At 40.6% G+C, this 115,343-nt stretch carries 88 protein-coding genes and 2 tRNA genes (2 of these 90 cut by a window edge); 18 read left to right on the forward strand and 72 right to left on the reverse strand.

Annotation, left to right across the window (positions count from 1 at the left end):
- Together ltrA and DBT50_RS05500 are read right to left on the reverse strand one after the other, a co-directional pair.
- Positions 1 to 1,106 carry the 5' portion of a group II intron reverse transcriptase/maturase gene (gene ltrA / locus DBT50_RS05495; RefSeq protein WP_224785078.1) on the reverse strand. Its footprint begins 283 nt before the window's first position, so only the first 1,106 of its 1,389 coding nucleotides appear in the window; the start codon lies at positions 1,104 to 1,106; its stop codon lies off the left edge, out of view.
- A 466-nt stretch (positions 1,107 to 1,572) separates the two neighbouring features.
- Positions 1,573 to 2,763, reverse strand: a complete 1,191-nt coding sequence (locus DBT50_RS05500; RefSeq protein ID WP_111853177.1) for an acetate/propionate family kinase — start codon at positions 2,761 to 2,763, stop codon at positions 1,573 to 1,575.
- Between the two features lie 450 nt (positions 2,764 to 3,213).
- On the opposite strand from DBT50_RS05500, the gene DBT50_RS05505 reads away from it, so the two are divergent.
- Complete coding sequence (locus tag DBT50_RS05505; protein ID WP_111853176.1) at positions 3,214 to 4,182, forward strand: L-lactate dehydrogenase; 969 nt, start codon at positions 3,214 to 3,216, stop codon at positions 4,180 to 4,182.
- Positions 4,183 to 4,232: 50 nt separating this feature from the next.
- On the opposite strand, the gene DBT50_RS05510 is transcribed toward DBT50_RS05505, so the two are convergent.
- Together DBT50_RS05510 and DBT50_RS05515 are read right to left on the reverse strand one after the other, a co-directional pair.
- On the reverse strand, positions 4,233 to 4,676 hold the full coding sequence (locus DBT50_RS05510; RefSeq protein WP_111853175.1) for a SprT family protein: 444 nt from the start codon (positions 4,674 to 4,676) through the stop codon (positions 4,233 to 4,235).
- A gap of 88 nt (positions 4,677 to 4,764) precedes the next feature.
- Positions 4,765 to 6,915, reverse strand: a complete 2,151-nt coding sequence (locus DBT50_RS05515; protein ID WP_111853174.1) for a Tex family protein — start codon at positions 6,913 to 6,915, stop codon at positions 4,765 to 4,767.
- A 341-nt stretch (positions 6,916 to 7,256) separates the two neighbouring features.
- On the opposite strand from DBT50_RS05515, the gene DBT50_RS05520 reads away from it, so the two are divergent.
- Both DBT50_RS05520 and DBT50_RS05525 read left to right on the forward strand, forming a co-directional pair.
- Complete coding sequence (locus tag DBT50_RS05520; protein WP_111853173.1) at positions 7,257 to 9,980, forward strand: cation-translocating P-type ATPase; 2,724 nt, start codon at positions 7,257 to 7,259, stop codon at positions 9,978 to 9,980.
- A 313-nt stretch (positions 9,981 to 10,293) separates the two neighbouring features.
- Positions 10,294 to 11,664, forward strand: a complete 1,371-nt coding sequence (locus tag DBT50_RS05525) for an FAD-dependent oxidoreductase (RefSeq protein ID WP_111853172.1) — start codon at positions 10,294 to 10,296, stop codon at positions 11,662 to 11,664.
- Between the two features lie 173 nt (positions 11,665 to 11,837).
- Here DBT50_RS05525 and ypfJ read toward each other — a convergent pair whose 3' ends face one another.
- A complete protein-coding gene (gene ypfJ / locus DBT50_RS05530) occupies positions 11,838 to 12,761 on the reverse strand; it encodes a KPN_02809 family neutral zinc metallopeptidase (protein WP_111853171.1) in 924 nt (307 codons plus the stop codon).
- 197 nt (positions 12,762 to 12,958) lie between these two features.
- Here ypfJ and DBT50_RS05535 point away from each other — a divergent pair.
- Together DBT50_RS05535 and DBT50_RS05540 are read left to right on the forward strand one after the other, a co-directional pair.
- Positions 12,959 to 13,031 (forward strand) — tRNA-Thr (locus tag DBT50_RS05535).
- 597 nt (positions 13,032 to 13,628) lie between these two features.
- Entirely contained in the window at positions 13,629 to 13,817 is a 189-nt protein-coding gene (locus DBT50_RS05540; protein WP_111853170.1) for a hypothetical protein, read from the forward strand.
- 71 nt (positions 13,818 to 13,888) lie between these two features.
- On the opposite strand, the gene purB is transcribed toward DBT50_RS05540, so the two are convergent.
- From purB to purE, 12 genes are all read right to left on the reverse strand, one after another.
- Positions 13,889 to 15,190 carry an adenylosuccinate lyase gene (gene purB / locus DBT50_RS05545; protein ID WP_111853169.1) on the reverse strand — a complete coding sequence of 434 codons (1,302 nt, stop codon included), beginning with the start codon at positions 15,188 to 15,190 and terminating at the stop codon, positions 13,889 to 13,891.
- Between the two features lie 3 nt (positions 15,191 to 15,193).
- Positions 15,194 to 16,474: a phosphoribosylamine--glycine ligase gene (gene purD / locus DBT50_RS05550; protein WP_111853168.1), complete on the reverse strand. Its 1,281-nt coding sequence runs from the start codon at positions 16,472 to 16,474 to the stop codon at positions 15,194 to 15,196.
- A gap of 16 nt (positions 16,475 to 16,490) precedes the next feature.
- The gene (gene purH / locus DBT50_RS05555; protein ID WP_111853167.1) at positions 16,491 to 18,044 is read right to left on the reverse strand and encodes a bifunctional phosphoribosylaminoimidazolecarboxamide formyltransferase/IMP cyclohydrolase; all 1,554 of its coding nucleotides are present in this window, start codon (positions 18,042 to 18,044) and stop codon (positions 16,491 to 16,493) included.
- Positions 18,025 to 18,615 (reverse strand): phosphoribosylglycinamide formyltransferase, encoded by a 591-nt coding sequence (gene purN, locus DBT50_RS05560; protein WP_111853166.1) that lies wholly within the window; start codon positions 18,613 to 18,615, stop codon positions 18,025 to 18,027. The genes purH and purN overlap by 20 nt, the downstream gene beginning before the upstream one ends.
- Positions 18,615 to 19,667, reverse strand: a complete 1,053-nt coding sequence (gene purM / locus DBT50_RS05565; RefSeq protein WP_111853165.1) for a phosphoribosylformylglycinamidine cyclo-ligase — start codon at positions 19,665 to 19,667, stop codon at positions 18,615 to 18,617. The genes purN and purM overlap by 1 nt, the downstream gene beginning before the upstream one ends.
- The gene (gene purF / locus DBT50_RS05570; protein WP_111853179.1) at positions 19,660 to 21,123 is read right to left on the reverse strand and encodes an amidophosphoribosyltransferase; all 1,464 of its coding nucleotides are present in this window, start codon (positions 21,121 to 21,123) and stop codon (positions 19,660 to 19,662) included. The genes purM and purF overlap by 8 nt, the downstream gene beginning before the upstream one ends.
- A gap of 14 nt (positions 21,124 to 21,137) precedes the next feature.
- Complete coding sequence (purL, locus tag DBT50_RS05575; protein ID WP_390882513.1) at positions 21,138 to 23,303, reverse strand: phosphoribosylformylglycinamidine synthase subunit PurL; 2,166 nt, start codon at positions 23,301 to 23,303, stop codon at positions 21,138 to 21,140.
- A gap of 65 nt (positions 23,304 to 23,368) precedes the next feature.
- Positions 23,369 to 24,052, reverse strand: a complete 684-nt coding sequence (purQ, locus tag DBT50_RS05580) for a phosphoribosylformylglycinamidine synthase subunit PurQ (RefSeq protein WP_111853163.1) — start codon at positions 24,050 to 24,052, stop codon at positions 23,369 to 23,371.
- Between the two features lie 5 nt (positions 24,053 to 24,057).
- Positions 24,058 to 24,303, reverse strand: coding sequence for a phosphoribosylformylglycinamidine synthase subunit PurS (gene purS / locus DBT50_RS05585; protein ID WP_013668813.1), 246 nt, complete (start codon positions 24,301 to 24,303; stop codon positions 24,058 to 24,060).
- A gap of 33 nt (positions 24,304 to 24,336) precedes the next feature.
- Positions 24,337 to 25,056 carry a phosphoribosylaminoimidazolesuccinocarboxamide synthase gene (gene purC / locus DBT50_RS05590; RefSeq protein ID WP_111853162.1) on the reverse strand — a complete coding sequence of 240 codons (720 nt, stop codon included), beginning with the start codon at positions 25,054 to 25,056 and terminating at the stop codon, positions 24,337 to 24,339.
- The gene (purK, locus tag DBT50_RS05595; RefSeq protein WP_111853161.1) at positions 25,056 to 26,195 is read right to left on the reverse strand and encodes a 5-(carboxyamino)imidazole ribonucleotide synthase; all 1,140 of its coding nucleotides are present in this window, start codon (positions 26,193 to 26,195) and stop codon (positions 25,056 to 25,058) included. Before purK ends, purC begins: the two co-directional genes overlap by 1 nt.
- Positions 26,179 to 26,643 carry a 5-(carboxyamino)imidazole ribonucleotide mutase gene (purE, locus tag DBT50_RS05600; RefSeq protein ID WP_111853160.1) on the reverse strand — a complete coding sequence of 155 codons (465 nt, stop codon included), beginning with the start codon at positions 26,641 to 26,643 and terminating at the stop codon, positions 26,179 to 26,181. Before purE ends, purK begins: the two co-directional genes overlap by 17 nt.
- A gap of 386 nt (positions 26,644 to 27,029) precedes the next feature.
- On the opposite strand from purE, the gene DBT50_RS05605 reads away from it, so the two are divergent.
- The 5 genes from DBT50_RS05605 to DBT50_RS05625 all read left to right on the forward strand — a co-directional run bounded on the left by DBT50_RS05605 (position 27,030) and on the right by DBT50_RS05625 (position 32,052).
- Positions 27,030 to 27,482, forward strand: a complete 453-nt coding sequence (locus DBT50_RS05605) for a MarR family winged helix-turn-helix transcriptional regulator (RefSeq protein WP_181566070.1) — start codon at positions 27,030 to 27,032, stop codon at positions 27,480 to 27,482.
- A gap of 37 nt (positions 27,483 to 27,519) precedes the next feature.
- Positions 27,520 to 28,587, forward strand: coding sequence for an LLM class flavin-dependent oxidoreductase (locus DBT50_RS05610; protein WP_111853158.1), 1,068 nt, complete (start codon positions 27,520 to 27,522; stop codon positions 28,585 to 28,587).
- Between the two features lie 36 nt (positions 28,588 to 28,623).
- A complete protein-coding gene (locus DBT50_RS05615; RefSeq protein WP_111853157.1) occupies positions 28,624 to 29,700 on the forward strand; it encodes an LLM class flavin-dependent oxidoreductase in 1,077 nt (358 codons plus the stop codon).
- A gap of 44 nt (positions 29,701 to 29,744) precedes the next feature.
- Positions 29,745 to 30,314, forward strand: a complete 570-nt coding sequence (locus tag DBT50_RS05620) for an NADPH-dependent FMN reductase (RefSeq protein ID WP_111853156.1) — start codon at positions 29,745 to 29,747, stop codon at positions 30,312 to 30,314.
- Positions 30,315 to 30,831: 517 nt separating this feature from the next.
- Positions 30,832 to 32,052: an MFS transporter gene (locus tag DBT50_RS05625; RefSeq protein WP_111853155.1), complete on the forward strand. Its 1,221-nt coding sequence runs from the start codon at positions 30,832 to 30,834 to the stop codon at positions 32,050 to 32,052.
- Between the two features lie 14 nt (positions 32,053 to 32,066).
- On the opposite strand, the gene DBT50_RS05630 is transcribed toward DBT50_RS05625, so the two are convergent.
- Together DBT50_RS05630 and DBT50_RS05635 are read right to left on the reverse strand one after the other, a co-directional pair.
- A complete protein-coding gene (locus DBT50_RS05630; RefSeq protein ID WP_111853154.1) occupies positions 32,067 to 32,927 on the reverse strand; it encodes a helix-turn-helix domain-containing protein in 861 nt (286 codons plus the stop codon).
- A gap of 69 nt (positions 32,928 to 32,996) precedes the next feature.
- Positions 32,997 to 33,857 carry an NAD(P)-dependent oxidoreductase gene (locus DBT50_RS05635; RefSeq protein ID WP_111853153.1) on the reverse strand — a complete coding sequence of 287 codons (861 nt, stop codon included), beginning with the start codon at positions 33,855 to 33,857 and terminating at the stop codon, positions 32,997 to 32,999.
- Between the two features lie 188 nt (positions 33,858 to 34,045).
- On the opposite strand from DBT50_RS05635, the gene DBT50_RS05640 reads away from it, so the two are divergent.
- Positions 34,046 to 34,567 carry an HdeD family acid-resistance protein gene (locus tag DBT50_RS05640; protein WP_111853152.1) on the forward strand — a complete coding sequence of 174 codons (522 nt, stop codon included), beginning with the start codon at positions 34,046 to 34,048 and terminating at the stop codon, positions 34,565 to 34,567.
- A 68-nt stretch (positions 34,568 to 34,635) separates the two neighbouring features.
- Here DBT50_RS05640 and DBT50_RS05645 read toward each other — a convergent pair whose 3' ends face one another.
- The 3 genes from DBT50_RS05645 to DBT50_RS05655 all read right to left on the reverse strand — a co-directional run bounded on the left by DBT50_RS05645 (position 34,636) and on the right by DBT50_RS05655 (position 37,352).
- Positions 34,636 to 35,208 carry a TetR/AcrR family transcriptional regulator gene (locus DBT50_RS05645; protein WP_181566069.1) on the reverse strand — a complete coding sequence of 191 codons (573 nt, stop codon included), beginning with the start codon at positions 35,206 to 35,208 and terminating at the stop codon, positions 34,636 to 34,638.
- A 120-nt stretch (positions 35,209 to 35,328) separates the two neighbouring features.
- Positions 35,329 to 36,681, reverse strand: coding sequence for a glutathione-disulfide reductase (gorA, locus tag DBT50_RS05650; RefSeq protein ID WP_111853150.1), 1,353 nt, complete (start codon positions 36,679 to 36,681; stop codon positions 35,329 to 35,331).
- Complete coding sequence (locus tag DBT50_RS05655) at positions 36,660 to 37,352, reverse strand: hypothetical protein (protein ID WP_111853149.1); 693 nt, start codon at positions 37,350 to 37,352, stop codon at positions 36,660 to 36,662. The genes gorA and DBT50_RS05655 overlap by 22 nt, the downstream gene beginning before the upstream one ends.
- 175 nt (positions 37,353 to 37,527) lie before the next feature.
- Here DBT50_RS05655 and DBT50_RS05660 point away from each other — a divergent pair, with 175 nt between their 5' ends.
- Positions 37,528 to 38,733, forward strand: a complete 1,206-nt coding sequence (locus DBT50_RS05660; protein ID WP_224785464.1) for an O-antigen ligase family protein — start codon at positions 37,528 to 37,530, stop codon at positions 38,731 to 38,733.
- Between the two features lie 120 nt (positions 38,734 to 38,853).
- Here the strand turns inward: DBT50_RS05660 and DBT50_RS05665 are convergent, their stop codons facing one another.
- The 9 genes from DBT50_RS05665 to DBT50_RS05705 form a co-directional block, all read right to left on the reverse strand.
- Positions 38,854 to 44,907, reverse strand: coding sequence for an Ig-like domain-containing protein (locus tag DBT50_RS05665; RefSeq protein ID WP_111853147.1), 6,054 nt, complete (start codon positions 44,905 to 44,907; stop codon positions 38,854 to 38,856).
- 559 nt (positions 44,908 to 45,466) lie between these two features.
- The gene (locus tag DBT50_RS05670; protein WP_111853146.1) at positions 45,467 to 51,142 is read right to left on the reverse strand and encodes a Rib/alpha-like domain-containing protein; all 5,676 of its coding nucleotides are present in this window, start codon (positions 51,140 to 51,142) and stop codon (positions 45,467 to 45,469) included.
- Between the two features lie 337 nt (positions 51,143 to 51,479).
- Entirely contained in the window at positions 51,480 to 59,558 is an 8,079-nt protein-coding gene (locus DBT50_RS05675) for a Rib/alpha-like domain-containing protein (protein WP_181566068.1), read from the reverse strand.
- 422 nt (positions 59,559 to 59,980) lie between these two features.
- Positions 59,981 to 61,672, reverse strand: a complete 1,692-nt coding sequence (gene argS, locus DBT50_RS05680) for an arginine--tRNA ligase (RefSeq protein ID WP_111853144.1) — start codon at positions 61,670 to 61,672, stop codon at positions 59,981 to 59,983.
- Between the two features lie 224 nt (positions 61,673 to 61,896).
- Positions 61,897 to 64,266 carry a phosphoketolase family protein gene (locus tag DBT50_RS05685; protein ID WP_111853143.1) on the reverse strand — a complete coding sequence of 790 codons (2,370 nt, stop codon included), beginning with the start codon at positions 64,264 to 64,266 and terminating at the stop codon, positions 61,897 to 61,899.
- A 175-nt stretch (positions 64,267 to 64,441) separates the two neighbouring features.
- Positions 64,442 to 65,692, reverse strand: a complete 1,251-nt coding sequence (gene pepT / locus DBT50_RS05690) for a peptidase T (RefSeq protein ID WP_111853142.1) — start codon at positions 65,690 to 65,692, stop codon at positions 64,442 to 64,444.
- Between the two features lie 75 nt (positions 65,693 to 65,767).
- Positions 65,768 to 67,396 carry a peptide ABC transporter substrate-binding protein gene (locus DBT50_RS05695; protein WP_111853141.1) on the reverse strand — a complete coding sequence of 543 codons (1,629 nt, stop codon included), beginning with the start codon at positions 67,394 to 67,396 and terminating at the stop codon, positions 65,768 to 65,770.
- Between the two features lie 69 nt (positions 67,397 to 67,465).
- Positions 67,466 to 69,112, reverse strand: a complete 1,647-nt coding sequence (locus DBT50_RS05700) for a peptide ABC transporter substrate-binding protein (RefSeq protein WP_111853140.1) — start codon at positions 69,110 to 69,112, stop codon at positions 67,466 to 67,468.
- 349 nt (positions 69,113 to 69,461) lie between these two features.
- Entirely contained in the window at positions 69,462 to 71,366 is a 1,905-nt protein-coding gene (locus DBT50_RS05705) for a M13 family metallopeptidase (protein WP_111853139.1), read from the reverse strand.
- A gap of 99 nt (positions 71,367 to 71,465) precedes the next feature.
- Here DBT50_RS05705 and DBT50_RS05710 point away from each other — a divergent pair, with 99 nt between their 5' ends.
- Positions 71,466 to 72,209: a gamma-glutamyl-gamma-aminobutyrate hydrolase family protein gene (locus DBT50_RS05710; protein ID WP_013669318.1), complete on the forward strand. Its 744-nt coding sequence runs from the start codon at positions 71,466 to 71,468 to the stop codon at positions 72,207 to 72,209.
- A gap of 79 nt (positions 72,210 to 72,288) precedes the next feature.
- Here the strand turns inward: DBT50_RS05710 and DBT50_RS05715 are convergent, their stop codons facing one another.
- From DBT50_RS05715 to DBT50_RS05770, 12 genes are all read right to left on the reverse strand, one after another.
- Positions 72,289 to 72,777 carry an LURP-one-related/scramblase family protein gene (locus DBT50_RS05715; protein WP_064292709.1) on the reverse strand — a complete coding sequence of 163 codons (489 nt, stop codon included), beginning with the start codon at positions 72,775 to 72,777 and terminating at the stop codon, positions 72,289 to 72,291.
- A gap of 47 nt (positions 72,778 to 72,824) precedes the next feature.
- Positions 72,825 to 73,175 (reverse strand): glycine cleavage system protein H, encoded by a 351-nt coding sequence (locus DBT50_RS05720; protein WP_060778388.1) that lies wholly within the window; start codon positions 73,173 to 73,175, stop codon positions 72,825 to 72,827.
- A gap of 3 nt (positions 73,176 to 73,178) precedes the next feature.
- On the reverse strand, positions 73,179 to 73,541 hold the full coding sequence (locus DBT50_RS05725; protein WP_111853138.1) for a Spx/MgsR family RNA polymerase-binding regulatory protein: 363 nt from the start codon (positions 73,539 to 73,541) through the stop codon (positions 73,179 to 73,181).
- Positions 73,519 to 74,805: an FtsW/RodA/SpoVE family cell cycle protein gene (locus DBT50_RS05730; protein WP_111853137.1), complete on the reverse strand. Its 1,287-nt coding sequence runs from the start codon at positions 74,803 to 74,805 to the stop codon at positions 73,519 to 73,521. Before DBT50_RS05730 ends, DBT50_RS05725 begins: the two co-directional genes overlap by 23 nt.
- 35 nt (positions 74,806 to 74,840) lie before the next feature.
- Entirely contained in the window at positions 74,841 to 75,803 is a 963-nt protein-coding gene (locus DBT50_RS05735) for a YihY/virulence factor BrkB family protein (protein WP_181566067.1), read from the reverse strand.
- Between the two features lie 104 nt (positions 75,804 to 75,907).
- Positions 75,908 to 76,198, reverse strand: a complete 291-nt coding sequence (locus DBT50_RS05740) for a hypothetical protein (RefSeq protein ID WP_070559947.1) — start codon at positions 76,196 to 76,198, stop codon at positions 75,908 to 75,910.
- 112 nt (positions 76,199 to 76,310) lie between these two features.
- Entirely contained in the window at positions 76,311 to 76,907 is a 597-nt protein-coding gene (locus tag DBT50_RS05745; RefSeq protein ID WP_111853135.1) for a hypothetical protein, read from the reverse strand.
- A 156-nt stretch (positions 76,908 to 77,063) separates the two neighbouring features.
- On the reverse strand, positions 77,064 to 77,966 hold the full coding sequence (locus tag DBT50_RS05750; RefSeq protein WP_111853134.1) for a ribokinase: 903 nt from the start codon (positions 77,964 to 77,966) through the stop codon (positions 77,064 to 77,066).
- Between the two features lie 137 nt (positions 77,967 to 78,103).
- Positions 78,104 to 78,631 (reverse strand): VanZ family protein, encoded by a 528-nt coding sequence (locus DBT50_RS05755; RefSeq protein WP_111853133.1) that lies wholly within the window; start codon positions 78,629 to 78,631, stop codon positions 78,104 to 78,106.
- Between the two features lie 28 nt (positions 78,632 to 78,659).
- Entirely contained in the window at positions 78,660 to 79,484 is an 825-nt protein-coding gene (locus DBT50_RS05760; RefSeq protein ID WP_111853132.1) for an HAD family hydrolase, read from the reverse strand.
- Positions 79,465 to 80,241 (reverse strand): DeoR/GlpR family DNA-binding transcription regulator, encoded by a 777-nt coding sequence (locus tag DBT50_RS05765; protein WP_111853131.1) that lies wholly within the window; start codon positions 80,239 to 80,241, stop codon positions 79,465 to 79,467. Before DBT50_RS05765 ends, DBT50_RS05760 begins: the two co-directional genes overlap by 20 nt.
- A gap of 254 nt (positions 80,242 to 80,495) precedes the next feature.
- Positions 80,496 to 80,567, reverse strand: a tRNA-Glu gene (locus DBT50_RS05770).
- Positions 80,568 to 80,769: 202 nt separating this feature from the next.
- On the opposite strand from DBT50_RS05770, the gene DBT50_RS05775 reads away from it, so the two are divergent.
- From DBT50_RS05775 to DBT50_RS05785, 3 genes are all read left to right on the forward strand, one after another.
- A complete protein-coding gene (locus DBT50_RS05775) occupies positions 80,770 to 83,301 on the forward strand; it encodes a M1 family metallopeptidase (RefSeq protein WP_111853130.1) in 2,532 nt (843 codons plus the stop codon).
- Positions 83,302 to 83,498: 197 nt separating this feature from the next.
- On the forward strand, positions 83,499 to 83,825 hold the full coding sequence (locus DBT50_RS05780) for a DUF6442 family protein (RefSeq protein ID WP_111853129.1): 327 nt from the start codon (positions 83,499 to 83,501) through the stop codon (positions 83,823 to 83,825).
- Positions 83,825 to 84,046: a helix-turn-helix transcriptional regulator gene (locus DBT50_RS05785; protein WP_111853128.1), complete on the forward strand. Its 222-nt coding sequence runs from the start codon at positions 83,825 to 83,827 to the stop codon at positions 84,044 to 84,046. Before DBT50_RS05780 ends, DBT50_RS05785 begins: the two co-directional genes overlap by 1 nt.
- A 44-nt stretch (positions 84,047 to 84,090) precedes the next feature.
- Here DBT50_RS05785 and DBT50_RS05790 read toward each other — a convergent pair whose 3' ends face one another.
- The 10 genes from DBT50_RS05790 to DBT50_RS05835 all read right to left on the reverse strand — a co-directional run bounded on the left by DBT50_RS05790 (position 84,091) and on the right by DBT50_RS05835 (position 93,766).
- Entirely contained in the window at positions 84,091 to 84,957 is an 867-nt protein-coding gene (locus DBT50_RS05790) for a PPK2 family polyphosphate kinase (RefSeq protein ID WP_111853127.1), read from the reverse strand.
- A 118-nt stretch (positions 84,958 to 85,075) separates the two neighbouring features.
- Positions 85,076 to 85,435, reverse strand: coding sequence for a 3'-5' exonuclease (locus DBT50_RS05795; RefSeq protein ID WP_253286062.1), 360 nt, complete (start codon positions 85,433 to 85,435; stop codon positions 85,076 to 85,078).
- Positions 85,436 to 85,467: 32 nt separating this feature from the next.
- Complete coding sequence (locus DBT50_RS05800; RefSeq protein ID WP_258455375.1) at positions 85,468 to 85,596, reverse strand: hypothetical protein; 129 nt, start codon at positions 85,594 to 85,596, stop codon at positions 85,468 to 85,470.
- A 152-nt stretch (positions 85,597 to 85,748) separates the two neighbouring features.
- Entirely contained in the window at positions 85,749 to 87,023 is a 1,275-nt protein-coding gene (locus DBT50_RS05805) for a PTS ascorbate transporter subunit IIC (RefSeq protein WP_111853125.1), read from the reverse strand.
- A complete protein-coding gene (locus DBT50_RS05810; RefSeq protein WP_111853124.1) occupies positions 87,020 to 87,304 on the reverse strand; it encodes a PTS sugar transporter subunit IIB in 285 nt (94 codons plus the stop codon). Before DBT50_RS05810 ends, DBT50_RS05805 begins: the two co-directional genes overlap by 4 nt.
- On the reverse strand, positions 87,301 to 87,756 hold the full coding sequence (locus tag DBT50_RS05815) for a PTS sugar transporter subunit IIA (RefSeq protein ID WP_111853123.1): 456 nt from the start codon (positions 87,754 to 87,756) through the stop codon (positions 87,301 to 87,303). Before DBT50_RS05815 ends, DBT50_RS05810 begins: the two co-directional genes overlap by 4 nt.
- 592 nt (positions 87,757 to 88,348) lie before the next feature.
- On the reverse strand, positions 88,349 to 90,877 hold the full coding sequence (locus DBT50_RS05820) for an AAA family ATPase (RefSeq protein WP_181566066.1): 2,529 nt from the start codon (positions 90,875 to 90,877) through the stop codon (positions 88,349 to 88,351).
- Positions 90,878 to 90,928: 51 nt separating this feature from the next.
- Positions 90,929 to 92,464 (reverse strand): RNA-directed DNA polymerase, encoded by a 1,536-nt coding sequence (locus DBT50_RS05825; RefSeq protein ID WP_111853121.1) that lies wholly within the window; start codon positions 92,462 to 92,464, stop codon positions 90,929 to 90,931.
- A gap of 153 nt (positions 92,465 to 92,617) precedes the next feature.
- Positions 92,618 to 92,752 carry a hypothetical protein gene (locus tag DBT50_RS05830; protein ID WP_258455373.1) on the reverse strand — a complete coding sequence of 45 codons (135 nt, stop codon included), beginning with the start codon at positions 92,750 to 92,752 and terminating at the stop codon, positions 92,618 to 92,620.
- Positions 92,753 to 93,409: 657 nt separating this feature from the next.
- Entirely contained in the window at positions 93,410 to 93,766 is a 357-nt protein-coding gene (locus DBT50_RS05835) for a hypothetical protein (protein ID WP_146742898.1), read from the reverse strand.
- A 671-nt stretch (positions 93,767 to 94,437) separates the two neighbouring features.
- On the opposite strand from DBT50_RS05835, the gene DBT50_RS05840 reads away from it, so the two are divergent.
- On the forward strand, positions 94,438 to 94,683 hold the full coding sequence (locus DBT50_RS05840) for an AbrB/MazE/SpoVT family DNA-binding domain-containing protein (RefSeq protein WP_111853119.1): 246 nt from the start codon (positions 94,438 to 94,440) through the stop codon (positions 94,681 to 94,683).
- Entirely contained in the window at positions 94,677 to 95,009 is a 333-nt protein-coding gene (locus DBT50_RS05845) for a type II toxin-antitoxin system PemK/MazF family toxin (protein ID WP_111853118.1), read from the forward strand. The genes DBT50_RS05840 and DBT50_RS05845 overlap by 7 nt, the downstream gene beginning before the upstream one ends.
- A gap of 123 nt (positions 95,010 to 95,132) precedes the next feature.
- Here DBT50_RS05845 and DBT50_RS05850 read toward each other — a convergent pair whose 3' ends face one another.
- The 19 genes from DBT50_RS05850 to DBT50_RS05940 form a co-directional block, all read right to left on the reverse strand.
- Positions 95,133 to 95,297, reverse strand: a complete 165-nt coding sequence (locus tag DBT50_RS05850; protein ID WP_216403123.1) for a hypothetical protein — start codon at positions 95,295 to 95,297, stop codon at positions 95,133 to 95,135.
- 476 nt (positions 95,298 to 95,773) lie between these two features.
- Entirely contained in the window at positions 95,774 to 97,162 is a 1,389-nt protein-coding gene (locus DBT50_RS05855) for an oligosaccharide flippase family protein (RefSeq protein ID WP_111853117.1), read from the reverse strand.
- Between the two features lie 39 nt (positions 97,163 to 97,201).
- Complete coding sequence (locus DBT50_RS05860; RefSeq protein WP_111853116.1) at positions 97,202 to 98,200, reverse strand: acyltransferase family protein; 999 nt, start codon at positions 98,198 to 98,200, stop codon at positions 97,202 to 97,204.
- A gap of 21 nt (positions 98,201 to 98,221) precedes the next feature.
- Entirely contained in the window at positions 98,222 to 99,400 is a 1,179-nt protein-coding gene (locus tag DBT50_RS05865; RefSeq protein ID WP_111853115.1) for a hypothetical protein, read from the reverse strand.
- Between the two features lie 28 nt (positions 99,401 to 99,428).
- Complete coding sequence (locus DBT50_RS05870) at positions 99,429 to 100,481, reverse strand: hypothetical protein (RefSeq protein WP_146742897.1); 1,053 nt, start codon at positions 100,479 to 100,481, stop codon at positions 99,429 to 99,431.
- Between the two features lie 128 nt (positions 100,482 to 100,609).
- Entirely contained in the window at positions 100,610 to 101,725 is a 1,116-nt protein-coding gene (locus DBT50_RS05875; RefSeq protein ID WP_111853113.1) for a glycosyltransferase family 1 protein, read from the reverse strand.
- Positions 101,718 to 102,746, reverse strand: coding sequence for a glycosyltransferase family 2 protein (locus tag DBT50_RS05880; RefSeq protein WP_111853112.1), 1,029 nt, complete (start codon positions 102,744 to 102,746; stop codon positions 101,718 to 101,720). Before DBT50_RS05880 ends, DBT50_RS05875 begins: the two co-directional genes overlap by 8 nt.
- Complete coding sequence (locus DBT50_RS05885) at positions 102,747 to 103,544, reverse strand: DUF4422 domain-containing protein (RefSeq protein WP_111853111.1); 798 nt, start codon at positions 103,542 to 103,544, stop codon at positions 102,747 to 102,749. It abuts the gene before it with no gap.
- On the reverse strand, positions 103,545 to 104,663 hold the full coding sequence (glf, locus tag DBT50_RS05890) for a UDP-galactopyranose mutase (protein WP_070559898.1): 1,119 nt from the start codon (positions 104,661 to 104,663) through the stop codon (positions 103,545 to 103,547). It lies immediately after the preceding gene.
- A 50-nt stretch (positions 104,664 to 104,713) separates the two neighbouring features.
- On the reverse strand, positions 104,714 to 105,688 hold the full coding sequence (gene rfbB, locus DBT50_RS05895; protein WP_111853110.1) for a dTDP-glucose 4,6-dehydratase: 975 nt from the start codon (positions 105,686 to 105,688) through the stop codon (positions 104,714 to 104,716).
- Positions 105,689 to 105,690: 2 nt separating this feature from the next.
- Positions 105,691 to 107,118 carry an exopolysaccharide biosynthesis polyprenyl glycosylphosphotransferase gene (locus DBT50_RS05900; RefSeq protein WP_220091999.1) on the reverse strand — a complete coding sequence of 476 codons (1,428 nt, stop codon included), beginning with the start codon at positions 107,116 to 107,118 and terminating at the stop codon, positions 105,691 to 105,693.
- A 58-nt stretch (positions 107,119 to 107,176) separates the two neighbouring features.
- Positions 107,177 to 107,944, reverse strand: coding sequence for a tyrosine-protein phosphatase (locus tag DBT50_RS05905; protein WP_111853108.1), 768 nt, complete (start codon positions 107,942 to 107,944; stop codon positions 107,177 to 107,179).
- 21 nt (positions 107,945 to 107,965) lie between these two features.
- Entirely contained in the window at positions 107,966 to 108,673 is a 708-nt protein-coding gene (locus DBT50_RS05910; protein WP_181566064.1) for a CpsD/CapB family tyrosine-protein kinase, read from the reverse strand.
- A gap of 14 nt (positions 108,674 to 108,687) precedes the next feature.
- A complete protein-coding gene (locus tag DBT50_RS05915; protein WP_111853107.1) occupies positions 108,688 to 109,452 on the reverse strand; it encodes a YveK family protein in 765 nt (254 codons plus the stop codon).
- A 95-nt stretch (positions 109,453 to 109,547) separates the two neighbouring features.
- Positions 109,548 to 110,549 carry an LCP family glycopolymer transferase gene (locus DBT50_RS05920; protein ID WP_111853106.1) on the reverse strand — a complete coding sequence of 334 codons (1,002 nt, stop codon included), beginning with the start codon at positions 110,547 to 110,549 and terminating at the stop codon, positions 109,548 to 109,550.
- A 273-nt stretch (positions 110,550 to 110,822) separates the two neighbouring features.
- A complete protein-coding gene (locus DBT50_RS05925; protein WP_111853105.1) occupies positions 110,823 to 112,637 on the reverse strand; it encodes an FAD-binding protein in 1,815 nt (604 codons plus the stop codon).
- A gap of 162 nt (positions 112,638 to 112,799) precedes the next feature.
- Positions 112,800 to 113,717, reverse strand: a complete 918-nt coding sequence (locus tag DBT50_RS05930) for a sensor histidine kinase (RefSeq protein WP_111853104.1) — start codon at positions 113,715 to 113,717, stop codon at positions 112,800 to 112,802.
- A gap of 92 nt (positions 113,718 to 113,809) precedes the next feature.
- The gene (locus DBT50_RS05935; protein ID WP_146744281.1) at positions 113,810 to 114,706 is read right to left on the reverse strand and encodes a hypothetical protein; all 897 of its coding nucleotides are present in this window, start codon (positions 114,704 to 114,706) and stop codon (positions 113,810 to 113,812) included.
- A protein-coding gene (locus DBT50_RS05940) for an ABC transporter ATP-binding protein (RefSeq protein WP_111853102.1) crosses the window boundary here: on the reverse strand, positions 114,696 to 115,343 show its 3' portion. It continues 270 nt past the right edge of the window; only the last 648 of its 918 coding nucleotides appear in the window; its start codon lies off the right edge, out of view; its stop codon occupies positions 114,696 to 114,698. The genes DBT50_RS05935 and DBT50_RS05940 overlap by 11 nt, the downstream gene beginning before the upstream one ends.

A 115,343-nucleotide genomic window follows, 5' to 3' on the forward strand; every position in this document is an offset into this window, starting at 1 on the left:
ACTCCAAAATAGTTGATCCAACCTTGTGTGACTTGGTTGATCTCTTTTACAATGGTTTTAAAGGTACCTGGTCGCTTTCGACTTGTCAGACGTTTTAACTTTGCTTTGAATTTCTTCTTCGCTTCATTCGTCGGACGAAAACGACAACCCTTTCGGGTAGGCTTGATAAGGCAACCCAAGAATTTTAAACGGGTTGGCGAACCCACTTGACTTTTCTCATGGTTAACGGTTAATCGAAGATCTTTTTCAATGTAAGTAGTAATACTTTTTAGCACACGTTCTCCTGCTCGCTTAGATTTGACGAAAATCGCAAAGTCATCTGCGTAACGTACAAAACGATGTCCACGACGTTCTAATTCTCTATCCAATTCATTTAAATAAACATTACATAGAAGCGGTGAAATAACACCCCCTTGAGGGGTACCCGTATGACTGTCAATAAATTGACCAGACATATCAATAACACCTGCACTCATAAAACGTCTAAGAATACGTGATATCGCTGGATCTTTTACCATTTGTTCCAAGTAATGAATCATTTTATCTTGATTAAAATTATCGAAACAATTCTTTAGATCGCAATCAACCACAACTTTATAGCCTGTTTCGTAATAGTCGACACATTGTTTCAGTGCACTATGTGCACTCTTGCCTTTACGAAAGCCATGACTATAAGGTGATAGTTGAGGATCTATGATTGGTTCAATCACTTGTCGAATGGCTTGTTGAACAATGCGATCCCTGACCACAGGAATACCTAATCGACGAACTCCTCCATTGGCTTTGGGAATTTCTACCCGCTTGACCGGTTGAGGTTTATATGTTGCATTCATCAATTTCTGTTGTAAGGGTCTAAGATACTTTCTTACTTCAGCTTCCGCAGCTTCTGCGGAAACACCATCAATACCAGCTGCTCCTTTGTTCTTACGAACTAATTGAGCTGCTCGCATGAGGTTTTCTTCTCTGACAACGAGACTCATTAGAGACCCATCATGTCTTTTCATATATTCAATAGCTCTACCACTAAGCACATCTACATACTTTTCAGGTTCCACCTTATTCCTCTGTAGGCTGCGTTGCTTCCGCAACTTTTCTGCTTTTCCCATAATTGAGCTACCTCCCATCTAAATAAACATGGATATTGTTCAGTCCTTCGTTTCCTCTGGAAACTACTATGACTTCGGCTGACTTCTCACAGTAAACCTTTTTCGACCGGCTTCTTATAAGGGGACTCCTGCGCCGTCTGTGAGATCTCCCTGGGTAAGAACGACAACTTTCTACTCATGTCACTGCTTCATCTACTGTCTCAGATTCGTGCAGTATTGGACTTCACTTTGTCTGGCAAGCTCATCCATCTTTTGACAGCCTTTCTTTATGAAGTTTCTGTACGTCAGTGCAAGTATTTGCCTCCAACTTCCTTCAGATTCCACCTCACGGTGGACACCCTTGTCATTGGCTAACAGTTCCTACTGCAAAGGCCTGTAGTGGACTTTCACCACCGAGTTGTCGCCCATGCCAGGCGCACCAATAAAAAAGCAAGCAGCCTTAGCCACTTGCTTGAAGTCATTTTGCTTATTTAATATTTCCTAAACGCACCGTATCACGAACGATCATTAATTCTTCATCTGTTGGAATGACAAAGACTTTTACTTTAGAATCATCGGTTGAAATTAAGCCTTCTTCAACCGATTCGTTACGTTCCTTGTCTAATTCAATACCTAGTCTATCAGTATTTTCTAGGACTGCTTGACGGAATTCTGGAGAATTTTCCCCCACACCAGCTGTAAAGACAATGGCATCCGCTCCATTTAATTCGAATAAGTAAGAACCGATGTAACGTTTAACTGCATTGACATAAACGTCTAAGGCAATTTTTGCCCGTTCATTGCCTTGGTCAGCAGCTGCTTCAACGTCGCGCATGTCAGAAGATACCCCTGATATGCCTAATAAACCAGATTTATTATTAAGAACGGCAAGCATTTCTTCCATGCTTAGATTTTCTTTACGCATAACAAATTCCAGTAAAGAAGGGTCTACATCACCTGAACGGGTTCCCATAACAACCCCTGCTACTGGGGTGAAGCCCATGGATGTGTCAATGGATTGGCCGCCTTGAACAGCGGTAATTGAAGCCCCATTACCAATGTGGCAGGTAATGATGTTAACCTCTTCGACGGATTTGTCCATTAATTCTGCAGCACGTTGGGAAACGTATTTATGTGAGGTTCCGTGAGCCCCGTAACGGCGAGCACCATATTTTTCATAGTATTCATAAGGAGTTCCATAAAGATATGCTTTTTCAGGCATAGTTGTATGGAATGAAGTATCAAAGGCAGCAACAGCAGGTTTGCCAGGAAGTAATTCTTGGAAGGCACGAATGACTTGCGCTTCAGCAGGATTATGCAAGGGGGCATATTCACTAAGGTCTTCGATCGTTTTAAGGCCTTCTTCATCAATCAGTGCTGATTCCTTGAATCTTTCACCACCGGCTACAACACGGTGCCCAGTACCAGCAATTTCATCGTAATCTTCAATGATATTCAAGCTTTCTAACTTATCTAATAAAGTTTTAGTTGCTTGGTCATGATCCATCACATCTTTAACGTCTTGATGTTTTTCACCATTATATTTAATGGTAATGTTAGAATCACCTAGACCAATACGGTCAATCACACCAGAAGCAACAACTTCTTCACTAGGTATTTCATAAATTGAGAATTTTAAACTGGATGATCCAGCATTTAAAGCAAATACTTTAGACATATATGAACTCCTTTTTTAGATATTTTACACAAGCTTATTTTATCATAAAATAGGCGCTTACATTGCTATAAATACAGGAATTGCCCTAGTAAATATCTCCTAGAACAATAGCTAATCACTTATAGCAGATTAACCTAGATTATAGGAAAAATAGCTTTCCTACACGTTTACTATAACGATTAGGCCTGAAATTGGCAAATAAGTCCGCCTGAAAATAAAGGAAATTTTGCCTAGACGGAAATCGCTCAATCTCTAGCAAGCAGGCAGCCTCTATAGCTTAAGTGATCAAGCTCTTGCTAAAGTATTTTTCATTATTCTGAGAAAATAATAATAAAAAAATTAAATAAACTTGTAAAAACTTCTGCAAACGGTTACATTATAAGTGTAGGTTAACCATTTTTAGATAATATATAGCTATATTATTCACAAATTCATGATAGGAGGAATTGTATGTCAGAAATTCATGATGCTAAAATTATTCTAATCGGTGATGGTTCTGTCGGCTCAGCTTTTGCTTACCACAATGTCATTACTGGTGTTGGCCGTGAACTAGGTATCATCGATATCAATCAGGACAAGGTCTATGGTGATGTTCTTGATTTGGAAGACGCTACACCTTTCTCTCCGCGTAAACACATCTTCCAAGCGACTTACGAAGACTGTAAGGATGCCGATATTGTTGTCTTTACTGCTGGTATTCCTCAAAAACCAGGTGGAGAAACCCGTCTCGACTTAGTCGACAAAAATTTACCTATCTTTAAAGACATGGTCGGTCAAGTGGTCGACTCTGGTTTTGATGGGATTTTTGTAGTTGCTTCCAATCCAGTTGATATCTTAACTTACGCCACTTGGAAATTCTCTGGTTTCCCAAGTGAAAAAGTAATCGGGACTGGCACCTCACTCGATAGTGCCCGCTTTAGAGTTGAAATTGCCAAGGCCCTAGATGTCGATCCTCGTGATGTGACTGCTTATATCCTCGGAGAGCATGGGGATACAGAATTTGGTGCTTGGTCTCACGTTCTCATTGGTGGCCAACCCATTGAAAAATTTGCTACCAGCGATAACCGCCTTGACCAACAAGCTCGTCAAGATGAAATCACCGACTATGTAAGAAATAAAGCCTATGACATTATTAACGGCAAAGGGGCTACTTATTATGGGATTGGTAGTTGTATCAACCGTATCTGTCGGGCCATTTTGAATAATGAGCGAGCTACCCTACCCGTTTCAGCCCTGCTTGAAGATAACTACCAACAAGACGATATCTATATTGGTACGCCTGCGATTATAGGTAGTCAAGGGATTGAACAAGTGATTGAATTAGAATTAACCGAACGTGAACAAGGTTTCATGGATAATTCAGCCAATGCGATGCGTAAGATTATCGAAGATTCCTTTGCAAAATTAGAAGATAAGTAGTGACTCACAAAGAAGTTAAAAAGAGCGCTGGGTTTTCCCAACGCTCTTTTTTAGCGATCGATGAGACTTATGGGCCCTCGACATTTCCCACAAGCGTATTTTTTTATATTCATCCTTCGCTGACGATAATATTTTTGACCGCAGCGCTTACAACGATAAATATATCTGGGGACATTATCCCCTAAAGCTGGCGTAAAGCGTAAGCCATCAACTGATTTAAGTAAGTCTTTAAAGGCCTTATCTTTATGTTGGTAGGGCTGCCCCCTATGAAATAAATAGTAATGACAAAGCTCATGCTTAATGATTCCTATTAAAGCATCTTTTCCTAAAATTTCTAAGACTTTGGGATTGAATTCTAAACGATCTTGGCGGGGAATGAACCGCCCTCCTGTCGTGCGTAAACGCGGATTCCAAGTCACCTGCCCCTGAAAGGAAAAAGCAAAATTTTGGGCCGCAATTTTTCTAACTAAGTGTTCTAAGTCTTGCTCTTTCATTTTACTTTCCTTTCTAAAGGCCCTCGACTTAAAAGAAATTTCTTGATGCCTCTCATTCTGGAAAGAAATATCTCAAACCCTCAACACCTTATTGAGGTGCTAACATTGTTAGGCCAATGCGCCCTTTTTGAACGTCCACGGAATCCACCCAAACGTCAACGATATCTCCCACCGCAACGACAGCTTGGGGATCTTTGACAAAATGATGACTCATTTTTGAAATATGTACCAAACCATCTTGCTTAACCCCTATATCAACAAAGGCGCCAAAATCGACCACATTGCGAACTGTCCCTTGTAAGGCCATGCCTGGCTTGAGGTCTTCCAGTTTGACGACATCCTGGCGCAGCACTGGGCCTGCCACTTGACTACGGGGGTCACGCCCTGGAACTAAGAGCGCTTTTTGGATGTCTTTTAGGGTTTCTCGACCTATGTCATACTTTTGGCAAAGGCGATTAATATTCCAATTTTTAATTTTTAAATGGACGTCATCATCTCTAATAGTATTCGGGTCAATGTTATCAGCAGCTAGGATGGCTTCAGTTACTGCATAAGACTCAGGGTGAATACCGGTATTATCGAGGATATTCTTTCCTTCCGCAATCCGTAAAAAACCAGCTGCTTGTTCAAAGGCTTTTGGTCCCAAACGGGGAACATCATGTAGGTCCTTACGGGAATCAAATTTCCCGTTTTCGTTTCGATAAGTCACGATATTCTTAGCCACCGTCTTGGTTAGACCAGCCACGTGCCTTAAGAGTGAGGCTGAAGCGGTATTTAGCTCCACACCTACCCGGTTAACTACTAATTCAACGGTAAAATTTAATTGGTCATTTAATTTAGTCTGGTTCACGTCATGTTGGTACTGGCCCACACCGATAGCCTTGGGATCAATTTTAACCAATTCTGCTAAGGGATCCTGTAAGCGACGACCAATACTTACCGCTGAGCGTTCCTCCACTTGGTAATCAGGAAATTCTTTACGGGCAATTTCACTAGCTGAGTAGACTGAGGCACCACTTTCGCTAACTATGGTATAGCGACAACTTAACTGATTATCTTGGATCATTTGGGCGACAAATTCTTCCGATTCCCGGCTGGCTGTCCCATTACCAATCGCAATAATACCAATTTGATATTTTTCAACCAAGTCTGTGACCGTCTTTGCTGCAGCTTCCTTTTTATTATGTGGCGGGGTAGGATAAACCACGGTTTTGTCCAAAACCTGTCCAGTTTCATCTAATACGGCCAGCTTGCAGCCCGTACGATAGGCTGGATCCCATCCCAGGACGACTTGCCCTTTTAAAGGCTGTTGCATCAATAGATTTTTCAGGTTTTCACTAAAATTATCAATGGCATGGTCTTCCGCTGCTTCTGTGACTTGAGTCCGAATGGCCCGAAAGGCTTGTGGCAAAAGAAAACGATCCAGACTATCTTCGATAGCCTTTTCTAGCAGAGGGGCAGCAATTGAATCTTTAACAATTAAATCAGCACTGATTGTTTGTATCAAAGGCTCGGTCTTAATATCTAAAGAAACGCTGACCACTTTTTCTTTTTCGGCCCGGTTAATCGCTAGGACCTGGTAAGATTTGAGCTCACTTAGCGGGGCAGCAAAGTCATAATAAATCGCATAGGTTTCTTTTTCATCTTCGGCTTGGGCCCGCTTTTTACTAGCTAAATAACCTTTTTCCCAGACATATTGCCGGCTATGGGAACGATACTTAGCCACTTCACTAATCCATTCACACAAGATCTCGTGGGCTCCGGCTAAAGCTTCTTCTCCCGAATCTACCTGGTCATTGATATATTTTTCAGCTTCTTCTTCAATCGACCCGGAGAGTGGATTTGTCTTTAACCATTCCGCTAGGGGCTCTAAGCCCTGCTCTTTAGCCTTGGTGGCCTTAGTCCGCCGTTTCTTCTTATAGGGAGCATATAAGTCTTCCAAGGCTTGTAATTGGTCGGCTTCTAGAATTTCCTTCTTTAAGGCATCAGTTAATTTGCCCTGCTCATCAACGGCTTTAATAATGGTCTCTTTACGTTCCTCTAAATGTTCTTGGTATTCATAGGCCTCCTGAATCGATTGAATGGCTACTTCATCTAAGGAGCCGGTTCTTTCTTTACGGTAGCGAGCAATGAAGGGTACCGTATTGCCTTCATTAAGCATAGTAATTACATTTTCAATTTGATAGCTTTTATAATCGGGCAGTTCTTGCTGCAACTTTTCGATTAATTGATTAGTCATAAAGCTCCCCCTTTTCAACCTATTTACTATAACTTGACTTGCCCTTCTTGTCCATGGCTTTTATCAGCTCTAGCGATCACTGAGAGACTAAGCCCAATTATTCAAGACTTTCTCTAGAGCTGGCAATTGAAATAAAGGCGCCTTTAGCTTATAATAATTGCATAGCTTAGTGTAAAAGCACATAAGGGAGTAACCAGCAGTTCGCTGCGATAGTATCAACAACAGTAATCAAGCAGAGGCCCTGCTGGTGCTATCTTAAATGGTGAGACTTATGCTACAGAAATGTAGTATAAGTCTTTTTTACTACTATGATAAATATTTATATTGGAGGAGTGAATTTGATGGTAGAAACTCGTGATAAGAGTAATTTCTTTGTTCAAGAAGTTGACCAAGTAGAAAATACTCTACAAACCTCACGGCAAAGTGGGCTAAGCTCATCCGAAGCTAAATCCCGCTTAGAAAAAAATGGTCCTAATGAGATTCAAGAAGGGGAAAACCGGACCACCCTACAAAAATTCTTTGATCAATTCAAAGATGCCATGATTATTATCCTTTTAATTGCAGCAGCCCTATCTGTTGTACTTGAAGGTGTTGAAGGCATGGTGGATGCTATTATTATTTTAGCAGTGGTATTAATTAATGCCGTCTTGGGAGTTATCCAAGAAAACAAGGCAGAAGACGCTATTGCTTCCTTAAAAGATATGTCATCCCCCCAAGCCCATGTTATTCGTGATGGCGACTCGATCAAGATTGACTCACGCGAAATCGTTGTAGGTGATATTGTCGTCTTAGAAGCTGGCGATGTCGTTCCTGCAGACCTGCGCTTAACTGAAGTCAATTCCTTACAAATTGAAGAAGCTGCCCTAACCGGTGAATCTGTACCAGTGACTAAATCACTCGAAACCGTTCCGGAAGACGCCGCTTTAGGTGACCGGTTGAACATGGCCTTCTCATCAACGAATGTCACCTATGGCCGTGGCCAAGGGATCGTGGTGGCGACTGCTATGGATACCGAAGTGGGCCATATCGCAACCATGATTGAAGAATCCGACGAAAAATTAACCCCACTTAAAGAAGACATGAATGACCTGACCAAGTTCTTAACTTGGGCCATTGTTATTATCGCTGTCTTAATTTTCGTGATTGGCCTCTTCATGGAAACTTATGACTGGGTTGAAATGTTACTGGTCTCAATCTCCATTGCTGTTGCTGCCCTACCTGAAGGCTTACCAGCGATTTCAACCATTATTTTAGCCTTAGGTACCCAAAAAATGGCTGACCGCAATGCCCTAGTGAGAAAACTTCCAGCAGTGGAAACCTTAGGAGGAACCGAAGTGATTTGTTCCGATAAGACCGGTACCTTAACCCAAAACAAGATGACCATCGAAAAGGTATACTATAATGGTGAACTCCATGACGCTTCTGACCAAATTGATTTCAAGGAACCAGTCTTTAAGGTAATGGTCATGGATAATGACTCCACCCTAACCAACAATGGCGATCTTTCTGGTGACCCAACCGAAACCGCTATGATTCAATTTGCTCTCGATAAGGACTTTGATGTCAAAGCATTACTAAATGAACAACCCCGGCTTGGTGAAATTCCATTCGATTCAGAACGGAAAATGTCAACCACCGTCCATCCAACTGCACCTGACCACCAAGATAGAGGTCAATTTACAGTGATGACAAAAGGGGCTCCTGATGTCTTGATTGCTAACTGTGATTATTACTATGACAATGGCGAAATTAAAGAAATGACGGAAGACTACCGTCAAAAACTCTTAGACGCTAACGACAGTATGGCTCGTCAAGCACTTCGGGTTTTAGCGATGGCCTTTAAGTTCTTAGACCAAGAAGCTGATGAATATACTAGCGAAGAGCATGAACGTGGCTTGATTTACGCTGGTATGGTCGGAGAAATTGACCCTGAACGTCCAGAAGCCAAAGCTTCCATCGCTACTGCTAAGGATGCAGGTATCCGGACCGTGATGATTACTGGTGACCACCAAATTACGGCTGCAGCCATTGCTGAACGTTTAGGAATTATTGACGACAGCAATGATGAGAGTGCTGTAACTACCGGAGCTTACTTGGATACCATCTCCGATGAAGAGTTAGCCGATAAAGTGGAACAATTCTCTGTTTACGCCCGGGTAGCTCCTGAACATAAGGTACGAATTGTTAAAGCCTGGCAATCAAAAACCCATAATAAAGTCGTTGCCATGACCGGTGATGGGGTTAACGATGCGCCTTCCTTAAAACAAGCCGATATCGGTATTGGTATGGGGATCACAGGAACTGAAGTGTCTAAAGGGGCTTCGGACATGGTCCTGGCCGATGACAACTTTGCAACCATTGTTACCGCTGTTGAAGAAGGACGTAAGGTCTTTGCCAACATTCAAAAAGCGGTTCAATTCCTCCTATCAGCAAACTTAGGAGAGGTGATGACCCTCTTCATCGCTACTATCCTAGGCTGGCAAATTCTAGAACCTATCCATATCTTATGGATTAACTTAGTGACCGATACTTTCCCAGCTATTGCCCTAGGTCTTGAAGGTCCTGAAGCTGACGTGATGGAACATAAACCAAGAGGACGTAAGACTAACCTCTTGTCCGGTGGTGTTTTACCAGCCATTATCTACCAAGGGATTTACGAAGGTGGAATTACTCTCTTTGTCTTCTGGCTAGCTAAATATCGTCTGGGCTTTGAATTACCAGATGCAGAAGCCATGGCATTCTTAACCTTGTCGTTCATCCAATTAGCCCATGCCTACAACAGTCGTTCCGTTCACAAATCACTATTCCAAAGCAATCCATTTGCTAATAAGTGGTTAAACATTGCGACGATTGCATCGGCTGCCCTCCTCCTTGTTACAGTCTTTGTTCCAGGCCTAAATGATGCCTTCGGAACCGTGCATTTGGTTGGTGATCCTAATGCGCCAATGATGTGGACAGTAGTCATTCTCGCTTCACTTTCCATTATTGTTTACGTAGAAATTGTGAAATTCATTCTACGTTCCACTGGACTAGCAGAGAATTGGGAAGAGAATAAAAAACAATAAACTGACTATTACAAGTGACTAATAAAAACGAGGCTATGATTTTAAACAATCTCAAGCCTCGTTTTTTCTTTAACTCTTAATAATTAGCAAAAGTTTTGAACTATCATTTATCAATTAAATACATTTTTTGTATCATTTTTGCCCCTTTGGTGGCTGACTTTGGGTTTTTAACTGAATCATGAGCATTTCATTTAGTCCATGGACTAATTAGGTATAGACTGAACTTGTAGGTAAAATTTTACGTCAGAGTAAGTTTGTTTTACTTAAAAAGTTAATCAGCTGTTAATTGCTGATAAAAAATGGAGGTATATCAATGAAATACGCTATTGTTGGTACATCGCATGCTGGTTATGAAGCCGCTCAAACCATTCTTGAAGCGCAACCAGATGCAGAAATTAATTTATATGAAGCAGGTTCAACCGCTTCCTTCCTATCTTGTGGGATACAATCCTACTTAGAAGGTGAATCTGAATCATTAGATGACTTACATTACGCTAATGAAGCTTCATACAAAGAACAAGGCATTAATATCATGGTTAATACCGAAGTCGTTTCCTTTGATGGCGACGCTAAGACGGTTACCGTTAAAACCCCAGAAGGTGAACGGACAGATGACTATGACAAGTTAATCCTCTCCCCTGGTGCCATCCCAACCCCTCTACCTGTTGACGGCGTTGACGCTGAAAATGTCTTTTATCTCCGTGGTCGTGACTGGGCACAAAAAGTTCATGACCGTATGAAAGACGCTAAGAAAGTCGTTGTTGTCGGTGGTGGTTACATTGGGATTGAAGCGGCTGAAGCTTACGCCCTAGCAGGAATTGACACCACAGTCATTGACTTCCAAGACCGCATCTTACCCACCTACTTAGATGAAGAATTTACTGATATCTTAACCAAGAATGCTGAATCCCACGGTTTAACTTTCCATGGTGGTGAAGGGGTTCAATCCTTCGAAACTAAGGAAGGTAAAGTCAGTGCAGTCGTTACTGACAAGAATACATATGAAGCTGACACCGTAATTGTTTCTATCGGTATCAAACCTAATACCAAATGGTTAGAAGGTTTAGTTGATATGGACCAAAAAGGATTTATTGAAGTCAATGAAAAGCATGAAACTTCAGTAAAAGACGTTTACGCTGCTGGGGATGCTACCCTAGTACCATTTAGCCCAACAGGGAAGAAAGTTTCCTATGCTTTAGCTTCTACCGCTCGTCGCCAAGGCATTGTCGCAGCTAAAAATGCTTTAGGTGAAGAAGCAACCATTCGTCCAGTCTCAGGGACTTCTGGTCTTCACTTATTCGACTATGAATTCTCTACTTCAGGAATCAAAGATTCTAATGCCGACTGGTATGATGGTGAAGTGGACAGTAAGTATGTCACCGCTCGCTTACGCCCAACCTTCTTTACTGAATTAAATGACGACAATAACACCGTCTACATGCAAATCAACTTTGACAAAGAGTCTCATGTTGTGCTTGGTGCCCAATTTATGTCAAAAGGCAGTGTTGGCGAATTAGGTAACATTATGTCAGTTGTCATTGATCATAAGATGACTTTAGAAGAACTTGAAGCCCAAGACTTCTTCTTCCAACCAGAATTTGATGGCCCATGGCATCCAATCAACGTCTTAGCAATGCAAGCTTTAGGACGTACCTACGGATCCGATAAAATGTTATTTATGTAATTGAAGTAGTTCTAAATAAATTGAAAGGCAGGGTTTTGAGCCCTGCCTTTTTTATATTTGTTCCAAGCGCAAGACAAGCAACCACACCACGACATGTCGAGGAATTCTCTGCGTGAATTCTTTCGACTTTTCGCTCCAGCGGTCTTGCCTTTTGACGCGCTTGTCACTCTTTATTATTTCTCGATATCTAATCGTGTATTAAATGTATCTCCATGTTCTAAGTCTCCGTATTGATAACCTCTTTGGAACCAAGCTTGCCGCTGAGCAGCTGATCCGTGAGTGAAACTATCTGGAACTACCCGCCCGTAAGCTTCTTTTTGTAGGGTATCATCCCCCACCGCATTGGCCGCTTGCATGGCCTCATCGATATCTCCCGCTTCGAGTAAGCCTTGGTCTTCAGCATAATGGGCCCAAACACCAGCGTAATAATCTGCTTGAAGTTCTAAACGAACAGATAAAGCATTCTTCTCCTCTTCACTAGCCCGACGGATGGCAGATTGATATTTTGCCATGGTCCCTAGCTCGGTTTGAATGTGGTGGCCAACTTCATGGGCCAAGACGTAAGCCATAGCAAAATCGCCTGGAGCATGGTAACGATTCTTTAATTCCCGATAGAAGGACAAATCGATATAAACGGTTTTATCTCCTGAACAATAAAAGGGTCCAGCCTGAGCGCTACCAAAGCCACAGCCCCCAGTTTGGACATGGTCAGTATAGAGTACCAAACGCGCTGGTTCATAGTCTTTACCATAATCAGCAAATTTCTGACTCCAAAAATCCTCGGTACTTCCTAAAACCGCAGACATGAATTCTTTTTCTTGATCACTTGCCTGCTGACTTCCATCCTGACTAACTTCTTCTGTTTTGGGGGCTGAACCGGTGGAACTGCCACTATTACCCAATCCGCCCCCTAAGAGGGAGCCACCACCAAAAATAGTAAAGGCCAAAATCAAGATAATCAGCCAACGCGGGGCGCCTCGGGTTAAGAATAAGAGACTCAGTAAGTTTCCTAAGCCACCACTCGACCGTCTGGGACCAGTCGACTGTCCCCTGCGATCTTCGACGTTCCGACTGCGACGTAAATCCTCCCATTTCATACTATACACCTGCTTTTTCTTTACCGTTTGAAGTATCTTATAACTTATTGCTAATTCCATTATACCATGTAAGCCCTTCCTTTAACGAATGATAAATACAATAAATTAATTTCCCCCTTTTCCACTGATTTTTAAAACAGACTTGCTTTTTACACCTAGCTAATGCTATACTAATGGAGTTGACTCCTAAGTCACAAGCCGAAATAGCTCAGTCGGTAGAGCAGTGCATTCGTAATGCAAAGGTCGTAGGTTCGATTCCTATTTTCGGCATATTGAGAAAATCAGAGAATATTAATGAAGATCAAAACGCTGATATATCAGCGTTTTTAATTTTGGAAAGATTAAGAAAACAACAGAATCTGAAATAATTTTGCACTAATTTTGCACTCTAAAACAGCGAAAATAGCAGAGTGCAAATTTAAATTTATTATTTTTTATAAATACCATATCTAAAAAATACAATCCTTAGAAAATTTTGTATAATGGGAAAATTAAAGCACCTCTTAGGGTGCTTTTTTATTTGATTTGGACCATTTGTTGACTTTACACAGTTTTTACTGCTTAATGAATATAGAAGCGTGAACATATTAAAAATCGGGTTAGTGAAAGAAAAAAAGGGACCTGTAGCGGGCAGAATTTGAACTTTGATCGTTGACATTGCTTAGTTATTCGAACTATCTAAAAAAGACGATTACCTATCCAAGCAGGAATAAGTCAATCGTCTACGCTAAAGGATATCGAGGAGACACCACTCTCTTATACCCTTATCTGATCATAGAAAGGAATCAGTCTATTGAAAGAATTTATTTTTGTCATATTTTGTTTTCTAGTTGTCTGGATTACATTTGAGAAAAAGAAGTGATAATAATGATCATTGACGTTAATAAAATAGAAGAACTGCTAAAAAGCGATATTACTAGTTATCAAATATCTAAGGCAACTGGTATTGCCACACAATCGCTGGATAATTATCGCAAGTATGACAGTAAATTAGAAAACATGCGCTTAGGTATAGCCCTTAAATTATATAACTATGCAAAGCAAGTATTGAAATAAAAAAAGGAGCTTTCTGGCTCCTTTTTTCATCAATATATTTTTTATTTTAATCGGTCTAAAAACCGACTCAGCTAGTCAGAAATTAAACCTAATCTTCTGTAGATCTCATTAACACGACGTAAATGATAATGATAGTCAAAAGCATCAGCGATAGCTTGTGGACTCAGGCGGTCAGTAATTTCTGGACAAGCCTCTACTAAACTCCTAAAATCTTGACCTTGGTCCCAGGACTTAGCGGTTAATGGTTGAACTAGATCATAAGCTGCTTCCCGTGACAAGCCAGCATCGACTAATTTTAATAATAAGCGTTGGCTATAGATTAAGCCATGAGTCGCTTGCATATTAGCCAGCATTTTATCTGGAAAGACTTTCAAATTTTTCAAAACTTTGGAGAAGCGATTTAAAATATAGTCTACTAGAATTGTCGTATCAGCTAGGATAATGCGTTCTGCACTAGAATGAGAAATATCACGTTCATGCCAGAGGGAGACATTTTCATAAGCAGTCACCACATGGCCACGACAAACTCGAGCTAAACCAGTAACATTTTCACTTGAAATGGGATTACGCTTATGGGGCATAGCACTCGAACCCTTTTGACCTTGGGCAAAGGATTCTTCTACTTCATGCACTTCTGATTTTTGCAGGTGACGAATTTCAGTGGCCATATTTTCAACACTGGTTGCAATCAAAGCTAAGCTGGCAATGTATTCTGCGTGTAGGTCTCGGGGGAGGACTTGGGTAGAGATATCCTGCTGACGGATCCCTAAATGGTCACAAACATAGGCTTCAATGTCAGTAGGGACATTAGCATAGGTGCCCACTGCACCAGAAATCTTACCCGCTTCAACACCCCGAGCTGCATGGTTAAAGCGTTCAATATTTCGCTTAATTTCAGCATAGTAACGCGCCATTTTTAGGCCAAAAGTCGTTGGTTCAGCATGGACTCCATGGGTTCTCCCCATACATACGGTGTCTTTATACAGTAAGGCTTTTTCTTTTAAAATGTCTAAAAGCTGGTCTAAGTCCTTTTCAATCAGACGATTAGCTTGTTTTAATTGATAGGCTTGGGCGGTGTCAACAACATCAGTCGAGGTTAGTCCATAATGCACCCATTTCTTTTCTGGTCCTAAGAATTCAGATAGGCAGCGGGTAAAAGCGACCACGTCATGGCGGGTTTGTGCTTCAATTTCGCTGATGCGGTCCACATCGAAGCGGGCATTTTGACGAATGGCTTGAGCATCTTCCTTAGGGATAACACCTAATTCACTCCAGGCTTCGACAGCTAAAATTTCAACTTCTAACCAAGCTTGGTAATGATTTTCAAGGGACCAAATAGCCCCCATTTCCGGCAAGGTATAACGTTCTAACATGAATTATCCGACTCCCTCTCTCTTATCTAATACCCAGTGACCAATATCTTTACGGTAAAAAGTCCCTGCTATCGAGTGTTGGGCTAAAAATTGATAAACTTGTTCACGACAAATTTCATATGATGATCCTTTAGCTACCAACATTAAAATTCTTCCACCCTTGGCTTCATAATGCCCTTCTCGCAAGTCAACACCAGCCCCATAGATTTGTAATCCATCAGGAAGCTTAGTAATCAATTCATCCAACACCATTCCTTTTTGATAAGTGCCTGGATAACCTTCAGCTGCAAGAACAACGCCTAGACTCACTTGATCTGCTTCCCAAGTGAGTTGACTTGGTCTTCCATGTAACAAGTCATCAATGACCCCAGCAAAATTATCTCCTAAAAGTGGCAGGACCACTTGAGTTTCTGGGTCCCCAAAACGAGTATTAAACTCAATCACTTTAGGACCATCTTGGGTTAAAATTAAGCCCGTATACAAGACTCCATAATAAGGACATTCTCTTAGCCTCATTTCCTTTAAAACCGGTTCAACAATGCGACTAACCACTTCATTAAATACCGCTTTACTAATAAAGGGAACCGGACTGTAAGCCCCCATACCACCCGTGTTAGGCCCTAGGTCATGGTCATAGGCCCGCTTATGGTCTTGGGCAAGAGGTAAGTGGAGGACTTGCCCTTTTCCGACTAAGGAGAAACAGGAAAACTCTACTCCCTCTAGATATTCTTCAATAACTACCTCATTTTGACTGCCATAACGATGGTCACTAAAGATTTCTTCTAAGAACTCTAGAGCGCTAGTCAAGTCTTGGACAATTTTAACCCCCTTGCCTGCAGCAGGACCATCCGCTTTAATCACCAGGGGAAAGTCTGCTGCTTTTACTGCCTCCCGGGCTTGGGCTAAATTATTATAGGCTGCATAAGCAGCAGTTGGGACATCTTGAGCCTGCATCACTTCTTTAGCAAAGTGCTTGGAAGACTCTAAGCGACTGGCAGATTGACTGGGGCCAAAGATTTGTAATCCAGCCGCTTGAAAGGCATCAACAATCCCATTAAATAAAGGAATTTCAGGCCCTACAAAGGTCCAAGAGATAGCATATTCTTTAGCAAAGTCAATTAAAGCCGGAAAATCATCCATGCTAATGTCTAAGCATTGGATACCATCCTTAGACATCAGAGGATTTCCTGGAGCGCAGTAGACTTCAGAAACCTTGGCATCTTGCTTGAACTTAAGTGCTAGGGCATGTTCCCGTCCACCGGAACCAATGACCAATATTTTCATAGTTTTCCTCCTGAAATTAGTGTCTAAAATGCCGCATGCCAGTCTTCAACATAGGAATTTTGGCTTGGTCAACCACGGCAATGGAATCATCATCATGGATAGAACCCCCAGGTTGAACAATGGCTTTAATGCCATGTTGGGCCGCTAATTCTGCGGTATCTGCCATTGGTAAGTAGGCATCACTAGCTAAAACCAAACGGTCGCGGTCAACTTCAAATGGATTAGCCAAGGCTTCGTCAATGGCTAATTGGGCTGAGCCAACTCGGTTCATTTGCCCAGCTCCAATACCTAACGTTTGATGGCCGTTGGCGACCACAATGGCATTGGATTTAACGTGTTTAACCACTTTCCAGGCTAATTCTAAAGCAGGCAAATCTTTGGGGTCGACATCATATTGGCCCATTTTTTGCCAGTGTTCGTGATCTTCATAAGCAGGGATATCTTGGTCTTGCACTAAGAAGCCACCCATTACGGAAACATATTCCTTAGCAGGAGAGAGCTTATGATCAAAGCCCTGCACTTCTAATAGACGTAAGTTCTTTTTGGTCTTGAGCACTGCTAAGGCCTCTTCACTAAAGGCTGGTGCAATCACAATTTCTAGGAAAATCTTATGCAATCTTTCCGCTAATTCTTTAGAGACTTCTTGATTAACCGCTACAATGCCCCCATAAATGGACATGGAATCGGCTTGGTAACAACGTTCAAAGGCTTCTTCAATCGTTTGACCAACCCCTACCCCACAAGGATTCATATGTTTGAGGGCCACCGCACAGGGTTGGTCAAATTCAGCAATCAGCGCTAGGGCTGCATTGGCATCTTTAATATTGTTATAGGATAAGGCTTTTCCATTTAATTGTTTAGCTTGGCTAATACTATAGTCATCAGCCAAAGGCGCTTGATAAAATTCAGCTTCTTGTTGGCTATTTTCCCCGTAACGTAAGGCTTCTTTTAATTCATAGGTTAAGGTTAATCGTTCAGGTTTTTCCTCTTCAAAACGGTCGGTGAGATACTGAGCAATTAAGGCATCATAGGCAGCTGTCAAACGGAAAGCTTTAGCTGCTAGACGTTGGCGATCTTCAAGAGTCGTTGCCTGTTTTTCTTTAAGAGAATCGATGACACTGGCATAGTCCTTAGGATCAGTAAGCACAGTGACATCCTGGTAGTTTTTGGCTCCAGCACGCACCATGGAAGGACCACCAATATCAATATTTTCCACCGCTTCAGCTAATGAAACCTGGCTCTGACTAATGGTTTCTTTAAAGGGATAGAAGTTCACCACCACATAATCAATGGCTTGTAAGTGGTTATCAGCCATGGTTTTCACATGGTCAGCATGGTCTCTTTGGAAGAGAATTCCAGCATGGATATTAGGATGTAAGGTTTTTACTCGCCCATCTAGCATTTCCTTAAAGCCAGTCACTTCTTCAACAGGAATAACTTTAATACCAGCTGCTTCTAGGTGCTTTTTACTCCCCCCGGTTGAAATGATTTCTATCCCAGCCTCCTTAAAGGCTTGGGCGAGTTCTACTAAACCTTCCTTATTAGATACACTAATTAATGCTCTTGCCATGATTCATTTCCTTTCTGACTAATTCTAAAATTACTTGAGGATATAATTGATGTTCAATTGTATGAATGGCTGTCTCCAAGTCCTCCAACTGCCATGCTGGATCAATAGTCACAGCTTCTTGGGCGAGAATTTTTCCTTGGTCGATATTTTCATCGATGATGTGGACCGTTACTCCAGTTTTTGCCACTCCAGCCTGATAGGCGTCCCTAATCCCATGACGGCCGGGAAACTTAGGCAAGAGGGAGGGATGAATATTAATAATCCGATTAGGATAAGCCTGGAGTAATGGCTGGTGGATCAGCCGCATATAACCTGCCAATAAAATGTAATCCAAGTGATGCCTCTGACAGAGATCGACTAGAGCTTCTTCATAGTCTTGGCGACTGGAAAAGTCAGTGGGACTAAATTGAAAGGCGGGAATTTTTAAATTTTGAGCGCGTTTTAAAACATAAGCACCAGCTTGGTCACAAAAGAGAAAGGCAATCTCAATTTCAGATTTTAGGCCCTGAAAGGCTTCCACTAAGGCTTGAAAATTACTACCCTGTCCTGAAGCAAATATTGCACATCGCATCATAATGTCTCCTCAAATATAATTTTTTCTTTTACATCACTAGCTTTTTTAATCTGACCTATGCGGTAAGTTGACTCCCCTTGGTCATGTAAGATAGCCTCAACTTCATCAATATGAGCCGGATCAATGGCGAGCACCATGCCAATCCCCATATTAAAAATATTCAGCATTTCCATCGAATCAAGCTGACCATATTTTTCTAAAGCCTTAAAAATTGGCAAGATTGGCCAAGATCCTAATTGAATTTGCGCTTTATAGCCTTCTGGTAGAATGCGGGGAATATTTTCAATAAATCCCCCACCAGTGATATGAGCCATGCCATGGATCAATGACCGCTCAATTAAGCTTTGCAATGTCTTCACATAGATCCGGGTAGGAATAAGTAATTCATCAATCAGACTTCGGTCTGGTCCTAGTTCTTCTAAATGGATATCCAAAGAAAAATCATTATCCTTAAAAAAGACCTTTCGCACTAAAGAATAGCCATTAGAATGTAAGCCGGATGAGGCTAGGCCCAGAAGAATATCCCCTTCTTTAACCTTCTTGGGGGTAATGAGCCGTTTCTTTTCAGCAATACCGACCGCAAAACCAGCTAGGTCAAAATCCTGTGTGGCATACATACCGGGCATCTCTGCAGTTTCTCCACCAATCAAGGCAGCGCCAGCCTGTTGACAGCCTTCTGCTACTCCTTTGACGATACGCTCAATAACAGCGGGCTGGTTTTTGCCCACCGCGATGTAGTCCAAGAAAAACAAAGGCTGAGCGCCTTGAGCGAGAATATCATTAACACACATAGCTACACAGTCGATACCGATACTGTCATAGCGCTGAGATTGGATAGCTAGCATTAATTTAGTGCCGACACCATCCGTGCCAGCTAATAAGCAAGGCTCTTCATAGTCAAAGCCGGCTAAAGAAAAGGCGCCAGCAAAGCTTCCGATCGCTCCCATCACTTCTGGGCGCCAAGTTTTTGCGACTTGTTTTTTAATTCGTTCTACCGCTTGGTAACCGGCTTCCACATCCACTCCGGCATTTTGGTAGGCATTAGTCATAGTTAACCTCCTCTTCCTGCAAAGATTCTAGGTATTCTTTTTCATAGTCATATAATTCAGTGGGGTAATCGCCATTAAAATAAGCCATACATAGGCCTTGATACTTGCCAGGCCCTTGTAAATCGATGCCCTTAATCAGACCTTTCTGACTGAGGAAGGCCAAGGAATCAGCCCCAATCAATTGACAAATTTCTTCAACTGAATTTTGGGCAGCAATCAATTCGCGGGTATTAGAAATATCAATGCCGTAAAAACAGGGGAACTTTAACGGTGGACAAGCAATCCGGACATGGACCTCTCGGGCACCCGCTTCACGTAAGAGGGCCACAATCCGCTTAGAAGTCGTTCCCCGGACAATGGAATCATCAATCATGACTACACTCTTACCAGACACAACCTTGCGGACAGCCGACAACTTCATCCGTACCCCTTGTTCTCTTTCAGCCTGACTGGGTTGGATAAAGGTACGACCAACATACTGGTTCTTTACCAGACCCATTTCATTGGCTAAGCCAGCAGCCTCTGCATAGCCCATGGCTGCTGACAGAGAGGAATTAGGGACTCCAACCACCATATCGGCTCCTTCAGCAGGACTTTCCTGGGCTAAGATTTCCCCACAACGCTTACGAGCGGTATGGACATTGACATGTTGGATATTGGAATCAGGGCGGGCGAAGTAAATATACTCCATAGAACAAATGGCTTGGTGACGGTTTTCTGTATAGAATTCGCGCTCAATGCCCTCATCCGTGATATACACGACTTGTCCGGCTTCGACGTCAAATAAGGTTTTAGCTCCAATTTGGTCTAAAGCGCAAGATTCTGAAGCCATCACGTAGGCCCCATTGTCTAACTGGCCGACTACTAGGGGCCGAAAACCATTGGGATCGCAAGCTCCTACCAGTCCCTTATTGGTTAACAAGATATAAGTAAAGCCACCCTTTATCTGTCCTAAGGCTTCTTTAAGTTGGTCCTTAAAATTAGTCGCCTTGCTGCGGCGAATTAAGTGCATGAGCACTTCACTATCTGAAGTCGAGCGAAAAATAGCTCCTTGTTCTTCTAATTCTTCCTTTAAAGATTGACCATTGACCAGGTTACCGTTATGGGCTAGAGCCAGGTCACGGTCCGAAAAGTGGAATAGGAAGGGTTGAATATTATTCAATGAATGGTCGCCAGCTGTCGCATAACGCACATGGCCTAAGGCAGCTTGCCCAGCAAGCTTATCGAATTGGTCTTGATTAGAAAAGACCTCACTGACTAGGCCTAAACCGCGGTATTCTTGCATCCGACCTGTCTCTTTGAGACTAGTGATTCCGGCACCTTCTTGGCCACGGTGTTGGAGGGCCATCAAACCATAAAAGCTAAGCCGAGCAGCATCAGGATGGTTCCAGATACCAATCAGACCACACTCTTCATGGGGAAGGTCATAGTTTTCCTGGTCAATATAGGTGGTCACATAGTTGGGGTCTTTTATAAATGGGCTTGTTCTTCTAACTGACACGCTAAGGCTCCTTCCCATAACTCCTTCAATTCACTCACGCTTAGGTCAATGCTTTGGTCCTTGGCTTCAAAATAAAATTGATCCTCATCGGTCACCTGGCCTAATAAGGTCAACTTAGCCTGGCAGGAAGCTTCAAAGTCAGCTTGCTTTTCAGGCTTGACGGATAGGACAAAGCAGGAAGGACTTTCAGCAAATAAATCAACAGCCTCTCTATCCCATTTAGCCTTGATTCCCAGATTTTTTCCGAAGCAGGATTCAGCAAGTGCCACACCCAAACCACCTTCACTAATATCATGGGCTGAAGCAAGATAACCTGCTTGAATGGCTTCGAGAACCGCTGCTTGGTTAGCCTTTTCTTGATCTAAATCAAAGTCCAGTAAGGCACCAGAAACTTGGCCAGTTTCCATCACTTGTAATTCAGACCCATTAAAATCAGGGCGAATCTCTCCCAGCAGGTAAATAAGGTCGCCAACATGCTTAAAGTCTTGGCTGGTGACATGATTTAAATCCTTGATCAGGCCTACCATGCCAATAACAGGAGTCGGATAAATCGCCTGACCATTACTTTCATTATTTAAGGAAACATTGCCTGAGATAACTGGGGTATTCAAGAGACGGCAGGCCTCAGAAATACCTTGAGCTGCGGTGGCAATTTCATAGAAAATATCAGGATCATCAGGATTACCAAAGTTTAAGCAATCAGTAATGGCTAAGGGTTGTCCCCCACTGGCAACAATGTTACGTGCCGCTTCAGCCACAGCCAATTGACCACCACGTTCAGGGTTTAAACGTAGATAACGGGCATTACAGTCAGTAGTCATTGCCAAAGCTTTTTGGGTACCACGAATGCGAACAACCGCTGCATCTGAACCCGGTCCAAGCACCGTTGAGGTTCTCACCATGGAATCATAGGTTTGGTAGACTTTGGTCTTTGAAGCAATGGTCGCTTGTTGGAGTAAGCCTTGTAAGATCCGACTGGCATTTTCTTCTTGAGCTTGGTACTGGTCTTGAGCTTGGTCTTGGTAATAGTCTGGTTTAATCACGGCATGTTCATATTCAGGGGCATCTTCAGCCAAGGCATTAACGGGGACATCCGCCACTAACTCGCCCTTATGGAAGAGCCGGTAACGCCTATCGTCAGTCACCCGACCAATCACTACCGCCTCAAGCTGGTATTTGTCAAAAATTGCCTTAATTTTTTCCTCTTGGCCGGCTTTGACACAGAGAAGCATGCGTTCTTGTGATTCGGATAGCATCATCTCATAAGGAGTCATGCCCTTTTCTCTTTGAGGGACTTGGTCGAGGTCTAGCACTAATCCGGTCCCAGCTTTGGAGGCCATTTCCGAGGATGAAGACACTAAGCCAGCAGCGCCCATGTCTTGGATCCCCACCAGTTCATCTGGACAGTTTTGGATAACCTCTAGGCAGGCTTCCAGTAAGAGTTTTTCCATAAAAGGATCTCCCACTTGGACAGCAGAACGTTGACTTTCTTCTTCATCATTAAATTCTGCTGAGGCAAAGGTCGCCCCATGAATGCCATCCCGACCAGTCTTAGCACCCACATAAATAATGGTATTGCCAACCCCGGCGGCTTGGCCTTTTTGGATATCCTTTTGGTCCATGAGGCCAACACACATGACGTTAACCAGAGGATTCCCTTGGTAGCAATCATCAAAGGCAATTTCCCCACCAACCGTTGGGATTCCAATACAGTTCCCATAACCAGCGATCCCCTTGATAATTTCATGGAAGAGATATTTGGTCCGTTGATGACTAAGTGGACCGAAGCGCAAGGAATCCAGTAAGGCAATAGGACGCGCCCCCATGGAGAAGATGTCACGGATAATCCCGCCTACACCAGTCGCAGCCCCTTCATAAGGTTCTACAGCTGAGGGGTGGTTATGGCTTTCTGCCTTAAAAACCACTGCCTGGCCATCACCAATATCGATAATACCGGCTCCTTCTCCTGGTCCCTGTAAGACTTGAGGCCCTTGGGAAGGAAACTTTCTAAGGACAGGCTTAGTATTCTTATAGGAACAGTGTTCACTCCACATAACAGCGAAAAGACCCGTTTCGGTGTAATTGGGGAGACGTCCCAGGATATCAACCACCATTTCATATTCCTTATCCGTCATGCTCCATTCCCGGTAAATTTTACTTTCTTTAATTGCTTGAGGACTTAGTTCTTGGGTCACTCTCTTCACGCTCTCTTTCCCTCTGTTTCAAAATACTTGACCATAGACTGGAAGACCTTAAGCCCATCTTGACCGGCAATGATTTCTTCAACCGCCCGCTCAGGATGAGGCATTAAGCCAATCACATTCCCTGCCTTATTGGTGACCCCAGCGATATTACCTGTTGAACCATTGGGATTTTCTCCGGCATAGGTGAAAATAATTTGACCGTTAGCCTTTAAGTCAGCTAGGGTTGCTTGGTCGCAGTAATAATTACCTTCGCCATGGGCAATGGGTAAAGTAATTTCCTCTCCTTCTTGATAGAGACTGGAAAAGGGACTTTGGTTGTTTTCAACTACTAAGTCTTGTTTTTTACAGATGAAGGCTAGATCACAATTAGGGAGAAAGGATCCTGGTAAAAGACCACTTTCACAAAGAATTTGAAAACCGTTGCAGGTTCCTAAGACCAACTTGCCGCTTTGAGCTAAGCGTTTCACTTCTTCCATAATCGGGGTAAAACGGGCAATAGCTCCGGTCCGTAAATAATCCCCAAAGGAGAAACCACCTGGCAACATAATGGCATCATAACCCGCTAAGGAAGTCGCACTAGCAGGAACATAGTCAGCTTCTTGGCCCAAGACATCACGGATAGCAGTCAACATATCCATATCGCAATTGGATCCAGGAAATTGAATCACAGCAAATTTCATGACGGCTAAACCTCCTTAATGGTATAGCGGTAAGTTTCCATATTGACATTAGCTAGGAGACGGTCACAAATATCAGCAACCGCTTGGTCGACATCGCCAACCTCTTTGGCAATTTCCATTTGAAAATACTTTCCTTGACGAATATTTTTAACTGCCTCATAACCCATTTGGTGGACGCCTTGCATAATGGCTTGGCCTTGAGGGTCGAGAATGGATTCCTTATAGGTGACAAATACTTCAACTGTATACATAGTGACCTCCCTGTTTTTTCTAATTGATAGTCCTTAATCTTTAATAACTTCTTGTAAACGTTTATAGACCGCTTGGTAGTAAGGGATCATATCGCCTTGATCATTGCGGAAGATGTCCTTATCAAAGGATTTCCCACTTTCCTTATCCCAGAGTCTGGCGTTATCCGGTGAAAATTCGTCAGCCAGAATAATATCTCCCGCTGCATTCTTTCCAAATTCTAATTTGAAATCGACCAGAATCAGCCCTGCTTGGTCAAACAGCTTCACTAATAATTTATTAATTTCCTTAGTCAATGTTTTAATCCTTGCGATTTCTGCAGGATTAGCCGCTTTAAGAAAGAGAACATGATCGTCATTCAATAGCGGGTCATTCAAGTCATCATCCTTATAGAAGAATTCCAGGATACCACCTTCAATGGCTAAGCCCCGTTCAATCCCTAAGCGTTTGACAAAGGAACCAGCAGCATAATTGCGATAAACCACTTCTAAGGGAAACATTTCCGCCTTCTCAACGATTTCTTCTCGTTCATTAAGCACTTTGACCAAATGGGTAGCGATACCATGGTCAGCTAAATAAGTGAAGATCAATTGGGTAATAGCTTGGTTAATCCGCCCCTTGCCAGGTAAATTTTCCTTTTTAGCCCCATTGCCAGCAGTCGCTTGGTCCTTATAAAAAACTTTTAAATACTTATCATCATCGGTTTGGTATAAATCTTTAGCCTTACCGCTATAAATTAACTTTTCTTCTGTCATTATTTACTCCTTTTCCAAATTCCACTGTCATCAATCTTTTCAAGACTAGCTTCCATATCTTCTGGCAATAAGGTAACATGCCCCATTTTACGGTTGACTTTGGCTTGGTCTTTACCGTAAATATGCAAGTGCCAATCGCTATGCTTGGGAGCAGCTTCTAAGACCTTATCTAAATGTTGTCCTAAGACATTTACCATAAGGGCTGGACTTAATAATTTGGGTTCAGCCAGCGGCAAGCCACAGACAGCGCGAATATGAAGGTCAAATTGTGAGAAATCACAGGCTTCAATGGTGTAGTGCCCACTATTATGAGGACGAGGTGCCAGTTCATTAATTAAAATTTGTCCATCTGCCATTAAGAACATTTCAATTCCTAGGGCGCCGACCAAGTTTCCTGTTTTAGCTATTTTATGAGCCAGGTCTTGGGCGGCTTGACTAGCTTCAGCGGAAATTCTAGCGGGAACAATGGATTCATGGAGGATGTTATGGACGTGGATGTTTTCCGAGACTGGGAAAGTCACCACATGACCATTTTGTTCGCCGATAGCCATGACTGAAATTTCTTTAGCAAAAGGCAGCCATTGCTCCAGCACACAGGCTTGCTCATTGAGTAAGTCCACACAATCAGGCAAGTCTTTTTGGCTATGAAGAACCCTTTGGCCCTTGCCGTCATAACCAAAACGCCGCGTTTTTAATACAGCAGGATAACCTAATTCTCTGACCGCATGTTCTAAATCTTCCATGGTCTCGACCGGTCGATAAGGAGCGACTTGAGCGCCCGCAGCTTCTAAGAACTGTTTTTCATGGAGACGGTCTTGGCTAGAATGGAGTAGGTCTACCCCCTGAGGGAGATAGGCACGATCACCGAGGACTTGTAAGGATTCAGTATCGATATTTTCAAATTCAAAAGTTAATACATCGCATTGAGAAGCAAAGTCTGCTAAGGCTTGGCGGTCATCATAGGCCTTCTCATAATGAAAATCGGCAACTTGAGAGGCTGAACAATTATGTCCGGGATCTAATATTCCTACCCGATAGCCCATTTCTTTAGCGGATTGGGCTAACATTTGTCCTAATTGTCCTCCACCGATAATGCCGATGGTTTCCCCAGGTAAAATCGTCTTAGTCAAGTTGATCACTACTTTCTATGGCTGCTTGACGCATATTTTTTCGATAATTTTCCAGGGCTTGGCTGAGCCTTGCATCCTCAATGCTTAGAATCTCAACCGCCAGCAAGGCAGCATTTTTAGCCCCTGACTGTCCGATGGCTGTGGTGGCGACGGGAACACCGGCTGGCATCTGAACGATGGATAGGAGTGAATCCAAGCCACTTAGAGCGTGGGATTGAACCGGAACCCCAATAACCGGTAAGGTGGTTTGGGCGGCTAACATGCCTGGCAAGTGGGCTGCTCCTCCTGCTCCGGCAATAATTACTGCTAGGCCTCGCTCACGGGCGCTTTTAGCATAAGCAAACATCTCATCTGGCATCCGATGGGCAGAAATCACACGTTTTTCATATGGCACTTCAAACTGGTCTAAAATCTGACAGGCTTGACTCATGGTTTGCCAGTCCGATTGAGATCCCATCACTACTCCTACTTTTATCACTTGACGGCCTCCTTAAATAACAAACATTTGTATAGAATAAATATCAAATATTCGTGATTTACTTGTTTACATGTAAAAATATACCATATAATTTTAAAATTTCAATTTAATTACGTATATTATTCGATAAAATCGTTTTCATAATACGTATTATTGCTTTGATATTATTTTTAAGGCCAATTTACCTCTAAAACAGCTCCTATTGCCGAACAATCGGAAAAAGACCGCCTTCGAATCAAGACGGTCTAAAAATATATTTTTATTAGCCAAGCATATGATTTGTCGCCTAGCATAAGTCCTGTTAGTATATGTTTAGTGGTAAACTGTTTATAACTAAACCAAATGTTGATAACGAGGTGAGAACGATGACATCAAGTGAATCGGGCTGTGAGAATTATAACCACGCCCTCAATATCTACCAGTCCCTGGTAAGGCTTTACCGGAGGAACCTGCAAGATACCAGTCAAGCCCTAGCTGATTTCTCTTGTCAGATTAATGTGCCCCAATTTGATTTACTGTCTTATATCTGTGAGCATCCAGCAACTAACCAACAGGAGATTGCTATCCAACTCTGTGTAACTAAGGGTAATGTTAGCCAATTACTCCAAAAATTAGAGGAAAATGGCTATATCAAAAAAGAAATACAAGGCAGAAGCCACCTGCTCTTTCCCACCAGTAAGGGAGAAGACCTTTACGGAAAAATAGCTTATGACTTGAGTAACTTCCAGCGAAGCTTTTTTAATGCTCTGGATAATGAAGAATTAGCCACCCTTGACCAACTTTTAACCAAAGTCTGCCAAGACCATCTGCATAAGTAATCGATAGGAAAATACACACATAAGAAAGGAAGAAAAAATGACCAGAGCAAATCCAGAAGAAAAGAAAGCTAAGGGGCTAGAATTTGGTTTGTACAGTTTAGGAGATAACCTTCCTAACCCCCATACTGGAAAACAACTACCTGCCTCAGAGCGGATTGAAGAAATTATTCAACTGGGAAAACTAGCCGAAGAAGCCGGCTTCGATGCTTTTCAAGTGGGGGAATCCCACCAGGACTATTTTGTCTCCCAATCAAATTTGATCATTCTTTCAGCCATTGCCCGGGAAACTAAGACCATTAAACTAGGCTCAGCGGTGACTACCCTGTCCGTCTTAGATCCTGTCCGAGTCTATGAAGATGCGGTAACCATCGACCTTCTATCCCAGGGACGGATGGAAATTGTTGCCGGCCGTGCTTCCCGATTAGGAGCCTTTGAATTATTTGGCTATGACTATAAGGATTATGAAGAACTCTTCGAAGAAAAAATTGCCCTTCTAAAAGAAATCAATGACAATGACACCATCAACTGGCAAGGACAATTTCGTCCTGACCTGGATGGGGTCAAGGTCCAGCCCCGTAGTGAACGCACTTCAGGTAAACTGCCCATTTGGCGGGGAATTGGTAATTCCAATGACTCTGCACGACGGGCCGGCTTACTAGGGATGCCCATTTACCAAGCCCACCTATCGGGAGCTAACCAAACCTTTGCCCACCGCATTAAGGTCTTCCGCGAGGCTGCTCAAGAAGCTGGCTATGATCCGAATGACATTCCGATCCAAACCGGCAGTTTCCTCTATGTCAGAGAAAATACCCAACAGGCCTATCAAGAATTTTGGCCCTATGTGGAAGCAGGCTTTCCCTTAGTCAACGGCCAACCCTTCCCCAAACGCGCCTTTGCTCAAGGGCAAAATGTTAAATCGGCAACCATGGTCGGTGACCCCCAATTAATCATTGACAAGCTGCTGATGCAGTACGAATTATTTGGTCATCAACGCTTTAATGGTGAAATTGACTTTGGCGGTCAGCCATTTGACGAGATTCGACGGACTCTCGACCTCTTCGCAGAAAAGGTCATTCCCACAGTGAAGAAATATACCCAAGCATAATGCAAGGCATGACTTTATGAAAAAAGGAGATTATTTATGACAATTGAAAACCCACACATTATTCCCAAAATTGATACTAGTCAGGGGATTGAATTTGGCCTTTATAGTTTAGGTGACCATATGCCCAATCCCCATACCGGTGAAGAAATTTCAGCCCAAGAGCGGATCCAGCAATTTATCAAGATGGCTCAAGTAGCTGAGCAAGCGGGGGTGGATATATTCCACTTGGGGGAATCCCACCAAAAATACTTTGTATCCCAAGCCCATATGGTGATCTTATCGGCCATTGCCCAAGCCACATCAAAGATCAAAATAGGTAGTTCGGCCACCATCATCTCCACTTCTGACCCAGTCAGAGTCTATGAAAATGCTGCCACCATTGACCTGATTTCTGACGGCCGCATGGAAGTTGTTGCCGGACGGGCCTCGCGTTTAGGTATTTTTGAACTCTTAGGCTACGATGTGAAGGACTATGAAGCCCTCTACGAAGAAAAATTTGACCTCCTCCTGCAAATTAATGAAAACGAAGTGGTCAACTGGGAAGGAGAATTTCGCGCTCCCCTTCATGACGCTGAGGTCATCCCCCGGGCTAAAAATGGTCTTCCCATTTGGCGGGCTGTCGGTGGACCGCCTGACTCCGCTATCAAAGCCGCGCTTAAAGGTGTTCCCATGTATATCACTACCCTAGGCGGTTCAGCAGAATACTTTAAACAATCCATTGACATCTACCGGTCTATTCTTAGCGAAAAAGGCTACGATGTGGAGTCCATGCCAGTCACCACTTCGGGCTTCCTCTATGTCAATGAAGACCGGGATACCGCCTTTAAAGAATTCTATCCCCACTTAGACACAGGGATGCGGCGGGTCAATGGGACTGGCTTTAATAAGCGTCTCTTTGCCCAAGGAAAAGACTACCGTGACGCTCTGACGGTTGGCGATCCCCAATTAATCATTGATAAGATCCTTTACCAACATGAACTCTACAATAACCAACGCTACACCGCTCAGATTGACTTTGGAGGCATTCCTTTTAAAGATATTCTCCACATGATTGACATCCTAGGTGAGACCATCATTCCCGCAGTGAAAAAATATACCAAGTCAGACCAGTAAAATTCAGCAAATATTCACTAATTCATAGAGAAAGGAAAATGATCATGAAAATACTTGTCTTATCCGGCTCCAATGTGGGCCATAAAACTGAAGTGGCTGCTAAGGCTATTCTCGATATCTTAGCCAAAGACCAATATAGTGACCACCAAGTCCAATTTATTAACCTATTAGACAAGGAAATGGATTTTGCTGACGGAAGAAACTTCCTCGATTATAAGGGAGATACCTTGGAAGTGGCTCAGTCCGTCATGGAGGCAGATGTCCTCTTTATCGGCACCCCCATTTTCCAGGCTTCCATTCCCGCCTCTTTAAAAAATATCTTTGACCTCTTACCAGAGAAAGCCCTGGAATATAAAACCGTGGGTATCTTTGCCTCATCAGGGTCTAACCGCCACTACTTGATTCCTGAATTACAATTAAAGCCCATCCTTAACTACATGAAGGCCAATGTCACGCCTCGCTATGTCTACCTTAGTGCTAGGGACTTTACCCTTAACGAAATTTCTTCCGATGATGTACTCTTACGTTTAGAACAATTAGTCGATGAAACCCTCACCTTGGCGAAAACCTACCAAGAAATTCAACGCATTGAAGATGAAAAGTTAGGGTTTTAAATCCATAATATATAGCAAAACACCTCTTCAAAATGGAAAGGCAAGCCATTTGAAGAGGTGTTTTTTTAGCTAATCATTTTTTGAACTTTTCCCATTACTAATAATAAATATTCACATATGAATAATTAATTATTGAGACATTTTTGATGTTAATGTATTTACTAAGAACTTGAGGTGAAAAAATGAAATTGGAACAAATAAGGGAAGTTGAAAAAAACAATACAGATCCTATAAATAAATTTTTTGATTATTCTTATTATAAAATATATTCAAAATTATTAAATATTGAACTCGATTTGCAATCCGAATTCTGTAGTAAAAAATATATTTAGAAAGGAGAAAAGTACATGTCAAGTGTAAAAGGTCTTATTATCATTGCATAATTAGCAGATAATTTTAGTTCAGTAAGATATAAAAAACTTACCAAAAAATATAATTCTCTATATGCAGAACTGGATAAAGTAACTTTATTCATTTCTGCTTTTTTAGTAAATCATTCATTAGAAAGAGAGCAAAAATGATTAATTTCATTAAAAATAATAAACTTTTTGTCCGGATGACTGGGATAAACTTCTTATCAAAAATTGGTGATAATTTGTTCTACACTGCGATGTTATCAGCAGCGATTTTATTACCCAATAGTAAATTAGCTGTTCTAATTGTATCTATTTCTGAAAGCCTCCCGATTTTAATCAGCATATTTTTTGGTGTAATAGCTGATAAACAAAAAGGTAAAATAAATCAATTAATAGGGAGTTCACTTTTTAGGTCGCTTATGTATATATGCATAGGTATAATTTTTAGATATCCTCAAAGTTTACTTTTGCTTCTGCTAGCATCATTTATGAACCTTTTATCAGATATTAGCGGAAATTACGCAACTGCGTTATTTTCACCTTTTACTAAAGCAATGATTGCCCCTCAAGACATGGAAACGGCACAAGGTTTTGTTAGCGTAGGAACACAATTAGTCGCCGTATTCGCAACCTTTATTGGGTCTTTATTACTAACTATCTATAGCAAGAGTATGCTAGCTATAATAAATGCATCGTTATTTCTATTAGTAGCTTTTTTATATTATTTACTAAAGCCATCTTTAAAAGCTCAAGGTTTTAAAATAAAAAGTTTTACGAATACAAAGACGCTTTCAATTGTAAAAGAAAACTTAACATCCTTTATATCAAATCATAGCTTGTTAATTAATCTTATTCAATTAGCTATGCTCAATGGCTTTTTTGGTGGACAAACACCTTTATTTGCACTCTTTATAGAAGAAAACAACCAATTAAACTTTCTCTCTAATCCATTTAAAATTGCGCTCTTATCAGGTATCATAACCTTATCAATGATACTTGGGAGTAGTTTAACTACTTATATTTTAAAGAAACAATCCATTTTTCATATAAATATCTTATCAGACTGCTTCATAGTCATCATAGCTATGACCTATTTATATAATAATATATGGGGTATCCTGGTCGGAAATTCTTGTCTTGCATTTTTACTTGGAATTGTTTCTCCTAGATTTTCTGCTAATGTAATCAATCAATATCCTGTCGATAGACTCGGTGGGGTTATCACAGTTATTAATGCCTTTTTAGTAATAATACCACCGTTAACTAGCGTTATTTTTCCTATGATATCGACTATTAACTTGAAACTCGCTTATATTTGTTTCATTGCTTATGCTTTAATTTTAATAATTATTAGTGTTTTAATAAATAAAATGGCGAAATAGTTAGATGATTTACACTACAATAAACCAATAATATTATCACGTAAAAAATTAGCAACTTCTTCATAACCCATATTGTTAACATCACTAATATACTTTTTAACAAGTTGTAAATCATTGTTTCTATTTTCTTGATAATCCAAAATCATTTTTAAGCAATTTAGAACAGTTATTGAAAACATGTCTTGGTAACCTAAAATATTATCTAAGTGATTCATAAAATAAAAAGAATCATCATATTTTCCTCTTTCCAATAATTCAAAAATAATATTTAAAATTATTAGATGAGTTCGATGCTTATTTTCTGGAATTTTCATATATAGAGAATTCCTTTTGCAAAAACCCTTTCCAAGAAATATGAGATCACTGTTTGATAATACATGCAGTGTATTACCAAAAATATATAATTCATATTCTGTCCATTCTTCGATGCTATATAAATAGCTTGCTATAAATTCTTTATCATCTTTCTTTATCTTATACTCTACTTTTAAATCATGAATAGCACATTCAATAACAAGTCTATTTAGTCGATTATAGTTTTCATTATTTTCAGAATATTTTTCAAAATTAATGAGCATCCTTTCAAGTCCTTCAATATCTTTACTTGAATGGTAATGAGAGATTAGCTTAGCTTGCTGAAAAAAGGCACTCGGCTCGTATTGATAATAAGCGTGCTCAAATTCTGCTAAACTCATATGAATAGCAGAAATTGCAGATATTAACTTATCAGCTGACAACATAGTTTGGCCGTTTTCAAACTTGGATAACTGTGCTTGTGATAGCTGACTACTTGTCACATCTTTCATTTTCAGTCCTCTAGCTAATCGTAATTCTCTAAACAGTTCCCCCAAATGATGTGAATCTAATTTTGTCAAATAAGCGTTCTCCTTTCTAACTCACCCTATCAATATAATTAATAAAGTTTTAAAATAACTGTATTTGTACTAGCCCCACCACAATTTAATCAAGGCTTGGATCCCATCATCTTCACTAAATTGATGGGTCAATTTTTGATAGAGGTCATAGGCCAGTTGGGTTCCGGGAAGTTTGAGCTCTTCTTTTTCAGCGACTTCAAGGGCAATTCTTAGGTCCTTGATAAAGTGTTTAACGAAGAAGCCTGGACTATAGTCATTTTTAAGAATACGGGGGCCATATTGGGCCAGGGAGAAATTCGCAGCTGCTCCACTGTTCAAGGTTTGAATCACTTGGTCCAAGTTCAAGTTATTATTTTTCGCATAGGCCAGTGCCTCACACATCCCAGTCATGGTTCCAGCAATCATGATTTGATTAGCCATCTTAGCGTCTTGCCCCTTACCCGCAGGTCCAAAGTACTCTATCTGTTGGCAAAAACTTACTAAAACGGGTTTGATTTGAGCTAAAATTTCTTCATCTCCGCCAACTAAAGTCGTTAAGCGCCCTTCTTGGGCTCCAATGTCCCCGCCCGTTACCGGCGCATCTAAAACACTCACGCCAAGTTCTTTTCCCTCTCGGTAAAGTTTAGCCGCTAGACTTGGACTAGAAGTAGTCATTTCGACAAAGATTTGCCCGGACCGGCAAGCTGAAAAGAGCCCTGCTTCTCCTAGGTAAACATCCTCGACATCGTGGGGATAACCTAAAATAGTGAACACTAAATCAGATTGTTCAGCGATCTGACTCGGGGAATCAAGCCACTGAGCCCCCAAGTCAATTAAGGGCTGGGCCTTTTTTGCAGTTCGATTGTAAACATTAAGGGAATAACCTGCTTGGATTAAATGACTGGCCATCGATTTTCCCATAACACCTAAGCCGATAAAACCGATTTTCATCTGACAACACCCTTTCTCCTAACAATGATTTTATTCTATTAATAGTTTACCATTGACTTGATATTTTAGCTCCTGCCTTGGCCGATTGTATGTAATAAGTCAATTCTTTGATTTTATTGTATATTTTTGATAAGGTTAATATATTCAAGAACAAATTGACAAAACATTTCGACAAAGGAGACGATGGAATGAATGAAAATCAACAAGGCGTAAAATGGGGCGAACTTATTGTAGGAATTATTTTTATTATCCTGGCCATTATTAGTTTTAGAAATCCGGGAGTAAGCTTAGTAAGCTTAATTTACTTTTATGCAGCCGGAGCGATTGTTTCTGGGATCGTGAACCTCTATACTCGCCATCAATTACGCCAAGTTAGTGACCAAAACTATACAGTCATGTTAATTGTGGGAATTTTGAATTTAATTATCGGGGTTATTTTATTTTTCAATGTGGAAATCGGTTTCCTAACCATTCCTTTCCTAGTAGCCATTTGGTTTATTTCTGAAGGAATCGGACTTCTAACTTCCAGCTCCCTAGTTGGTTTTGTGAGTCCCGTAGGTCGAGGCCTCTCCATTTTCCTAGGCATTGTTGGGATTATCGTTGCTATTTCGATCTTCTTTAATCCCCTATCTGCCTACTTTACAGTAGTCTTCTTGATTGGGGCTTACTTCTTATTCTCCGGTATTGCCCACATTATCCGGGCCTTATAGTATTTGATAAAGAAAAGCAATGAATTTAAAAGCGAACTTTACAATTTCAACCGGTAAAGTTCGCTTTTTTAATGGTCATAAAGATAACGATCGATAAAGTCAGTGAAGAGCTCCATATCCAGCTTTCCCTGCATCACTTGATTAATAAAAATAGCAAAAAGAAAGTCAACAACTTGGTCTGCTGAGTGTTTCTCAAAGGCCTGGTTGCGAATGTCCGGATCATCTTCTAAGCATTGGACGAGATAGCCTTTTAAATGCTTGATGTAGCGATCCATTTGGGCATTAGCTTGTCCCTTTTGTGATTGAGAAAAGACCAAGGTATGTTGGGAGAAGAAATGGGGGTACTTCTTGGCCCCCGCAGAAAATAACTGGTAAAGGGTCAAAAAGGCTTGAGATAAGGGCTGGCTGGACCGATTGAGGTGGTCAGCTTGATCAGGAATTAAAATATCCCGCCAGACTGCTGCCACAGTTTGCAACAATAAGTCATTCTTATCTTCAAAGTAGTTATATAAGACCCCTAAAGATATTTGACAGCGATTGGCTAAACGGCGCATATTGACTGCTTGGATCCCCTCTTCTTGGACCAATTGTAAGGCAACTTTTAAAATTTCTTGACTTGAACTGACTTTGCGATTAACCACAGAATGCCCCCTTCTCAAACCACTTCTCATGTTCTCTTTATTTTATCATTTAAGGCCAGCTTACTCAAAAGCAAAAAAGCTGGGATTTTCTCCCAGCTAGATTCAAAACATGAAGCAAACTTAACGCATAGTAACAAATTCTTCTGCTCCAGTTGGATGGAGGGCAATGGTTTGATCGAATTGCTTCTTCGTCGCCCCCATTGAGATAGCCACTGCAAAGCCTTGTAACATTTCATCAGCACCAAAACCAATTCCATGAAGACCAATGATTTTCTCTTCATCACCTAGGCAAACCAACTTCATATAAATACTTTCCCGGTTAGAGGTCATTCCTGAAATCATTGAGGTAAAGTTGGTGTCATAAGTGGTAATCTTTTGTCCTTCAAAAGCTTGCTTAGCAGCTTCCTCGGTGTAGCCCATGGTAATAATTGGTGGGTGGGCAAAAACAATGGAAGGCACCATATTATAGTCTAAATAGAAGGGATCCTGACCATTAAATAGATGATCTGATAGGGTCCGCCCCACCTTAATGGCTACAGGAGTTAATTCCACCTTGCCAATCACATCCCCAAAGGCATAGACCTTGTTCGCGGTCGTATTATGGTAGTCATCGACCTTGATGTAACCCTTATCGGTTAACTCGATAGAGGTGTTTTCTAAACCAAGGTTTTCTGTATTCGGTTGACGACCAATGGCATAAAGCACCCGGTCACTAAGGACTTCATCATCTTCTTTGAAAGTGGTTTTAAAGGCACCATCTGCCGTTTTCTCAATTTTGGTTACGTTATGGTTGCTGAGCACGGTAATGCCCTGATTTTTCATATTTTCCATTAAGGATTCAGTGATTTTAGGTTCATAGTGACGCAGAGGCGTTTCATGGCGAACCGCCAAGGTCACATCTACCCCAAATTCTTGCAGCATACCGGCCATTTCTACAGCAATATAACCAGCGCCCACAATTAGTAAGGAGTCTGGTAATTCCTCCCAGTTAAAGACATCGTCACTCACATCCACTAAGTCAATGCCAGGAATCCCTTCAGGTAAGGCAGGACGGCCACCGGTGAGAACACTAATATGTTCGCCGTAAAATTGTTCTCCATCCACTTCCACAATATGGTCTTCAACAAACTTGGCATAACCCTTTTTGTAGTGGGTGCCCCGACTTTCAAAGCCTTTGAAGTAAGAATTGTGGACCCGGTCAATATATTCATCCCGGTGTTTTTTCAAAGTTTGAAAATCAAAGTTCTTCAAGGGCGCATCAATGCCGTAATCAGGAGCATAGTCTCTTAGTAATTCCAGAATATGAGCCCCGTACCACATGCCTTTTTTAGGAACACAGCCTCGGTTGACACAGGTACCGCCGACTTCATCTTTTTCAATGATGAGGGTCTTAGCTCCATATTCGGCTGCCCGGTTAGCAGAAGCAATCCCAGCACTTCCCCCACCGATAACTATATAATCAAATCTTTCCATTCGTTAAAATCCTTTCCTAGAAAACGACGTTTCTCTTGAGCTTCTTTAGCGGCTTCATGGGCTTGATAGCCCCGACTTGGAATAAAGTCAATGCCTTGTTTTCTTTGCAGCTGATTTATTTTTTCGGCATCACTAATATAGACATCAGCCGTCACTTCCTCCTTAGCTGTTAAATAACAGTAGGTCAAGCTTTGACTCGCAGGCACTTCAACCTGACTACGCCCTTGGTTATCATAGGCTAGGTAGATGAGTTGGCCAGCTGGGTTATATTTGTAGGCATATACCACAATCCAATGGTTGCCATAGCTACTTTTTAGCGGTTTTTGAAGACCCACAATAAATGGCCCATAACCCTGGTCGATCAAATCTGGCAAATTAATCTCAGTCAGTAAGCCCGCCTTGACTTGATAAGGCATATTTTCACAGAACATGGATAAAGCTAGGGCGATATCCCAAATAAAACTTCCGCGATAAGGTCGCTTATCATCAACAATTTCTTTAAAACCTGCTACTAAAGTGTCCTTATCTAAGTCGACCCCGGTGTCTTTGAGCGTATGATAATGTACCAGGACACTACAGCAGTAGGATCCACAAATTCCTGGATTGCTAGAGTTCTTCCAGGAGCGATAGCGGTTAAACGCCTTGGGATCCAAGCCTTTCCAATCTGTCATTCTACTCGCCTCTTTCTATATAAGTTTATTCTAGCATGTTTATTGTCGATCTAAAACGAAAGCGCTCAATCACTTATAAATAATTTTAAAAAAATAGCTAAAGATGCTTAAAATGATTGTAATTTAAGCTGATTTAGGCTAAAGTTTAAAGGATTGATACTCTTTCTGAAAGTAGGTGACTTACTTGCTAGAAGATGGCAAAGCCTTCTTACCAGGAGCAATTCAATCCATACTGATGACCATCTTATTGGTCAGCCTGTTCTTTCCATTTTATATAACCATTGTTGTTTTTGGGGTCGTTTTTACCTTGTTGTTGGCCACCGGAATGCTCTCGGCCAAACACTGGCCAGATGACCCTTTAATCACAAGTTTATTTTCCTTCCCTTTTTATGCCTTTTTAATCTCTATTGTGCATGAAAATTGGGTGGGTGGACTGATCTCAGTTGGTTTATTAATTGCCCTTATTTATTCGATTTACTATACGAAACAGGTTCGACCAGACTATCTAACCGAAATCGTAAACATTACTTTAATTGCAAGTATTATCATTTTTATTTTTACACTCTTAGAGCACTTTGATATCATCTCAGAATGGGATTATACCTTTATCTCTCCTGCCATGAATAAGGTGCACCCTGACCGGGTAGAGGCCACATTTTTTAACCCGAATTATTTCGCTATGATGCTAGAATTCTTTATCGTTATCGCCATGTATCGAATGAAGACTACTAAGCATTTAGCTAAAAAATTGACCTGTCTCTTTTTAATTGCTTGTAATTTACTAGCCATTGTCTATACCGGCTGCCGAACCAGTGCCATCGTGATTATAGGCGCCTCTTATGTTTTCTTTTATGTGATCGGCTATAAGAAAACCGCCATCTACTCCCTACTAGGTCTCAGTATCTTAGGACTGATCGCTTGGGGGATGGGTCTTATGCCACGCTTTGACGACTTAGCTTATGCCTTTTCCGACCGCTTCGACATCTGGCAAACCGGCTGGCAGGCCTTTAAGGATAACGTCTGGTTTGGCCAAGGGCCCTTGACCTATATGCATGTATACAGTGAATACACTACTAAGTATACCCAGCATGCCCATAATATTTTCCTAGATACGCTCTTATCCTATGGTATCATCGGGTCGAGCCTCCTGGTTTATCCCCTTTACCGGCTAGGAAGGATGCTCAATGAGATGCGGCGATATTCAAGTATCCGCCCCGAACTGGCATTAATCTGTAGTTTGCTTAGTGTGGTATTAATTCACGGCCTAACCGATGTGACGATCTTTTGGATCCAAACCGCTGGCTTACTGATGGCCATTGTATTAGTCGGTCCTAACCTCCTTAAGACAGCCAAGGAAAAAGCAAATCAATTAGAAGAATAGAAAATCACTTCGATAATAAAAGTAGCTCACTCTACATTCTGTAGAATGAGCTATTTTTTATTGGCTTAAAAAAAGCACCCCGCTAAGCGAGGTGCTGGAAGAGAAGCTAATCAGTGAAGATTAGTCTTCTTTTTTCTTTTTACCTAAAGCAAGGATGGAACCAGTTCCGATCAGAGCTAGAGCTAATGAGCTTGCTAACCCTGCAACTGCGCCGGTTTGAGGCAGTTGGGTATGCACTTGGGCAGGCGCTGCTTGAGTCTTGCTCTTATCTTCCTTTGCAGGAGTTTGAGTCTTAACTGAAACAGTCTTATCGTCTGCTTTAACAGGGTCGTCATTGGATTCTGGCTCTGGATCAGGTTTTACTTCATCTTCAACTTCAGGTTGTTCTTCTGGCTGTGGTTCAGGTTGAGGTTGAGGTGTTGGTACTGGTGTCACACCACTGCCGTCTTTTTCCTCTACTGTAACCGTAACAATTACCGTTTCACTTGAACCATCAGGATAGGTGACGGTGACAGATTTTTCAATCTTATCGCCTGGTTTGGCGTCAGCTGGAACGTCGATAACGACCGCGCCAGTTTCAGGATCAACGCTGATGCCGGTTTCGCCAGCGCCGGGTTGGAAGCTGGTGCCAGCTGGTGGGTTGACCACTTTGCCGTCTTCGTCTCTAAAGATAGGTTCGCCGACTTCAACCTTGTCGCCTGGTTGACCGGAACCTGGTTTATATTCAGGCTCGTAGATATCCTTGTCTTGTTTGACACTTGGACGGCCGGTCGTCGTCACAGTGGTCTTCACAGGGTCGCCGGTCCGAGTTTCGACAGTGCCATCTGGATTGGTATAGTCCTTAGATGGAATGATTGTGATCGTGTCACCATTTCCTTGACGAGGCACTTCGATGGTAAAGTCGCCATTATCGTCAGAGGTGCCGGTGCCAATGGTGTTACCGTCCTTGTCTTTGACTTCAATGGTCGTATTTGGAACGGTGGTCTTACCGGTGACAGTGGTTTTGTCTGAGCCAGGCTCGTTCTTAGCCCCTGGATTGGTAATTTGTGGGGTTTCCTTAACGACCGTTTCAGCGCCACCTTGAGGATTGCCATTGTCGTCTGTGACAGGCTTGAAGTTGCCTTGGTCATCCTTCTTACCAGGAACAATACTAATCTTGTCACCAGGATTTTGTTTTGGTACATCGATCTTAATATTACCTTGGTCGTCAGAAGTACCGGTACCGATGGTGTTACCATCCTTGTCCTTGACTTCTACATCAGTGTTTGGCGTAGTTTTACCAGTCACTGTAGTGGTGTCTTGGCCAGGTTGGTTTTCAGCACCTGGTTCGGTAACACGTGGGAAGCTGTCTTCATTTTTCGGATCGGTACCGCGGTCTTTTTCCTCTTTATCAGTCCAGCCGTCGTTGTCATCGTCCTTGTCGCCTTGGTCGATGCCTGGAACATTTGGATTGTTTGGATCCTCTGGCATGCCCGTATCCTTGTCAGGTTGGCCATCCTTATCGGTGTCGCGGTAAACGGTGATGGTTGATTCAGCGGTCACAGGGTTACCGTCTGTATCAGTGACAGGCTTGCCGTCCTTATCTAGGACAGAAACTTCAACGGTAATGGTCCGGGTTTCTTCTTCAGGCGCCCAGTCAGTAATTTGTGGTTGACCGGTCACTGGACCAGTTTCTGGGTCCACGGTTAGACCTGGATAAGTGTCTTTGCCATCGATGGTCACTTTAACGCTTCCACCTTCTGGGACATTGTCCGCTTGTGGGGTCACTGGGGTAATGTCCTTACCTTCCAGAGCGTTTTGTGATTTTGGTGTGACTTCGACACTGACTACAGCTGGAGCGTCTTCAGTAACGGTGGTTTCCACAGGGTCGCCGGTCCGTGTTTCTGTTGAGCCGTCTGGGTTGGTGTAGTCCTTAGATGGGATGACAGAAACCTTGTCGCCTGGGTTTTGACGAGGGACGTCGATAGTAAAGTCGCCGTTTTCATCAGAGGTACCGGTGCCGATAGTATTGCCGTCCTTGTCTTTAACTTCAACGGTGGAATTTGGAACAGTGGTCTTACCGGTCACCTTAGTTTGGTCTGAATCGGGATCGTTCTTAGCCCCTGGATTGGTGATTTGTGGAGTTTCCTTGACTACCGTTTCAGCGCCACCTTGAGGCTTACCTTGGTCGTCAGTAACTGGCTTAAAGTTGCCTTGGTCATCTTTCTTACCAGGATTGATGGTTACTTTATCGCCTGGATTTTGCTTAGGTACATCAATTTTGACATTACCTTGGTCGTCAGAAGTACCAGTACCGATGGTGTTGCCGTCCTTATCCTTAACTTCCACATCGGTGTTTGGCGTAGTCTTGCCGGTAACCGTGGTGGTGTCCTTGCCGGGTTCATTTTCAGCGCCGGGTTCGGTCACTTGAGGGAAGTCAGTTTCATCTTTTGGATCGGTGCCGCGATCTTTTTCATCTTGGTCGGTCCAGCCATCGTTGTCATCGTCCTTGTCGCCTTGGTTGATGCCTGGGACACTAGGATTGTTTGGATCTTGAGGCATACCCGTATCCTTGTCAGGTTGGCCATCCTTGTCGGTGTCGCGGTAAATGGTGATGGTCGATTCAGCCTTAACTGGATTACCATCGCCATCACGAACTGGATTGCCATCCTTGTCTTGGACTTCAGCAGTTACCGTAATGGTCCGAGTTTCTTCTTCAGGCGCCCAGTCGGTGATTTCCGGTTGGCCGGTCACTTGGCCGGATTCTGGATCAACGGTCAGACCTGGATAAGTGTCTTGTCCATCGATGGTCACTTTAACGCTTCCGCCTTCTGGAACATTGTCCGCTTGCGGCGTCACTGGGGTAATGTCCTTACCTTCCAGAGCGTTTTGTGATTTAGGCGTCACTTCCACGCTGGATTCCGCTGGTGTTTCAGCAGGATTTGGATTGGTTACGGTCACTTTGACAGTCCGTTGGATAGCCTCATCAGTTGGTTGACCTTGATCATCTTTTTGTCCAGTACCAGTTGAGGTGATTTCAACAGGAATTTCAACGACTTTTTCGCTTTCACCTGGTTGGAAGTCCACGTTTGGTGTACCAACTAAATTACCGTTCTCGTCAACTGACAGGCCATCAACTGGGGCTGGTGTGTTCACCTTAGCGCCTGGTTTGTTAGGTGTTACCACCTTAGTATTGGCAGGCACTTCTTGACCGTTAGTTGCGGTGGTATCAGTGGTTTTAGCATCGAGGCCATCCCATACTTTCGATGCATCGTCGTCCTTATCTGGAATGCCGTCGTTGTCATCATCTTCATCGTTTTGGTCTGCTTGACCGTCACCGTCTGTGTCGCGAAGAACCGTCACCTTGATTGGCTCAGTCGCTTCATTGCCGGCTGGATCTGTCGCCTTCACGGTTGCTGGGAAGTCGCGGGACTCATCTTGGTCATCCGCCCATTGCACCGTACCCGCTGGAACCGTCCCTTCGATCTGCTTGGTCTCAGGGTTGTAAGTCAATCCGTCAGGTAGGCCGTCAACTGTTACCGTCGCTTCTGGGTCATCGGTGGTTACAGAAACCGGATCGATTGCTTGCCCTTCTGTCGCTTGGATATCCTTAGCGGAAACGGTGATGGTTGGGGCGGTGGTGTCGGCTGGAGTGACTGGTGTTGCACTGGCGACAAAACCCTTAGGTCCAGTAATGACTTGGCTTGGGTCTTCATTCCATTGAGGGTTTTCATAATTTTCCTCTGCGCTTAGGCTTGGAATATGGTCTGGCGAAAGCTTGGCTTGGTCTTTGACATCGTAAGCTTTCTTACCAAAGTCAACCACACCCTCAGCTGGGGTTAGAGTCACCCGGTGGTAGCCATCCGGCGTTGCTTCATCTTCCTTACCTGTCCGGTCGATCACATCTGGTGCCGATACCTTAACAGGAGCTGTGACTTGGTCTTGTGAGCCATCTTCATAAGTCACAGTGACAGGCACTTCAATAGTTTCCCCTGGTGTCTTAGAAGTTTCAGAAGCTGGGATGGTGATGGCACCGGTATTTGGATCGATGGATGCACCACGAGTTGGTGTGGTGATAGCGAAAGCAGGTTGAGCGGGGTCTTTAGATAGAGGTACTTCGCTAGTTTCTACTGGCGCTTCTGTTCCGTCATCAGCCAATTTCACAAAGCTTGGGGCGTCAACCTTAGCTTCTTTGCCAAAGTCAACAGCTGTTTCTTTATAGATTGGTTGGTGCAAGTTAGCGTCCTTGTATTTCACAATAAAGGAATCCGCAGCTAATTGGTTGCCACCTGACTCGAAAACTGCCCGGATGATTTCCCCATCTCGCAGCTTCAATTGCTGAGCTTCTTCGATGGTCTTAGGCAAGTCGTAGGTATCGTCGGTGCCAGCCACTAATTGACTGACAGGTGTTTCTTTGAGGACGTCACCTTCTTCGTTATACCAAACAATCTTGTTGTTGAAGCCAGCTGGTGGTAATTGGGCCCCACGCAAGTCAGCTTTAGCGGTATCATTCAAGCCGGCTGGTTTATCGGTATCGTTGAAGTTGGTGATTTCGAGGTCAATCACGACATTGGGTACCACTGCATGGTTGACATTGTACCAACCATATGGGCCACGGATATAACCTGCTGTCTCAGATCCAGGAACAGCTTGAGGGACAAAACTTTGATTCTCAGCTGGACTTCTGAAGACTGGCGTTGTGAAGCCATTATAGGCATTCACCAAGTTGCCATCCCGGTCAAAGATCTGCATATACATGTATTCGGTGTTATTTTCATCCATTTTTTTGTTGTCAAATCGGATGGAATAACGGCCATCTTCATTGGTATAAGCATACTTGGTTTCTTGAATGGCGTCGGGATTATTTAACAAGAAGTCTTTGGCTGCTTTAGCTCGTTGGTTTTGTGGTAAAGAGTTAACGGCTGATTCATAAGCGGCAGAGCCTTCCTTAGACAAGTAGGAAGCGACCACCTTGTAGCCAGCCGCTTCAACATCCCGACTATTTTTATTCGGACCGGTTGCACTATTGGCCTTGTCGCCAGCACCCGTTTCTAGCCAAACCCGACCAGACACACTATTGTTGCTGCGACCAAGAACAGCTGGGTTATTGATTGGGCCTTCTGGATCTTCTACCCATTCACTTTCAGGCCGGTGCATGTAAGCCCCGCCCTGTTCAATCATATAGATCCCAGTCCGCTGCATGTTGGTGCCGAGTAGTGGGAACTGACCTAGGTTACTATTAGTCGCTGAACCGACAAAGGATCCTGGGAAGAAGCCCCCTGCTTGACGGAACATGGTCACCCGGTTGCCGGTATCTGGATCGAAATAGTCTGGAATCCATAAGCGATAATATTGGGCACCCTTAGCGGAATATTTATGTTCCACTCCATTGGCGTCAATCCAGGCATCTCTTAAGTCAAAAGCATAAGCCCCTGGCCCTGCTTGGCTCCCATCAACTTGTGATAATTGATTGGTCGTTTGAGCACGGTAAAGTGGGGAAACTGCACCATCCGTATCGATCCACTGCATGTAAACATCGGTACCTTCTGCAACGGGTGTCAACCCATTGGCCATGGTCGATGGCAGCCCTTTGTCGGCAATCCAAGCACGACCTGACAGGGTATTGGCAGCGTTAGACATATCGGTCCCGGATTTGATGTAACCGTTAGCGATAGCGTCCGCATCAATGGCATCAACTTTCTTTTGATTGTTGCTAGCTTCTTCGCCCGGCTGGTTTTCAGCTGGGGTCTCTGTTTCGCTTGGTTCAGCAGCATAAGTTACAGGTGAAACTTTTTCCTCTTCCTTATCAGCATCAACCGGTTGATCGGCGGCTTCTTCTTCAGACGCATTTTCTGCAGGCGCTTCTTCAGAAACTGCTGGACCTTCTTCTGATTCTGCTGGTGTTTCAGCCAGAGTTTCCTCTTCAACAGCTGGCGCTTCAACGACAGGCGCATCTTCTGTTAGGGGAGCTGCTTCCTCTACAGAACTTTCGCTCGCTTCTGCTGGTGTTGATACTTCTTCACTTGTATTTACTTCTTCAGTTGCTGCTTGAACAACTGCTGCATCACCCGCGAACAAGAGGCCTGCTGCCACAGCGACAGACGCCACGCCTACACTTAAGCGTTTAATGGAGTAGCGATAGAACTTATTGCCCTGCTTCTCCTTTTTCACTTGGTAGTTATTTTTTCCAACCATATGTGTCCTCCTTATACTCGTACATATTTGTTTTTTATAAATAAGAACTTTGTAAAGATATAGTACCTAAAAAAAAAAAAAAACACAATGTATATAAATTTTTAAAAGAGATAATTTATTATTTTATCTATTTATATATCCATAACCTCCCTTTATAGATGTTTATAAATAGGTCATATTTATTTGTAAAATACATATTTGTTTTAAACTATATTTAAAATACCATTTGAGTTATCCCCTTTAATTTACAGTATAATAATTAACTTTAAAAAAACAAATCTTACTTTGTCTTTTATTTGGAAATATAATCTATAATTTAGCTTCTAAGCCCTGTCACGAAGGCCTTCCTGTCCATTTAAATTTATAAAAATTTACACAGAAAAGAACATTATTTTGTTCTATATGAGAACAATATTGTTTATTTTATAGTTCTTATTTTACATTTTAAAAAAGCTATACGTTAACCTAATTCGATCAGTCAATTAACAAAATAAAAAAGCTCCCATACATTTTTGTATGAGAGCTTAAAAATCTATAGGGTTAAATTAACCATTTAGTCCTACTTTTTGCGTTTGCCTACAGCAAGAATACTACCTGCTCCGATAAGCACAAGGGCTAATGAGCTTGCTAGACCAGCAACTGCACCTGTTTGAGGGAGTTGAGAGTGAACTTTAGCAGTGCTTACTTTAGCCTCTGAAGATTGACCGACTTCATTATCCTTAACAACATGAGATGTTTTTGAAGGAGTAGTTTGAGAAGCCTTTGTATTTTCAACATTTTCTCCTAGTTTGGAAGGGTCGTCCTCTTCATGATGATTTACTGGAACAACTGGATTGGAAGCTGGTTCAGTTTCATGGTCTTCCTCATCATTGTCATCCTTAATGCCAGTATCCTTATCTGGATCAGTAATAATATTTCCAGTATTTTGGTTATCACCGCTTGTTTCATCTAGAACATGAGAAGTATCCTCATTGTCTGTTGGTTCATCCGCTGGTGTGTCTTCAGATTTATTATCATCACGACCTGCTTCATGTCCAATGACTTGAACTGGAATAGTAGCTTTGCCTCTTGGCAGGTCTTCGTCTTCGATAACTATTCTGATTGGACCATCAACATCTGTTCCTGGGGTAACTTCAATTTCACCAGTTTCTGGATTGATTTCGGCAGGAACTTCCTTACCGTCTTCATCAGTCGCCGTTACAGTTGTGGTGTCATCTGGATTGGTTACTGTGATACCAGTGCCTTGTTTTTCATCACTTGGATGTACTGGTTTAACAGCGCCTCCAATTTCGGTCTTAGGTGCATTATCATCGCGGCCTGCTTCATGCCCAATAACTGGAACTGTTACTTCTTGTTTACCTTCTGGCAATTCAGGATCTTCTATAGTAATGGTGATTGGGCCGTCAACATCTGTCCCTGGGGTAACTTTAACATCACCAAAGCGGCCATCTGTTACGACTTCTACTGGCACATCTTTACCGTCTTCGTCCTTAGCAGAAACTTTTGTCTCATCATCAGGATTTACAATGGTAATACCGGTTGATTGTTGGTCATCATTCTGATCTACGGGGTTAACCTTGCTGTCATCAACGCGGGTTTGTTCAGTAGCTGGCTTGCCTTCAGAACCATTATCATCGCGTCCATCTTCATGACCGTTAACTGGGACTGGAATAGTTGCTTTACCGTTTGGCAAGTCCTCATCCTCAATCACGACATTGATTGGACCATCGACATCTGTGCCAGGTGTCACTTCAACTTCGCCCGTTTCTGGGTTTATTTCAGCTGGAACTTTCTTACCATCTTCGTCAGTCGCAGTAACTGTCGTTTGATCAGTTGGGTTAGTTACCGTAATGCCGGTACCTTGTTTTTCATCACTTGGATCAACTGACTTAACCGCACCTCCAATTTCAGTTTTCGGCACATTGTCGTCTCGACCGTCTTCATGACCGTTGACTGGAACTGGGATAGTTGCTTTACCCTTTGGCAAGTCCTCATCCTCAATTACAACATCGATTGGGCCATCGACATCTGTGCCAGGTGTCACTTCAACTTCGCCCGTTTCTGGGTTTATTTCAGCAGGAACTTCCTTACCATCTTCATCAGTCGCCGTTACGGTTGTAGTGTCATCTGGATTGGTTACCGTGATACCGATGCCTTGTTTTTCATCTGTTGGGTCAACTGACTTAATAGCACCACCGACTTCAGTCTTAGGTTCTTCAACTGTCACAGCAACAGTTAATTTGTCTTCTGAACCATCTGGATAAGTAACAGTAACTGGAACTTCAGTGGTACCTGGCGTTTGACCATCTGGCAATTGACTTGGATCGTCTACTGTAACAGTTGGTTGGTCGCCTTCCGTTGGATAATCAGGAACATTGACTGCGTTCTTGATTTCTTCTTCAGTTGGAGCTTGGCCATGATCCTTAGTTACTTCATTCGCAGTTAGTTCGTATTTATCAGCAGCTGGCTGGTCTTTAACCGTTACTGGAACAGTTAATTTATCTTCGGTACCGTCTGGGTAAGTTACAGTAACTGGAACTTCAGTGGTTCCTGGAGTTTGGCCGTCTGGTAGTTGATTTGGATCGTCAACGGTAACAGTTGGTTGGTCACCTTCTGCTGGGTAATCAGGAACATTGACTGCGTTCTTGATTTCCTCTTCGCTAGGCGCTTCCCCATGTTCTTTAGTGACTTCCTCTGCAGTAGGTTCATATTTATCTGCTGCTGGTTGGTCTTTAACCGTTACTGGAACAGTTAACTTATCTTCTGAGCCATCTGGGTAAGTTACAGTAACAGGAACTTCAGTGGTTCCTGGCGTTTGGCCATCTGGCAATTGACTTGGATCATCTACTGTAACAGTTGGTTGGTCACCTTCTGTTGGATATTCAGGAACACTTACTGCATTCTTGATTTCTTCTTCAGTAGGAGTTTGACCGTAATCCTTAGTTACTTCACTAGCAGTTGGTGTGTACTTATCGGCATCTTGTTCAGTAGGTTCAGCTTCCTTAGTCACAAAATTGATGAATTGGTTGCCGAGATTATCTGTAACAGTTAAGGTACCACCATCGGTCAATCCTGTATCAGCAATTTCATAGTTTGAGTTAACTGGATCGAAACCCTCAATCGTCACCTTGTATTCACCTAAAGGAATACTTGCTAAGTTAAAGTTCTTAGTCACTGGGAATCCTGTTCCTCCAACCCATACCGAGCCACTCTCGAATTGGACAGAAGGATCTTCCATGCTGGTTAAAGTCACTTTAATATTTCTAAATTCTTCAGGAAGTGATTCTTCAGGGGTCTTACCTTCTTGAACAACTAATGGTTTACCATCGACTCTGATACTGTGAGTGACGTGAGCGGTTTCAGTTTCTGAACCATTATCATCTTGGTTAGCGGCATGGTTTTCTACCGGAACAGTGTAGTCTTGACTTCCACCTGGTAAGTCTTCATCACTAACTGTTACAGCGATTGGGCCATCAACATTTTCTGATGGAGTAAGCTTAATATTTCCATTTTCATCGATAGCAGCAGGAACATCCTGACCATCCTCATCCTTAGCGCTAACGGATGTAGGTGTTGCTTCATCCTGGTTAGATACAGTTAATCCTGTCTCTTGTTCCATTCCATCAGGTTTAACCGTTGTAGGTTGTCCTTCTACGCTTGTTGGGGTACGTTCAGCTTCTTTCACTGTTACTGGAACATTTACCTTGTCTTCTGAACCATCTGGATAAGTTACAGTAACTGGAACTTCTGTCTTACCTGGGGTTTGGCCATCTGGCAATTGACCTGGGTCGTCAACTGTAACGGTTGGTTGGTCGCCTTCTGCCGGGAAATCTGGAATGCTTACGGCATTCTTAACGTCATCTTCAGTAGTCTCTTGACCATGTTCTTTAGTTACTGTGTCTGCAGTTGGTTCGTACTTATCGGCATCTTGTTCAGTTGGCTCAGCAATAGTTACTGGTACATTTACCTTATCTTCCGAACCATCAGGATAAGTCACAGTTACAGGAACATCAGTTGTACCTGGGGTTTGACCATCTGGTAATTGACTTGGGTCGTCAACTGTAACGGTTGGTTGGTCGCCTTCTGCTGGGAAGTTTGGAATGCTTACGGCGTTCTTAACTTCATCTTCAGTTGGCGCTTGGCCGTGGTCTTTAGTTACTCCTTCAGTTGTTGGTTCGTATTTATCAGCGTCTTTTTCACTGGCTTCTCTCACAACCACTGGAACATGAACAACTTCTGAACTGCCGTCTAAGTAAGTTACTTTCACCCGAGAATCAACAGGGATATCATTGCCCTCTTCATCTTTAGGGGTTACTTGGCTCACATCTGGTTCAGTTTCCCAGGTAAATGTAGTGCCTTCTGGAAGTTCTGCAGCATTCGCAATACCGGCTTGTGGATCTGGCAGGCTACCAACTTCAGTTTCAATTAATTGCGTTTGTGGTTCATTGGTTGCAGCCAAGCTCAATTCATAGTAAGCGTCAAAGTAGGCATTCCCATAAGAACCAACTAATCGTTTGGTAGGTTCGCCATTATCGGCATAAGGTGTTTGTCCGTTAAGAGGGCCACCTGGCGTATCCACAAAGTCTTGCTCAACCCAAGTTTCAAATAAAAGTTTATTATTATTGTTCTTGGTATATTCAGCCATAGCCTGAGCAATATCTTGTGGAGTATAGCCTTCTGCTAGAGGGTAAACAATCGAATAGGTCCGTGGTTGGCCCAAGGTACCTTCTAGGATTCTATCATTGATATTAGTTCTAGCATTTTGCAAAGCCTGGATTTGTGTTCGACGGTCATTTGAATCAGCGTGGGCAATCGAGATAGCCGGCGTCTTACGTGAGTCCACGAGGCCTGAATCATTCATCACTAATGGAATCGGATCGATTGGTGCATTGGTTGACGTTCTGAATAAGTTTGGATTGGAAACATCATTCATAACCCCAATTTTCACGCTATTCTTATCAATATAAGGAACAAGTACTTTAGGAATTTGTTCCATGAAGTAGTGGACATTCGAATAACTTGATTCACTAAAGTTTTGGTCTGGTTGAACAGTATGACGGGAAATGATGGAGTTAGAAGCTTCATCGTAGTAAACACTGTGACTCATCCCTTTGTCATAGAAGTTACCATCTGCGAAACGCGAATCCCCGATAGCTCCGATTGTACCGTGAGGAGCATATAATTCAGGATTCTCTTCACGGGCTGGATTATTCGGATTATTCCGTAAAATAAAACCATTATCTAAAGATCTGCCTTCAATAAGGTTAAATTCGTCACCTGCACCTTTACCCGTTACCATGCCGACAGTAAAGGGTAGTGGGGTATCTGCTAGGCCTAAGTTTTCGAAAGTCGTGCCTTCTTTAAGGGTAACTCGAACATCCACATCAGAAATGGATCCTGTAATCCCCGCTTCCAAGTTGGCATTGGTTAAAGGCATGGTCCAGTCGCGGCCACTTGTCGCGCTTACCCATACTGTCTGTCCGCCTGCCATATTGCCCCGAGTCGTTTCAACTGACGCAATATTTTGGTAGAAGTCTGGGTTTTCAAAGGAAATGACATAACGTCCTGGATAAGTTGTCCCTTCTACAGTTCCCCAGCGTGTTGCTGCACTGGCAAAAGGCCAGAAGCGAATGGCTAAGTCAGCGGTATTCTCAGTTGTATCCATGACTTCAGTTGTATTGTAACGGATTGGACCGGCATTGCCAGGTTCATAGTCTTTCTTACCGAAAGTTTCTTCCTTGAAAGGAATCTCTTGGTTAATCGCAGCATCGAGATTTTCCTTATTTGGTGCTGGATCTTGAGCTGCCGCCCGAGTAGCTGTACCGCCAGTTTCTCCCTCTGTAGGCGCCGCATAGGTCACCACTCGAGGTTGAACTTCTTCTTCAGCTTCAGCTTGAACAGCGCTTTCTTCCACTGGAACTTCCTCTGCTTCTGCAACGGGTGCAGTTTCTTCCTTATCAGGCTCTTCTTCGTCATTTAGTTCTTTCACTACTGAAACATTTTCAGCAGAACTTGCCTCTTTAGCAGTTGACTCTCCTTCATTAAGGACAAGCTCACTGCTTTCTTCACTGACTTCTGCCGCAGCTACCTCTACTACAGCCGCATCACCGGCAAATAATAATCCTGCCGCAACAGCTACCGATGCTACACCGACACTTAAGCGCTTAATGGAGTAGCGGTAAAATTTATTAGCTCGTTTTTCCTTCTTAACTTGAAGGTTATTTTTCCCAACCATATTATTCCTCCTGTTTGGATATATTCATTCGAAATATTATATACTTTACTTCTCCATTATAATAATTATATTTTAAAAGAACAAATCTTAATTTAGCTTTCCCTTTGACTTAAGATTGGGACAATAGCTGTTTTTAGCGTCATGACGGGATTGATTAATAATTTCCGTTGACTTATTATCTATAAAAAATACAATTAATGTGCCTAATGAAAGCGTTTTTGTACTTAATTTATGCTGACCTTCCTACCTAAGTACTACTTTTTAACTTACCCAAGACACAAAAAACTCCCATACTGTTGTATGAGAGCTTTTTGAACTATGAAGTCAAATCAATAGCCTAGTCTTCTTTTCTTCTTTTACCAAGAGCGAGAATACTACCGGCTCCGATAAGAGCTAGGGCTAATGAGCTTGCTATGCCTGCAACTGCACCTGTTTGAGGGAGTTGACTTTGTACTTTGGCAGAGCTTGCTTTATTAGCTGATGGTTGATTTGCTTTTGTCGTTGCTGCATGAACTGCAGTGTTTGTATGAACTGGTTGAGCAACTTGATTGCCATGACCTGAGTGTCCTGGTTTTACCGTATTTGCTTGTGGAGAGGCTGGTTGAGCAGGTTGGTCATTATCGCTAGGTGCTGCGACCGTGTCAGAACCATTGTCATCGCGACCTGCAGCATGGCCTTTAACTGGAACCACGACTACCTTCTTACCACCTGGTAATTCTGGGTCAGTGATGGTGACAATAATTGGGCCGTCAACATCGGTGCCTGGGGTAACTTCCACTTCACCGGTTGTTGGGTTAATGACTACAGGAATGTTCTTGCCGTCTTCATCCTTAGCGGTTACCTTGGTGTCTTTATCAGGGTTATTCACCTTGATGCCAGTACCTTGTTGGTTATCAGTTGGGTTGACTTCTTTGACTTGTGAGTCATCTACTGTGGTCTTTTCAACTGTTTCAATTGGTGTATTAGGCTCATCAGAACCGTTATCATCGCGACCTGCTTCGTGTCCCTTAACTGGAACGGTAACTTTTTGCTTGCCACCTGGGAGGTCTGGATCTTCAACGGTAACAGTGATTGGGCCGTCTACGTTGGCACCTGGAGTCACTTCCACTTCACCGGTTTCCGGATTGATGACTACAGGAACATCCTTACCGTCTTCATCCTTAGCGGTGACTACCGTATCCTTATCTGGGTTATTAACCTTGATCCCAGTGCCTTGTTTTACGTCCGTTGGGTCAACAGCTTTAACGGCTGTACTGTCAACATTGGTCTTTTCACGAACTAAGTCTCTACCTGGGACAGTGTCTTGCGAGCCATCTGGGTAAGTGATAGTTGCGGTGCCATCATTGCCAATTTCAACCTTAGTTGGTTTTTGACCTTCTTTAGCTACTGGGAATTTATCCTTGTTGGCATCTTCGATGGCTTTCTTAACTTGTGCTTTTTCGTCGTCAGTTAAGTGGTTCTTGTCAGCGACTGGAGTCTTGTCAGCTGGAACGACTGGGTCCGTTAAGTCTGCTTGAGTCTTGTCTGAACCGTTGTCATCGCGACCAGCTTGGTGACCTTTGACAGGAACGGTGATTTCTTGCTTGCCACCTGGAAGATCTGGGTCTTCAACGGTAACAGTGATTGGGCCATCTACCTTGGTACCTGGTTTCACAGAGATAGAGCCGTCTTCCCCTACAGTGACAGGAATGTCTTGGCCATCTTCGTCCTTAGCAGTTACCTTGGTTTCAGCTTTCTTGTTGGTTACTTTAAGACCAGTATCTTGGACATCGTCAGTTGGGTTAACTTCCTTAGCAGTCCCCTCAACTTTAGTCTTTTCACGAACTAAATCAGTTCCTGGAAAGGTATCTTTCGAACCATCTGGGTAAGTGATTGTAGCGGTACCATCGTCGCCAACTTCAACCTTAGTTGGGTTTTGACCTTCCTTGGCTGCTGGGAATTTGTCCTTGTTAGCGTCTTCAATAGCTTTCTTAACTTGTGCTTTTTCATCGTCAGTTAAGTGGTTTTTGTCAGCGACTGGAGTCTTCTCAGCTGGGACAGTTGGATCAGTTAAGTCAGCTTGAGTCTTGTCTGAACCATTGTCATCGCGGCCTTTTTCGTGACCTTCCACTGGCACTTCGAATGTTTGTTTACCATCTGGTAAGTCTTTGTCTTCAACAGTGACAGTGATTGGGCCGTCAACCTTGGTGCCAGGGGTTACGGAAACTTTACCAGTTTCTGGGTCAACAGTTACCGGAACGTCTTGACCATCTTCATCCTTAGCGGTCACCTTAGTTGGGGTCTTGTCATCTTTGTTCTTCACAACAAGTCCGGTGTCTTGAGGATCGTTAGTTGGCTTAACAGTCTTAGGTTCGCCTTCTACAGTGGTCTTAGGTCTTTCTACAACTAAGTCTGTCCCTGGGATGGTGTCTTTAGAGCCATCTGGGTAAGTAATGGTTGCAGTTCCGTCATTGCCGATTTCAACCTTAGTTGGGTTTTGACCTTCCTTAGGCGTTGGGAACTTGTCCTTGTTGGCGTCTTCGACAGCCTTCTTAACTTTTGCTTTTTCGTCATCTGTTAAGTGGTTCTTGTCTTCGACTTCAGTCTTACTTGGAACAGTTGGATCAGTTAAATCGGCTTGAGTCTTGTCTGAACCGTTGTCATCGCGACCAGCTTTATGACCGTTAACAGGAACAGTGACTTCCTTTTTACCGCCTGGTAGATCTGGATCAGTGACAGTAACGGTAATCGGACCATCAACGTTCTTCCCTGGGGTGACTTCCACTTCACCGGTTTCTGGATTGATAACCACAGGAACGTCCTTGCCATCTTCATCCTTAGCGGTTGCCTTGGTGTCTTTATCAGGATTGTTGACTTTAACGCCAGTACCTTGTTTTTCGTCGGTTGGGTTAACAGCTTTAACCGCAGAATCATCAACATTAGTCTTTTCACGAACTAATTGGTCACCAGGAATGGTGTCTTTAGACCCATCTGGGTAAGTGATGGTTGCGTTACCTTTGTCATCAACGGTTACGGTTGTTGGGTTTTGACCTTCCTTAGGTGCTGGGAATTTATCCTTGTTAACGTCTTCGATAGCCTTCTTAACAGTATTCTTTTCATCTTCTGTTAAGTGGTTCTTGTCAGCGACTGGAGTCTTTTCAGCTGGAACGGTTGGATCTGTTAGATCAGCTTGAATCTTACCTGAATGGTTGTCATCGCGGCCTTTTTCGTGACCTTCTACTGGGACTTCGAAAGTTTGTTTACCGTCTGGTAAGTCTTTGTCTTCAACGGTGACAGTGATTGGACCGTCAACATTGGTACCAGGCGTTACAGAAACTTTACCAGTTTCTGGGTCAACAGTTACCGGAACATCTTGGCCGTCTTCATCCTTAGCGGTTACCTTGGTTGGCGTCTTGTCGTCTTTGTTCTTCACAACAAGGCCGGTGTCTTGAGGATCATTAGTTGGTTTAACTGTCTTAGGTTGGCCTTCAACGGTTGTCTTAGGTCTTTCGACGACTAAGTCTGTACCTGGGATAGTATCCTTAGATCCATCTGGATAAGTAATTGTAGCGGTACCATCTGGACCAACTTCAACTGTGGTTGGGTTTTGACCTGGTTTAGCTTCAGGGAATTTACCCTTATTAGCGTCTTCGACTTTCTTCTTAACTTCAGCTTTTTCTTCAGGAGTTAAGTTGGTTTTGTCTTCAACTTCAGTCTTAGCGGGAACAGTTGGGTCAGTTGTTTCCGATTGGGTTGGGTTCTTAGTAACTTTGACAGTTACAGGAACTTCATCCTTGGACCCATCTGGGTATGTCACCACAACAGTTGCTGGCTTGTCGCCTGGTGTCTTGGTGTCTACAGGTTGCTTGAAGTCAAAAGTAGTGCCCTTAGGTAACTTGTCAGCATTCTTGATACCATCTTTAGCGTTTGGTGTTTCGCCAACTTTAATGTTGATGTCTTGACCTTGTGGATCGTTCTTTTCTGCATCAGTTAAGTCTTTAACTTGGACTTTAGCTGGAACTTCTTCGCTTGAACCGTCTGGGTAGGTTACCACAACTGACGTTGGTTTTTCACCTGGGGTCTTGGTATCAACTGGATCCTTGTAGGCTACCTTGGTACCTTGTGGAAGGTCCTTCAGGTTCGCAATGGAATCTTCTGCTTTTGGTGTTTCACCGACTTTAACGGTTTGATCCTTTGCTTGTGGTTCATTCTTTTCCGCATCTGTCTTCTTAGTTGCGTTAGCTACAATGACTTCGTCTTTACTAATTGGTGTATCAGGTGCGACGGACCAAGTAATTGGTTCTTTGTAGTCCTTAGCTTTAGATGGAGCGATAGTTGCCTCTGGATACGAATCAGCTGAAATACCTTTACCATCTCTTACGTGAAGAACTTTTTCTGCAACTTGAGTTCCTTCACCAGCTTTAAGCGTTACCTTATGGTAGCCTTCGGGAACTGGAGCATTTGGATCAGTTGGTTTATAAACGTCAGGCCGTAGAGCCACATTGAAGGTAGCTTCAGTTGTGTCGGTGGTCTTGTCCCCGTAAGTGACCACAACTGGAATTTTGACATCCTTGCCTTCGTCAGCAGCTTGAGGTGTGTAGCTAACTTCCCCTGTCTTAGGATCGATTGTAGCACCCTTAGGAGCACCTTCACCTAGAGCGAAGATTGCGCCGGCTGGTGTGTCCGCTGGCTTATTAGCACTATCTTTGAAGCTTGGTGCTTTAGATTTAGCAGCTTGACCAACATTAGCCTCAGTTGGTTCATAGCTTGGTTCCAAGGCATCCTTATCCTGTTGTTTAACTGTGATTGGGGCCTTAGATTCTGCCTTGAGTTCGCCGTTCTTACCAGGCACAGTGACTTCAACCTTCTTACCGTCATGGTCTTTCTTGGTTAGAGGGGTATCAGTGGTGTAGTTTGGAACGTCTTTGAGGCCAACTTTCACGCCGTACTTGTCGAATTCTTCAGGTCCAACAACTTTTTCCACGCCATTGGCATCAGTTAATTTCACCTTAGTACCGGCTGGGTCAAGCTTGTTGTCGCCTTCCTTGCCTTCGGTATATTCTTTCTTGGTTGGTTCTTGAACGATTTCAACCTTAGCGATACCGACATTGTCTTCGTTGAAGCGTTTGTCTTCATAAACAGAGTGGTATTCACGAGTATCGCCTTTAAGCCCTTCCTCGACTGAAGTATCCTTGGCTAATTCGTTGTCAAAGATTGGTTCCCATGATGACCATTTCTTAGCTGGGTTGTCCGCTACTGGGTTTGTAGGTACAACTTGATCAAATTTAGTTTGAATTTCTGGGTCGTTAAACTTAGTTCCTTTAAGAACGTCGAAAGCTTTAACCTTAGAATTGTCCGCAAATTTACCAGTTACTGAACCGTCCTTGGTGTCCGCATTGAATTTTAGACGAACATAGCCTTCAGGTACAGGAGAGTTTGGATCGGTAACATCTTTAATCTTGTCTTGTTCTGCGACAATAACTGGTGCATTGGTGGTGTCTTGTGAACCGTCCTTGTAGGTCACAACCACAGGTACGCTAACCATGGTCCCAGCGTCAGCAGCTTTAGCTGTGTAGGTGACAACACCTGTGTTAGGATCAACTTTAGCACCCTCTGGAGCGTTTTCGCCTAAAGCGAACTTAGCGCCTTCTGGTTTGACAGTATCCTTGTCAGCTTGGTCAATGAATGTAGGCGTTGAAGTGACTTCTTCACCGACATTACTATGGACTGGGGTGTATTTCGGATCAACTAAGTCTTTTTCCTTAACTGCATTGTATTCTGCAACAAAGGTAACAGGTCTACCTTCTTCTAGCGGTTTAGTGTAGTCTGATAAGTCTTTAGCGTAGACCTTAGTATTTTCGTTATTTGAGTTTTCCTTCCAACCTTTAAATGGTTTAGCTGGATCATTCGGCGTGACATTTGGAATAACTAAAGGAGCAGCAGAACCTTTAGAGTCCTCGATAGCTTCTTGAATAGTCTTCCCTTTCAAGATATCATAGTAGACTTCTTGCTTATCACCATCAAATTTACCACTATTTCCTGGTAAGAAGCTGACACGAACGTAGCCTCTTTTTACTTCGTCATCTTTGTTAACTTTCTTAACTGGTGGACGTGCAATGAATGAGTCCGCATAAAGGGCATCAGTTAACTTATTTGCTTTGTTAGTTGAAGCGAAAATACCCGAGGTGTAAATCACATCATCTTCTAAATCATTAGGCACGGTAATTGGGATTGAACCATATTCACCTTTTTCGTCTGTAGTGAATTCTGTCACTTCGCCCACTGGCTTACCATTTCTAAACCATCTTTGTTTGTAAGGTTGGCTTGGGTGGAGTCCCTTAGTAGATGATTGAGCAGTGTCACCAGGACGCGCAAATTTCGCATTGGTGTCGTAGTTTGTCACATCGTGTACTGGTTGGGCAGCCAAGAGGGCAAATTGGATCCCATCGATATCAGTACCGGCGTTTAACTGACCCCCGATAGAGTAAGATGTTTGGAACATATTATCTTCATACATCTTCATCCAGGTGTCGCGGTTACCGGATAGTGGGTAAACGTAAGAGTAGTCGTAGTTAATGTGGCGATTCTTTAAGTTAACAACACCGTCCCAAACTCGTGAATCTTTATGGTTAATGTCTTCGTCTTTAACTAACTTACCATACTCTTCATCGCTTACCTTATGTGCAACATCTGCGACTGGATGTTGACGGTCTCTAGAAGCTCCATAAAGTCCCCTAAATGGAATGCGGAACTTTCCGTCCTTGTCAACCTTACCAACAACCGTTTCAGCGATGGCTGAGCTCTTGCCGTATTGTTGTTCATATTCAGAGATTATCTTTTGTTGGGCTTCCTTGAATTGTTGGTGAGTATAACCTTTGTTGGCTGCTTTCCAAGCATCGAATTGGCGGGCGACATGGTCGTTTACGTAAGAACCGACAACTTCCATACCAGTAGCCCAAATATCCCCATTACGTGGTTGGCCAAGGTATTCGTTGGTTACCCCACCATTGCTTTCATTAACTTCGTACCAAACTTTACCGCGCATGGTCCCGTAGATACCATCATCTGGCCAATAACCATCAGGAGTATTAGGTCTTACCCATTGGTCTTTAGGTTTAGCCAACCAGCCTTCAACATTAGGTTTCCGTTCATATTGGATAACCCCGTTAACAATTCGGTTAATTCCGGCCGTGAAGTCCCAGCTCTCTTGGGTCCGGTCTAAACGTGTTTGGAAACGTGCCCCGTACATATCCCCAGACTTAACTACAGAATAGCCTTCCATTGGAGACGCCCAAGTTCTTACACCAAAGTTAGGATCACCAGCTAATTTATATTGGGTCACGGAACCATCCGCTAAGATTACTGGACGAGATAGGTCAAAAATAAAGGACCCATCTGGTTTAACAACTGTATAGAAGATCGGGGAAACAACGCCCTTACCGTCCTTCCATTGCAAGTAAACTTTTTGACCAGCGGCTGGGACATCCCCCTTGTCCTCAGAACCAAATGCAGGTTCATTTTCAATCCAGGCCTTACCACGATAAATTTGGGTAGCATCTGGATTTTGACCAGTAGCATCAATGGCGTCCGCTTCACTGGTTCCGCCACCAGTAATAAGCTCGGTACCATTGGCAGCTTCTGCAGGCACATTGTCTGGTGTATTGATTGGCAAAGTTAAAATGTCATAGCTCTTATCAGGATAAGTCACTTTAACATGAGCTTCCTTGTCACCTTTTTGAGGTTTCTTCACCCATTCATACTTGGTTCCTTTAGGTAGAGAAGCTTTGTTTGCAACAGCTTCTTCAGCTTTTTTCTCTTCAATAGCGCCTGATTTTAAGCCAAAGGTTAAATCAGCAGTTGGCGCTGGTTCATTGGTATCCTTTTCTTTCTTATCTTCAGCAGCAAAGAATTTTAATTCTTCCGGTTGTTCATTTTCATCTGCAGCATAGTTGGCTGCTTTACTATCTGCTTTCTCAACCTTAGCTGCTTTTTCAGACTTAGCTTGTTCTTCAGCTTTCTTAGCTTCAGTCTTTTCAGCTTCCGCATCAGCTTTAACTTTTTCGGCTTGAGTTTTTTCTTCAGACTTCTTATCTGCTTCAGGTTGAGCCGGTTTCTCTTCTGCTTTTTCTTCAGTAAGCTTTGCTTCTTCTGCTACTGGTGTAGGAACTGCTTTGTCTTCAGCTGGACTTGCCACTGGAGCAGTCACTACTTCACTCGGTTTAGGGTCCGCTACCGGAGCTGGTGCACTAGGCGTTTCCACTGTTGAAGCTTTGACTTCGTTGGTGGCTGCTTGGGCGACAGCTGAATCGGAAGCAAATAGCAAACCTGCCGCTACTGCAACTGATGCCACGCCAACACTTAGGCGTCTAATCGAGTAGCGGTAGAATTTGTTGCTTTGCTTTTCCTTTTTCACCTTAAGGTTATTCTTACCAACCATATTCTTCCTCCTCATACTTATACAAATACGTTTCATTACAAAACAAGGACTTGATATGGCTATGGTACTCCAAATTTAAGTGCAAATTCAACGATTATAAAGTTTTGTTAATATTAAATTTATTATATCATTAACATTATTTATTTTATTAAAATATACAGACCTTGATAATCAAGGCTTTCTGACTGTTTTCATAGTTAAAAACAAGATGAATGGGTTTATATTTATTAAAAATAATCCACACTTTTATACATTTTTTGTTTTTTATTGGTAAATATACCGAGGTCAAAGACTGCTCGTTTTTTGGATCGAAAACTTCATTAAATAATAATGCCCAAGAAAAAATCCTCTTAAAGCCACTTTCTAAACTTGAAAGTGCTTTAAGAGGAATTGATTGGCTTAAATAATGAGCGACAGATCGATTACATTTCTTTAGGTGCTTGAACGCCTAAAAGTCTCAAGCCTTCAGTCAAGACCACTGACACCGCGTAAACTAAAGCTAAGCGAGCGTTTAATTGGTCATCTTCTTCAAGAACCCGAGTATGGGCATAATATTTATTAAAGCGTTGGGCTAATTGAAGCGTATACTTAGCGATCACACTAGGTTCATAACTTTCATAGGCCTTAGCAATAATTTCTGGGAAACGATTTAATTGTTTAACCACCGCATAAGACTCGTCATCAGCCAATTGTAAGTCCTCTAGACTTGGTTTACCAACATTAGCCTTACGCAAGATGGATTGTGCCCGGGCATTGGCGTATTGGACATAAGGACCAGTTTCACCTTCAAATTGGACCACTTCTTCTAATTGGAAGTCAAAGTTATTCAAGCGGTCATTCTTGAGGTCATGGAAGACCACTGCGCCCACACCAACGGCTTCGGCCACTTGGTCTTTATCAGTGAGGTCAGGGTTTTTACTGTTGATCTGCTCTTGGGCTAAACGAATCGCTTCCTTGAGGACAGATTCTAAGAGAACCACTTTCCCTTTCCGGGTAGAGAGTTTCTTGCCTCCTTGGGTAATTAAACCGAAGGGAATATGGTGAATATCTTCATACCAGTCATAGCCCATTTCTTTAATGACTGCTTTTAATTGTTTGAAGTGGACAGACTGTTCATTCCCGACCACATAGAGGCATTGGTCAAAGTCATAGGTCCGCTTACGGTAGAAGACGGCTGCCAGGTCACGAGTCATATAAAGGGTTGCCCCATCAGACTTCTTCACTAAGGCTGGAATCAAGTCATAAGCTTCCAAATCAACCAAAGTAGCTCCTTGGTCAACCTTGAGCAGGTCTTTTTCTTCTAACTCGTCAATCACTGCATCCATCTTGTCATTATAGAAGGCTTCCCCATTCATGGAATCAAAATCGATGCCTAGTAAATCATAGATACTTTGGAATTCTTCTAAGGATTTCTCCCGCATCCATTGCCATAATTCCAATTCTTCTGGGTTGCCGCCTTCTAATTCTTTAAAGGCTTGGCGCGCTTCATCATTCAAAGAATCGTCTTCATCAGCCATTTGATGGAAATAGACATACAAGCGGTTTAATTCCTTGATGGGATTTTGACGAACAGTTTCCTCGTCACCCCATTTACGGTAAGCAACGATGAGTTTACCAAATTGGGTGCCCCAGTCCCCTAAGTGGTTAATGCGAACCGGTTGGAAGCCCACCTTTTCAACGATGTTACCAATAGCGTTCCCAATAACGGTGGAACGGAGGTGTCCCATTGACATGGGTTTAGCAATGTTTGGGCTAGACATATCAATACAAATATTTTCTCCATCCCCAATAGCTAATTGTCCGTAAGCGGATTCCTTATCGAGGATATCTGCTAGGACAGCGGCAGAGATTTTATCTGCCTTTAAGAAGAAGTTAATGTAAGGCCCTACTGCTTCAACATGATCGATCAAATCATCACTGAGTTTTTCAGCGAGTTCACTGGCGATCTTTTGAGGCGCTTGGCGAAGTGATTTAGCGAGGATAAAAGCTGGGAAAGCCAGGTCCCCTTGGCCCTCATGCTTTGGTACTTCTAAGACATCTTCCACTTGTTCTAGGCTTAAATAATCACTAACTTCTGCTTGAATAATTTTTGCAATATGTTGTTTAATGTTCATGCTTTAACTCCTTTGTTAATGAGTCTTCCACCTTAACTTAACAAGGTGCGTCCTTCCTATTTTAGCATAAATTTGTTTATTTTGAAGACAGAAGACAAAAAGTCTTCCAGCTCATTCGATGAATTCTCATCCCTATTATAAACATTCCATCCAACTCCCAAAAACATAGCCAAATTAAAAACGACAGGTCTTAGCCTGCCGTTTTCTTCTATTAATTAATTTAATTATTTTTCAAGTGGTTGCCATTTCCATTCTTTAACTTCTGGCATGTCAGTACCGTATTCTACAATGTAGGCACGGTGTTCTTCTACCTTAGCGTTCATTTGGTCAATGAAGTCTTGGGCTTTATCGCCGTATACTACTTCAGCAACATGAGCCGCAAAGTGGAAGCGGTCGAGTTCGTTTAAGACACGCATGTCGAATGGTGTGGTAATGGCCCCTTCTTCACGGTAACCATGTGGGTAGAGGTTATGGTTGTGACGGTCGAAGAAGATGTCTTTGAGTAAGCCTTCGAAGCTGTGGAAGCCAAAGAAGACTGGTTTGTCTTTAGTAAAGACAGCATCAAATTCTTCGTCAGATAAACCACGTGGGTCAATATTTGGATGACGGAGACGGTAGAGGTCAACCACGTTCACGTAACGAATCTTCAATTCTGGGAAGGCTTCGTGTAAGTAGGAGATGGTTGCAATGGTTTCTACAGTTGGTTCAGTACCAGATGCAGCGATCACTACGTCAGGTTCTTCCCCTTCTTCAACGGTAGAAGCCCAGTCAATGACCTTGTAACCCTTGTCAACAAATTCTTCAGCTTCTTCAACTGAGAAGAATTGTGGACGTGGGTGTTTAGAAGTCACGATGTAGTTAATCACGTTTTCTGAACTTAAAGCCTTATCCATCACAGCTAATAGAGAGTTGGTATCTGCAGGAAGGTAAGCCCGTACAAATTCACCCTTCTTCTCTGCCAAGTGGGTTAATAAACCTGGGTCTTGGTGAGTGTAACCATTATGGTCTTGTTGGAAAGCGGTAGAAGAAGAAATCAAGTTCAATGATTGATAAGGTTTATGCCATTTGTATTCGCTGGCTTCACGCATCCATTTGAAATGTTGGGTGATCATGGAGTCAACTGTCCGTAAGAAGGCTTCATAACTAGCAAAGAAACCATGGCGACCGGTTAAGGTATAAGCTTCTAAGAAACCTTCCATTTGGTGTTCGGATAATTGTGAGTCAATCACACGACCAGATGGTGACATCCATTCATCGTAGTTATCCTTAATTGGTTCTAACCATTGACGTTTGGTGACATCGAAGACCTTGTTCAAGCGGTTAGACTTAGTTTCGTCTGGCCCAAAGATGCGGAAGTTGTCTGGGTTCTTTTCGATAACGCCAGCTGCATAGCCACCCATTTCAATCATGTCTTGAGCGTCGCGTTCACCAGGTGTCTCGAAGTCAAGAGCATAGTCACGCCAGTCTGGTAAGTCTAAAGGTTTAGGATCGATGCCTCCGTCAGTAATTGGATTGGAAGCCATCCGTTGGTCACCCTTAGGCGCAATTTCAGCAATTTCTGGACGTAATTGACCATCTTCAGTAAAGAGTTCTTCTGGACGGTAAGATTTCAACCAATCAACTAAAGCGTCTACATGTTCCATATTCTCAGCGTTCACTGGAATTGGCACTTGGTGAGCTCTGAAGGAACCTTCAATGTCGTTACCTTCCCATGCCTTAGGACCAGTCCAGCCCTTAGGTGTCCGGTAAAGAATCATTGGCCAGTTGCCCATGGTTGCCTCTTCAGCTGAACCCTTACGTGCTTCGCCTTGGATGGATTTAATCTTTTCAATAGCTTGGTCTAAGGTTTTAGCCATGAGTGGGTGAACCTTTTCAGGATCGTTGCCTTCAACCACCATTGGATCCCAACCTAAGCCTTGGAAGTACTTAATCAAGTCTTCATTGGATTTACGTTCTAAGATGGTTGGGTTAGCAATTTTACCCCCGTTTAAGTAAAGGATTGGTAAGACTGCACCATCAGTCACTGGGTTAATGAAGCTGTTAGATAACCAGCTGGCTGCTAGTGGACCAGTTTCAGATTCCCCGTCACCAATCACAGTGGCTGCAATCACATCAGGGTTATCAAGAATGGCACCGGTTGCGTGAGATAAGGAATAACCGAGTTCCCCACCTTCATGGATAGAACCTGGAATCTCAGCGGTCGCATGTGAGCCTGTTCCGCCTGGGAAGGAGAAGTACTTGAAGAATTTTTGCATTCCTTCCTTGTTTTGTGGGTATTCTGGATAATGTTCACTCCAGGTCCCATCTAAATAAGCATTGGCTTGCATCACTTGGCCACCATGTCCTGGTCCTTCGATATAGAACATGTTTAAGTCATATTTATTAATGACACGGTTCAAATGAGCGTAAACAAAGTTTTGCCCGGCAATGGTTCCCCAGTGTCCAATTGGGGTGATCTTAACGTCATCTGCCGTTACTTCACGGTCTAATAAAGGATTATCCCGTAAGTACATTTGCCCAACAGATAAGTAGTTAGCGGCACGCCACCAGGCATCCACTTTATCTAAATACGCTTTTGAATCAAAATCAGTCATTTTTTGATTTCCTCCTTTGAGCGAGTCGCTCTTATTTCTATTAATAATAACTTATCGCTTACCCATGACCACATGATAACATAGTCACAATCTTTTGAGAATAGCTTAAGAGCAAGATTTTTTGTTTATTTTCTTAAAATACAATCAAAGAAAGAAACGTTAATATGATCACTATTTAAGCGCTATAATGACGGACGTTCTTGGCAATGTCGATCAAGACTGCGATCGATTGTTCAATTGTTTCAATTGTCACAAATTCATAAGGTCCATGAGTATTTTCGGCTCCTGAGAAGAGATTTGGGGTTGGCAGCCCCTTATGAGAGAGAATAGCCCCGTCCGTTCCACCACGCATAGGTGCTTCAAAAGCTTCCACATTATTTTTCAAATAAGCGTCTCGAGCTAGATCAATTACCCAGGGGTAATCTTTAAGGACTTCGTACATATTGTCATATTGGTCAACAATCCGATAAGTAATTCGCTCTTCACCGATTTCTTGGTTTAAACGAGCGACTTGTTCTTCAAAGTAAGCCAATTTTTCTTGCATTTTTTCCTTATCATGGTCCCTTAAGTAATAAAACTGGTTGAGATGGTCAATCGTTCCTTCTTGGCGGATCAAGAAATAGAAGCCTTCCCGACCACTGGTCTTTTCGGGCACTTGGTTAGCGGGGAGACTGGTAGCTAAACGGGCACCCCATAAGAGGGCATTAATCATGGAGTCCTTAGCCGCCCCGGGATGAACACTACGTCCTGAGATAGTAACATTGGCTTGCTTAGCATAGAAGTTCTCATAAGTCAGAGTCCCGTACCGACCGCCATCAATGGTATAGGCAAAGTCGGCTCCAAATTGGTCGATATCAAAGTATTTAGCTCCTCGGGTGCCAATTTCTTCGTCTGGTCCAAAAGCGACCCGAATCTTGCCATGAGGAATTTCGGGGTGGTTAATCAGATATTCCCCAAAAGTAACAATGGAAGTAATCCCTGCCTTGTCATCGGCTCCCAGTAAGGTCCGTCCATCTGTCGTTACCAGAGTATGGCCAACCACATGTTTTAAACGGGGAAAGTCCTTTGGCGAGAGCACCATATCCTCTTCCTCATTAAGGACAATATCACCACCGTCATAATTCTCAATCACTTGGGGTTGGATATTTTCGGCATTGTAATCGGCGGTGTCCACATGGGCAATAAAACCCACAGTAGGGATATCTTCATCAGGAAGAGTGCTAGGAATGGTGGCTGTCAGGTAGGCATCCTTGGGATTATAGAAGCAGTCTTCAAAGCCCAATGCCTCGATTTCATCCTTTAATTTAAGGGTAAATTCTTCCTGGCTGGGAGTCGAAGGAATAGTAAGCGAACTTTCATCACTGCGAGTGTTGACTTTAGCGTATTTGATAAAACGATTTAGAATTTGCTGTTGTTGTGTATTCATCATTTTTCCTCTTTCTAGTAAAAATGGGATCAAAGAATTGCTCTGATCCCATTATCGGTAATATTGTATGAACTTTTACTCGCCATAAGTTGCTGCACGGAAATAGGATTGAGCCCCATTGGTTTGGTTAATAACCCCTTTGAGCTTAGGATCAATCATATTAGCGAAAGCGCCTTGGTAAATTGGTGCCAAAGCTTGGTCATCTTGAACCAATGTCCGCTCAGCAGCTAACAAGGTATCCCAACGTTCTTTGGGTTGGTTAGCTAAAGTTGTCCGGGCTTGGTTTAATTGTCCATCAAAAACTTCAGAATTATAGAAACCCGTATTCAAGGTCGAATGAGATTCAAAGTATTCTAAGTAAGCGATTGGATCAACATAGGAAGGAATAAAGGTTCCTAACATAATATCGTAATCCTTGCTTGCGGCAATGCTTTGACGACTCTTGAGGGGCACGTTACGGATAGTGACTTCAATACCAGGCAGGTTCTTTTGCCATTCCCCTTGTAAAAATTCGGAGGTTGATTTGGAGACATCCGTATCTGAGGTTAAGAGCTCAATACTAATCTTATCTCGTCCTAAGTCAGCCTTAGCCTTTTCAAATTCTTCTTTAGCCTTATCAACATCATAGGAGGATAGCGAACCGTTTTGGGCCCGGAAATCTTCACCAGTATCTGGGTCTTGGTCATGTTCTTTAGGTATCCAACCATCAATTGGGGTTGACCCGTCTTTGAGCACGTTTTGGACAAAGGCTTCTTTATCGAAGGATGAAGCTAAAGCCTTACGTAAGTGAACATTATTTGTTGGTTCACGGGTAAAGTTAAATTGTAGATAGCCCACTAAACCAGAGGGGTCGACAGTTAAGGCTTCATTATTTTGCTCTTGTTCCACATAAGGGTTGCCAACTTTGGTATATTGAACCTTCCCGTTTTCAAAGAGATTAAAGTTGGTCGACATTTCTTTAGAAACTTGCCAATTAATAGTATCTAGGTGGACATTGTCCTTATCCCAATATTGGTCGTTTTTCTTTAATTGGAAGCTTTGTTCGTTACCGGTCCAGCCATCAACCACAAAGGGACCATTGAAGGCTGTCTTATCTTGGGAGGAGCCATAGTTATCGCCAACCTCCTTGGCCAGTTTCTCACTTTGAGGCAAGTAAGCAGGAGTCCCTAGTAAGCCTTTGAAATAAGGCGTAGGCGCTTCTAAGGTAAACTCTAGGGTCTTATCGTCAATGGCCTTAACCCCTAATTGATCGGTTGGCAGCTCACCATCTGAAATTGGCCGAGCATTCTTAATCACAAAGAACTTGTTGACATTTTCTGAGATCGCATTAGGGTCAACCGCTTTACGATAGGAAAAGACAAAGTCTTGGGCGGTTACTGGCTCTCCAGTTGACCAATTAGCATTGTCTCGAATCTTGAAGGTGTAAGTTAAGCCATCTTCAGATACCTCAGGTTCTTCCGCTGCTATTCCTAGTTCATTGCCACCATCAATAGAAGGACGGTAAAGACCTTCAGTGACATTAGCTAAGACATTTTGGGTGGGAATATCGGAAGAGGCAATACTGTCCAAGGAAGCTAGCTCCCCATCGGCAGTCGCCGTAATTTCTGTCTGCCGGGAAGACTCACTCCCACTCCCTCCTGAACATCCTGCTAAGGCCACTAGAACACTAAATAATAAGCCTAAGCTTTTCACACCTAACTTCATAAGATCGCTTCTTTCTGTTTTATTTTATGAAGAGACTATGACTAAGCTCACAGCCTCATTGTTCCTAAATTAGTTTTCTGTTTGATAAGTTGCCGCCCTAAAGTAATTGGTGACACCGTTCGTTTGGTTAATAACGCCAGTGAGTTTTGGATCCACTAAGAAGGCATAGGCCCCTTGGTAAATGGTTCCCAATGCCGCTTCATCTTCCATCAAATAACGCTCTGCTTCTAAAAGCTTTTGGAAGCGGGCTTCAGGTTGGTCCCCCAACTCATTTTGCGCTGTCGCTAAGAGTGAGTCATAGTTTTCTGAATCAAAATTAGCATTGTTTAAGGCACTTTGGCTATGGAAGTAATCCAGGTAAGCAGTGGGATCCACATAACTTGGATGGTAGGTCCCATAAACCATGTCATATTCACCAGTGTTAGTAATTTGTTGGCGACTCTTCAAAGGCACGTTGCGGATCGTTACAGTCAAACCAGGCAGATTATTTTGCCATTCACCTTGTAAAAATTCCGACGTGGCTTTAGAAGTATCCGTATCTGAGGTCAATAATTCTAATTCAATCTGATCAAGACCGAGTTCCTGCTTGGCGAGTTTCCATTCAGATTGGGCAAAGTCTAAGTCGTAGGCTCCTAAGTGGCCATTCATGGCCCGGAAGTCTTGCCCGCTGGCTGGATCAGAGACATGGTCTGCTGGTACCCAGCCATCAAGGCTTTGAGACCCATCTTTAAGGACAGCTTGGGTAAAGGCCTCCTTGTCAAAACCAGACCGCAAGGCTTGACGAACGTGCTTGTTTTTCAGAATAGGTTTATCAAAGTTAAATTGTAAGTAACCAACCTTCCCGTTCAGACTGGTTTGTAGGATGGGTTCTCCGTCTAATTGTTCCACATAAGGATTACCGGTTTGCGTATATTGGACATCACCTGAATTGAAGAGATTATAGTTGGTTTGTAATTCTTTAGACACTTCCCAGTTAATTCGGCTCAATTGTACATTTTCAGCGTCCCAGTAATCCGGATTCTTGACTAAGTCAAAGCTGTTTTCCGTCCCGGTCCAGCCTTCAACCAAGAAGGGCCCGTTAAAGGCCGTCTTTTCTGCAGATGAACCGTAGTCATCACCGACTTCTTCAGCCAGCTTTTGGCTTTGAGGGAGAAAGGCTGGGGTTCCCAACAAGTCTTCAAAGTAAGCCGTAGGAGAAGTTAGGGTAAATTCTAGGGTCTTGTCATCCAGCGCTTTAACTCCTAAGTTCTCTGGGCTTTCCTTCCCTTCTGAAATTTCTTTAGCCTTGTTAATCGGGAAGAACCGGTTAACGTTTTGGGAGAGTTCCGGTGGAGTTACCGCCTTACGATAGGTGTAGACAAAGTCGTGGGCGGTCACCGGTTCACCAGTTGACCACTTAGCATCTTCACGGATTTTATAGGTATAGGTCTTGCCGTCTTCACTGATTTCAGGTTCTTCAGCAGCCATCCCTAGTTCCTTGAGATTTTCACTATCTTGAGGAGCAGGACGGTATAAGCCTTCTATGGTGTTAGAAGCCACGTTCAAGCTCGGTGAATCGGAAGACTTAATTGTATCTAGCGATGCCAGTTCACCTTCTGAAGTGACGGCGATTTCCTGGCTGGCCTGGTTATTGGCCCCGCCTCCGCTGCTACTACAGCCTGCCATCACCAACACTCCAATGAATAGCAAGCTGATTAGCTTATACCAACGCTTCATTTCTTCCACCTCTTTTTCTCATTTATTTTTACTTATCGGTAAATCTGCAATGGACTACTCTTTTTAAAAGCTTTCTATAGCACACTTACTTTTAATAAGTAAATCATCATGGTCTTATATTACTCCAATCCAGGATGAAAAGTAAACTTAAACGACTTACATTTAGTTAGTATTTTTCCAGCATGATCGATCTGAATTTTCGATAGCAGAAAAATTACCGGGTTTTCCTCATAAAAGGCAAAATGAGGCAGTAAAAAAGCCTAAAGGGAATAAGTCTCCCGATAGGCTTTATTACAGTATTTAGTGGCGTAATGGCATGATCTTTGTTGTGACTGTCACACTCTGATCTTTACCAGATAACGACGCGGTCTTCTGGGTCTAGGTACATTTTATTTTCTGAAGAGGTTTGGTAGGCCACATGGAAGGCATCCAAGTTCTTAACTTGTTGGTTAGCCCGCCAGTAGTTAGGGGCATGGACGTCAATAGATAATAGTAGGTTTTGGTATTGAGGACGGGCCTTCATACACCAAATCCGGGCCCAATTATTGAAGAAGGCAATGGGATCGTAGTCCTCCTCATGGGTCATGGCTTGGTAAGCCGCTTGCAAGCCGCCAGCGTCAGCAATATTTTCTGACACCGTTAAAGTCCCATTGACCTCGCCGTCTCCCAAAGGTAAACCGTCAAACTGGTCAATCATGGCTTGGGCCTTGTGGGTAAAGACTTCATAGTCCTCATCCAGCCACCAGTTATTTAAATTCCCCTGCTCATCAAATTGAGCGCCATTGTTATCAAAGGCATGGGAAATTTCGTGGGCGATTACCCCACCAATTCCACCGTAGTTTTCACTGCGGCTTTGCTTCAAGTCATAGAAAGGTGCTTGCAAGATACCTGCTGGGAAGCAAATATTGTTGGCTGAAGGATCATAGTAGGCGTTAACTGTTTCGGCAGACATATGCCAGCGACTATGGTCAACTTCTTTCCCCCACTTAGCGAGATTGTCCTTAACCCGTTCAGCGGTAAAGGATTTGAGATTTTGGTAGAGCGGTAAGTTACTGTCCACCTTGAAGCGCTGATAAATTTCTGGGTAGCTATCAGGATAGCCCGCCATAATCGTGATGGCGTCCAGTTTAACGATGGCCTTCTTAATGGTTTGTTGGGAAAGCCAGGTATTGTGCTTGAGTCGGTCCTTATAAACCGCAATCATCTCTTCGATCATCGCGGTAACGTCAGCCCGGGCTTCTGGGCCAAAGTACTTCTTACCATAATAACAACCAAAGACTTGGTCAAAAGTATTTACGGTCAGATAGAAGGCGTGTTTTTCCCGGCTCATAGTCTTAGGATTACCGGATAAAGCCAGGCTATATTGGCTAGCAATTTGACGCAAGTCTTCGGACAAGGCTTGAGCCCCATCACGAGCCACATTAACAATCATCCAAGACTTCAATTCTTCAAAATGGTGGGGGCTGAAAAATTCATCTAAGGCTTCAAAATAGCGCGGTTCCGTTACAATGACGGTTTCTGGCTCTTGTCCAATTAATTCCTTGATAATCGCCTTAAGCGAATAGTGAGATGAGTAACTTTCCACTTCATTAATGTCCTTAGGATTATAGGACTTGGTATAGTCCGCTAATTCTTCCTGGGACTTCACATAAGGAACAAATAGCGCATCAAAGGCGATAGCTTGGTCGGTATGGCGTTGGCTCAGTTCATCACTAAAGCCCATAGCCTTTAAGAGATCAACGGTCGACCGACGCCAAATTTCTAATAATTGCTTACCCGTTCCGTTATCCTCTTCATAGTAGCCCTTATCAGGCAAAATGGTGTTAGGGCGACTGAGATAGAGGGCATAGTTCACCGTGTTCTTCATATCGGCCTCATTGCCCAAATTAAAGACGAAATCATGACCAGCCAGTAACCATTGCTTAGAAAAGGCTTGAATTTGGCTAAAGTCAGTCAATTCGTCCACATTTTCTAGGTCAGCTTGGATGGGATTAGCTCCCTCTTGGTCCAAACGATCAAAGTCCATAGCTAATTGATAGAGGGCGATCATTTCTTCCATTTCAGGATTCTCTAGCTTAATTTCTCCAGCAGCCATCTTCTCAATGTCTGCCATGGATAATTCTTCAATCCCATCCCGTAAGGCCATGAAACCACCTGTTGAGGACTTGTCTTCAGGGATCTCAGCTTGGTCAATCCACTCCCCGTTCACGGCCATATAGAGGTCTTCTTTTGCTTGGGACATATCTACTGTCATAAATGAACTCCTTTCAAAATTGAAAAAAACTTAGTGTTATTATATCATAGAACGGATTACATGCATTGACTGCATAAAAGACAAGGAAGGAGTTTAGCCATGCGCATTGATAAAGTGATCGGAATCACGGGAAATGACACCCTCAATGACCGGGAATGGGATGAATTTTCCCGGGACTATACCCCCCACGGTTACGTCGACGGGGTCAGTCGGTCAGGAAACCTTCCCATCATCATTCCTATCCATAGCGACCTAAGACGCGCTGAAGACTATATCCAGCGAATTGACGGCTTGATATTTACCGGAGGTCAAGATGTTCACCCCTTGATGTACGGTGAAGATCCAGCTCCCCGCTTAAATGATATCTACCCGAAAAGAGACTACTGGGAAAGAGCCCTCTTTGAAGCGGCCCTCAAGTACCAAGTGCCCATCCTTGCCGTTTGTCGGGGCTTCCAACTGATTAACATTTTACTGGGAGGAACAGTTTACCAAGACCTTTCCTACTATCCCGTTAAGGACCGCCCAGCCATCCAGCACGTGCAAAAACATAGCCGGATGATTTACCCCCACCACTCAGTCACCATTAAAGAAGGTAGTGAAATGTACCGGCTCCTAGGTAACAAGGACAAGGCTCAAGTGAATTCCTACCACCACCAAGCCATCCGTGACCTCGCACCTAAATTAGAAGCCACTGCCTGGGCCGCTGATGGAGTCATTGAATCCTACCAATTTGGTGATGACAATGAAAAGCACCCCCTCTTAGGAGTCCAATGGCATCCAGAAATAATGATCCAAAATAACGAAGAAATGATGCCCATCTTTGAATGGTTCTCATACTTCTAAAGAAAAAACGAGACTCAATCGAGTAAGAATAGGCGACAAGCGTCTACCTCTAGCACTCGGTGAAGTCTCGTTTTCTTTTTTAATCAGCAGCCTCTTCGTTATCCATCATATTGTCTAGGGCAATGGCCAGTCCCACCATCACCGCTTCATAATCTTCATCATAGACATCAAGAACAAAGGTATCCCGAATAGCAAAAATCTTATGGTTAATTGAACCAATCTTCTCACCATCAAGGGTAAGCGCAAAATTGTTATCTAGGAAATTCCCCTTCAAGTCCAAATTATAGTCAGGACTAGAAATTTTAACCTTTCTTCTAAAGAAACTCAGCCGGTCTTTAATGGTCACTTGGCTGCCATCAACAAATTTAATCTGGTACTCTGAAAAGATTTTGAAAAGTTTCCGGTTAATCTCAAAAAGCGGCTGACCTTGTGGATCAGACACTTTGACTTTATGACCAAAAAACTTAAAGTCTTCGTCCACCCGGTAGCAGACCTGGCCCTGGTCGTCTTTGATATTATAGTGATCCGTGATTTTAAAAATCCTCTGTTTAATATATAAACGGCGCATCGTCTGACACAAACCCCTTTCCTTAGTCCCAGCAGCTAGCGAAAAAATTACTTAGTCTCTTCTGACTTAAAGGCAGTTGGATCAAAGGCTGAACTCGGTTCTACAGCCACTAACCAATTTAAATTATCCTTATCTGAATTGAGATCAGTGGGGGTGCCTTCAGCCTTTTCATTTTTACCGACGACTTTACCAGACAAAGGTGCTAAGATATCGGTTACCGCCTTTTCCGCTTCAATAGAAACGAAGGCTTCCCCAGCTACCAAGTCTTGGTCAACTAAATAATTAATAAAGGAAATGTCACCAAATTCTTCTTGGCCAGCCTTAGATAGGCCAATGATCACTTGTTTATCTGCTGTTTGAGTTAACCATAAACCATTATCAGTGTATACTTTTTCCATTGTTTACTTCCCCTCTTTTTCTATCCAGTAAGCCACAGTATCTTCCTTAGCCCCTGTAGTGGCTACTTCCTTATCTGTCACTAAGGGACGTTTAATTAACATCCCATCACTCGCTAATAAGTCAACAATTTCTTCCTGGGATAAATCATCAATTTTATCCTTTAAGCCCATTTCTCGGTAAGCCGACCCCGACGTGTTAAAGACTTGCTTGGGTCGGTCAGTGTTTTCTAGGGCCCGTTTAATATCTTCCTTACTAGGCACTTGTTCACGAATATCGTAAAACTGATAGTCAATCTCGGCCTCGTTAAAGACTTTTTCCACTCGTCGCGAGGTAGAACATTGCTTAAGGCCATATAAACTGATCAAGACGGTCACCTCCACTTAACTTGCGCAATAGGCGATTGAGCCAATGTTTTTGTATTTCTGCTTCACTCCGGTTTTGATTATACTGGATGGACAAGACAAAGCCCATACAGAGCATATTAGTTAATAAGGCCGATCCCCCTTGCGAAATAAAGGGTAAGGGAATCCCTGTCAAAGGCAAGAGACCAATGGACATGCCAATATTTTCTACAATATGGAAGAGGATCATAGAAACGATCCCGGCAGTACCTGCTATATAGAAGGAATCGTAGGATTCATAGGCAATGGCAATCATGGTTAAGATCAATAAGAAATAAAGCAGGATCAAAAGACTGCTGCCAATAAAGCCAAAATTTTCACCAATCGTGGAAAAAATCATGTCGGACTCTCTCACGGGGACATAAACTTCAAAATTACCAAAACCCTTACCCAGCCATTGACCGGAACCAATAGCCTTGATACTTTGACTCAATTGGTAGGACTCCCGCCGCGTATTTTCAAAGGGAGCCAACCAGGAATCAATCCGGGCAAATTGATAATCTTGAAAACCTAAGTGATAAAGTAAGTCACGGTTGTAAATCACCAAAAAGAGTAAGCCAGCAAAGATAGCACCAATAATTAAAGCAATGGTCAGAATAATTCGCCAGTTAACCCCCGACGCAAAAATCATACCCGAAAAGATCATCATAAATACCAGGGTCGTCCCAAAGTCATTCTGTAAGAGGATCAATACCACCGGCACCGCAGTCCATAAAATCATGCGGCCGATAAATTTAAAGTCCCATTTTAACTGCTTAGAAACCGGCAAAGCGTCATAATTCAAAGCTTCGGTTCTTTGATTATATTCACTGACCAAACGGGACATCATTAAGATATAAAAGAACTTCATAATCTCTGATGGTTGGAAGGACAAGGTCCCGATGGTGAACCAGGATTTAGCCCCAAACAAGGTATATTGTTGGCGGTCATAGAAAAACAGGACCAAGATCAAGAGAAAGATCCCGAAACCATACAGGACAGGAACAAATCGATAAAAGGTCTTCTTGTCAATCTGCATGACAAAGGCAATGGCAATAAAACTGACTACATACCAAAAGATTTGCATCAGAGTGGGCTTTAATGAGCCGCCCCCAAATTGTAAATAAGTGGTAGCGAAAATCACCGCAACACTCATGGCCATCAGTGCTAATAAAAGCGCGATAATGGTGGGATTAATGGATTTTGCTTGGCTAATTTTTTTTAAACGTTGGCTTCTTGAACGTGCCATACTTACACTCCTTAGTTTAACAGCTAACAATACGCTTAGTCATTCTTCTGTAAAGCTTCCGCTTGAATCGCCTTGGAGGCCCGTTTTAAGGGACTATAAGCGATCTCCTTATCATTTAAATGAGGAAAATCTGGAGATAGACTGACCTCATACTTAATGCGTTGATCAAAATAGGTATCCGCATGTTTATAGCGATAATAAATGGTATTGACTAAGGCTCCCACAATGAGAGCCATCCCATTTAAATACAGGTAAAGCATTAAGGCAATGAAAACGCCAATGGTCCCGTTTTGAACCGAAGAGCCTCCGGCAAACTGGACGTAGACGCCAAACAAGCTGGAAATTAAGAGAACCATTACAGCAGCGGTCATCGATCCGGGTAAGGCGTATTTCAAGGTCATCGGTTGGTTAGGAACGACGATATAGATAAATAACATCAAGATAAAGACCGAAATCAAGAGGACAGGCCATTTTAAGCCCAGTAACAACTCCACGAAACCTAGAGGTAAGGGAACAAAATTGTTAATAACGCGTAGAAGGGTCTCACCAAAGACAAAAAAGAGAGAAAATACTCCCACAGTCAAGACTAAGAGAAAGGCGATCAAGAAAGAAGCAATCCGAGTAATCACCGCATTTTTGTGGTTGGGATTGCCATAGACCCGGTTCAAGACCCGCTGCAAGGCGGAGAAACCAGCCGAGGATGACCAGATCACTAAGATGGTATTAATTGAAAGACTCCCGGCACTGGTGGAATCCAAATACGATTCCAAAGTAGGAATCAGCAAAGGCTCAATTTCGTTGGGGAGAATAGCAGTAATCCACTCCACTGCCTGGGCTGAATCAAAAGGGAGTAAAGGAATAATATTGGCCACTAAAAGTAGCATAGGGAAAATTGCCAACAAGGCATAATAAGCCAGTTCGGCTGCTGAACTACCAATACTGGCATCCTGGACGCTCTGACTGGCGATCGGCACTAAGACTTCTTTGATTTTTTTCACGGGTCTCGCTCCTATCTTGATAGATGTCTTATCCATTATACAATAGATCCGCCTAAGTGTGTCAAACAAGCTGGGACGAGCTTGGCTTTTTAAGGCCCCTGTTGTTAAATAGATAGCGAATTAATGAAAGCCTTAGCGGTTTGACTAGAGAAAAGCGTCTCTCTCACTGTAAAAACATAGAGGTCAAAGTCTCCCGATATTCCTTCAGCAAAAAAATAATTGCGGTAGGTTCCCTGGTCGACATCCTTAATATGCAGGTCCCACAACTGATAGTAGCCCTTATTGGTTTGAATAATCGCCCCTTTGTTAAAGTCCCGCTGGTAACGATAGCCTTTGCCTTCTAACCAGGAACGAATATTTTTGCGGCAATGGCTTTCTTTATAGATCACTTGCATAATTATCACCTGATTTCATTTTACCGAACAGGTGTTCTATTTGCAAGTGAAGATAAGAAAAACCAGAGCGCCTGGCCCTGGTTAATTACATGATAAATGAGGATTTAGGGAATTAGTTGACCTTTTGCCATTGACCGGACACCAAATCCATACTGGTTAATTCGCCCGTTTGGTTATTATAACGGTAGATAGCAACAAGGTTGGTATGAATTTGGTTATTAGGTGATTGGCGACGGATTTCCACTTGAACAAGATTATCATCGACCTTAGAAGGCATGAAACTATAATCTTCGCTACGGTAAATATTATCAGTGACTTGGTGGATCATAGGCACCACTTTAGCAATAATGTCATTAGAATTATTGGATGGGGTCACTGAACTTGCAGGTTTCTCAGCAGCTTCTGCTTGGCTCTTGCTTGCTGATTGACCTGGTCCCGCTTGACCACTTTCATTATTTGCTTTAACGCTTTTACCCTTAACTTGGCTACTTGCCTTATCTGACTGACTCGATTTTTCTTGGTCAGTATCTTGCTTCTTGTCAGTATCCGCTTTTTGGCTGCTTTCCTTAGCTTGACTGCTGGAAGTTTGCTCGGTTTTGGCATCGGATGATTGGTGCTTATCAGCAAAAGACACGCCCTGTTCAGAACAAGCCGCTAGCAGGACAGCGCTAAGTGTAACCGCGATAAAGCCTTTTAAATTTTTATTCATCATAAATCCCTCATTTATTTTTAAATAAATCATTTTCTAGTCGAGTGTATTCGTATCCACTCTGCTTCACTTGTTATTTTACCACAGCTTTTAATCCAAAAATGATCAGCCCATAATCTTTACGTTTTCCTAATTTTTAACTCTGGAAAAGAAAACTTAGGCCTTACGGTAGTTCTCTAGGTCTTTTGGATAAGGCATGGCGGTTTGAGCACCAACCTTAGTGGTAGATAGGGTTGCAGCAATTGAAGACAGGCGGAGCGCCTCTTCCAGAGGACTACCTTGAGCCATTAAAGCAGCGAAGGCGCCATTCATGGTGTCCCCTGCCCCAGTCGTATCTTTAACATCCGCTTCAATCGTTGGAATCGAAAGCACTTGGCCCTCACGAACATAGGAAATCCCTTGGGAGCCCCGGGTAACAATCAACAAGGCATCGTGAGCTTGGCTCCACTCTAGCATGGCCGCCTCGATTTCCGAGTCGTCAATGTCACGGTCCAACATTCCGGCAAATTCGGTTTCGTTAGGCGTGACAATATCAGCCAGATCAATAAACTCATTAATCCCTGAGTCAAAAGGTGCTGGATTTAAGATAGTCTTTGCCCCTTTTTTCCGTGCAATTGAAAAAGCCTGCTTGACCGTCGTTAAGGGAACTTCTAATTGGGCCAGGACAATATCGCCTTCCTCAACTAAATCAGCAAAATTCTCACCAACTTCAACTAAGCCATTAGCGCCCGGCAAAACCACAATCGAATTGTCCGCTTGAACGGAAAAAATGGCTGCCATTCCAGTGAAAATATTCTTCTCTACCTTAATATGGTCAGTGACTACTCCTTCCTTTTTGAGGTGTTTGAGGGCTTTGTCTCCAAAAGAGTCATCACCAACGCTACCCACCATCCGCACATCACTGTCTAAACGAGCAGCAGCAACGGCTTGATTAGCTCCCTTGCCGCCCATGAAATAGTTCACGGTATCGCCAAGAATGGTTTCGCCAATCCGAGGCAAGCGGTCAGTCACCATGGTCATATCGATATTAATGCTGCCAACAACAATTACTTTACTCATTTTGCTCCCTATCTTTCTATTTTTCACGCAACTTTTATGATGAAACTCAAGTCATACTTTTCTTAACTGAAGCGCAATCGCTTACAATATAATCACCTTAAGTTTATCATCTTTTCTAGCCGCTAACAAGCTAGCTATCAGGTCTTAGGAAGTGGAGTTTCTTTAATCCAACCTCTTTTTCTCAACCAGCCAAAGACTAAAACGGTTAACAAAATAAAGCACAGCGCCCCACAAGTATCCAGATAGACATCAGCCAGGAGTCCGGTCCGGTTGGGAGTAAATATCTGCCGTAATTCATCAAAAGCCGCATAGCCAAAAGTCAACAAAGTTGCCAAAGTAACGCGGACTGGCAAGCTTTTGACATCGATTAATAAGGAGAGGTAGGCGAGACTAGCCAGACTACCAAAGAGGACAAAGTGAGCCCCCTTGCGGATAAAAAACTCAATAAAAGCATAATAGCCCCGGGCGTGGATGGAAATTTCCTCTCCGGCATAGGTAAAAGAAAGACCACTAAATAAGCTTTCCCCTGGGTGATTGGCTAGGGCCGACTTCAAAAGCGGGATCAGACTCTGGTCTTGGTAAGAGGTAGATGAACTAGGAAAGGTCAAGACGAGTAAAAAAATTAAAGCCATAAAGGCAAGGTTTCGAATTTGTTTTAAGGTCACAATAAGCTCCTTTGAAGTTAATATATATCTATAGTACCCATTGACTGAGGGCTTGGCTCACTCCATGGTTATCGTTTGAACTAGTGATTTCATCGGCCGCCGCTTGAACTTCCTCAGGCGCGTTAGCCATAGCTATCCCTAACCCCGCTAACTGAAGCATGGGAATATCGTTAAAATTATCGCCAATAGCTAGACACTTTTCCAGGGACACTTGGTAGCGTTCAGCAATTTCTCGCAAGGCATTTTCCTTGGAGACACCCTTAGCCGTCACTTCTAAGTAATTGTCCTTAGAGAGGTAGAAATCACAATGCTTGAAGTTAAGCGACTTGAGATAAACTTCTAAACGACTGATTTGGCCAGGCTGGTCAATCAATAGAAACTTATTAATCCCAATCCCCTCTTCAAGTAATTCCTGAGGATCTTTAATAATCGGTTTATCCTGGGTAATGGCAGCTTCTTCATCCGTCCAGGCGCTCTTAGCATTAGCATACCATTCCGCTCCGGCATAGGGGTTGATAGAAACCGTAGGAAATTGACTTTGGAGGAGGTCAATCAGTTTTCCGGCTTCATCGGGATCGATCACATGGTTCACCAAGGCTTGATCAAGTTTTTCCGGATCGCTAGCTACAATCAAGGCCCCATTATAAGTAGCAATCGGATTCTGATCAAGTTCTAATTCTCTGGCTAAGCCATACATTCCTCTGGGTGAGCGAGCAGAAGCTAAGACAAAGGGAATCCCCTGCTTTTTAAGAGCTTTTATCTGGTCCTTCAATTGGTCATCGACCTGGTGGTTAGAATCGAGAATGGTTCCATCAATGTCACTGATTACCAGTTTAATCTGAGCTTGTGTCATGATCTTCTTCCTTTCTGTCGGTTTCAATTACTTCCAATCCATCAATCTTTTTAATCACTTCAGGCGCTTGGCTAGTGATGAGATAATCGATTTCTTCCAGGCTCCCCGCTTGGTAGTGGCCACTTTGTTGGAATTTCTCCGCTTCGGCTAGGAGAACGATGGTGTGCGAATTGTTGATTACCACTTCCTTAAGCTGGGAGTCGGCCTGGTCGTCATAGGAAATTTTTCCATCCTTTAAACCCGCAGCACCGATAAAAGCTACATCAAAATAAAGCCGGTCAAGTTGCTTGAGGGTATCTAAGTTAGCAAAAAAACGGTTCTTAGGATAGTACTTGCCCCCTAAAAGGTTGAAATCGATCCCTGCTTTCTCACTAAAAATCAGGGCATTATCTAAAGAATGGGAATATATCGTCATCGGCGCTTCACTTATTTGAGCTAGTTGGCTAACCACAGTAGAAACATCGAAAAAGTAAAAGCCCCCTTTTTGGAGAAATTTTTGTGCCACTTTAGCAAGAGCCCGTTTGGCTTGGGTTGATTGCTTAGAGCGACTCTGGTAAGGAGCAATGACTGGCACTTGCTTAGGCAAGATTAAGCCCCCATGTGTACGGTGGGCAAGCCCTTGATCTTCCAGTAAATTAAAATCCCGGCGAACCGTATCTCTAGAAACACCCAAAGCCGATGTCATTTCCTTAGCCGTTAAACGCCCCTTATCTTTTAATTCCTTCATGATTAGTCTTAAACGTTCCTCTTGGTACATAGATGGCCTCCCTTCTATTATGTTTTTAATTACTAGCTTTATTTTAGCATGTTTTTCTGCGTTTGTGAGTTATTTTAAGTAATTGTATGCTTTTATCATTGTTTTTAAGTATCGATAACTTAGTGAGCATTCGTTCTATTTTAGAAATCTAGTCTTTTCTACTAACATTTCTACTAACTTTTTAGCGAACATAAAAAAGAGGCCTCAAGAATGCTTTAAATTCTACATTCTTGAGCCCTCTATTGAAATCATTATCACCCGGGCGGGATTCGAACCCGTGATTCCGCGCTGAGAACGCGGCGTCTTAACCCCTTGACCACCGGGCAGTGTCTTGTGTCATTTCCTGACGACAATAACTAGAATACGCCTGATATTTTCATTTGTAAAGACTTAATTTTGATGAATGTGGTTTTATATAATCAATAATGAAAAGAAAGCTGAAAAATTTGCCTAAATCCCATATAATTACTACTATAAGGGATGAATAATCCGTATAATTAACGAAACCAATTTAGGGGAGGTTTTTCTATGACAGAAAATCAACGTCTACTCGACCAGTTTGTGCCTGACCACTATGATATCTTCTTGGACATTAGCCGCCAAGATAAGCGTTTTAGTGGGACTACCACCGTCAAGGGCCAAGCACTGGGTCAAGACATTGTTTTAAACCAAAAATATTTAACCACGGAAAAAGTCACTGTGGATGGCGAATTAGCTTCTTTCTCACAAGATGACCAAGCGGAAACCTTAACCATTGCTAACGATAAGAAAGGTCAAATGGCAGTAGAAGTCACTTACCACGCTAACCTGACCGACTCCATGATGGGGATTTACCCTTCTTATTATGAAGTGGACGGCGAAGAAAAGCAGTTGGTCGGCACGCAGTTTGAGACTACGTTTGCTCGCCAAGCCTTTCCTTGTGTGGATGAACCTGCTGCTAAGGCCACTTTCTCCTTAGCCATTAAATTTGATGAACAAGAAGGCGAAAGCATTGTCGCCAACCAACCTGAGGTCAAATGCGAAGACGGCGTTCACTACTTCGAAGAAACCGTGCGTATGTCTAGCTACCTAATCGCCTTTGTCTTTGGCGACTTACAAAAGAAGATCACCCGTACCAAGTCTGGGGTTGAAATCGGCGTCTTTGCGACCAAGGCTCACGCGGCTAAGGAACTTGACTTTGCCTTAGATATCAGTAAACGCTCGATCGAATTCTTCGAAGAATTCTACGACACTCCCTACCCGCTGGAACATTCCTACCAAGTGGGTCTTCCTGACTTTTCCGCTGGAGCCATGGAAAACTGGGGGCTAGTGACTTACCGGGAAGCTTATCTTTTAATCGATCCAGATAACGCCTCCCTACCAACCAAACAATTAGTAGCTACCGTGATCGCCCACGAACTCGCCCACCAATGGTTCGGTAACTTAGTCACCATGAACTGGTGGGACGACTTATGGTTGAATGAATCCTTTGCCAATATGATGGAATATGTGGCTATCGATGCCCTTGAACCAGAGTGGAAGGTCTGGGAACTCTTCCAAACCTCCGATGTACCTGCCGCTTTGGAACGTGATGCAACGGATGGCGTCCAATCAGTCCATGTCATGGTGAACGACCCCGCCGAAATCGACTCCATCTTCGACTCCGCCATTGTCTATGCTAAAGGCGCACGTCTTTTAGTGATGGTGCGTTCCTTATTAGGTGACGACGACCTCCGTAAAGGGCTAAAAGCTTACTTTGAAAAACACCAATACGGCAACGCCAAAGGTCAAGACCTCTGGGACGCCCTATCTCAAGCTTCCGGCTTAGATATTGGGGCCATCATGGATTCTTGGTTAGAACAACCTGGCTATCCAGTGGTATCGGCTAAGTTAGTGGATGGTGACCTAGTCTTAAGCCAAGAACAATTCTTTATTGGCCAAGGCGAAGACCAAGGACGCCTCTGGCAAATTCCACTCCAAGCCAACAATGACCAAGTGCCAGAAATCATGACTGAGTCTGAAGTCACGATTTCAAACTTCCAAAAAGGCGACCAAGCCTTAAGACTCAATGTCGGGAATAACTCTCACTTCATCGTTAACTATGATGAAGAACTCTTAAACGACATTATTGATGAATTGGACCAATTAACCGCCATCGACCAACTCCAAGTCTTACAAGACTTGAACCTCTTAGCCAAGGGTGGTCGCTTATCCTACGCTAAGCTGATTCCTTTACTGGAAAAATTAGCGAATGCTGAATCTGCCATCGTTCATGAAAAGATTGCTGCAATCTTATCGGTATTGAAAAACTTTGCCCGTCCAAATAGTGACGAAGAAGCAACTATTAAGCAATATATCCGCTCACTCTACCATGGCCAAGTCGAAAAGCTAGGCGTAGAAGCTTGGGCAGGTGAAAGTCTGGAAGCCGAACTCAGTCGGCCAACGATTTTGGCTGCCTCTCTCTATGCTGAAGACAAGATGGTCATTGAGGGCCTCCACGAACTTTACTTAAACTCTGGTGGTGGAGAAAACAAGGAAAATCTCCCTGCTGACCGCCGCGCCCTGCTCTTGAAGAATGAAGTGGTTAACTATGGTAGTGATGAACTTTACCAAAACTACCTCACTGCCTACCAAAAATCAGCCAACCCAAGTCTAAAAGCTGACCTCCGTCAAGCCCTGACTGCTTCTAAGGATGAAGCCTTCTTAGATCAAATTGTGGGGCACTTCCAAGAAGCTAATGTGATTAAGCCACAAGACTTACGAGCTTGGTACCGTGGAGTTCTCGCTAACCCAGTTGGGGAAGAAAAAGCTTGGAACTGGCTACGTAATAATTGGGACTGGCTAGAAGCCAAAGTCGGCGGCGATATGGAATTTGCGACCTATATCACGGTCACCGCAGCTATCTTTAATACCCAAGAACGTCTAGCAGAATTCAAAGACTTCTTCGAAGAAAAAGTCGATGTGCCTGGACTAGGCCGGGAAATCCGCATGGACATCAAGGTCATCGAAGGCCGGGTAACTTTTATTGAAAAAGAAAAGGATGCTGTCTTAAGCTCTATCAAAGCAGCAAATAATAAATAACAAAGAAAATTAAATATGCCAGCCAGCATGAATTAGGGAAAAAAAGCAGAAGCATTGAAGGTGCTTCTGCTTTTTTCTTGGCTAAAACATTCAAGGAATTAAAGTAATGTCCATATTAAGCTAACAATTTGACAAGTATACTTGGCATGTTATCATAAAGGTATGCCAAGTGTACTTGTCAAGAAAGGTGGAATAATATGAAGAAAGAAGAAAAAGAACGGATTTTAGCTAAATATCGCTCAAACAATCAGGATGAATATCAGCAACACCTGATTAAGAAAGCTGATGACTATGGCTTTGCGGCCATGTGCGTGGTGGCAATTATTTTGATGGCGATAAAAGCCATTAATGGGCAAAGTATTGCTGATATTGAAGTCCTGTTATTTACCTTTATATCCGTGAATTTCTATAAACGCTATAAGATCAGTCAAGAAAAATCTGCCTTAATCCTTTTTATCTTTACTTCGGTATTGAATATTGCCTTTTTCATTCGATTTATAAATAGTAGTTTTGGGGCAGCCTAATGGATAAAGAATTAATCTTGCACAACCGTCTCAAGGCAATCCGCAAAGAAAAAGGTTTGAGTCAGCAGGCCTTAGCCGACATGATCGGCGTCTCACGGAACTCGATTTCGTCAATTGAAACTGGGCAATTCAACCCCACCGCTAAACTAGCCCTCATTCTTTGTATCGCTTTAGATTGTCAATTTGAGGACATGTTTTATTTTGGAGATGATCTTTCTTAAAGATAAACGTCTAGTTTTAGAGCTAGACGTTTTTCGACTTTAACTTAAATTTCATTATTTCGTAGTTGCTCAACAATTTGATTGGCCTTTTCTTGTTCTTCGTCAGAAAAAGTTGGATAATGAGGATCGATTTTTTCAATGACTTCAATCAAGGCTTGAGTAGCAATCTTTCGAGCTAACCAAGGGTTGTCAGCGGGCAAGATATACCATGGCGCATAGTCGCAAGCGGTGTTTTGCAACATCTTCTCAAAGACTTCTTGGTAAAGGTCCCATTTCTTGCGGTCCTCAATATCTGAGAAAGAGAATTCATGGTTCTTTTCCCGCTCCTCAATTCGCTCTAGAAGGCGTTCCCGCTGCTTATCTTTAGACATATGGAAGAAAAATTTGACCACAGGAAAGCCATTTTCACAGAGATACTTTTCAAATTGCAAGATCTGCTGGTAACGTTTTTTGACCACTTGGGGATCGTCACGAATTTCACTAGGTTGGTCATCGGAATCCAAGGAATTGTGAACTTGAGGCGCGATGATATCTTCATAGTAAGACCGGTTTAAGATCGCAATTGTCCCTCTTTCCGGCATTCCCTCATGCATGCGCCAGAGATAATCATGGGCAATTTCATTGTCTGACGGCTGCTGGTAAGAAGTGACCTTGAGGGCCTGGGGTTGTAAGGTGGAGAAAATATAACGGATCAACTCGTCCTTCCCCGCCGCGTCCAAAGCTTGCAAGGCAACTAAGAGCCCATGGGTCCCCTCCGCAGTCAAGCGGTCATGCCAATCTACTAATTGAGGGACCAGACTTTCATAGATCTCCTCTTTTAATTTTTCGTCTTCAGCATCACTCAGGTAAGCCGTCTGGAAGTCAGCCAGGCTGAAATTGCCGTCGGTGACTTTAAAATCTTTAAATTCCATGGCAAATCTTTTCCTTTCTTTTAGAAACGTTAAATTTAATTACTTTTAATTTAACATGAAAACGCTTTTATAGAAATAGAAAAGACTTGCCCCCAGGCTTGAAATAGCAACTAATCCTTTAAAAATTTCCCTTACGAAACTCTTCTAGGATTAAGGCCGTCGCTCTTGAGTCATTGAGACCATCGTGGGCGCGGTTTTGAATCCCGTAATAGGCTTTTACTGTGGTTAACTTATAGTTAGGCGTGCGGAGGGGACTCAAACGCGCCATCTCTAAGACATCCATATGTGGTCTAAGACTTAAATCTATACCTGTATTGGCACGAAGCATGGGAATATCGAATTTCTTACTGTTGTAGCCGGCCAGAGGAAGATCAGCAATAAAGGCCATAAAGTCCTTGGCCACCTGGTCGATCGTAGGCGCCCCTATAACATCGGCATCACTAATCCCAGTTATCTGAGTAATTTTATAAGGAATCAGCTGCTCGGGGTTAACGAGTTGGTCAAAAGTACCTACTTCCCTACCTTCCTTAAAATGAACGCTCCAAGCTGGATTATTTTACTGGAAAAGCCCAGTCCGGTAGTCTCTAGATCAAAGACAACATATTCACTGGGAACTTGGCTAAAAATATTATAAGTCATGTATTTAAGGTCTCCTTTTCTCTTGGCTAAATCAATCTCCACCAATCAATTAAAACTTAGCCTCCATTTATCGCAAGTCTATCATATGAAAATTTCTCCTCCTTGAAAAGAAAAAACCACCCTCCTCCTTAACAAGAGAAAGGCGGTCCATATTAAATGCCGATCAGTCTGAGGAGGTAACCAAACAAGGGACCGTAGAAGGCATAGTCGGTTTCGGCTAGAACACGCATGATTTGCGCATAGTCCCCTACCATAGGTAAGAGGAGGGCTTGGCCGAAAATCAGAATCAAGCCATTGGTGAAAGAGGCCGCAATCGCGCCGCGTCGCCCACCAGTACTATTACCGAAGATGGCCGTGATGGCACCGGTAAAGAAGGTCGGAATTAAGGCTGGAAAGACGGGAATGGGGTAGCCAATTAGTCCTAAAACAAAGACGCCTAAGAACCCTGCCAATAAGCTCATTAAGAAACCAACAATAACGCTTGTCGGATGGTTAGGAAATAGGAGAGGTACGTCCAGTCCAGGAATCGCATTCGGAATCAACTTCGCTGAAATGCCGTGGAAGGCCGGTACAATTTCCGCTAAAAGCATCCGGACCCCAGTAATAATCACCGTAATCCACATCCCAAAGGTAAGCCCATTAATTAAGCTAAAGGAGAAAATATCTTGTCCCTTAGAGACTTGGTCAACCACAAAGCTGGGCCCAGCTAAGAGAGAAAGCCCTAAGAATAAGGCCATCATCACTAAGGATAAGGCAATAGTCATCTCCCGTAAGAAACCGAGGGCTTTAGGAAATTGGATCTCTTCAATGTCGCGACTGCCCTTACCCACTACTTTACCTAACAAAGCGCCAATCAATAGACCGACTGAAGAAGAGTGCGCTAGGGTAAAGCCTTGACCGCCTTTAATATTCTTCATAAAGGGATAGACATAGGCACAGGTTACGGTCAAGTAAACGCCAAGAATAATAGCACCAATAATAACAATGGCTGCGGTAGATAAACTGGTATTAAATTTTAACAGCGCTGCAATTAAACCTGCATAGAAGAAGGACACATGGGCACTGAGGTGGACGAACTTTAAAGGCGTAAAACGAGCAATTAAAATATTAAGCACAAAACCTAAAGCAAAGATCAAGGCCATTTCAAAGCCGACCCCCTCGAGACCACCCATGGCTTGGTCAATGCTCGGCACATTGACATTCAAGTTAAAAATCTTAATAAACATGGGTTGGAGTGGCAACAAGGCCATCCCTAGAAATTTCCCACCCTCATTGATGAGTAAGAAACCGATCATCGCCTTAATCACAGAAGAAATCACCTTATCGAAGGACTTCTTTTGAATTAGTAGACCAATTAAGCAGACCAATCCGATAATAAAGACCGCCTGGGAAAAAATGGTTTGAATAAAATAAAGTAAAAGGTTCATCGAACAGCCTCCTCTTCACTAACTAAGTTAAGAATTTGGCTTCTTAAATACTCTTGGTCTAACATGTTATCCATGATAATTAAGTGTTTTACTTCTCCCTCTAAACGTTCAGCAAAGGCTGAGGAAGTGATAATCACGTCATAGTCATAGGGATTGAGTGAAGAAATGTCAGCAGCTTCCACACTACCTTCAATGCCTTCATCGGATAAAATATTTTGTGCAAACACTTTTAACATCACGCTGGAACCTACGCCAGCGCCACATACTGTTACAAATTTCATAAGTCAGTTCCTCCTAAATGTCTTAAATCTGCTAAAATGTCTTCTTTATCGCTGGCTTGAAGCCACTTCTCTTTAGTCGCTTCTGACTGTAAAAGCTGAGCCAGTTGCATCAAAGCGGTCAAATGTTTTTGACTATCCGTGGCACTCAAGCACAACATTAACTGAACGGGATCATTACTTGGATGAGAAAAGACAATCGGTGTCTTGAAAGTCACCAGACTAAATCCCGTTTTCAAAGCGCCCTCTTCCGGTCGCGCGTGGGGGAAGGCAATTCCCGGGGCAATCACAAAGTAAGGCCCCTGTTCGCGGAAACGCTCAAGCATAGCTTGGATATAAGAGTGATTAATTAAGCCATCTGTCTCCAACAAATTACCGCCAAACTGAATCGCTGCCTCTGGACTATTGACTTCGACTTGCAAGGCGATGCGATTGGGATGAATAAAGTCTGTCATGTGCTAATCTCCTCTACTAATGATCTGAAAACTTCCGGATGAGAACAGAAAAAAGCCGCATAGAAAGGTTATGCGAACTTGCGTAAAAAATCACAGTTCAACATAACCGCCATCTATGCGGCTTCATTCTCTTCGATTACATCCGGCATAGACTCCTCTTCAATTGGGGTAACCAAAATAAAGCGAGTCTAACCGTTCTTAGTTATCTCACTTTACTCTACGCCAGCCTTGCCAAGAAATGAATACTAAAGTCATGATGTAATCTCCTTAATAATGTTTTGATTTACTGATAGTTTAGCCTGTCTAAGGGCTACTGTCAACTTAGTAAAAAAGATCAATAGTGATCGATTTTAGTATTAGTGTGATTTATTTTTATGAATCCTTAAATAATTTTAGTTTCTTTGTGAGTCGCTGTAATAGAAAAAGCCCTTGTTGAGCTCGCTGATGGAGGAGCTGCCAAGGGCTAAGTATTGAGAACTAGTTTGAACAATATGGTATTGATTTTATCTATATTACAAAGATTTATAACAACTCATGATTCTCTATATCTTTTCAAAAATGTCCATACCTTCGCTACTAAATAGCATTGAAGTTAAAAGTTTGGAATCCAACTTTTTATCTTCTCTTCCATCTCTTTTATATTATCTTTAGATAAATCTGATATAATATTATTTTTTACATGTAAACTATCAAGTAAATATAAAAATGAAATGGTATCTCGAGCAAGCTTTTGCTTTTCATTGTATGGATATAGAGGCATAAAATTATAATCTGTAATAGCTTCAGCCTTTTCTTTTAAGTGGCTTTCACTATTTAATACTAAATGATTCATCAGATTTTTATAGTAGTTTTGAATATCCTTACTTCCTAGTAAATTCAAGACTTCGTCATTATTAGTAAGATAGGTAATTCCGTTGTTGTAATTGAAAGTGCTAAAGGCTTCTAACACTCTTCTTATATTATTTCCAATTGAAAGTTCAGCCTGAATTTCATTATTATCAAATTCGCCATTTCCAAACATATAAATATTTGTCATCAATTTTCCATACGTTTTCTCAGGTTCATAATTTATTAGAGGATTTTCTTTATGATTTCTTATTTCTTTTACTTCACAGTGGATTTTATTTGAAGAATTAGAAGGATTAACTTTGCGTTCTTCTTCTATATTCTTCAAAATATTTTTCAAATCAAATATGACACCTGTATCATGGCTTTGAATCAAAATCTTTGATTTTTCATTCGATAATAAAATAGATCCTATTTCATACCTTAGTAAAGACATAATACCAAGCCTATTGGAATGATCAAAACTAGAAATAGGATCATCCAAGACCAATAATATTTCATTTGAGTAAAATTCTTTTTCGCTATAATTTTCGTTAATTTTTGTAAAAAAGTAACTTAAACTAATTAAATTTCTTTGACCGGTAGACAACTTATCTAGAGCGATTTTTTCATTATTTACTAAAACATAGTATTTATGGTCTTCAGCTTGAATTTTTATCTGACCTTCATTGTAAGTAATATAATTAATTCTCTTATTAATTTCATCTACTGCTATACTAATTTGTTCCATTTGGGATTTTAAGTCCTGTATTTTTACATTCTCAATTTCTATTTGTTTTTTTAAAGAATTATACTCGCTTTTTTCATCCTTCTCTCCATTATCTATAGTCTTTATTTCTTTATATAATGAATAAATAGTTGAAAACTCTTTTAAATATGTATATAAAGTATATTTATTATTTTCCATAGTTGCTTTACATATAAGTTTATCCTGATCAGCTAAACTTTTATTATGAGCATAAATTTTCTGGTTAATTTCTTTAATATATTCTAGTAAAAATCGATACTTATTGCTTATTTGTCCACTTAACTCATTATTTACTGATGTATATAGTTTATCTTTTTTATCCTCTAATATATTATTTATTGAATTTACAATTCCATTATATTCATCTATCAATTCTTTCAGTTTTTGCTGCTCTTGAAGAAAATAAGAGGAAAACTCATCATCTAACTTTAAATCGTTATCAAAAGATATTTTAGCTATCTTATATTCCTCAATTTCCTTTTTAAATTTTTCTACTACATTATTTTTCAATTCTTTTTCTCTAATTTCATTTAATTTATTTTGCAGCATTTTGATATACTCGTCATTAATTTGTTGAAAACACATCGGACAATAGTTTTGTTCCGTTTCTAATTGCTTCTTTAATTTATCAAAACCTGAGCCTATGTGTTTCAGTCCTTCAGTTTCATAGGTTTTCATAATATTTTTAGATAAGTCATCTGCAATATCTGTATCACTATCTCTATCCAACGTTTTATTCAATATATAATCAATATTTTCTTCAATATTATTATCAATTTGGTACACCAAATTTAATTTAATGAGACTTTGCTCATTTCTTGCTTTATTTAAAGCATTTATTGTTTCAGATAAATTAGTATCTATACTTGTTATTTTTCGAGAAACTATTTCTCCATAATTATTTTTTAAATTTCCTTTTTCATATAATTCATCTTTAATTTCATCAAAAAGATTTTTAAATTTTAAAATAGTATCTTCATTAACTGTAGAATTCTTTTTAGAGTTTTTGTTTCTAATACTACTATCTCGTTCAGCCCAACTATTGCTACCTCTAAGCTCATTTTTTAACTTTTTTAATGCACTTTTGTAATTTTCTCTAATTGCTTTATTTTCCTCAGTTAATTTTGAAAATTCATCTTCTAGTTTTGAACAATTTTCTTTATGGCCTTCAATTTCTTTTTCAATTTCTTCAGATTCGCCAGTCATAACAATGGCATTAAGGTTACTATCTTTAGTAAAAATAAAATTTTCCTTTATAAAATCTTCATTATACACATGAATTGGACAGACATCATTAGGATCTAAAATATTATTGTTTTTATCTAAAAAGACAACAATTTCAGTGTCATCATCAGTATAATTCTTTAAAGATCTAGATAATGTTGTTTTACCAACGCCATTTCTTCCATAAATTAAATTGACTCTTTTTTCTTTATACTTACCTTTATTATTTGTAAAAAAATCTATTCTTAATTCATCATATTTTAACGGTAAGTTATTATGTATTTTAATGGAATTAAACGTCATGACTTTACCTCCATATATCATATGAATTTACTCTAAAATATTAAATAATATTTAATCATAAAAAGGATCTACATCCGATAAAGGAATAATTAGTTCTAATTTATCAATTACTTTTTTATCAATAATTTTATTTAAATATTTTTTTGAATCCTCTTTTCCTTTTACCCAATCTGAATTCCATATAGTTATTTCATGGCCATTTACTTTTTGGCACAAAATAGATTCATATTTAAGTGGAATTCCATAAGGAATCGCTAACCTTTGAAGCCATATTTCTGCATACTCAGAGTTAGAGGATTTTTTTATTTTACGATCTATTGCCCTGATAATTTCTTCTATTTTTTCATTATCATTTTTAATTAATGATAAGATTTTACTTAAAATTGTAATACCGATTTCAATAACTCTAGGATTGTTTATAAATAGGTCTACCGTAATTGCAATAATTTGTTCAAAGTCAACTGGAAGTTTTTCAAGAGAATTAATTTTATTTTTATAAAGACTAGTCATAGCTTTTGACAAACTTCCAGAATTTGGATATATTTTTGATAAATTAAGAATTTCTATAAGTTCTTTTTGTATACTGATTTTCGTGGCTTTATTTGTAAATAATGCAGCAGTTTTATTCCAATGTAATTTATCTGATTTTATTGAATCAAGTATCAAATTATCAGAAAAAGAAGTTTTTCTTTCAGATAATTTAAAATTCCATGGCATTAAAACTTGAGTTAAAATCTTTAGAATCTGTTCTGCATCCTGTCTGTTATTAACAAATACTTTATAGTCATCTCGATACCTTAAAATACGATAGCTATTTACTGACTTTGTATCTCTAAAATACTTATTGATTTCACTTTCTAATTCTACATCGATTGCTGCTAAAACAATTTCAGCTATAACATCCATCAATACACTACCCTGGGGTATACCATTTGTTTGACCAAACTGCATTTTGCTTAACTTTATATCAATTTTTCGTCCCAAGCCTTTATTTTTACCCTTTATTTTCCTATTCTCCTTAGCGCTATCCTTACCATCAATAGCCCATTCAATTGAGTGAGTATATATTGAGGAATAGCAATCAGTTATATCTGTATAAAGCATTGACTCATATTTTAATGATAGCGCAATTTGAGTCTGTTCCATATTTCGCCACCAGTTTAAAATTGTCTCTTTTGATTGTTGCTGACTTTTTAAAGCTTTTAAAGGAATTGACATACATTTTATATTTTCTAACTTAGAATTTCTTAAAATTTTAACAATTGAATTCCAGTTATCTTTTTTACATATTAGATTAATCAAATCTACATATGCTAATGGATGTATAAGTGTTAAAGGTCTCCAGCTATATTTACCATTTTTATTAGCAAATAAAGTATAATTGACATCAGGCAGATCATCTATTTTTATTTTGCTATCTTCAAATTCTTTTAATTTACTCTTTCTTAATTTGTTATTTGCCTTTGAAATAACTTCTTCAAAAGTAAAGTATGGTGGTAAGTGAATCGTACTATAGCTCGTGCTATCCAAGAAAAATTCTCTAGCTTGCCCTGAATCCATTTCTAAAATACTTACATATTGTTCCATAAATTTTCCACCTCATTTAGCTTATAAATATACGTACAAAAACCCTCTCTATTGTGAACAAACGTTCTCTCTCATTTACAAAAAAACTCCCACTTTCACAGCAAGAGTTCTTCTTCAATATCACTAACGCTTCAAATTCTCCAAACACTCCACCTAATTCTCATGATAAATATCCCGGGTGTAGACCTTATCATTCACATCTTCTAAGTCCTTATCCCAGTGGTTAGCAATAATAATGTCTGCGTCAGCTTTAAATTGATTGAGATCACGGTAGATTTCATGTTGCAAAGGCTTCCTCATTTGCCACGGGTTTATAGATGATCAAAGAATGATCTCAGTCATGATGGTATTATTAAAGGATTAACATATGACAAGAAACTATATTATTTCTTAACTGAAATAAAAAGTGAAATATTTAACTATTGTAAATCTTATCATGTAATAGAAAGCAACACAATATTGCATTTATAAATAATTTTAAAAATTCTTATTTCAGTCAATCATTCAAATTATTAAACGATTTACTTATTAATCAATAGTTTAAGTAGACTCAAAATAATAACCAAATTAGTCCTAATGGGCACAGGAAGTTTATCTTTTAGAACTCCCACTTTATATCGAATAGCATAACACTAAACATAGTGATCCCCACCGAAATTGAGATTTTTTACTCTAGTTTTTGGAGTCAATCCATCGATAATTTTTCTACTATACAATTACACGTCTTTGCTTTCTAGACGCAATTTTTAATTTTCAGCTTGAATATATAAGGCGTGGTACCTCTATATTAAATACATAAAATTATAATTTTTTATTTTAAGCCAAAAGTAATTTCTTAGCTTACTTGTAAACAAGTTGGACAAACCTCATTTTGTGTTAATTTGCATTCAAGTTTAATATCATAAGATTATGCACAACTCTAACTTAAACTTTGATTAATTCTCACTAGTTTCTTACTTCCAATGTATCTAAGAGCGGTTTAACTTGGCTTGGACTAAATGGTTTAACTGGCAAAACAAAGGCGTGATTTAAAACTTCTTTAGCCATAGCAGCATTTTCTTCTTGGCTACCTTGCCAGTGGTAAGGAGATCGATAAATCGTGACAGTCCCATCGTAATTACTACTATACTGAAAGATTGCAGATCCAGCCATAGTCTTCCCCATTGATAAGTGCCAAGTATCATGAGGCCAGACGGGAGAAACTGAAGGAGGATCAAGATTCACAGAACTTCCTGCTGGTAAGAAGACAGCTGCAATATGATCACCATCATTCCCGTTCGGAAAGAGATCTGTATTCTCCATTACGCTCAACCAAACACGGACCATTTCAACTTCTTTGTTGGTATAACCCGGATACTCTTTAGATTCTTGATACTCTTCTGCTTGGTACCGAGCCTTGGAATCTGTTGAAGGCTGAGATTGCTTAGGAGCCTCTTGTTCCTTGGTCTCAGCGGAAGTATCTTGGTGTGAACTCTCACTTGTTGAAGATGTGGAATTTTACTCTGTAGATACTGATAAAGCTTCTTGACTCTGATCAGACTCAGAAGCAGACGATGCCTGTTCTTGATTAGTGTTAGATTCAGCACAAGCGGACAGGACCAGACTAGCTATTAAAAGGAGACTTATTTTACCTTTCATAGGATCATTCCTTTCTATTTTTAACGTTGCTTTTCTAGTTTTGTTAAATAAAAATTTAAGAATAGTATTGTTTCACCTAGTTTATTTATCTCGAATACAATAATATTATAGCACCATAAAAATAAATATTTATTTAATAAATATCAACTATAACTACTTCTTTTATTTAATTGTTAATGTTCTAGTTCCCCAGTCTTTATTCTTTATCGCTTACACTGCTTAAATCATATAGTTAATTAAATTACTTGAATTATTCTATTATCCCTCATACAATGTATATACATAGTTATACCCCATACGGGGTATATTTTCTGTAGCTAAGAGAGGAGATTCCTATGCCTTTAACAATCAATAAATGGGGGAATAGTTCTGCTATTCGACTACCGAAACAATTACTTGAGGAATTAAATCTATCTCAAGGCGACAAGCTAGACTATCAAGTAAAAAATGGTCAGCTAATTATAAAAAAAATAACCGAAGTTCCTGAACTAACGATTAAAGATCTGTTTGAAAATTATCATGGAAACCCTGTTAATGAAAAGCCAGTATTATTTGAGCAAAAAGGGAATGAAAAATGGTAAAAGTAAAGCAAGGATCGATTATTAAGATAAATTTAGATCCGAAACAGGGACATGAGCAAAAAGGCTATCGACCCTACATTTGTTTGAGCCATGGGATCGTTACTAAGTACTCGAATATTGCAATTTTTGCACCGATTAGTAATACAAAAAGAAAATACCCATTTTATGTTGAGTTAGAACATACAAAAACGACTGGAAAAGTGCTATTAGATCAACTACTTACCATCGATTTTAATGCCAGAGATTATAATTATATCGAACAAGTTCCAGAGGATATACTTATTGATCTATTAGCCAGGGTAAAAGTTCTATTTGAAAAAGAATAAATTAACTAAACAAAAAACAGTAAGAGTTTATCGTACCCTTACTGTTTTCTTTGTATAGAGATTAGTAAATAAAAGTTATGTAAAATTCTAGCGTTTAATTTGGATATGTAGCCAAACATCCACCTAATTCTCATGATAAATATCCCGGGTATAGACCTTATCATTCACATCTTCTAAGTCCTTATCCCAGAGGTTGGCAATAAGGACATCAGCATCAGCTTTAAATTGGTCAAGATCACGGTAGATTTCAAAGTTGTAGAAATGTATCTTCCTTAGCGACAGGTTCATAGATAATCACAGGAACGCCTTCAGCCATGATGCGGTTAAAATACAAATTAATGTATAATAAGTAATCGTATTATTTTGTATATTAAAAATAACACTTAACTTTTATTTTTTTAGATACCAAATTAAAATCTGAAATAATACTGAAATGAGGTTTTTTATTGATCAGTATTCAATAATTCCAGATATAACAAATCATATCAACAATTCTTATTTTTTGAAGAATGGTTCATATTTCCAATTCATTTTATGGCACTATACTAAATATCCACCCCAAATATTCCTTTTCCATTTTATCAAAATAACATCGATGCATATTAAATACCATGCTCTTTATGGTATGACATTTAATATGAAAAATAATCTTATCAAAAGAATTTTACAAACGCATAGCACTCCCAAACGGTATTTTTATGGCAATATTGTACTTTCGTACTTATTGTAGATATTCTTAAATTACTTACCATAAAAAATATGGTCTAAAAAATTGCTTTTCTCTGAATTATCCTATATAACTCTACAAATCCTAATACTATTCCCATCCCCCATCGTATGTACCATAATGAACTAAAAGTGTAGAAAAATATTATACCTATTACAATTGCTAAAATTCCAGGAATAAATATAGTCAATTTTAAATGGTACGGATGGCCTCCCATATTATTAACAATATAATAATGTACAAAAAAGAGAGCTAGATACGATATCGCTGTTGCAAAAGCTGCACCATAGATGCCCCATACGGGAATCATAAAACCATTAAGAATAATATTAATTAACCCTGCTCCAATAGTTCCAATTGCGATTACCCTTGTCTTTTTATGAAAGAATTCAAAATTTACCGGAAATTGATACATAAAAGTAAAATATACCGCTAAAGTAAAGATAGGAATTATATTTATACCAGACCAATAACTATCGTCAGCCATTAAATATGAAACTTCTCGTGCTAGAAGAAGAAACCCTACAGTTAATACTGTAAATAATTCAATATAATTTTTACATTTTTTATTTAATATTTTCCAATTTTCTTCGCTTAAGTCATCATAATAAAAAGGACACCAGGAATTATTTAATGCTCCTAAAACAGTGGTCAATACGGATGATAGCGTATAAAATATGCTATAAATCCCAATTTCTGATGCAGTTATTCCCAATTGTTGCATCATTACTCTATCAGATTGCCCTAAAATTTGTTGTGATAAAGAGTGAAAAACAATAGGAAACCCCACAGTTATTCCGTATTTTAGATAAGTTTTATTCACTCCGATGGGCTGTTTAAAAAATAAAGTCAACCATACAATAATAGCAACTATTATGTATGTGATAGATACTCCACAAATACGAGCTAAATACCTTAGATCATTACTAATAATATCTATGAAAAAAAGTGAAAGTAAAACACTAATAACAGAAATAGAAACTGATAGAATAAGGTTACTCAAGGGCTTTTTTTCATAAATAAAACATAGCTGAGAAAAATTAATAATGTATTGTGAAAAAGCAGTGACTGCAATAATAATTACTAATATTTCAGGAAAATTAATTAAATTTGATAGAAATGGAGCACCGATAACTATTAGTATAAGTTCAAACAAACAAATCAGAGTACTTGAAAATAAAATGCTGTTTCTAAAAGAAAGATACTCTTCTCTAAATGTATATAGCCCAGTGCCTATCGATGAACTAATACCAATCCCCATAAGACAAGTTATAATCATCACCCATGAATTAAAAAGCGAATATATTCCAAACTGTTCAGGCCCTAGAAGACGGGTAAATAATGGTGTTGTAATAAAGGCAATTCCCTGCAGTAAAAAGGTGCTTATTATATTTAAAAATGTTGTTCTATTAACTGTTGTTCTCATATGTTTTTTATCTTTTATTTTAAATCCTCCCCAATATTACTATATTTTCCCAAGGAATAGTAAACTCAATATTTTATTTTTTCTTATAATATATCTCGAAATTATAATAGGGCATATTAAAGATAATACAAAAGTAATCACAGCTATAATCAACGCTGGTATATTAAAATAATTTAATACAACTCTACTAGAAACCTTTATAGGTTCTGAAAAAATATAAACATCCATACTATAAAAACCAAATAATTGTAATATATTTATCAGGGAATAATTATTTTCACTTATTTTATAAGAGATACTCATTACTAAAAATATGGATGAGAATGTTAAGAACGGAGAGAGTACTGATGGATACTTAAAAATGATAATAAAAGAGCTGACCAAAAATACAAGAGCAGCTATAAATATATATTCTTTTTTATATAAATTTTGTATAATCCATTCATAATTTAACTTTAATTTAATCCCTAATAAATAAAACAAAGGGAATATTAATAATGTTTTAATTATATATAAATCCACATTATAAATAAAAGATATAAAATATAGAATTATTCCTATAAAAAGTAAGTAATTGATATTTTTTTTGCTAACAATCAAACTTACTATTAAAGTAATAATTGATAAAGTGAATAAAAACCATAATGCTCCATTGGGATTTTGACCTAAAATAATTTTCCATGACTCTTCTAAATTAAACGTTGTTCTTGAATACTTTGAAAGTAATACCCTAAATGGTATATATATTATGCCTATAGTAAAGTAAGGAATAAGTAATCTCGAGCACCTTTTAATGATATATTTTTTTCTTTCTAATAATGTAAAATTAATAACTTTACATCCTAAAAAACCTGAAATTATAAAAAAGACATGCATATGGAATCCATAAATGATTGTTCCCATTATTTCAAAAATTTTATCAAATAGTAAAATTCCTGCATTTCCTTGTGTGACCACATGTCCTAAAACCACAAGTATCGTACAAAATCCGCGTGCTATATCTATCTCATTATAATATCGATACTTATTTTTTCCCATGCAATTTCCTCTCTAAATACCTTAGTGACTTAAATTTTTTAAAATACGACTTTTTTTGTGGCTTTCAAGATTTAAAGTATATAGAACAATAAATAATTGGGGCCCAACAAAAATAGGTCTTATAAACATAGACATAAAAAAGTAAGGAAGAAAAATATAGATATTATTTTCACTGACAAGATTTTGTAACAATTTTCCTAGAAGCCACCAATAAAACAAAGAATAGATTAATCCACATCTAACATAAAGATTAATAATGTCATTATGTGGTTGCACAACTCTTTCGCCAAGATAGCGTACATTTTCAGTAATACCTAAAAACTCAAAGATATAATTATCAGTTCCACTAAATAAAAAATAAGGTTTTCCGAGAGTTTTATTTAGCGAAAAAATATTTGATGTCATCCTCATATAATTTGATGGATCAGTCCATGTCTCCTGATATTGACCCAAACCATTGTTAATACAATAAGTAACAAAAACATTGCTAAATAATATAATAAAAATTAAAGAGATTAAAAAAGCTAACCAATATCTTTTTTTAAATAAGGTGTTCCATAATACAAAAATTTTGCTCCGAAATATATATGTTATACAAAAAAGTAGAATACTAACCTGCAATAATCTTGAATTCAAGATTATTGCGAAAGCTATTGATAGAACTATACCTAATTTTGAATTTCTTTTAAAAGATATTGAAAAGAAACTAAATACGATTATGCCTAAAACATTTTTGTCTCTTCCCAGTGAATAATATATTTCATAAATATTATTCACAACCCATGGATCTTCTGTAACTCGATTATAAAATTGAATCAATAATGATCCTAGCATTGTTAAAAATATAACTGTATCAAAGATTTTACCTTTATTTGAGTTAATCACCTTTTTAATATCTGCATAATAATATGTACCTATTGATACAACAATTACAAATGTAGTGAGGAAACTATAACTGAAGCCATACCGATTTACTAATATTTGAAAAAAAGATAAAAAAATAAGCACTGCCGATGTCATCATAACTTTTTTATCTTTTGTAATATTTTTTCTAAAATATGAATCTAAAAAAAATACTACAAAAGTAATAGTAAAAAAGGTATATTCAAAAAAACGTTGTGGATATCCATATAAAATAAATCCATCAAGTATAATATATATACCTATTATCCAGTAAAATAATTTACTTTTCTTTAACACCAGTTACTTACCTCCAAATATTGATTAACTAAATAATATAGTCTAGTTCCTTTATTGAGCTAATTATTTTCACCCTATTTTTATTTGTATATAATTTTTTTAGTTGAGATGCTTGCTTTTCATACCTAAGAAGTGTTGAATGATCTAAATCCCTATAAAGTCTATATGTAAACACAATAATTGGTTCTATATTATAAAAATATTTTGGAACAAACTGTGCTGTAGAAAACATACCTATTATACATGTGTTACCATCGATAGCATCTGAGCATAATATTTCCCACATATTATTTTCAGTATCTACTTGGAACGTAGAATAGATATCATAATTTTCTTCTCTAGGATGTAAACGAACTAAAATCTTTTCTTTATCATAAGAGTATAGTTTGCTAACTATTTGTTTTTCATAATTAATATGGTCAACTGCAAAATCTTTAATTGGTTGATTTAAATAAATAATTTTAGATTCATAGAGATTGCTTTTTTTATAAGCAAAAACATCATATATATCTAGTTTATTATAACTTTTAGATCCCTTTAAAGAATATATGATTCCATTATATAAACCAATATAATTGTCAGGTATTCTTAAAAATAACCTTTCTATCTCATAGTCACGTCCACAAATCTGTCTAGCTAAAATGTATTTATTGCTTAAATAATCATGAAAGATATCTCCAGAATAGCTGCCAATTCCATCCTCAATTCCATAAACATGAGAAAGTTTACTTGATCCAATAACAAAATCAAACATTTTTGTTGGAGCTCCTAAATATATCTCTTGATAGTCCATAGCTTCTATATCAAGATTAAGCAAAATTTTACAATATAATTTAGGTGCTAATAATCCCAAAATAGTATATATATGTTTAAACATACCCTTTTTTTCTTTTTCCAATATAAATATATTATTAAAAATTTTTTTGTTTTTAAGTCTATTTACATAAAGTTTGCAGTTTTTGAACTGATTAACAATATATAAATCTATCTGACCAGACTTCTCGTGAGATAAAATAAAAGTTACTGCGTTCAACAATTGTAATGGAGTATCGATTAAAAAAGCACTTTTATTAATTTTCATTAAAAAAACCTCTGTTTTTATTATAATTATAATCATTTATGACATATTCTTCTAAATTAAACACTTTATCAAAAAAATGGTATAACAGAAACACCAAATTAAATGTTATATCGTTACCTTTTTAATAATTATTTAATCCCCATTAACAAATATTCAAGGCGACTTACCTCTGTATCTATATTAAAGCCTGCTTTAGTAACAAGTTCTTTAATTTTTTCATAGTCCGTTCGTTTTAAATTAAAACTCATTTTTCTTATTTCATTAGCCCAACTTTCAGGTCCATCCTCTAAGCGCTTAAATTTAAAATTATTAGTTAATTTTAATTCATTCGGAACAACACCATATGAAGAAAGAGAAGGCAATCCATTAACTTGAGCTTCTATGCTAGCTAAACTCAGACCTTCAAATATTGAAGGAAATAAAAATAAATCAAAGGCACTAAGATAACCGCCTATATCAGTTTGAAGACCCGCAAAAATAACATTATCTTGAATTTTTAGTCTCTTTGCCTCTTGTCTGAGCTCATTTTCATCTTCACCCTGCCCAACAAGTAGTAGCACGCAGTTAGGAATCATATTAGAAAGATATTTAATTACTTGAAATGCAAACTTTTGATTTTTTTGGAAATGTAGTCTCCCTACATTTCCAATAACTAATCTATCTGTAATGTGTAATTCTTTACGAATTTTTTCACGTTTTTCTTCTGAAAATTTAACTCTTTCTAGTTCAATAGCATTTTTGATTAGTACAGCTTTTGGTAGTAATTCTTTTTTATAAAACCATTTTGCAGCGTCATTAGAACATGCCCAAAAATCAGTTGCATAATGTTTTATTCTTTTTCTATTAATATAATGAAGAAAATTTCTTGCTTTGCTATCCATATTTCGAGAATTATGACTATGAATTATTCTTTTTCTGATACCATATTTTTTTGCAGCTTTTAAATAATCAATGTTTGCAAGACTGCAAACATTCACCCAAACTGCATCATAATCAGCGGCATGTATTTTTAAGAATTCATTTAATTCCTTGTAAAATTTAATTGGATTTTTTTTTCTCATTGCTATATGAATGACTTTACCACCAAGAGATTTTATTTCCTCTTCATACGCTACCTCATTATATGTATTACACAAAAAATCAAAATGTATTTTTGATTTATCTATTTTACGGTAATAATTAAGTAAGAAGGACTCAACCCCACCTGAATTCTCAGTTAACCCAAATACAAGAACTTTATACATAAAATTGATTTTCCTTTTTCTTATTTTGTCTTTGTCTAATTTTTGAAGCTATCATTAAACCAAACACGCAATTTAATTTCATCATTTTAAAAACAATCTTTTTTAAACCCTGAATTTTGGAGATATTAGATTTATATATAGCTATCTTAAATTGCTCAATCTCCATTACTTTTTTAGCATCTTTCATCTGTCTTATAAATATTTTTTTTCGCGAAAAAATATCGTTAACAAAAATAATCAGTAGCTGATTCAATATAAATATATACCATCCATTTTTTATCATTGGATCAGAGACATCAATAATGTTTTTTATTTTTTTTATAGCTGGTATATATTCTCTGTCAAGTTTCTTTTTACCCGATCGAATAGTAGATTGAGAAGAATATACATAGTGGTATACTGGATAACAAAAGGTTACAACTTTTTTTGCATAATTAAGTACATTAAGAAAAAAAACACTATCTTCAGCATAATTAATTTTATAATCAAACCAAATATTATTATTTCGTATAACCGAAGTTCTAAAAGCAACTGCAGTAACGTTACATTTTTGAGTTGGATTCTCTAAGCATAATAATAAAATGTTTCTTAAACTTTCTCCAACATATTCTTTTGTCATCCATAAAGAACAATCAGCCGCATTATCCGTATATTCCCCAATAATTAATTCTGGAGAATATAACTTATCAATTTTTAAATAACTTTCAAGAGCATCGCTTAATAATTGATCATCCGCATCCAAAAAAATAAGCCAAAAACCTTTTGCCTGGTTAATTCCAACATTTCTTGCCTTTGATACTCCTTTTTCACTGTGAAATAATTTTATACGTTTATCCGTAAGAAAATTCTTGCAAATTTTAGTTGTATTATCAGTAGAACCATTCTCAATTAAAATAAGTTCCCAATCTTCATAAGTTTGATTTAAAACACTTTCAATTGCAGAACTTATAAACTTTTCAGCATTGTAAGCAGGAATAACGATAGAAAATTTAGGACGGTTTAATGTTATATTTACTTCCAACTAAAAACTTCTCCCATATTTTTTGCCTAAAAACTTAGCTTTTAAAAACTCAGGTATTTTAATAAACATGTTTTCTTCAACAGCGCAATCTAATTCCATTATCTCACTTTTCTTAATTAATCCATCTTCAATCGCTTTATTAAGCCATACATTAAACAGTAACTCACTTACTCTTCCAATAAATCGTTTTTCAAATACACTATAGTTACTAAAGTCAATGTTTGAAAATACATCAAATAATACATCAAATAACCAAGAACAATAGGCATTTATGAAATCATATTCAGCTATCATCATATTAAACATGTATCCCCATCGGCGATTCATAATTTTATCAAAATTCTTTAAATAATCTGGATATTTTTTTGAAATAACATTTCTTGTAACATCTAAATGTTCTAAGTGATGAGTATGTGCATAATGAGACTTTAAAGTTTCTATAACATACCATCTTTTTTTAGGAACAAAAAGCTTTATTTTCCCCAAAAAGGGTTTTAATTGTTTGTACTCTAGAATTTTCTTATTCATAGAAAAATGTCTTCTATAATGAACAATACCTATATAATCGGCCGAAAGATTCTTCCATGCCCAATAAAGACCTGTTAATTCACAAAAGAAATCATTATATATAGATATATTTTCCCCGGTGTTATCTTTAATATAACCTAGATCTATTTCGTTGCCATTACTATCTCGTTTACCTTCAGCACCAACATGCAATGGAATATACATTGAGTCTTCTGGCATTTGATACTTTTTATGAGTTGCTATAACTATTTTCACCGTATACTCATCCATTTACACCAATTCCTTTTCGCATCTATCCAAAACAGCTGCAATAACCTGATCCATATCGTAATATTTATATTCAGCAAGACGGCCACCGAAAATTACATTTTCTGTTTTATCTGCCAGCTTTTTGTATTCTTTATACAAAGCATTATTTTTGGAATCATTAACGGGATAATATGGCTCATCTCCCGGTTTCCATTCACTACTATATTCGCGACTAATAACAGTTTTAGAGAGAGCTTTTCCAGTTTCGTCTTTACCAAATTCAAACCATTTGTGTTCAATAATACGAGTCCATGGAGTCTCTCTATCTGTATAATTAACTGCAGCGTTACCTTGATAGTTAGGTATATCAAGCAGCTCATTTTCAAAACGAACAGAACGATATTCTAAAGTCCCCAATTTATAGTTAAAAAAGGCATCAATGGGGCCAGTATAAACTATTTTATTTGCAAGCTTATCTAACTCTTCTCTATGCTTTAAATAATCTATATTTAAACGTACTTCAATTCCATCTAAGATATTATCAATCATTTTAGTATACCCTCCAATTGGTATACCTTGATATAATGCATTAAAATAGTTATTATCAAAAGTTAATCTGACTGGTAACCTTTTAATAATAAAAGCAGGTAATTCTCTACAAGGTCGACCCCATTGCTTCTCAGTATACCCTTTTATTAGCTTATTATAGATATCCCTTCCAACAAGAGATATTGCTTGCTCTTCTAGATTTTTTGGCTCTTCAGTAATTTCTTTACGCTGCTCTTCTATTTTTAGAGCAGCCTCTTTGGGCGTAGTAACGCCCCACATTTTATTGAAAGTATACATATTAAATGGTAAAGAGTATAACTCACCGTTATAATTAGCTACAGGACTGTTAGTGAAACGATTAAATTCAGCAAACTGAGAAATGTAAGCCCATACTTTCTTATTATTGGTATGAAAAATATGAGCACCATACTTATGAACATTGATTCCCTCTATTTTTTCCGTATACAAATTGCCACCAATATTTGGTCGTTTTTCAACGACTAAAACTGATTTACCTTTTGCTTTCGCTTCATGTGCGAAAATCGCACCGAATGGTCCAGCTCCTACTACTAAATAGTCAAATTTGTTCATAATACACTCCTACTTAATTCTTACTATTGGCCTTTATTTTTGATAATATTTTAAAACAACGAACTCCACCACTCAGTATGAGTTATATACCATTGAACTGTCAATTTAATTCCTTTTTCAAAAGTAATCTTTGGCGTCCAACCTAAATCCCTTTTAATTTGATTTGAATCTATAGCATACCGACGATCATGTCCTTTACGATCCTCAACGTAAGTAATCAATTCTTTTGGCTTATTTAATAATCCACATATTAATTGAGCAATTTCGATATTAGACTTTTCATTATTTCCTCCTATATTATATAAGCTTCCTTCTTTTCCCTGTCTAATAATCAAATCGATTGCAGCGCAATGATCTTCAACATATAGCCAATCACGAACATTAAGTCCATCTCCATAAATAGGTAATTCTTTATCTTGAAAAGTATTAATGATCATTAAAGGAATAAATTTTTCAATAAACTGGTATGGTCCATAATTATTGGAACACCTACTAATAGATATTGGTAATCCATATGTTCGATGGTAGGCTAGAACAAATAGATCTGCTGAAGCTTTCGAAGATGAATATGGCGAACTCGGATGTAACGGATATTCTTCAGTAAAAAGTAGGTCAGGACGGTCTAAAGGTAAATCACCATAAACTTCATCAGTTGACACCTGATGAAATCTCTTGATTCCATATTTTAAACACGCATCCATTAGGGTAGTTGTTCCCAAGACGTTAGTATTAACAAAAATTTCTGGATCTTTTATAGATCGGTCTACATGGCTTTCAGCAGCAAAGTTAACTACAATATCGGGTTTTTCAGTTTCAAATAGTTGATAAACTTTTGCCCTATTAGTTATATCTAACTTAGCAAAATTAAATCGTTCAGAATCAAAGGCCTTCGTTAAATTTTCAATTCTTCCTGCATAAGTTAATTTATCTACACAAATAATTTTTATTCTTTTATATTTACGCAGTATATAATAAATAAAGTTTGCACCAATGAAACCTGCTCCTCCAGTAACCATAAGTTTCATTATTACATCGACCCATTCTTATTTAAAACAACAACTACAGTTTTCAAAAGAATTCTGAGATCTAAACCAATACTCCAATTTTCGATATATTTTCGATCAAGTTCGACTACTGTCTCAAAGTCTTTAATATTACTTCGTCCTGATACCTGCCATAATCCGGTTATCCCGGGTTTTATTGATAACCGTGCACGATGATGATACTTATATTTAGACCATTCTTTAACTGTTGGAGGTCTAGTCCCCACTATAGATATGTCTCCCTTAAGGACATTAAAAAATTGAGGAAATTCATCAATCGACCAATCTCTAAGAAGATTGCCCAACCCTTTTTTCAAAATTTTTCCATCATTATCAATTTCACATCCTATGATTCTAGGATCACCATCTAATTTAAACATAAGATCCGTATCTAATTGATTATATTTTTTTAGTTCTTGAAGTCGATCTTCTGCATCAGTTACCATAGTACGAAATTTATAGATGTAAAATGGCTTACCACTTTTTCCAATTCTCTTTTGTTTAAAGAAAATAGGACCAGGATCCGCTATATAAATCAGCGGTCCAATAAAAAGAGTTAAAATAACAACCGCTAATGAGCCGAAAAACCCAAAAAATAAATCAATTCCACGTTTAATCAGAGCTTGTTTAGTTGAAATATAATTTATAGAAGCAGTAATATAACTATCACTACCTAAGCGTTGAACAATTTGCTGCTGTTCTGGAATAGCATAGTTTTTCTTTAACTTAATATGGACAACTATTCCCATAGTCGATAATTGTTCGATAAGTTTTTCTACAAGCTGATCATCAAGGTTATCATCAATAATTACCTCATCTACCCAATGTCTAGCTGCGTAATCTAGTACAGTATCTTTGTTAGCAACTATGGGATACTTAGTCAAATTATCGCTTAATGATGAAGTATCCATATAGACTAGACTAATCATAGTTTCCTTTCCTATATCAACTACAACACTATCTAAAATATCTTGCATTCCTTTTTCTGTAGAGATAATTAATAAAGATCGTGTGATTTTGTTAGACTGAAAAAAAGATTTTAAAAAATCTTTCCAAAAAATCCGAGTAAGATAAGAAATAATTAAGTAGAATGAAAAACTATAAAGTATCATCCTTCTAGAAACATTATCCGCTTGTTGTGTAATAAACAAATAAAAAGAAAAGAATACAATCAAACGCATAACATGCTTAATTGTATTCGCAAATTCTTTATAATAACCTCGTTCTTTAATATTACGAAAAACATCAAAAACTAAGATTAATAATATATCCATCAAAATCAAAATAACTAATATTTTTCTATAAAGGAGATTATCTAGCAAATCAGGTTCTCCGAAGCGGACACAATATCCTAAAAAAGTTGAGAAAACTAGACTGAGTAAATCAATCAAAATATAATCTTTTACTGACAACCAGCCTTCTGGTAGAGTATGATACATTATCTTTTTCCTCACTATTAATAATTACGACTTAAAACAAACCCAAAAACTTCTTCTTTCGCACCGAACTCACCCCACCAGTATCAATGGAATCGCCATTGACTAAGTCGCGGGCAGTCTGGTCAAAGCGCTGGCTGACTGCCTTACCGAAGTGTTTCTCTAGCTGTCCATATGCTTGAGCCAAGTCAAAGGGTCGGCGTTTGGGATGGTGGGCATCTGAAGCCACCACATGAATTAAATTGGCTTCAATTAGATCTAAAGATAGCCGCTTAATTTGACGACCTAGTTTGCCATTCAAAGAAGCTGCCGTGACTTGACCCAAGGCTCCCTTTTCCACTAAATCTTTTAGGATCTCGGGATTTTTTTGAATAGCCTTATTGCGTTCCGGATGGGCGATAACCGGGCGGATGCCCTGGATCCCCAGTTCATAGAAGACCTGGTCGGTATACTGAGGCACCCCTTCCGTGGGAAATTCAATCAGGAGATACTTGCCAAATTCATCGTAGAAGCAAATTTCACCTTTTTTTATGTTTTCCAGGATTTCTCCATGGAGACGGAGTTCTTGACCAGGAAAGAGGGTGATCTTGATTTTCTCTTGGTCTAAGCGACTTTGAAAATTTTCGACTGCCTGGATAACCTGAGGCCGAGGATTCATCCAGGACCGGTTCATATGATGGGGGGTGCAGACGATGTGCGTTACCCCCTGGTCCTCAGCTTGACGTGCCAAGGCCAGCGAATCTTCAATCCGCTTGGGACCATCATCCATGTCCATTAAGATATGGCAGTGTAAATCAATCACAGGGCTTGACTCCTTCTCGCTTTATTCTTCCTCGTAGTAGTAATAGTAATCTTCGGTTCTTTCAGTACGGTTCATGATTACGCCTAGGACATTGGTGTTGACCTTGTCTAGGAGGGCTTGGCTTTCTTTGACTTCATCCTTGGTACATTGACCATAAGGCACCACCACTACCGTGCCATCTACCCGGGCCGATACCACTTGGGCATCAGTAGCCGCCAGAACTGGTGGGCAATCTAAGACAATGATGTCAAAGACATTACGCAATTGTTCCATTAAGCCTTGCATTCGTTTGGAAGCTAAGAGTTCGGACGGGTTAGGCGGAATCGCCCCACAGGTTAAGTAGAACAAGTTAGGTACATAGGACTTCTTAATCACTTGGTGGATTTCTAGACGGTTATCAGTCAAGAGATTGGTTAGTCCTCTATCATTAGGAACGCCAAAGGTTTTGTGAACGGTGGGTTTACGCATATCGGCATCTAACAAGAGGGCCCGTTTATCATCACTAGCGAAAGCTGCCGCAATATTCGCTGCTAGGAAAGACTTCCCTGATGAGGGGCCTGGTGAAGTGATATTGAAGGTCTTTAATTCCTTATCTAACATAGAGAACTGGATATTGGTCCGGATGGTCCGGAATTGTTCAGCCATGGCTGAGGTGGGATTATCAACCACCACCAAACCAGGACGGTCGGCTGGCTTTTTGATTTCTGTTTTTTTCTTTCTACCAAACATGGTTGATAACCTCCTTAAACACGTTCACGTTGCCGCTGACCATGGTCTTGGTCAGGGTGGTAAATTTGTTGTAATTCGTTAGCCTTATGGGTGACTTTCAGGTCATTTTCAGATAATTCACTGACCCGACCCAACATGTTCCAGCCAATTTCCTTAGTTAAGAAGTCAACATCCTTAACCGTCTTATCGGTGAGTTCATGAATAAAGGCAATCACAAGACCCACGCCCATTCCTAGAACTAGACCAATTAAGAGAGCTAAGGCCTTACGTGGCGAAACCGGTGCCTGACTGGCTTGAGCCTTAGAGATGATCGAGACATTATCGATGTTCATCATTTTACGGATAGCCTTTTGGAAGACGTCTGCCGTGGTGTTAGCGATGGTAGCCGCTTGTTCGGGATTAGGATCCTTTACGATAATAGAGAAGACCTGGGAATTATTTTTACTTTCCACTGAAATCTTTTCCCGGAGTTGGTCAGGGTTCTCTTGTAGATTGAGCTGGTCAATGACCGGACTTAAAACGACTTCATTTCGAATAACATCAGAATAAGTATTAATTAATTGCAGGGAAGCGTTAATGTCCTGGTTAAGAGTGTTATTTTGATTTTTGGTATTGCTTTGGTTAACTAAGATCTCGGTAGAAGACTGGTAGATAGGCGTCGCTAAGACGAAGGCGTAGCCCGCTGCCAGTAGTAAACCCACCAAACTACTAATAAAAATGACATAGAAGTGTTCTTTGATAATCTGCCAGAGATCTAATAAACTAATTTCTTCTTCCATCGCTAATCAACACGACCTTTCATAATTTATTGCTTTATGCATGGAAATAGCGCTTGATTAGAGCGCTATTTTGTTAGTTACTTCATATAAGAGTGTTAGAGATTGAGTTCCTGTTTTAAGGTTTGGGAAGCTTGATTGATATTTTCTTCCGGAATCATTTCGTAGTAGACGCCACCAATCATTTGTCCTGAGCCCTTCAATTGCGCCTGATTAATATTATTGGCCGCTCCCCGGTAATTAGTGAAGAGGTCCTTCATATCAGAAAAGGCCATATTAGTTTGAACGTTACTACCAATGGTGTTTAAAATTTCTTGGTAGTTAGGCAGGGAAGATAGGGAAGCTGCTTCCTTGAGACAGGCCAGGATGACTTGACGCTGGCGGGCTTGACGGCCGTAGTCCCCTTCTGGATCGTCATAGCGGTTTCGGACATAGGCCAAGGCAGCCTCACCATTTAGAGTGGTCGCTTGTCCTTGGACAAATTGGTGGCCATCTTCATTAAAACTGATCGGTGGTGTCACCGTCACTCCGCCTAAGACATTGATCATATCTTCTAAACCCTGCATATTGACAGAGACATAGTAGTCAATAGGAATATCCAGCAGATTTTGCACGGTTTCAACCGCTCCCGCTGGTCCCCCATAAGCATAGGCATGGTTAATCTTGTCTTTGTTGCCATTAGGGAGGATAGTGGTGTAGGTATCCCGAGGTATAGAAAGCAAGCTAGTTTGTTTCGCCTTGGGGTTAACTGTCATCACCATCATGGTATCAGACCGACCTTGCTCTGTTCGTCCTAGAGAACCCGTATCAATGCCCATTAACAGTACTGAAAAGGCCTGATTGCCCTGGCTTAAGTCGACTTGGCCATTACGTTTGGACTTATAATCGGCCGCTTGGTACATTTGTTCCGAGGTCTCTCTGACATCGCTGTAAGCTTTAAAAGCTATCCAGCCACCAATGCAAAGAAGAATTACTAGGATGCCCAACACCCAGAGCCAAATCCGTCTTCTTTTCGGTCTGTCACCTTGGGCCCGATAGTCTTCACGAGTAGACGGCCGGTCACGATGAGATCTTCTTTTATTATCAAAATTATCTGTCATATACTTTCTTTCCTTAAAAGTTGTCTTTAAAGTGATTCTCATTAACTGATTACGATATATGAACATTCCAAATAAGCCTGAAAAATAGGCCTATTCATCAATTTTCATAATAACACAACTTTTTTTGCAATAACATATGAAATTATTATAAAAACGTTATCATTTAAACAAATAAAAGAGTCTTATTGGACAAATAAATTAAATAAAGGCCCAGTTTCAAACCAGGCCTTTATCTTGTATATATAAATTTAATTCTCAATATTCTTAAATGATTTACGCTTTGCTCTTAGCAATGGCATCGGCCACCGCTTCTTTAAGGGCGTTGGAACTTAAGGTAGCACCAGAAATCGCATCAACATCAGTCGAATTAGCGGCAATCATGGCTTGGGGCAGTTCTGAAAAGACCTCGTGACCTTGTTGTTCACTTTCATTGTGGTTTAAGACGGTGATTTCTCTTAACTTATCCTCTTCAAGAGTCACCAGCACATTCAGTTCATCTCCCATCCCTGAATGACTAGTCCCCAGGTATTGGTTATCTTTTAATTGGAGGTCTTTAGTGGCAGCTTCTTTATCTAAGTCGCTTTGGAGATTAGCGCTCTGCGTTTCTCCCGTCCCTTTTAATTCAGATCTTGGTTGGTCTTTTGCTTGAGCGGCGTTTTCACCTGCAATCTTCCCAAAGATCAGACATTCAGCGATATTCATTCCTCCTTGGTACATGCCCGGAGTAATCCCACCGAGTTCACCAGCACCGTAAAGGTTAGGAATGACTTGTCCATGACTATCTAAAATTTCCGCTTTAGCGTTCCGTCGCGGTCCCCCTTGGGTATTTAACATAGTTTGTACGATCGGAATAGCGTAATAAGGACCTTCCGCATCAAAAGCCGTCATAGCATCCGCTGACCGACCATAGGCATAGTCCTTGCCCGTTTGAGCAAAATGATTGAAGTCCGCAACCGTAGCTTCCAGGGCTTCACTATCAAGTTCAAGTTCTTGGGCTAATTCAGCTAGGCTATCGGCTTTAAGAGCTGCTTTGGCATAGTCGACAAAAAGACCATCCGCTTGGGTGAGTTCTTCATACTTCTTATGGTCAAAGATAATATAAGGCCTTGCTTGTCCTTGTGGGACCCGCCAAATGCCATGATTATAAATATGCCCATGGCGGTTAGCTTCATCTTCCTTGAAATAACGCGTTCCGTCGTCACCAATAACTAGGATACTGCCGTGGGTTAAAGGTTGGGTGCCAAAGGCGTGTAGAGTAGCCCTTTCTCCCGCGGGGACATCAAAGGCAGTGCCGTGGTACATGCCCAAGGATTCATAGTTCGCCATATGCCAGAGATCAGCCCCAACTTCAAGTGCCATAGTTACCCCATGACCTTGGTTATACAGGCCACCTAGGGGAGCCAGACGACTTTCGTTGAGGTAGTCTTTAATCATTTGCGGATTATTTTCAAAACCACCAAGGGCTAAAACAACCCCATTGTTGGCTGCAATATTAACGGTTTGCCCTTGGCGTTCGATTTGTACCCCAAGAATTGCTCCAGTATCAGGATCTTGGAGGAGATGTTTAGCGGGTGATTCGAACCAGACATCGATGGAGTCTGCTCGATCGATAACCTTTTGCCGCAAAACTTTCCACAAGGCAGCGTCAAAAATACCCTCATGGACGGTAAGGAAGTTATAAGTTTCCACGCCATCAAATTCGGGATATTCATAAACCGCTGATTCAAGCGGGAACTTATCAAAATGATCTTTGATACTGTAAGGTTCGACTTCTAAATAGTCACGAACATAGTCTTCCATATTGACCAAACCATCAATATAGGTTGACTTGACTTCTTCGTCTAAATCCATAGCCGCCATCAGTGCATCATAATATTTGTGCATGGCTTCCTTATTATCAGCTGCACCAATCAACTGGGCACAATAGCGGGTGTTACCCCCTTCATGGCCATTAGGAGCTGAATCGACTAAAAGCACCTTGGCCCCCGCATCACTAGCAAAACGCGCCGCTGTTGCACCCGCTCCACCAAAGCCAAGGACGATCACATCATATTCCGCTGCATAGGTCGTTTGTTCATTCACTAACATTTTCGATCCCCTTCCTTTGTCACTTATTCATTGATCAGTGTAAGAATACGCTTACATTTATATTCTAAGTATACTATTCTTGTGAATAAAATAACAGAATTATGCTAGATCTTATTCTTATAAAAAGACTTTTAAGCACATATATTAAAAAAGTGACGAAGGCTAGCTCCCGTCACTTTCACTTTCTTCTTTAAGCAGAATCTCAGAAAAATCTAAACTTATCATGAATTGTTCATTTTGAATATCCCCTGCCATCTTTATCCCCATCTTCTTGGCAGCGGATTGAACAATATTAAGACCTAGGCCTGAACCTCCAGACTGACGATAGTCCTGGCCTTGCTGAAAGCGTTGGAAAAGATCGTCCAGTGGGCGTGAGATCGAATGGGCTAAGTCATTTTTAATCACCAAGAAGCCTCTATCATCCAAGCTGATCTCAACTTTTTTATCCCCGTGAACGAGGACATTTTTGATTAAATTCTCAAACATCCGTTGCAAGAGATGAGTGTCTCCCTGAATATAGAGAATCCGATCAGGTAAGGAAAAATCTAAATCCATTTCCTGCGCTTGGAAACTATTGTAGTAGGCTAGAAAATGGTTGACCAGGTTTTCCTTTAAATCAATTTTCTCTAGCGCTAAGGGGTAATCATCGTCTTCAATTGTCATATAGGTAAAGAGCTGATCCAGTAACAGGGTTAAGCGGTCTAAACGTTGGGATAAATTATTCAGATAATGCTTGCGTTCTACTTCTGAATTGGATTCCCCCAAGAGTTGGAGATAACCTTTAATGGAAGTCAGTGGTGTGCGGATATCGTGTGAGAGATTCAACAAAAGCTCTTGTTGCAGGCGGTCTTTCTTTTCTAAGGCCAGGCGCAGATCTCGTTCCTTAGTCAGACTGGCATTAATACTTTTTGTCAGGCGGTCAAAGGCGGGGGAATAAAGTCGTTGCCTGATGAGTTGATTCGTCTTGCGTTTATTAATCTTATCTAACTGTCGGCTGAGATAAGCAACTTCCTTTTGACTAAGATAGAGGATTATCAAGAGGATCATAATGATGACAAAGGCGACGATTAAATAAAGCACCAGCTCACCCCTTCCATTTTTTACCCAGTATAAGCAAAAATCTCTAGCCTTGCTAGGAAAATTTAGCAAAACCAGAGCCTGTATAAAATTATCTAATGGTCAAAGTGAAAATCCATTTTGTGAATTCGCTGATAGTTAAATAAAGTGACCAGGATAATCTGACTAAGGGCCAAGAGAAGGAGTTCTAAGAACTGCCCGCTTTGGGCAAAATCAATCGCTTCATAGCGGATAAAGAAGAGCCACTTGGCTAAGGGGAGCTGGAACCATTCTCCAATAAAAGAGATTAAAGACGACAGCATCCCCACAGATACTAAAGCTCCAATTAAGACGCTCACCGTCCGACTCTGACTCAGGAGTGTAATTAAGGAGCAGATTGCCATAATCGTCACCAAGAGACATTCGACTAGGATAAAGTGCTTGCCTAAAGCTAAAAAGTTTAAGTCAGTAAAGGCTTGGCCAGAGAGGTAATGTGCGATGGTTCCGAAGACCAATCCCAATAATAAGAAGAGTGCTCCATAAGCGAGAGCTACAGCAAATTTGGCTAAAAGCCAGCACCTGCGCGCATTTTCTAGGGGAAGAAGGTTCTTCAAGTAGCCCGAAGAGAAGTCTATGCCCAAGAAGAGGACAAAGAATATCCAGGAAAATTTAGCCATGTTCATCATGAAGGACCAAGCGGCGCGATCCACTTTAAAATTAGCATAGGCTTCCTGGTGTAAAACTTGGTAAGCCTCTTCATCCAAGGTCGGACTGGGCGCGGGTTCAAATTCAATACCCGCCTGCTCATCAGCTGGCTTGGTGGCTTTCTTCTCATAGTTTGCTTGTTCTTGGTCTTGCTTTTGCTTATAGACTTGGTAGTCTTGACCGTAACCGTAGCGTTGGGTGACATGGTAGCCAATGCCCCCTATAAGAAACATCAAGCTAATAATCACGTAGAGGGAGGGACTTTTAAACATTTTTCTCAGGTCAAAACGGACAAAATTAAGCATCATTCCCACCCCCGGTTAATTGCATATAGTAGTCTTCCAGAGAATTTTCCAAATAAGCAAAGCTTTCAAATAGAATCCCTGCGCGTATGAGGCTATGGGGAATTTTTTCGGCTTGGTCCAAGTATTCATAAATATAAAGGGTGTGGTCATCGACCACTAAGAAGTCCTTAAGGTTAAGATTTTCTTCCAAGTAAGCGAGGACGGTTCTGAGATCATGACTTCTTAAGACATACTTGTTACGATTTTCTTTTTCGAGTTCTTGCTTACTCACTTCTTTAACCAAAATTCCTTGGTGGATGATGCCGATCTTATCAATCATCTTAGCCAGCTCACTGAGAATATGGCTAGAGATCATGATAGTCAGCCCTCTTTCCTGATTGAGCCGCTGGATCAGCTTTCTAAAATCAGCAATTCCTTGAGGATCCAAACCATTAGTCGGTTCATCGAGGAGCAAAATATCGGGATCCCCTACCAGTGCTAGGGCCAGACTTAAGCGCTGCTTCATTCCTAAAGAAAAGCTTTTGGCCTTTTTCTGCTTGACTTGCCCTAATCCGACCAGTTCTAGAAGCTCTTGAACATAGCCCAATCTCCGAATCCCCATGGCCTCACATTTAAGCATGAGATTATCCCGAGCCGATAG

The sequence above is a fragment of the Aerococcus tenax genome, assembly GCF_003286645.3.
GTDB lineage: Bacteria > Bacillota > Bacilli > Lactobacillales > Aerococcaceae > Aerococcus > Aerococcus tenax.

Excerpts from the sequence above, each read along its gene's own strand:
- DBT50_RS05670 (WP_111853146.1), bottom strand. The coding sequence starts at position 51,142 with ATGGTTGGGAAAAATAACCTTCAAGTTAAGAAGGAAAAACGAGCTAAT.
- DBT50_RS05500 (WP_111853177.1), bottom strand. The coding sequence starts at position 2,763 with ATGTCTAAAGTATTTGCTTTAAATGCTGGATCATCCAGTTTAAAATTC.
- DBT50_RS05765 (WP_111853131.1), bottom strand. The coding sequence starts at position 80,241 with ATGTACCAAGAGGAACGTTTAAGACTAATCATGAAGGAATTAAAAGAT.
- DBT50_RS05705 (WP_111853139.1), bottom strand. The coding sequence starts at position 71,366 with ATGACAGTAGATATGTCCCAAGCAAAAGAAGACCTCTATATGGCCGTG.
- DBT50_RS05625 (WP_111853155.1), top strand. The coding sequence starts at position 30,832 with ATGATTAATTTCATTAAAAATAATAAACTTTTTGTCCGGATGACTGGG.
- DBT50_RS05785 (WP_111853128.1), top strand. The coding sequence starts at position 83,825 with ATGGATAAAGAATTAATCTTGCACAACCGTCTCAAGGCAATCCGCAAA.
- purD (WP_111853168.1), bottom strand. The coding sequence starts at position 16,474 with ATGAAAATATTGGTCATTGGTTCCGGTGGACGGGAACATGCCCTAGCA.
- DBT50_RS05665 (WP_111853147.1), bottom strand. The coding sequence starts at position 44,907 with ATGGTTGGAAAAAATAACTACCAAGTGAAAAAGGAGAAGCAGGGCAAT.
- DBT50_RS05515 (WP_111853174.1), bottom strand. The coding sequence starts at position 6,915 with ATGACTAATCAATTAATCGAAAAGTTGCAGCAAGAACTGCCCGATTAT.
- purE (WP_111853160.1), bottom strand. The coding sequence starts at position 26,643 with ATGGGATCTCAATCGGACTGGCAAACCATGAGTCAAGCCTGTCAGATT.
- DBT50_RS05855 (WP_111853117.1), bottom strand. The coding sequence starts at position 97,162 with ATGAGAACAACAGTTAATAGAACAACATTTTTAAATATAATAAGCACC.
- DBT50_RS05700 (WP_111853140.1), bottom strand. The coding sequence starts at position 69,112 with ATGAAGCGTTGGTATAAGCTAATCAGCTTGCTATTCATTGGAGTGTTG.
- DBT50_RS05850 (WP_216403123.1), bottom strand. The coding sequence starts at position 95,297 with ATGAACCTGTCGCTAAGGAAGATACATTTCTACAACTTTGAAATCTAC.
- DBT50_RS05820 (WP_181566066.1), bottom strand. The coding sequence starts at position 90,877 with ATGACGTTTAATTCCATTAAAATACATAATAACTTACCGTTAAAATAT.
- DBT50_RS05740 (WP_070559947.1), bottom strand. The coding sequence starts at position 76,198 with ATGCAAGTGATCTATAAAGAAAGCCATTGCCGCAAAAATATTCGTTCC.
- DBT50_RS05910 (WP_181566064.1), bottom strand. The coding sequence starts at position 108,673 with ATGTTTGGTAGAAAGAAAAAAACAGAAATCAAAAAGCCAGCCGACCGT.
- purL (WP_390882513.1), bottom strand. The coding sequence starts at position 23,303 with ATGACGGATAAGGAATATGAAATGGTGGTTGATATCCTGGGACGTCTC.
- DBT50_RS05845 (WP_111853118.1), top strand. The coding sequence starts at position 94,677 with ATGGTAAAAGTAAAGCAAGGATCGATTATTAAGATAAATTTAGATCCG.
- DBT50_RS05655 (WP_111853149.1), bottom strand. The coding sequence starts at position 37,352 with ATGACAGATTGGAAAGGCTTGGATCCCAAGGCGTTTAACCGCTATCGC.
- DBT50_RS05695 (WP_111853141.1), bottom strand. The coding sequence starts at position 67,396 with ATGAAGTTAGGTGTGAAAAGCTTAGGCTTATTATTTAGTGTTCTAGTG.
- DBT50_RS05505 (WP_111853176.1), top strand. The coding sequence starts at position 3,214 with ATGTCAGAAATTCATGATGCTAAAATTATTCTAATCGGTGATGGTTCT.
- DBT50_RS05540 (WP_111853170.1), top strand. The coding sequence starts at position 13,629 with ATGATCATTGACGTTAATAAAATAGAAGAACTGCTAAAAAGCGATATT.
- DBT50_RS05620 (WP_111853156.1), top strand. The coding sequence starts at position 29,745 with ATGAAAATACTTGTCTTATCCGGCTCCAATGTGGGCCATAAAACTGAA.
- ypfJ (WP_111853171.1), bottom strand. The coding sequence starts at position 12,761 with ATGAAATGGGAGGATTTACGTCGCAGTCGGAACGTCGAAGATCGCAGG.
- DBT50_RS05685 (WP_111853143.1), bottom strand. The coding sequence starts at position 64,266 with ATGACTGATTTTGATTCAAAAGCGTATTTAGATAAAGTGGATGCCTGG.
- DBT50_RS05635 (WP_111853153.1), bottom strand. The coding sequence starts at position 33,857 with ATGAAAATCGGTTTTATCGGCTTAGGTGTTATGGGAAAATCGATGGCC.
- purC (WP_111853162.1), bottom strand. The coding sequence starts at position 25,056 with ATGACAGAAGAAAAGTTAATTTATAGCGGTAAGGCTAAAGATTTATAC.
- DBT50_RS05780 (WP_111853129.1), top strand. The coding sequence starts at position 83,499 with ATGAAGAAAGAAGAAAAAGAACGGATTTTAGCTAAATATCGCTCAAAC.
- DBT50_RS05615 (WP_111853157.1), top strand. The coding sequence starts at position 28,624 with ATGACAATTGAAAACCCACACATTATTCCCAAAATTGATACTAGTCAG.
- DBT50_RS05935 (WP_146744281.1), bottom strand. The coding sequence starts at position 114,706 with ATGATGCTTAATTTTGTCCGTTTTGACCTGAGAAAAATGTTTAAAAGT.
- DBT50_RS05760 (WP_111853132.1), bottom strand. The coding sequence starts at position 79,484 with ATGACACAAGCTCAGATTAAACTGGTAATCAGTGACATTGATGGAACC.
- DBT50_RS05750 (WP_111853134.1), bottom strand. The coding sequence starts at position 77,966 with ATGAGTAAAGTAATTGTTGTTGGCAGCATTAATATCGATATGACCATG.
- DBT50_RS05720 (WP_060778388.1), bottom strand. The coding sequence starts at position 73,175 with ATGGAAAAAGTATACACTGATAATGGTTTATGGTTAACTCAAACAGCA.
- DBT50_RS05805 (WP_111853125.1), bottom strand. The coding sequence starts at position 87,023 with ATGAACCTTTTACTTTATTTTATTCAAACCATTTTTTCCCAGGCGGTC.
- DBT50_RS05925 (WP_111853105.1), bottom strand. The coding sequence starts at position 112,637 with ATGTTAGTGAATGAACAAACGACCTATGCAGCGGAATATGATGTGATC.
- DBT50_RS05815 (WP_111853123.1), bottom strand. The coding sequence starts at position 87,756 with ATGACAGACTTTATTCATCCCAATCGCATCGCCTTGCAAGTCGAAGTC.
- DBT50_RS05885 (WP_111853111.1), bottom strand. The coding sequence starts at position 103,544 with ATGGATGAGTATACGGTGAAAATAGTTATAGCAACTCATAAAAAGTAT.
- DBT50_RS05810 (WP_111853124.1), bottom strand. The coding sequence starts at position 87,304 with ATGAAATTTGTAACAGTATGTGGCGCTGGCGTAGGTTCCAGCGTGATG.
- DBT50_RS05525 (WP_111853172.1), top strand. The coding sequence starts at position 10,294 with ATGAAATACGCTATTGTTGGTACATCGCATGCTGGTTATGAAGCCGCT.
- DBT50_RS05860 (WP_111853116.1), bottom strand. The coding sequence starts at position 98,200 with ATGGGAAAAAATAAGTATCGATATTATAATGAGATAGATATAGCACGC.
- DBT50_RS05835 (WP_146742898.1), bottom strand. The coding sequence starts at position 93,766 with ATGGAGAATACAGATCTCTTTCCGAACGGGAATGATGGTGATCATATT.
- pepT (WP_111853142.1), bottom strand. The coding sequence starts at position 65,692 with ATGAATACACAACAACAGCAAATTCTAAATCGTTTTATCAAATACGCT.
- DBT50_RS05840 (WP_111853119.1), top strand. The coding sequence starts at position 94,438 with ATGCCTTTAACAATCAATAAATGGGGGAATAGTTCTGCTATTCGACTA.
- DBT50_RS05775 (WP_111853130.1), top strand. The coding sequence starts at position 80,770 with ATGACAGAAAATCAACGTCTACTCGACCAGTTTGTGCCTGACCACTAT.
- DBT50_RS05920 (WP_111853106.1), bottom strand. The coding sequence starts at position 110,549 with ATGACAGATAATTTTGATAATAAAAGAAGATCTCATCGTGACCGGCCG.
- purH (WP_111853167.1), bottom strand. The coding sequence starts at position 18,044 with ATGGCAAGAGCATTAATTAGTGTATCTAATAAGGAAGGTTTAGTAGAA.
- DBT50_RS05640 (WP_111853152.1), top strand. The coding sequence starts at position 34,046 with ATGAATGAAAATCAACAAGGCGTAAAATGGGGCGAACTTATTGTAGGA.
- argS (WP_111853144.1), bottom strand. The coding sequence starts at position 61,672 with ATGAACATTAAACAACATATTGCAAAAATTATTCAAGCAGAAGTTAGT.
- DBT50_RS05790 (WP_111853127.1), bottom strand. The coding sequence starts at position 84,957 with ATGGAATTTAAAGATTTTAAAGTCACCGACGGCAATTTCAGCCTGGCT.
- DBT50_RS05610 (WP_111853158.1), top strand. The coding sequence starts at position 27,520 with ATGACCAGAGCAAATCCAGAAGAAAAGAAAGCTAAGGGGCTAGAATTT.
- purM (WP_111853165.1), bottom strand. The coding sequence starts at position 19,667 with ATGACTAATGCCTACCAAAATGCCGGAGTGGATGTGGAAGCCGGTTAC.
- DBT50_RS05870 (WP_146742897.1), bottom strand. The coding sequence starts at position 100,481 with ATGAAAATTAATAAAAGTGCTTTTTTAATCGATACTCCATTACAATTG.
- glf (WP_070559898.1), bottom strand. The coding sequence starts at position 104,663 with ATGAACAAATTTGACTATTTAGTAGTAGGAGCTGGACCATTCGGTGCG.
- DBT50_RS05710 (WP_013669318.1), top strand. The coding sequence starts at position 71,466 with ATGCGCATTGATAAAGTGATCGGAATCACGGGAAATGACACCCTCAAT.
- DBT50_RS05825 (WP_111853121.1), bottom strand. The coding sequence starts at position 92,464 with ATGGAACAATATGTAAGTATTTTAGAAATGGATTCAGGGCAAGCTAGA.
- DBT50_RS05745 (WP_111853135.1), bottom strand. The coding sequence starts at position 76,907 with ATGAATAAAAATTTAAAAGGCTTTATCGCGGTTACACTTAGCGCTGTC.
- rfbB (WP_111853110.1), bottom strand. The coding sequence starts at position 105,688 with ATGAAACTTATGGTTACTGGAGGAGCAGGTTTCATTGGTGCAAACTTT.
- purB (WP_111853169.1), bottom strand. The coding sequence starts at position 15,190 with ATGTTAGAACGTTATACCTTGCCGGAAATGGGGGCTATTTGGTCCCTT.
- DBT50_RS05715 (WP_064292709.1), bottom strand. The coding sequence starts at position 72,777 with ATGCGCCGTTTATATATTAAACAGAGGATTTTTAAAATCACGGATCAC.
- purS (WP_013668813.1), bottom strand. The coding sequence starts at position 24,303 with ATGTATACAGTTGAAGTATTTGTCACCTATAAGGAATCCATTCTCGAC.
- DBT50_RS05510 (WP_111853175.1), bottom strand. The coding sequence starts at position 4,676 with ATGAAAGAGCAAGACTTAGAACACTTAGTTAGAAAAATTGCGGCCCAA.
- purN (WP_111853166.1), bottom strand. The coding sequence starts at position 18,615 with ATGCGATGTGCAATATTTGCTTCAGGACAGGGTAGTAATTTTCAAGCC.
- DBT50_RS05875 (WP_111853113.1), bottom strand. The coding sequence starts at position 101,725 with ATGTATAAAGTTCTTGTATTTGGGTTAACTGAGAATTCAGGTGGGGTT.
- DBT50_RS05520 (WP_111853173.1), top strand. The coding sequence starts at position 7,257 with ATGGTAGAAACTCGTGATAAGAGTAATTTCTTTGTTCAAGAAGTTGAC.
- DBT50_RS05915 (WP_111853107.1), bottom strand. The coding sequence starts at position 109,452 with ATGGAAGAAGAAATTAGTTTATTAGATCTCTGGCAGATTATCAAAGAA.
- gorA (WP_111853150.1), bottom strand. The coding sequence starts at position 36,681 with ATGGAAAGATTTGATTATATAGTTATCGGTGGGGGAAGTGCTGGGATT.
- purQ (WP_111853163.1), bottom strand. The coding sequence starts at position 24,052 with ATGAAATTTGCTGTGATTCAATTTCCTGGATCCAATTGCGATATGGAT.
- DBT50_RS05730 (WP_111853137.1), bottom strand. The coding sequence starts at position 74,805 with ATGGCACGTTCAAGAAGCCAACGTTTAAAAAAAATTAGCCAAGCAAAA.
- DBT50_RS05605 (WP_181566070.1), top strand. The coding sequence starts at position 27,030 with ATGACATCAAGTGAATCGGGCTGTGAGAATTATAACCACGCCCTCAAT.
- DBT50_RS05800 (WP_258455375.1), bottom strand. The coding sequence starts at position 85,596 with ATGACTTATAATATTTTTAGCCAAGTTCCCAGTGAATATGTTGTCTTT.
- DBT50_RS05675 (WP_181566068.1), bottom strand. The coding sequence starts at position 59,558 with ATGGTTGGTAAGAATAACCTTAAGGTGAAAAAGGAAAAGCAAAGCAAC.